The sequence below is a fragment of the Bacillus sp. FDAARGOS_235 genome (genome assembly GCF_002073415.2).
Taxonomy (GTDB): domain Bacteria; phylum Bacillota; class Bacilli; order Bacillales; family Bacillaceae_G; genus Bacillus_A; species Bacillus_A toyonensis.
Genome location: NZ_CP020437.2, coordinates 3,093,015 through 3,208,357, shown reverse-complemented (window position 1 = coordinate 3,208,357; position 115,343 = coordinate 3,093,015). Strand labels below are relative to the sequence as shown.

The 115,343-nt window shown below is 36.2% G+C and carries 116 protein-coding genes (1 of these 116 only partly in view); 16 read left to right on the top strand and 100 right to left on the bottom strand.

All coding sequences use genetic code 11. The features are described from left to right. Positions 1-167, bottom strand: the 5' end (the start) of a protein-coding gene (locus tag A6J74_RS18400) for a metal-binding protein (RefSeq protein ID WP_001139015.1). Its footprint begins 325 nt before the window's first position; the window shows 167 of its 492 coding nt (coding positions 1-167); its start codon is at positions 165-167; its stop codon lies off the left edge, out of view. A gap of 50 nt (positions 168-217) precedes the next feature. Then, positions 218-583: a YkvA family protein gene (locus tag A6J74_RS18395; RefSeq protein WP_000810376.1), complete on the bottom strand. Its 366-nt coding sequence runs from the start codon at positions 581-583 to the stop codon at positions 218-220. A gap of 548 nt (positions 584-1,131) precedes the next feature. On the opposite strand from A6J74_RS18395, the gene A6J74_RS18385 reads away from it, so the two are divergent. From A6J74_RS18385 to A6J74_RS18360, 6 genes are all read left to right on the top strand, one after another. Continuing rightward, the gene (locus A6J74_RS18385; protein ID WP_000665340.1) at positions 1,132-3,060 is read left to right on the top strand and encodes an LTA synthase family protein; all 1,929 of its coding nucleotides are present in this window, start codon (positions 1,132-1,134) and stop codon (positions 3,058-3,060) included. A 587-nt stretch (positions 3,061-3,647) separates the two neighbouring features. After that, positions 3,648-4,532, top strand: coding sequence for a D-amino-acid transaminase (locus A6J74_RS18380; protein ID WP_002040014.1), 885 nt, complete (start codon positions 3,648-3,650; stop codon positions 4,530-4,532). 210 nt (positions 4,533-4,742) lie between these two features. Beyond that, entirely contained in the window at positions 4,743-6,473 is a 1,731-nt protein-coding gene (locus A6J74_RS18375; protein WP_000760253.1) for a C40 family peptidase, read from the top strand. A 365-nt stretch (positions 6,474-6,838) separates the two neighbouring features. Further along, positions 6,839-8,050: a NupC/NupG family nucleoside CNT transporter gene (locus A6J74_RS18370; protein WP_001051016.1), complete on the top strand. Its 1,212-nt coding sequence runs from the start codon at positions 6,839-6,841 to the stop codon at positions 8,048-8,050. Between the two features lie 263 nt (positions 8,051-8,313). Further along, a complete protein-coding gene (locus A6J74_RS18365) occupies positions 8,314-9,069 on the top strand; it encodes a diguanylate cyclase domain-containing protein (RefSeq protein WP_000794326.1) in 756 nt (251 codons plus the stop codon). After that, complete coding sequence (locus A6J74_RS18360) at positions 9,066-10,367, top strand: glycosyltransferase family 2 protein (RefSeq protein ID WP_000988738.1); 1,302 nt, start codon at positions 9,066-9,068, stop codon at positions 10,365-10,367. The genes A6J74_RS18365 and A6J74_RS18360 overlap by 4 nt, the downstream gene beginning before the upstream one ends. Positions 10,368-10,513: 146 nt before the next feature. On the opposite strand, the gene A6J74_RS30470 is transcribed toward A6J74_RS18360, so the two are convergent. Together A6J74_RS30470 and opuD are read right to left on the bottom strand one after the other, a co-directional pair. Next, a complete protein-coding gene (locus tag A6J74_RS30470) occupies positions 10,514-10,648 on the bottom strand; it encodes a hypothetical protein (RefSeq protein WP_000833064.1) in 135 nt (44 codons plus the stop codon). A 383-nt stretch (positions 10,649-11,031) separates the two neighbouring features. Further along, entirely contained in the window at positions 11,032-12,549 is a 1,518-nt protein-coding gene (opuD, locus tag A6J74_RS18350; protein ID WP_001230123.1) for a glycine betaine transporter OpuD, read from the bottom strand. Between the two features lie 676 nt (positions 12,550-13,225). On the opposite strand from opuD, the gene A6J74_RS18340 reads away from it, so the two are divergent. From A6J74_RS18340 to A6J74_RS18325, 4 genes are all read left to right on the top strand, one after another. After that, positions 13,226-14,104 (top strand): cell wall-binding protein EntA, encoded by an 879-nt coding sequence (locus A6J74_RS18340; protein WP_000733305.1) that lies wholly within the window; start codon positions 13,226-13,228, stop codon positions 14,102-14,104. Positions 14,105-14,188: 84 nt separating this feature from the next. After that, positions 14,189-14,491 (top strand): DUF3910 family protein, encoded by a 303-nt coding sequence (locus A6J74_RS18335; protein WP_001102520.1) that lies wholly within the window; start codon positions 14,189-14,191, stop codon positions 14,489-14,491. Between the two features lie 220 nt (positions 14,492-14,711). Continuing rightward, positions 14,712-16,331 (top strand): SWIM zinc finger family protein, encoded by a 1,620-nt coding sequence (locus A6J74_RS18330; protein ID WP_000939157.1) that lies wholly within the window; start codon positions 14,712-14,714, stop codon positions 16,329-16,331. Then, on the top strand, positions 16,315-19,071 hold the full coding sequence (locus A6J74_RS18325; protein ID WP_000610104.1) for a DEAD/DEAH box helicase: 2,757 nt from the start codon (positions 16,315-16,317) through the stop codon (positions 19,069-19,071). The genes A6J74_RS18330 and A6J74_RS18325 overlap by 17 nt, the downstream gene beginning before the upstream one ends. A 27-nt stretch (positions 19,072-19,098) precedes the next feature. On the opposite strand, the gene A6J74_RS18320 is transcribed toward A6J74_RS18325, so the two are convergent. Next, on the bottom strand, positions 19,099-19,584 hold the full coding sequence (locus A6J74_RS18320) for a VanZ family protein (RefSeq protein WP_001080720.1): 486 nt from the start codon (positions 19,582-19,584) through the stop codon (positions 19,099-19,101). A 110-nt stretch (positions 19,585-19,694) separates the two neighbouring features. On the opposite strand from A6J74_RS18320, the gene A6J74_RS18315 reads away from it, so the two are divergent. Both A6J74_RS18315 and A6J74_RS18310 read left to right on the top strand, forming a co-directional pair. Next, entirely contained in the window at positions 19,695-19,919 is a 225-nt protein-coding gene (locus A6J74_RS18315) for a DUF1659 domain-containing protein (RefSeq protein WP_000257697.1), read from the top strand. A 21-nt stretch (positions 19,920-19,940) separates the two neighbouring features. Next, complete coding sequence (locus tag A6J74_RS18310) at positions 19,941-20,156, top strand: DUF2922 domain-containing protein (protein WP_001197605.1); 216 nt, start codon at positions 19,941-19,943, stop codon at positions 20,154-20,156. A 173-nt stretch (positions 20,157-20,329) separates the two neighbouring features. Here A6J74_RS18310 and A6J74_RS18305 read toward each other — a convergent pair whose 3' ends face one another. Then, positions 20,330-20,728, bottom strand: a complete 399-nt coding sequence (locus A6J74_RS18305) for a DUF4359 domain-containing protein (protein ID WP_000731397.1) — start codon at positions 20,726-20,728, stop codon at positions 20,330-20,332. Between the two features lie 190 nt (positions 20,729-20,918). On the opposite strand from A6J74_RS18305, the gene A6J74_RS18300 reads away from it, so the two are divergent. Then, positions 20,919-21,398, top strand: a complete 480-nt coding sequence (locus A6J74_RS18300) for a competence protein ComK (protein ID WP_001058457.1) — start codon at positions 20,919-20,921, stop codon at positions 21,396-21,398. An 81-nt stretch (positions 21,399-21,479) separates the two neighbouring features. Here the strand turns inward: A6J74_RS18300 and A6J74_RS18295 are convergent, their stop codons facing one another. From A6J74_RS18295 to nuoA, 63 genes are all read right to left on the bottom strand, one after another. Beyond that, on the bottom strand, positions 21,480-21,950 hold the full coding sequence (locus A6J74_RS18295; protein ID WP_000801306.1) for a sigma-70 family RNA polymerase sigma factor: 471 nt from the start codon (positions 21,948-21,950) through the stop codon (positions 21,480-21,482). A 214-nt stretch (positions 21,951-22,164) separates the two neighbouring features. Further along, complete coding sequence (yknW, locus tag A6J74_RS18290) at positions 22,165-22,833, bottom strand: YknW family membrane protein (protein ID WP_000387953.1); 669 nt, start codon at positions 22,831-22,833, stop codon at positions 22,165-22,167. A gap of 115 nt (positions 22,834-22,948) precedes the next feature. Continuing rightward, positions 22,949-24,148 carry an ABC transporter permease gene (locus tag A6J74_RS18285; RefSeq protein ID WP_000054399.1) on the bottom strand — a complete coding sequence of 400 codons (1,200 nt, stop codon included), beginning with the start codon at positions 24,146-24,148 and terminating at the stop codon, positions 22,949-22,951. Then, positions 24,145-24,825 (bottom strand): ABC transporter ATP-binding protein, encoded by a 681-nt coding sequence (locus A6J74_RS18280; RefSeq protein ID WP_000631624.1) that lies wholly within the window; start codon positions 24,823-24,825, stop codon positions 24,145-24,147. The genes A6J74_RS18285 and A6J74_RS18280 overlap by 4 nt, the downstream gene beginning before the upstream one ends. Beyond that, on the bottom strand, positions 24,822-26,015 hold the full coding sequence (locus A6J74_RS18275; RefSeq protein WP_000937339.1) for an efflux RND transporter periplasmic adaptor subunit: 1,194 nt from the start codon (positions 26,013-26,015) through the stop codon (positions 24,822-24,824). Before A6J74_RS18275 ends, A6J74_RS18280 begins: the two co-directional genes overlap by 4 nt. Before the next feature lie 242 nt (positions 26,016-26,257). After that, the gene (pgtP, locus tag A6J74_RS18270) at positions 26,258-27,592 is read right to left on the bottom strand and encodes an MFS transporter (protein ID WP_000477577.1); all 1,335 of its coding nucleotides are present in this window, start codon (positions 27,590-27,592) and stop codon (positions 26,258-26,260) included. A gap of 19 nt (positions 27,593-27,611) precedes the next feature. Next, the gene (locus tag A6J74_RS18265; RefSeq protein WP_001225623.1) at positions 27,612-28,646 is read right to left on the bottom strand and encodes an ABC transporter substrate-binding protein; all 1,035 of its coding nucleotides are present in this window, start codon (positions 28,644-28,646) and stop codon (positions 27,612-27,614) included. Continuing rightward, complete coding sequence (locus A6J74_RS18260) at positions 28,643-29,425, bottom strand: DUF3919 family protein (protein WP_000826601.1); 783 nt, start codon at positions 29,423-29,425, stop codon at positions 28,643-28,645. Before A6J74_RS18260 ends, A6J74_RS18265 begins: the two co-directional genes overlap by 4 nt. 66 nt (positions 29,426-29,491) lie before the next feature. Then, entirely contained in the window at positions 29,492-30,922 is a 1,431-nt protein-coding gene (locus A6J74_RS18255) for a sensor histidine kinase (RefSeq protein ID WP_000054070.1), read from the bottom strand. Positions 30,923-30,933: 11 nt separating this feature from the next. Continuing rightward, positions 30,934-31,605, bottom strand: coding sequence for a response regulator transcription factor (locus A6J74_RS18250; RefSeq protein ID WP_000699590.1), 672 nt, complete (start codon positions 31,603-31,605; stop codon positions 30,934-30,936). A 121-nt stretch (positions 31,606-31,726) separates the two neighbouring features. Next, complete coding sequence (gene galE, locus A6J74_RS18245) at positions 31,727-32,719, bottom strand: UDP-glucose 4-epimerase GalE (RefSeq protein WP_000095043.1); 993 nt, start codon at positions 32,717-32,719, stop codon at positions 31,727-31,729. Between the two features lie 120 nt (positions 32,720-32,839). Beyond that, positions 32,840-33,538, bottom strand: coding sequence for a sugar phosphate nucleotidyltransferase (locus A6J74_RS18240; protein ID WP_001201615.1), 699 nt, complete (start codon positions 33,536-33,538; stop codon positions 32,840-32,842). Further along, entirely contained in the window at positions 33,535-34,509 is a 975-nt protein-coding gene (locus tag A6J74_RS18235) for a DMT family transporter (RefSeq protein ID WP_001080586.1), read from the bottom strand. The genes A6J74_RS18240 and A6J74_RS18235 overlap by 4 nt, the downstream gene beginning before the upstream one ends. Further along, complete coding sequence (locus A6J74_RS18230) at positions 34,490-36,370, bottom strand: phosphocholine cytidylyltransferase/choline kinase family protein (RefSeq protein ID WP_001164445.1); 1,881 nt, start codon at positions 36,368-36,370, stop codon at positions 34,490-34,492. Before A6J74_RS18230 ends, A6J74_RS18235 begins: the two co-directional genes overlap by 20 nt. 178 nt (positions 36,371-36,548) lie before the next feature. After that, positions 36,549-37,271 (bottom strand): LicD family protein, encoded by a 723-nt coding sequence (locus A6J74_RS18225; protein WP_000505982.1) that lies wholly within the window; start codon positions 37,269-37,271, stop codon positions 36,549-36,551. Between the two features lie 271 nt (positions 37,272-37,542). Beyond that, positions 37,543-38,373 carry an SGNH/GDSL hydrolase family protein gene (locus tag A6J74_RS18220; protein WP_001034213.1) on the bottom strand — a complete coding sequence of 277 codons (831 nt, stop codon included), beginning with the start codon at positions 38,371-38,373 and terminating at the stop codon, positions 37,543-37,545. 98 nt (positions 38,374-38,471) lie between these two features. Beyond that, on the bottom strand, positions 38,472-39,386 hold the full coding sequence (gene tagU, locus A6J74_RS18215) for a polyisoprenyl-teichoic acid--peptidoglycan teichoic acid transferase TagU (RefSeq protein WP_000727071.1): 915 nt from the start codon (positions 39,384-39,386) through the stop codon (positions 38,472-38,474). 111 nt (positions 39,387-39,497) lie between these two features. After that, positions 39,498-40,337, bottom strand: coding sequence for a dTDP-4-dehydrorhamnose reductase (gene rfbD, locus A6J74_RS18210; RefSeq protein ID WP_000866888.1), 840 nt, complete (start codon positions 40,335-40,337; stop codon positions 39,498-39,500). A 3-nt stretch (positions 40,338-40,340) separates the two neighbouring features. Continuing rightward, positions 40,341-41,360, bottom strand: coding sequence for a dTDP-glucose 4,6-dehydratase (rfbB, locus tag A6J74_RS18205; RefSeq protein ID WP_000866930.1), 1,020 nt, complete (start codon positions 41,358-41,360; stop codon positions 40,341-40,343). A gap of 11 nt (positions 41,361-41,371) precedes the next feature. Beyond that, positions 41,372-41,929 carry a dTDP-4-dehydrorhamnose 3,5-epimerase gene (rfbC, locus tag A6J74_RS18200; protein WP_000706204.1) on the bottom strand — a complete coding sequence of 186 codons (558 nt, stop codon included), beginning with the start codon at positions 41,927-41,929 and terminating at the stop codon, positions 41,372-41,374. Between the two features lie 13 nt (positions 41,930-41,942). Then, positions 41,943-42,836 (bottom strand): glucose-1-phosphate thymidylyltransferase RfbA, encoded by an 894-nt coding sequence (rfbA, locus tag A6J74_RS18195; protein ID WP_000676106.1) that lies wholly within the window; start codon positions 42,834-42,836, stop codon positions 41,943-41,945. A 75-nt stretch (positions 42,837-42,911) separates the two neighbouring features. Beyond that, positions 42,912-44,069, bottom strand: a complete 1,158-nt coding sequence (gene cps2T / locus A6J74_RS18190) for a beta 1-4 rhamnosyltransferase Cps2T (protein WP_000683386.1) — start codon at positions 44,067-44,069, stop codon at positions 42,912-42,914. Positions 44,070-44,076: 7 nt separating this feature from the next. Next, positions 44,077-45,321, bottom strand: coding sequence for a glycosyltransferase family 4 protein (locus A6J74_RS18185; protein ID WP_000698284.1), 1,245 nt, complete (start codon positions 45,319-45,321; stop codon positions 44,077-44,079). Positions 45,322-45,330: 9 nt separating this feature from the next. Then, a complete protein-coding gene (locus A6J74_RS18180) occupies positions 45,331-46,419 on the bottom strand; it encodes a glycosyltransferase (RefSeq protein WP_001101765.1) in 1,089 nt (362 codons plus the stop codon). Positions 46,420-46,477: 58 nt separating this feature from the next. Beyond that, a complete protein-coding gene (locus A6J74_RS18175; RefSeq protein ID WP_000766558.1) occupies positions 46,478-47,800 on the bottom strand; it encodes an O-antigen ligase family protein in 1,323 nt (440 codons plus the stop codon). 55 nt (positions 47,801-47,855) lie between these two features. Then, the gene (locus tag A6J74_RS18170) at positions 47,856-49,067 is read right to left on the bottom strand and encodes a polysaccharide deacetylase family protein (protein WP_001019253.1); all 1,212 of its coding nucleotides are present in this window, start codon (positions 49,065-49,067) and stop codon (positions 47,856-47,858) included. Between the two features lie 99 nt (positions 49,068-49,166). After that, complete coding sequence (locus A6J74_RS18165; RefSeq protein WP_000056217.1) at positions 49,167-50,618, bottom strand: oligosaccharide flippase family protein; 1,452 nt, start codon at positions 50,616-50,618, stop codon at positions 49,167-49,169. A 26-nt stretch (positions 50,619-50,644) separates the two neighbouring features. Beyond that, the gene (locus A6J74_RS18160; RefSeq protein WP_255260153.1) at positions 50,645-51,268 is read right to left on the bottom strand and encodes a GNAT family N-acetyltransferase; all 624 of its coding nucleotides are present in this window, start codon (positions 51,266-51,268) and stop codon (positions 50,645-50,647) included. A 47-nt stretch (positions 51,269-51,315) separates the two neighbouring features. Continuing rightward, positions 51,316-52,383 carry a GNAT family N-acetyltransferase gene (locus A6J74_RS18155; protein WP_000284358.1) on the bottom strand — a complete coding sequence of 356 codons (1,068 nt, stop codon included), beginning with the start codon at positions 52,381-52,383 and terminating at the stop codon, positions 51,316-51,318. A gap of 32 nt (positions 52,384-52,415) precedes the next feature. Further along, a complete protein-coding gene (locus A6J74_RS18150; protein WP_000700167.1) occupies positions 52,416-53,492 on the bottom strand; it encodes a glycosyltransferase family 4 protein in 1,077 nt (358 codons plus the stop codon). A gap of 45 nt (positions 53,493-53,537) precedes the next feature. After that, positions 53,538-54,512 (bottom strand): N(5)-(carboxyethyl)ornithine synthase, encoded by a 975-nt coding sequence (locus tag A6J74_RS18145; RefSeq protein WP_000750925.1) that lies wholly within the window; start codon positions 54,510-54,512, stop codon positions 53,538-53,540. 11 nt (positions 54,513-54,523) lie between these two features. After that, a complete protein-coding gene (locus A6J74_RS18140) occupies positions 54,524-55,909 on the bottom strand; it encodes a phenylacetate--CoA ligase family protein (RefSeq protein WP_232306329.1) in 1,386 nt (461 codons plus the stop codon). Then, positions 55,902-57,884 carry an alginate lyase family protein gene (locus tag A6J74_RS18135; protein WP_000086026.1) on the bottom strand — a complete coding sequence of 661 codons (1,983 nt, stop codon included), beginning with the start codon at positions 57,882-57,884 and terminating at the stop codon, positions 55,902-55,904. Before A6J74_RS18135 ends, A6J74_RS18140 begins: the two co-directional genes overlap by 8 nt. A gap of 26 nt (positions 57,885-57,910) precedes the next feature. Beyond that, on the bottom strand, positions 57,911-59,152 hold the full coding sequence (gene wecC, locus A6J74_RS18130) for a UDP-N-acetyl-D-mannosamine dehydrogenase (RefSeq protein WP_000358343.1): 1,242 nt from the start codon (positions 59,150-59,152) through the stop codon (positions 57,911-57,913). A 30-nt stretch (positions 59,153-59,182) separates the two neighbouring features. Continuing rightward, positions 59,183-59,869, bottom strand: a complete 687-nt coding sequence (locus A6J74_RS18125) for a sugar transferase (RefSeq protein WP_002109221.1) — start codon at positions 59,867-59,869, stop codon at positions 59,183-59,185. Positions 59,870-59,895: 26 nt separating this feature from the next. Next, positions 59,896-60,768 (bottom strand): UTP--glucose-1-phosphate uridylyltransferase BpsC, encoded by an 873-nt coding sequence (bpsC, locus tag A6J74_RS18120; RefSeq protein WP_000757787.1) that lies wholly within the window; start codon positions 60,766-60,768, stop codon positions 59,896-59,898. Positions 60,769-61,007: 239 nt separating this feature from the next. Continuing rightward, positions 61,008-61,775, bottom strand: a complete 768-nt coding sequence (locus tag A6J74_RS18115; RefSeq protein WP_000566177.1) for a tyrosine-protein phosphatase — start codon at positions 61,773-61,775, stop codon at positions 61,008-61,010. Positions 61,776-61,885: 110 nt separating this feature from the next. Beyond that, the gene (locus A6J74_RS18110) at positions 61,886-62,587 is read right to left on the bottom strand and encodes a CpsD/CapB family tyrosine-protein kinase (protein ID WP_001207152.1); all 702 of its coding nucleotides are present in this window, start codon (positions 62,585-62,587) and stop codon (positions 61,886-61,888) included. Further along, a complete protein-coding gene (locus A6J74_RS18105; RefSeq protein ID WP_000393147.1) occupies positions 62,577-63,320 on the bottom strand; it encodes a YveK family protein in 744 nt (247 codons plus the stop codon). The genes A6J74_RS18110 and A6J74_RS18105 overlap by 11 nt, the downstream gene beginning before the upstream one ends. Positions 63,321-63,581: 261 nt before the next feature. Beyond that, positions 63,582-64,259 carry a CpsD/CapB family tyrosine-protein kinase gene (locus A6J74_RS18100; RefSeq protein ID WP_000467972.1) on the bottom strand — a complete coding sequence of 226 codons (678 nt, stop codon included), beginning with the start codon at positions 64,257-64,259 and terminating at the stop codon, positions 63,582-63,584. 351 nt (positions 64,260-64,610) lie between these two features. Then, a complete protein-coding gene (fabZ, locus tag A6J74_RS18095) occupies positions 64,611-65,045 on the bottom strand; it encodes a 3-hydroxyacyl-ACP dehydratase FabZ (RefSeq protein ID WP_000931959.1) in 435 nt (144 codons plus the stop codon). A 493-nt stretch (positions 65,046-65,538) separates the two neighbouring features. Beyond that, on the bottom strand, positions 65,539-66,540 hold the full coding sequence (gene mreB, locus A6J74_RS18090) for a rod shape-determining protein (RefSeq protein WP_000457991.1): 1,002 nt from the start codon (positions 66,538-66,540) through the stop codon (positions 65,539-65,541). Positions 66,541-66,850: 310 nt separating this feature from the next. Further along, positions 66,851-67,123, bottom strand: a complete 273-nt coding sequence (gene spoIIID / locus A6J74_RS18085) for a sporulation transcriptional regulator SpoIIID (RefSeq protein ID WP_000544012.1) — start codon at positions 67,121-67,123, stop codon at positions 66,851-66,853. Between the two features lie 306 nt (positions 67,124-67,429). Next, positions 67,430-67,564 carry a hypothetical protein gene (locus A6J74_RS18080; RefSeq protein ID WP_000008898.1) on the bottom strand — a complete coding sequence of 45 codons (135 nt, stop codon included), beginning with the start codon at positions 67,562-67,564 and terminating at the stop codon, positions 67,430-67,432. A gap of 247 nt (positions 67,565-67,811) precedes the next feature. After that, positions 67,812-68,717, bottom strand: coding sequence for a stage II sporulation protein SpoIIQ (locus tag A6J74_RS18075; protein WP_001214952.1), 906 nt, complete (start codon positions 68,715-68,717; stop codon positions 67,812-67,814). Positions 68,718-68,878: 161 nt separating this feature from the next. Next, positions 68,879-69,583 (bottom strand): ABC transporter permease, encoded by a 705-nt coding sequence (locus A6J74_RS18070; RefSeq protein ID WP_000144458.1) that lies wholly within the window; start codon positions 69,581-69,583, stop codon positions 68,879-68,881. After that, positions 69,583-70,425 (bottom strand): ABC transporter ATP-binding protein, encoded by an 843-nt coding sequence (locus A6J74_RS18065; protein ID WP_000170852.1) that lies wholly within the window; start codon positions 70,423-70,425, stop codon positions 69,583-69,585. The genes A6J74_RS18070 and A6J74_RS18065 overlap by 1 nt, the downstream gene beginning before the upstream one ends. A 179-nt stretch (positions 70,426-70,604) precedes the next feature. Continuing rightward, positions 70,605-71,612, bottom strand: coding sequence for a LytTR family transcriptional regulator DNA-binding domain-containing protein (locus A6J74_RS18060; protein WP_001185964.1), 1,008 nt, complete (start codon positions 71,610-71,612; stop codon positions 70,605-70,607). A gap of 226 nt (positions 71,613-71,838) precedes the next feature. After that, positions 71,839-72,858: a stage II sporulation protein D gene (gene spoIID / locus A6J74_RS18055; protein WP_000672621.1), complete on the bottom strand. Its 1,020-nt coding sequence runs from the start codon at positions 72,856-72,858 to the stop codon at positions 71,839-71,841. Between the two features lie 253 nt (positions 72,859-73,111). Next, positions 73,112-74,416 carry a UDP-N-acetylglucosamine 1-carboxyvinyltransferase gene (gene murA, locus A6J74_RS18050; RefSeq protein ID WP_000411271.1) on the bottom strand — a complete coding sequence of 435 codons (1,305 nt, stop codon included), beginning with the start codon at positions 74,414-74,416 and terminating at the stop codon, positions 73,112-73,114. A gap of 39 nt (positions 74,417-74,455) precedes the next feature. After that, entirely contained in the window at positions 74,456-75,160 is a 705-nt protein-coding gene (locus A6J74_RS18045) for a YwmB family TATA-box binding protein (RefSeq protein ID WP_000767897.1), read from the bottom strand. A 51-nt stretch (positions 75,161-75,211) separates the two neighbouring features. Continuing rightward, positions 75,212-75,448 (bottom strand): DUF1146 family protein, encoded by a 237-nt coding sequence (locus A6J74_RS18040; protein WP_000057885.1) that lies wholly within the window; start codon positions 75,446-75,448, stop codon positions 75,212-75,214. Between the two features lie 213 nt (positions 75,449-75,661). Then, positions 75,662-77,176, bottom strand: coding sequence for an NADH-quinone oxidoreductase subunit NuoN (gene nuoN, locus A6J74_RS18035; RefSeq protein WP_002104333.1), 1,515 nt, complete (start codon positions 77,174-77,176; stop codon positions 75,662-75,664). 7 nt (positions 77,177-77,183) lie between these two features. After that, a complete protein-coding gene (locus tag A6J74_RS18030) occupies positions 77,184-78,686 on the bottom strand; it encodes an NADH-quinone oxidoreductase subunit M (protein ID WP_000998954.1) in 1,503 nt (500 codons plus the stop codon). Beyond that, positions 78,683-80,545, bottom strand: a complete 1,863-nt coding sequence (gene nuoL / locus A6J74_RS18025; protein WP_000568190.1) for an NADH-quinone oxidoreductase subunit L — start codon at positions 80,543-80,545, stop codon at positions 78,683-78,685. The genes A6J74_RS18030 and nuoL overlap by 4 nt, the downstream gene beginning before the upstream one ends. Positions 80,546-80,574: 29 nt before the next feature. Continuing rightward, positions 80,575-80,889 (bottom strand): NADH-quinone oxidoreductase subunit NuoK, encoded by a 315-nt coding sequence (gene nuoK / locus A6J74_RS18020; RefSeq protein ID WP_000100083.1) that lies wholly within the window; start codon positions 80,887-80,889, stop codon positions 80,575-80,577. Further along, positions 80,882-81,406: an NADH-quinone oxidoreductase subunit J gene (locus A6J74_RS18015; protein ID WP_001012818.1), complete on the bottom strand. Its 525-nt coding sequence runs from the start codon at positions 81,404-81,406 to the stop codon at positions 80,882-80,884. Before A6J74_RS18015 ends, nuoK begins: the two co-directional genes overlap by 8 nt. Beyond that, positions 81,403-81,822 (bottom strand): NADH-quinone oxidoreductase subunit NuoI, encoded by a 420-nt coding sequence (gene nuoI, locus A6J74_RS18010; protein ID WP_000677189.1) that lies wholly within the window; start codon positions 81,820-81,822, stop codon positions 81,403-81,405. The genes A6J74_RS18015 and nuoI overlap by 4 nt, the downstream gene beginning before the upstream one ends. A 25-nt stretch (positions 81,823-81,847) precedes the next feature. Continuing rightward, positions 81,848-82,849: an NADH-quinone oxidoreductase subunit NuoH gene (gene nuoH / locus A6J74_RS18005; RefSeq protein WP_000573426.1), complete on the bottom strand. Its 1,002-nt coding sequence runs from the start codon at positions 82,847-82,849 to the stop codon at positions 81,848-81,850. Next, positions 82,849-83,949: an NADH-quinone oxidoreductase subunit NuoD gene (gene nuoD / locus A6J74_RS18000; RefSeq protein WP_000621442.1), complete on the bottom strand. Its 1,101-nt coding sequence runs from the start codon at positions 83,947-83,949 to the stop codon at positions 82,849-82,851. Before nuoD ends, nuoH begins: the two co-directional genes overlap by 1 nt. Positions 83,950-83,952: 3 nt before the next feature. Continuing rightward, complete coding sequence (locus A6J74_RS17995) at positions 83,953-85,206, bottom strand: NADH-quinone oxidoreductase subunit C (RefSeq protein WP_080609553.1); 1,254 nt, start codon at positions 85,204-85,206, stop codon at positions 83,953-83,955. Next, on the bottom strand, positions 85,203-85,721 hold the full coding sequence (gene nuoB / locus A6J74_RS17990) for an NADH-quinone oxidoreductase subunit NuoB (RefSeq protein WP_000236327.1): 519 nt from the start codon (positions 85,719-85,721) through the stop codon (positions 85,203-85,205). The genes A6J74_RS17995 and nuoB overlap by 4 nt, the downstream gene beginning before the upstream one ends. Then, the gene (gene nuoA / locus A6J74_RS17985; RefSeq protein WP_000179277.1) at positions 85,712-86,080 is read right to left on the bottom strand and encodes an NADH-quinone oxidoreductase subunit NuoA; all 369 of its coding nucleotides are present in this window, start codon (positions 86,078-86,080) and stop codon (positions 85,712-85,714) included. Before nuoA ends, nuoB begins: the two co-directional genes overlap by 10 nt. Positions 86,081-86,369: 289 nt before the next feature. Between nuoA and A6J74_RS17980 the strand changes: the two genes are divergently transcribed. Beyond that, the gene (locus tag A6J74_RS17980) at positions 86,370-89,099 is read left to right on the top strand and encodes a putative bifunctional diguanylate cyclase/phosphodiesterase (RefSeq protein WP_000744968.1); all 2,730 of its coding nucleotides are present in this window, start codon (positions 86,370-86,372) and stop codon (positions 89,097-89,099) included. Between the two features lie 93 nt (positions 89,100-89,192). Here the strand turns inward: A6J74_RS17980 and A6J74_RS17975 are convergent, their stop codons facing one another. From A6J74_RS17975 to A6J74_RS17885, 19 genes are all read right to left on the bottom strand, one after another. Next, positions 89,193-89,846, bottom strand: a complete 654-nt coding sequence (locus A6J74_RS17975) for a DUF975 family protein (protein WP_000622472.1) — start codon at positions 89,844-89,846, stop codon at positions 89,193-89,195. A 44-nt stretch (positions 89,847-89,890) separates the two neighbouring features. Next, entirely contained in the window at positions 89,891-90,676 is a 786-nt protein-coding gene (locus A6J74_RS17970; protein WP_000578813.1) for a DUF975 family protein, read from the bottom strand. Between the two features lie 139 nt (positions 90,677-90,815). Continuing rightward, positions 90,816-91,217: a F0F1 ATP synthase subunit epsilon gene (gene atpC, locus A6J74_RS17965; protein WP_000847214.1), complete on the bottom strand. Its 402-nt coding sequence runs from the start codon at positions 91,215-91,217 to the stop codon at positions 90,816-90,818. Between the two features lie 20 nt (positions 91,218-91,237). Beyond that, positions 91,238-92,647 (bottom strand): F0F1 ATP synthase subunit beta, encoded by a 1,410-nt coding sequence (gene atpD, locus A6J74_RS17960; RefSeq protein ID WP_001032588.1) that lies wholly within the window; start codon positions 92,645-92,647, stop codon positions 91,238-91,240. 241 nt (positions 92,648-92,888) lie between these two features. After that, positions 92,889-93,749, bottom strand: coding sequence for a F0F1 ATP synthase subunit gamma (gene atpG / locus A6J74_RS17955; protein WP_000157703.1), 861 nt, complete (start codon positions 93,747-93,749; stop codon positions 92,889-92,891). 246 nt (positions 93,750-93,995) lie between these two features. Further along, positions 93,996-95,504, bottom strand: coding sequence for a F0F1 ATP synthase subunit alpha (gene atpA / locus A6J74_RS17950; RefSeq protein ID WP_000027516.1), 1,509 nt, complete (start codon positions 95,502-95,504; stop codon positions 93,996-93,998). An 11-nt stretch (positions 95,505-95,515) separates the two neighbouring features. Next, positions 95,516-96,058, bottom strand: a complete 543-nt coding sequence (atpH, locus tag A6J74_RS17945) for a F0F1 ATP synthase subunit delta (RefSeq protein WP_000064687.1) — start codon at positions 96,056-96,058, stop codon at positions 95,516-95,518. Further along, entirely contained in the window at positions 96,055-96,561 is a 507-nt protein-coding gene (gene atpF, locus A6J74_RS17940) for a F0F1 ATP synthase subunit B (RefSeq protein ID WP_001142619.1), read from the bottom strand. The genes atpH and atpF overlap by 4 nt, the downstream gene beginning before the upstream one ends. 128 nt (positions 96,562-96,689) lie before the next feature. Next, a complete protein-coding gene (gene atpE / locus A6J74_RS17935; protein ID WP_000052064.1) occupies positions 96,690-96,908 on the bottom strand; it encodes a F0F1 ATP synthase subunit C in 219 nt (72 codons plus the stop codon). A gap of 56 nt (positions 96,909-96,964) precedes the next feature. Continuing rightward, positions 96,965-97,684 (bottom strand): F0F1 ATP synthase subunit A, encoded by a 720-nt coding sequence (gene atpB, locus A6J74_RS17930; protein WP_000399876.1) that lies wholly within the window; start codon positions 97,682-97,684, stop codon positions 96,965-96,967. Positions 97,685-97,691: 7 nt separating this feature from the next. Further along, positions 97,692-98,084, bottom strand: coding sequence for an ATP synthase subunit I (locus tag A6J74_RS17925; RefSeq protein ID WP_000567600.1), 393 nt, complete (start codon positions 98,082-98,084; stop codon positions 97,692-97,694). Continuing rightward, positions 98,084-98,308 carry an AtpZ/AtpI family protein gene (locus A6J74_RS17920; protein WP_001171219.1) on the bottom strand — a complete coding sequence of 75 codons (225 nt, stop codon included), beginning with the start codon at positions 98,306-98,308 and terminating at the stop codon, positions 98,084-98,086. Before A6J74_RS17920 ends, A6J74_RS17925 begins: the two co-directional genes overlap by 1 nt. Before the next feature lie 26 nt (positions 98,309-98,334). After that, positions 98,335-98,448 carry a DUF4024 domain-containing protein gene (locus tag A6J74_RS17915; protein WP_000232961.1) on the bottom strand — a complete coding sequence of 38 codons (114 nt, stop codon included), beginning with the start codon at positions 98,446-98,448 and terminating at the stop codon, positions 98,335-98,337. 375 nt (positions 98,449-98,823) lie between these two features. Further along, a complete protein-coding gene (gene upp / locus A6J74_RS17910; RefSeq protein WP_000517536.1) occupies positions 98,824-99,453 on the bottom strand; it encodes a uracil phosphoribosyltransferase in 630 nt (209 codons plus the stop codon). A gap of 272 nt (positions 99,454-99,725) precedes the next feature. Next, positions 99,726-100,967, bottom strand: a complete 1,242-nt coding sequence (gene glyA, locus A6J74_RS17905; RefSeq protein ID WP_000349812.1) for a serine hydroxymethyltransferase — start codon at positions 100,965-100,967, stop codon at positions 99,726-99,728. A 253-nt stretch (positions 100,968-101,220) separates the two neighbouring features. Further along, positions 101,221-101,793 carry a TIGR01440 family protein gene (locus tag A6J74_RS17900; protein WP_000136360.1) on the bottom strand — a complete coding sequence of 191 codons (573 nt, stop codon included), beginning with the start codon at positions 101,791-101,793 and terminating at the stop codon, positions 101,221-101,223. A gap of 66 nt (positions 101,794-101,859) precedes the next feature. Continuing rightward, the gene (rpiB, locus tag A6J74_RS17895; RefSeq protein ID WP_000869542.1) at positions 101,860-102,303 is read right to left on the bottom strand and encodes a ribose 5-phosphate isomerase B; all 444 of its coding nucleotides are present in this window, start codon (positions 102,301-102,303) and stop codon (positions 101,860-101,862) included. Between the two features lie 96 nt (positions 102,304-102,399). After that, positions 102,400-102,840 carry a low molecular weight protein arginine phosphatase gene (locus A6J74_RS17890; RefSeq protein WP_000832365.1) on the bottom strand — a complete coding sequence of 147 codons (441 nt, stop codon included), beginning with the start codon at positions 102,838-102,840 and terminating at the stop codon, positions 102,400-102,402. A gap of 231 nt (positions 102,841-103,071) precedes the next feature. Beyond that, the gene (locus tag A6J74_RS17885) at positions 103,072-103,569 is read right to left on the bottom strand and encodes a PTS sugar transporter subunit IIA (protein ID WP_000473666.1); all 498 of its coding nucleotides are present in this window, start codon (positions 103,567-103,569) and stop codon (positions 103,072-103,074) included. A gap of 388 nt (positions 103,570-103,957) precedes the next feature. Here A6J74_RS17885 and A6J74_RS17880 point away from each other — a divergent pair, with 388 nt between their 5' ends. Both A6J74_RS17880 and A6J74_RS17875 read left to right on the top strand, forming a co-directional pair. Further along, the gene (locus tag A6J74_RS17880; RefSeq protein ID WP_000968621.1) at positions 103,958-104,344 is read left to right on the top strand and encodes a DoxX family protein; all 387 of its coding nucleotides are present in this window, start codon (positions 103,958-103,960) and stop codon (positions 104,342-104,344) included. A 166-nt stretch (positions 104,345-104,510) separates the two neighbouring features. Beyond that, positions 104,511-105,122 (top strand): flavin reductase family protein, encoded by a 612-nt coding sequence (locus tag A6J74_RS17875; protein ID WP_000949060.1) that lies wholly within the window; start codon positions 104,511-104,513, stop codon positions 105,120-105,122. Positions 105,123-105,316: 194 nt separating this feature from the next. Here the strand turns inward: A6J74_RS17875 and A6J74_RS17865 are convergent, their stop codons facing one another. From A6J74_RS17865 to glpX, 12 genes are all read right to left on the bottom strand, one after another. Continuing rightward, positions 105,317-105,592 (bottom strand): DUF3935 domain-containing protein, encoded by a 276-nt coding sequence (locus tag A6J74_RS17865; protein ID WP_000197483.1) that lies wholly within the window; start codon positions 105,590-105,592, stop codon positions 105,317-105,319. Positions 105,593-105,671: 79 nt separating this feature from the next. Next, positions 105,672-105,803 (bottom strand): hypothetical protein, encoded by a 132-nt coding sequence (locus A6J74_RS30465; protein ID WP_001094286.1) that lies wholly within the window; start codon positions 105,801-105,803, stop codon positions 105,672-105,674. 19 nt (positions 105,804-105,822) lie between these two features. Then, entirely contained in the window at positions 105,823-106,371 is a 549-nt protein-coding gene (locus A6J74_RS17860; RefSeq protein WP_000142482.1) for a manganese efflux pump MntP, read from the bottom strand. A gap of 77 nt (positions 106,372-106,448) precedes the next feature. After that, a complete protein-coding gene (locus A6J74_RS17855; protein WP_000557365.1) occupies positions 106,449-107,489 on the bottom strand; it encodes an L-threonylcarbamoyladenylate synthase in 1,041 nt (346 codons plus the stop codon). A 108-nt stretch (positions 107,490-107,597) separates the two neighbouring features. Next, a complete protein-coding gene (locus A6J74_RS17850; protein ID WP_000758449.1) occupies positions 107,598-108,056 on the bottom strand; it encodes a GNAT family N-acetyltransferase in 459 nt (152 codons plus the stop codon). Between the two features lie 49 nt (positions 108,057-108,105). Then, complete coding sequence (spoIIR, locus tag A6J74_RS17845) at positions 108,106-108,969, bottom strand: stage II sporulation protein R (protein ID WP_000745080.1); 864 nt, start codon at positions 108,967-108,969, stop codon at positions 108,106-108,108. Positions 108,970-109,083: 114 nt separating this feature from the next. After that, complete coding sequence (gene prmC, locus A6J74_RS17840; RefSeq protein ID WP_001267074.1) at positions 109,084-109,935, bottom strand: peptide chain release factor N(5)-glutamine methyltransferase; 852 nt, start codon at positions 109,933-109,935, stop codon at positions 109,084-109,086. Continuing rightward, entirely contained in the window at positions 109,935-111,002 is a 1,068-nt protein-coding gene (gene prfA / locus A6J74_RS17835; RefSeq protein WP_000887062.1) for a peptide chain release factor 1, read from the bottom strand. Before prfA ends, prmC begins: the two co-directional genes overlap by 1 nt. Before the next feature lie 143 nt (positions 111,003-111,145). Then, positions 111,146-111,733 (bottom strand): thymidine kinase, encoded by a 588-nt coding sequence (locus A6J74_RS17830; protein WP_000280856.1) that lies wholly within the window; start codon positions 111,731-111,733, stop codon positions 111,146-111,148. 108 nt (positions 111,734-111,841) lie between these two features. Then, positions 111,842-112,087 carry a type B 50S ribosomal protein L31 gene (locus A6J74_RS17825; protein ID WP_000643435.1) on the bottom strand — a complete coding sequence of 82 codons (246 nt, stop codon included), beginning with the start codon at positions 112,085-112,087 and terminating at the stop codon, positions 111,842-111,844. A 640-nt stretch (positions 112,088-112,727) separates the two neighbouring features. Further along, complete coding sequence (gene rho / locus A6J74_RS17820) at positions 112,728-113,999, bottom strand: transcription termination factor Rho (RefSeq protein ID WP_001053898.1); 1,272 nt, start codon at positions 113,997-113,999, stop codon at positions 112,728-112,730. A 271-nt stretch (positions 114,000-114,270) separates the two neighbouring features. Continuing rightward, entirely contained in the window at positions 114,271-115,236 is a 966-nt protein-coding gene (glpX, locus tag A6J74_RS17815) for a class II fructose-bisphosphatase (protein ID WP_000442336.1), read from the bottom strand. Positions 115,237-115,343: the final 107 nt, after the last annotated feature.

Here is a 115,343-nt window from a genome sequence, read left to right as displayed (position 1 = left end):
TTACTGTACGTATCTAAATCAGGTGTTAAAAATGAAGTACCTACTAAAAAGCCAATTGCAAAAGTTAATAAAAAATCAAAATTTGTTAATCCATACGAAAAGAGCAGAAACAAAACAACCGGAAGGGATATTAAGTTTATTTTCGTATGCGTTTTTCCTGATGGCATAATGCACTTCCTCGCTTACGTTCGCCCTGTCACTCTATGACAGTTCTCACCTATTGATCTAATTTCTGATCGATAAATGATGTGTCTATATCCGAACCAAACCATTCTGCCAACTTCACTCGTGCCTTATCTTTCACATCTTCATTGACATATAATGACGCCTGTATTAGTGCCGCCGTTAATGCCCCTAAATCGTCCGTATAACCAACTCCAGCAATGAAATCTGGGATGGCATCAATCGGTGCAATAAAATAAGCAAGTGCTCCAATTACAATAATTTTCACCCGCTTTGGAACATCAGGTCTTTGCAAAACGTAAAACAGTAATAAACTGGCATAAATGACCGACTGTCCGGCTTGCTTTGCAACATGTTTTACTTTTTTCCAAAACGCTTCAACTGAAAATTTTTGTTTCATGTAAAAGCCCCCCTATTTTTCAAAAGAAATAAGCTACAATATATTACCAGTAAAAGTTCATCAAAATTACACATAATCTATCAATGAATTTTTATTTTAACAAACAAACCTAAAAAGAACAAGTGTTCGTTAATTTTCATACCCTTTCCTTCATATAATAGTTTTCTAGACAAACCATTACATATTTCCATTTCTTATTTCTCAACCATGAAAATTTTCACTTTCACTTAACATTCTTCTCTATCTTTGTTATATTTTCTAGTTGACGGACATATAAACGAATGATAAAGTTTTCTCTGGTAGTGACAAAACACATACAAAAAATGTAAAATGTTATAGTGTTTCTCAGAAATGAATTTTGTTGTATAATACAGAAATGACGTTATACTTATGAGCAGCAAAAGAAACCAAAAAAGGGTATGCATAGTTAAAGTCGTATATGGGTGAATATAGAAGCTCTAATTATGGCAAAAGAAACTATGTATTTTTTATTTTAGCATTTTTCGCTCCAAAATCGACCAAGCCTGATAGAGAAAGGGTGGAAATGAATGAAAGAAACCTTGAAATCACAATTTCAAAATGTGCGTTTCACTTTATTCGTAGCTTTAGCCGTATGGCTGAAAACCTACATTATTACACGCACAAGCTTTGATTTAAAACTTGAATCTTTCATGCAAGAATTCATTTTATTCATTAGTCCATTAGCAGCATCATTACTGTTTGTGGGACTTGCATTATTTGCAAAAGGAAAAAAACGTAACTATATAGCACTTGGAATTAATTTTGTTTTAACGTTCATTCTTGTTGGTAACGTAATGTTCTACGGATTCTACAATGACTTCGTTACTTTACCAGTACTAGGGCAAACTTCTAACTTTGGAAGCTTAGGTTCTAGTGTGAAAGAATTATTTAACTACAAAATTATCCTTGCATTTGCGGATATTATCGTATTCTTCATCTTACTAAAGAAGAAGAAAAACTTTGCACCGACAGAGCGTGTAGCACGTCCGATGCGTTCTCTATACTTCGTGTCAACAGTTGCTATTTTCTTCGTAAACCTAGGGTTTGCAGAAGCTGAACGTCCAGAACTATTAACACGTTCATTCGACCGCGTTATGCTTGTTAAAAACTTAGGATTATATGTACACCAAGCATACGATCTTGGCTTACAAGCGAAGTCAAGTTCACAAAAGGCATTTGCAGACGGTAGTAAATTACAAGAAACAGAAAACTATGTGAAAACAACACAAAGTAAACCAGATCCAAATATGTTCGGTACTGCAAAAGGAAAAAACGTAATTGTTGTCTCTCTTGAGTCATTACAAACATTCTTAATTGGCGCAACAGTTAACGGACAAGAAGTTACACCATTCTTAAACCAATTTACGAAAGAAAGTTATTACTTTGATAACTTCTTCCATCAAACTGGGCAAGGTAAAACATCTGATGCTGAATTCTTAGTAGATACTTCTTTATATCCACTAGACCGTGGTGCTGTATTCTTCACACACGGTAACAACGAATACACAGCAACTCCAGAAATTTTACGTCAGCAAGGGTACCACACATCGGTATTCCACGCAAACAACGCAACATTCTGGAACCGTAACATTATGTATCCGGCACTTGGTTATGATCGTTACTACAACGAGCTTGACTACAAGATTACGCCAGAAACAAAATTAAATTGGGGATTAAAAGATATCGAATACTTCGATCAATCTATCGATATGTTAAAAGAAGTGAAGCAACCGTTCTACACTCGCTTCCTTACTTTAACAAACCATTACCCATTCACTTATGATGACAACACGAAATTAATCGATGAATATAATTCTGGTGATGGCGTGTTTGACCGTTACATGGTAACTGCTCGCTATTTAGACGAAGCAATGAAACATTTTATTGAGCGTCTAAAAGCAGAAGGCATTTACGACAACTCTGTGATCGTATTCTACGGTGATCACTATGGTATTTCTGAAAACCATAACCGTGCAATGGCACAGTTCTTAGGAAAAGAAGAAATTACTGCATTTGACCATATGAACTTACAAAAAACACCGATGTTTATTCACGTTCCAGGTCAAAAAGAAGGTAAAACAATTTCAAAACCAACTGGTGAAATTGATATTAAACCAACTATTCTAAACTTACTTGGTGTAGATTCTACGAATCAAATTCAATTTGGCCATGACGTATTCTCACCTGATAATAAAGGATTCGTTGTTCTTCGTGACGGTAGCTTCATTACAGATAAGTACATGTACACGAACAGTACATTCTACGACCGTGCTACTGGCGAAGTTGTACAATTACCGAAAGAAGAATCTCAACCACTCATTGATCGTGCCCAAAATGAATTGAACATGTCAGACAAACTCATTGAAGGTGACTTACTTCGCTTCTCTGAAAGTAACAAGATTAAAACTGGTGAAGTAAAAACAGCTATTAAAGAAGAAAAGAAGAGCGCTGAGTAATCTCAGCCTCTTTTTTATTTTCCGCTATCCTTCTTCTCCTATTCATTAACTTTAAAATTACATAACCTTTACCAAATATTCACACCACATTAACGAAACATCTCTATAATAAAATATGCAAACGAGGTTCTACATATTTCTTATCTCTCATCTTCAATAAGATCCCTTAAAGAAATATGCGAACCGTTTGTTTTCTACTTTCTTTTAATTGTCTTTTAAAGTGTTTTGTTCTCATGTACAAAACCTTCAATAAGATGATATCCCTATGAAAGATAGCTACCCTCCTTTTGCAGCATTCCATATGAATGTTGCTTTTTTTATTTATAGGCAGGATTCTTATTTCTTATTTTCGAATTTGTATATACAAAATGCTATAAATCTCTATTACTTCCCTATTATTTACAAATACATATACGTCATATGTAGAGTATTGCTTACATAAAAATTACTATAGCGATTTTATGCCGCGTTAACTAGCAATAGGAATCCCACTTCAAAATTTGGCCGGATTCAAAAATCATATGGGTGGTCTAACCGTATAAGCTCGATTAATCAAAGTTTCACCTTACTTCAGTACTTACGAAAGGATGGGATGGAAATTGGCATATGAAAGATTTGTACTTTGGAATGATGCAGTTATTGATACAACAAAACAAAAAACATACATAGAACTAGAAGAAAGAGGCTTGCAATTTGGAGATGGTGTCTACGAGGTAATGCGGCTCTACAACGGAAACTTTCACTTATTAGATCCGCACATAACAAGACTATATCGCTCCCTAGAAGAAATAGAATTATCGCTCCCTTTCTCAAAAGCAGAGCTCATCACCTTACTGTACAAACTCATTGAAAGTAATAATTTCTACGAAGATGGAACCATTTATTTGCAAGTATCTCGCGGTGTACAAGCTCGTACTCATGCATTCTCATATGACATTCCCCCGACAATCTATGCCTATATCACAAAAAAGGAAAGACCGGCTTTATGGATTGAATATGGTGTACGTGCTATATCAGAACCAGATACTCGCTGGCTTCGCTGTGATATTAAATCATTAAATTTACTACCAAATGTATTAGCTGCTACGAAAGCTGAACGCAAAGGTTGTAAAGAAGCCCTTCTCGTACGAAATGGTATTGTAACTGAAGGTAGCCGTTCCAACTTCTTTTTAATTAAAAATGGAACACTCTACACACATCCAGCCAATCATCTTATTTTAAATGGAATTATTCGTCAGTATGTCCTTTCTTTAGCTAATACTCTTCACATTCCTGTACAAGAAGAACTTTTTAGCATTCGTGACGTTTACCAAGCTGATGAATGTTTCTTTACAGGAACAACAATTGAAATCTTACCGATGACTCACCTTGATGGAGCTGCGATTCGAGATGGTCAAGTTGGCCCCATTACAAAAACAATACAAAAATCCTTTTCTCAAAGCCTTTTAAAATCAAACACACCATCTTCTTAAATACGAATAATTACCATTTCCTATAATGTTAATATATGTATTTAAATCAAAATCAAGGTAGAAATTCATACCTTGATTTTTTCTTGTAATCTTTTTGTCACATTCAGTTTCCCGCATAAGTCTTGACAGTAATCGACATGCCTTTTAGAATTTTTAATAGTTGGTAAATTTTTCTTCACTACATTACAGACAGAAAGGAATCGACAAACTATGAAAAAATACCTTGCCGGTCTTGCCGCAGTGTCTGTAGCAGGAGGAGCAGCACCTACACTTGATAGTGTGCAAGCTGCCCCGGAACAAAATACACAAAAAGCTGCTACACAAACTGTACAAGCTTCTGCACCTAACACTTCATCTTACACGGTAAATGCTGATGTATTACATGTTCGTGCAGGATCAAGCACTTCTCAAGATATCATCTCTCGTGTTTATAACGGTCAATCATTAAACGTGATTGGCGAAGAAAATGGTTGGTTCAAAATTAACCATAATGGAAAAACTGGCTTTGTCAGTGGCGAATTTGTATCAAAAAAGGGAGCAACTAATTCCAATGTAAGTACAACAGGTGGAAAGAATAAAGTTACTGCCGATGTATTACGTGTACGTACAGCTCCTAACACTTCCAGTTCCGTTTCAGGACGTGTGTATGAAGGACAAACATTAAACGTAATTGGTCAAGAAAATGGTTGGGTGAAAATCAATCACAATGGACAAACTGGTTATGTTAGTGGTCAGTTCGTATCAGGCGTTTCTGCAAATACAGGAGCTACAAACGATACGAATCAACAAACTGTACAACCAGCAAGCGGAAACTATACAGTAAATGTATCTTCCCTTCGTGTTCGTACAGGCCCTAGCACTTCTCATACAACTGTAGCTTCTATTACAAAAGGACAAGTAGTACAAGTCGTTGGCGAAGTTCAAGATTGGTTCAAAATCAATTATGCAGGACAAGCTGCCTACATAAGTAAAGACTACGTAACAAAGGGCGGTTCTAACGAAAACGGTTCACAAGGCAACAATCAAAATAATAATCAAAACAATAACGTAACTGTTCAAACTGGTGGTACTTACGTTGTTAACGCAACGTCTCTACGTGTTCGTACAGGCCCTGCTGCTTACCATAGTGTAATTGGCGGCGTGTTAAATGGTACAACATTAAACGTAGTTGGATCTGAAGGTAGCTGGTTTAAAGTTAATTACCAAGGAAAAACTGGTTTTGTGAGTGGCGAGTTTGTAAAATTCGTTAAAGGTGGCACTGCTACTCCTGAACAACCGAAACAACCTGAAAAGCCTAACCAAGGTGCAATTGGTGACTACTACATTAATGCTTCTGCACTAAATGTACGTAGTGGCGAAGGTACAAATTATAGAATCATAGGGGCACTTTCGCAAGGACAGAAGGTGCAAGTAATCTCTGAAAACTCTGGATGGAGTAAAATTAACTACAATGGCCAAAATGGTTATATCGGAACACGTTTCCTATCTAAAACACCAGTTGGTGGTGCAGTAGATAAGCCTAACAACAATAATAATCAAAATAACAACAATCAAAACAACAATACAGGCAACAACAGCGGTGACACTTCTTCTCTACTTGCATACGCGAAATCTATGCAAGGTGTACCATACGTTTGGGGCGGTACTTCTGCTAACGGTGTTGACTGCAGTGGTTACATCTACCACGTATTTAAGAAATTTGGTCATAACATTAGCCGTCAAAGTGTTGCGGGATATTGGAGCAGCTTACCGAAAACTTCAAGTCCACAACCAGGCGACTTAATTTATTTCCAAAACACTTATAAAGCAGGTCCTTCTCATATGGGAATTTACCTTGGGGGCGGATCATTTATCCAATCTGGAGATAAAGGGGTAGCAATCGCTTCATTAAGTAACTCTTATTGGAAGAGCCACTTCTTAGGTTATACGAAAGCACCTTAAGTTATAGTTTCAGAGCCTTCTAGATTACTAGAAGGCTCTTTTTTAAAGAACTCAATATAGTAATCCCCTTTCGTTCTCTCTCCACACAAAAATTATGCGTTCATTTTCCTATTTCGTACACTATATTCTATAAAAATCACTCAAAACGTTATCACAATGAATATATTCCCACAAAAAACATAACCTATTTCATGTCTATTCATTTCATATGTGTTTTTTTGAAGAATTTTCTTTTTATTTAAACTTTTCGTTAGACGTTTGACCTCCGATGTCCATTATGATAAGTTACTTAAGATGTTATATTCGCAAAAGTATAGACAACTGGTTTATACACTTTTTTACTATGAGGAAGGAGCATACACTGCATGAATCTTTTATGGGGAATTGGCGGCGTGATTGGAGTATTAGCAATTGCTTTTTTACTATCTTCCAACCGCAAAGCTATTAATTGGCGCACAATTTTAATCGCGCTAGCATTACAAATGTCATTTTCATTTATCGTATTACGCTGGGATGCTGGTAAAGCAGGTTTAAAACACGCTGCTGATGGTGTTCAAGGATTAATTAATTTTTCTTACGAGGGAATTAAGTTCGTTGCTGGGGATTTAGTCAACGCAAAAGGCCCTTGGGGATTTGTCTTCTTTATTCAAGCACTACTTCCAATTGTATTTATTAGTTCATTAGTAGCAATCTTATATCATTTCGGTATTATGCAGAAATTTGTTAGTGTCGTTGGTGGTGCATTAAGTAAACTTCTTGGAACTTCTAAAGCAGAAAGTTTAAACTCAGTAACAACTGTATTTTTAGGACAAACTGAGGCACCAATCTTAATCAAACCTTACTTAGCACGCTTAACAAATAGTGAGTTCTTCACTATTATGGTAAGTGGTATGACGGCTGTTGCCGGGTCAGTTCTTGTCGGCTATGCAGCGATGGGAATTCCGTTAGAACACTTATTAGCAGCAGCAATTATGGCAGCTCCATCAAGTTTATTAATTGCAAAACTAATTATGCCAGAAACAGAAGAAGTAGATAATAACGTTGAGCTTTCTACAGAACGTGAAGACGCAAACGTTATTGATGCAGCTGCACGTGGTGCATCTGAAGGTATGCAACTTGTTATTAACGTAGCAGCAATGTTAATGGCTTTCATCGCATTAATCGCTTTATTAAATGGATTATTAGGATGGGTTGGTTCTTGGTTCGATATTAAACTTAGCCTAGATTTAATCTTCGGTTACTTATTATCACCATTTGCAATCTTAATTGGGGTTTCTCCAGGTGAAGCTATACAAGCAGCAAGCTTTATCGGTCAAAAACTTGCAATCAACGAATTCGTTGCATATGCAAACTTAGGACCACATATGGCAGATTTCTCTGCAAAAACAAATCTGATTTTAACATTCGCAATCTGTGGATTCGCAAACTTCTCTTCTATTGCAATTCAATTAGGTGTAACTGGAACGTTAGCTCCTACTCGCCGTAAACAAATTGCACAATTAGGGATTAAAGCAGTTATCGCTGGTACACTAGCGAACTTCTTAAACGCAGCAGTTGCAGGTATGATGTTCCTATAAATTTATATCAACCCTCCTCTTTCCATAGAGGAGGGTTTTTTGTATGTGTAAATGTATTTTTTATATATACGAAATACTTTATGCTTAAATATCAAAACATTATGATACAATAATTAGTAAGTCTGTTTATTTTTTCTTGTGCAAGGGAGATACTACTTCATTTTGTTCTATTAAAAAAGAATTGCAGTTACATGGTCTAATTCTTATTAATTGCGCATACTACAAGTATCCTTGCTTGAATTACCTTTAAGGAGGAAAGTTTTGTGAAAAATAATTTCTATAAAGTCTTCTCTATGTGGATTTTACAAATTTTATTTTATTTTACAACTGTACATGTGACGCATTATGAGCATGCTCTCATTTTTACAATTATATATGTAATCGTTAATGTACTATTTCTATTTTTGCCTGATAAAACCGCATTTGTTTTCTTCATATTGGGAACCATTATTTCGGTATTCTATTTATTCTATCAAGCGTGGCTTTACTTATGGAGTACATCAGATCAATGGGAGTACATTATTACTCACTTCCTGATGGTAGCAAACTTCTTCATTGTTTATATCTCAACACATCTATTAAAGAAAGTTATTCATGAGAATAAAGAATTAACTGAGCGTGTGAGAACGCTAGAACAATACATTGGAGAATCAAAATTATTAACGAGACAAGAATTCGAAAGAAGACAAGCATTATTAATAACTGCAATGAATCGTCGCAATGAATCAGGTATTATCATATACTTCGATTTCGCTTCCTTTAGTAAATACACGAAAGAAAGCGTCATGGACCGTGTAGCTTCATTATTAGTTGAAACGGTAAGAAATGACTTTGACCTTGCTGCTGAATACGATAGCAATACACTGGTTATTTTACTACAAAACACAAATGAAGCCGGTGCTAACATTGTAATGAACCGCCTACAGCCAAAAATGGGGCAATGGCTTGCTGCTGAAGCAATTCAAGATATAAAAATTTCGCGAGAGCAAATCGGAAGTAAAGGACCGACATTATTATGATGACGCTTGTTATACTCCTTTTATTTCTTTTATTCTGTGTACTCGTTTTTTGGATTAGCATCGCATTTTCAATTAAATACGTACTTATTTTTACAGCCTTTCTATTCTCTGGCTTACTCGTTTATTATTCTTTCTTAACACTCGCAGGCTTAATTCACCGAAATAGTAAACGAAAAGATCGTACGCTAGAACATTATCCGAGCGTTGATATTTTAATACCCGCCCATAATGAAGGGGTCGTTATTAAAGATACATTAGAGGCGATGGCAAAGATTGAATATCCAGGCAAACTAACTGTTTATTTATTAAACGATAATTCTCAGGATGAAACACCTGAAATTGGTGATGACTTTGACAAAGCTTATGCTCATATCCGTCACATTCGTGTCCCGCCTGGTGAACCAAAAGGAAAATCACGTGTATTAAACTATGGGCTTAGTATTTCGAATGGTGAATATTTCTGCGTTTACGATGCGGACAATCAACCTGAACCACATGCTCTGCGAATGCTTGTCGAACATGCTGAAACAACCAAAGATGCCGTTGGGGCTGTTGGACACGTTCGTACAGTCAATGAAAACAGAAACTGGCTGACACGAATGATTTCACTAGAGTTTCAAATCTTCCAGCTCCTTATGCAATCTGGACGCTGGTTACTATTCCAAACAGGTTCACTAACAGGAACGAACATGCTTCTTCGTCGCTCTGCCTTAGAAGAGCTTGGTGGCTATGATCCTTATGCAATTGCAGAAGACGCTGAATTAACATTACGAATTACACAAAAAGGCTATCTCTTACCAATCGTTCCAGAATCGATTACATGGGAACAAGAACCTGAGCATTTAAAAATTCTTATTAAACAACGTACACGTTGGCTCCAAGGAAATCTCTATATTTTAGAAAAGATGTTTTCTTCATTAAGTTTCTTTAAAGGGAAACTTCTTGTCCATTCCTTACAGCAAGTGTTAGTGTATGTCGTATTTTGGCTATTTTTAATCATTTCAAACGTTTGGTTTGTCATTGGACTACTCGGGATATTCCAGATTCAATATAGTATTCCGTTACTATTTATGTGGTATGTTGCATATATTACATATGTTTCGCAATTATTTAGTGCCCAGAGCGTCGAACGAACCTTTACACCGACGAATATTTTTATTAGCGTCATCATGTACTTTACGTACGCACAGCTCTTCACGTATTTATTTATTCGCAGTCTAATCTTATACTTACGTGCAAAGAGCAAGAAACAAGTCATCGGCTGGGATAAAACCGTTCGATTCAAAAAAGATAAATAATAAAAACAAGCACAGAGCGCCGTATGCTCTGTGCTTATTTATTGCCGTATAAATTATATATCAGACAATACCCCTTAGCTGAAAGTAATTTCACGTCCATCCCCCAACGAACGATCGACCTTCATTTATATACGAAAAAGTGATTGCTATTTTTGTAGAACCAATTGCTTCTCTTGCTGATCTTTGCGCGTTTCAGTCTTAGGTTCCGTGCTTTCTTGCACATTTCGATGTGCCACACGTTTCAAACAAATATGCTTCCACTTTCTTTCGTAACGTTTCATTATTCTAGATGTCCCCCTTGAATGCGCTTTAAAACTATTTGAAATCGCTTACAGGAAATAATATAGCACATATACATAAAAGTGACAACACATTTCCGACATATTTTTGACAAAAATATGAATAGAATTCATAAAATATCGAATGTTGTCGAAAGTTATCATTTTTTCTTCGTATAAAAGGCATACTACTTATATAGTACAGTATTTTATTTCCCTGATTTGTATTTAAAATCTCTTCTATATAAAATGAAACTTTAATCAGTGGGGCTTTATTCATCCCCCACTTAACTTCTTTGCTTTTGCTGAATTTTGAGGTGGGTGTCTTACTGCCACAAATAGAGGGATAAAAAAGGGCTGATATGAAATCAGCCCTTTTCCTTCTATTATTTATGTTGCTTCATACGTCCTTCTTTTTGCAATTCTTTAAATAATGCTGCCATCATAAAGAAAATAACAAAGACGAATGGGAATGCCGCAATAATAGCTGCCGTTTGCAATGCTTCTAATCCACCAACATATAATAAGGTAGAAGCTATCGCGGCTAGAACGATACCCCAAACCATTTTAATGCGGTTCGGTGGATTTAAACTACCATGCGTCGTTAACATTCCTAAAACAAACGTCGCAGAATCTGCTGATGTAATAAAGAATGTTGCAATAAGTAGAATACCTAAAACTGATAAAGCTGATCCAAAGCTACCCATCTGATCGAACATAGCGAATAATCCTACTTCTGTTCCCATCTCTTTCACTTTGTCGAAGATATGCGCATCACCAAACAGCTCCATATGAATACCAGTCCCGCCGAAAACAGAGAACCAAAGTGCACCAATTACGGTCGGAACAAGTAACACACCAATAACAAACTCACGAATCGTACGCCCTCGTGACACACGAGCAATAAATGTACCTACGAATGGTGACCATGCAATCCACCATGCCCAATAGAAAATTGTCCAAGACTGGATCCATTGATTTCCGCCTTCATCCAATGGACTTAAACGGAAACTCATGCCTGGCAATTCCTGAATGTAAGAACCAATCGTTGAAGTGAAGTAATTCATAATAAAGTTTGTTGGACCTGCAAATAATACAATTATCATAAGTGCAAATGCCAAAATAATGTTCGTATTACTTAAATATTTAATTCCTTTATCAAGACCGGTTTGCGCAGATAACATGAAAAGAACTGTTACGATTGCGATAATAACTAACTGTGTCGTTAATGAATTAGGGATAGATGTTAAATAGCTAACACCACCTGCAATTTGTTTTGCCCCTAGACCTAATGATGTCGCAACACCAAACACAGTCGCGAACACAGCTAACACATCAAATGAATGAGCAATACGCCCATGTTCCCCGCCCTTAAATAACGGACCTACTGTCGCACTAATTGTACTTGCTTTTCCTTTTCTAAAAGTGAAGTACGCAATACATAACGCTACAAACGCATATAGTCCCCAAGGATGTAATCCCCAATGGAAAAATGAAAAACGCAGTGCAAGACGCGCACTTTCCTCAGTTGCACCATCTCCAAACGGAGGTGCGTATAAATGGTTTAATGGTTCCGCAACACCCCAGAAAACTAAACCGATACCCATACCAGCACTAAATAACATAGCAAACCATGTCATATAACTATAATCAGGTTCGTCATCATCTTTACCTAAACGAATAGAACCGTATTTCGAGACAATTAAAAAGATGGACACACCTAAAACGATAGAAACAGAAATAATATAAAACCATCCAAACTTACTAACTAGTGCAGTTTGAATTGCAGTTGTTACATTTCCTAGGCTACCTTGTCCAATAATAGATTCGGGAATAATCCCCCAAATTGTAAATGCAATACATAATGTTAATGAAACGATGAATGTCTTTGTCAGTTTCCTCATCAAATCCCCCTTCGTAGGTTTCACTTTTGTAAATAACATAAATTCCGATATGTTAAATCGGATAGAAAACTATAATTTTTGCGGTGATTTTCTTTCAAATCTCTTACTTTCACCTTCACCAATTAGAATTCTTATAGACAGCCTTACCTTCCGTATAACCTTTTCACTCTGCAAGAGCTACAAGGTAGAAATACTGCTGCCAAATTGTGCGAGAAAAATGCGGATGGGAATGTATTTTCCCAAAAAAGGATGTGTTACATATGTAAAAAAGGGCAAATTCCTTCCTTGCAACCTTTTCTTCTTGTAACAATTATGCGGTTTTTTTACTAGTATATAGCACATGTTTATAGCTTCACAAACGAAATGTTTATGTTTATATAACTATATTACCCATAAAACGGTAAAATACTCAAGGAATGTAACTGTATAGTAAACGTTTTGTAATACTGTCGTAACATTTTTATTTACGACGAAAAAAATATGTTGTATTAAATATTTTGAATATAACTAGAAACCTACTAATCATATAGAATGAAAAACGCTTTCCTATATTTTTTGTTATATTACAGGATGTTAACGACTGATTACGAATGGTTTGTAATTGTGTGTTTTCCCCAAATCCGAAAAAATCTGTTGCTATAATGAGGACACGAAAACAAACGCAATGGAGGCTATCATGAAAAAATTAATTGGTATAGCAACAGCAGCAGTTTTTGGTCTTGGGATTTTCACATCATCTGCCAATGCAGAAACTGTTGTAACAACAGACGTACTAAACGTACGCGAAAACCCTACTACTGAATCAAAAGTTGTCGGTAAATTACTAAACGGTAATAAAATAGATGTTCTAAATACAGAGAACGGATGGTCAAAAATCACTTTAGATGGTAAAGACGCATTCGTAAGTGCAGAGTTCACAAAAAGCATCTACTACGTAACAGCTAACGTATTAAACGTACGTGCTGAAGCGAACACAAACTCAGAAATTCTTGGAACGTTGAAGAAGGACGATATGATCGAAACAACGAACCAAGTACAAAATGAGTGGTTACAATTTGAATATAACGGGAAAACAGCTTATGTTCATGTTCCTTTCTTAACAGGTACAGCACCTGTTATTGAGAAACAAGAAACACCAGCTCCTGCTAAAGCTGCAGCACCAGCTAAAGCTCAAGCACCTGTAGCACAAGCAAAACCAGCTGCTAAGCCTGCTGTGAAAGCTGCTGAAACTAGCGAACCTTCTGGTGGTCGTGAGTTAACAGTTGTAGCTACAGCATATACAGCTCACCCGAGCGAAAACGGTGGCACATATGGCGGCCGTGTATTAACTGCAATGGGTCATGATTTAACTGCGAATCCAAACATGAAAATGATCGCTGTTGATCCGAAAGTAATCCCATTAGGATCTAAAGTATGGGTTGAAGGTTATGGAGAAGCTATCGCTGGAGATACTGGCGGTGCAATTAAAGGTAACCGTATCGACATTCTACTTGGATCAGATAGCGCTGCCCAAAAATGGGGACGCAAAACTGTTAAAGTGAAAATTTTAAAATAACCAATGAATGCTAAATTACAGCCGGTTCTCTTTGTTGAGAGCTGGCTTTTATTTATTTATAATAGCTATGAGGAGGCTATTATCATGAATGTACAAGCAAAAGTAGACTGGATTGGCACACCAAAACCTTATATATATAAAGACGAAGTAACATATGATGCTACTTCCATTGATTTTTCACTCGCCGGCGATGACAATCGCTATAAATTAATTGTGCTCGGCCATGAAGGAAATATACATTACAAAATTGTACAATACGGGATAAAACCAGGCTCACAAAAGCCATTTCCTATCGATATTCCATTCGAACAAGCAATGCTACCGCTAGTCGAACAAATAGTAAATAATCCGTATGTACAAGCGACATTAAAGCAGACACGCTTCTGACCGCAAAAAGACTATCTCAATTACAAGAGATAGTCTTTCTTACGTTAACGAGTCGGACCAGATACTTCCCCTGGTTTCAACGTATTATTTGTACCAAGAGAATGATACAGCATCTTCCCATTCACAGTTACGATATGATAATCTAAATTTCATTTTTTCTGTTTTGAGCATTTTTTGTTTATAATGGTAAAGGAAAGAAATATGTGTACGGAGGAATATTATGCTGCAACACTCAATTACGAAAGATGAAATTATGATGATTGCGAATGAGTTCGTTCAAGGACTAGATCCACAGCAAACAGCTGATCAGGAACATGTCGCTACAGCTCGGCACCTATATCGTAGTGGTGTTGTCTACAACGTTGACTTTGATGGTTACACGCTATCAGGAACTGTAGATGCTGAAGGCAGCGTATATAGCGTTCATATCCCGATTCGTAACGTCGCTGAAAGCTATTGCGATTGCTTCGCACCAACGCAATGTGAGCATATGCTCGCTGTGTTACTATCTGCAGCGTCTAGTTTCGGGCAAGTAGGAGATGTATTAACTTTATTTAAAAATAATACGAAACCTTCTCTTCCTCCTATTCGAACTGCAAGACAAGTATTGCAATCATCAGCTTTTGAAGAAACAGATTATAAAAGTTGGCAATCATATTTTGACAACGAATATGAATCATTTAAAAAAGAACAAGCTCGGCTTACTTATAAACAAATGTATTTTCTTATGAGTATTTTTACAGACTTCTATACGAAACTCGAGCGGAAAGCTCCGCGTATCATTGCAATACATGAATTGTTCAGACTACACGCGGCACTTTATTGCTTTCAAAAATTATTAGAAGAAATTCAGGCATTCGAAGTAAATAAAACGTATTCTTATCACCAACCTGTTAACGTCGTTCGCCTATTTGTAGATAAAGTGGAATCCATCGTTCGGGACTTACAATCAGAAGCGATTCCTTCAGAGTCTGAAATCATTTTGCAAGAAACAGCTCGTCTCGTTCATGAAGTATTCTTCTCTACCGACTCTTATACGCAAGAGCGATTTTTCATTTATCGTCACATATGGAGTGAACTGTTAAACAATAAAGATCAACTGCAAGAAGAAGAAAAACGAATTGACACGAAAATAAATCCACTTTCTAAAGCATTAGCATCTTCTCATCTATTCTTTTTAAATGACGAAGACCTACTAGCAATGGACTTACTAAAAAAACAGCCTGCTTCTGTTGTAAGTCTTTATTTCTATTGGTTAGAAGAGCTATTAAGCGCCATGCAGTGGGATCGCGGAAAAAACTGGCTTTCGTTTACGTATAAACAAGTAAAGAAAACCATACATGAGCACGAGGATACAATCTTCATAAAAGATATCGTTCGGTTATTTGTAATCATGTACGAAACATATGCAACGCATACAAATGAACAAGCTGGATTCGAAATGATTTTACAAGAACTATTACCGTATAGTTTCACAAACTACGAACAATACGTACTCGCGAAGAAGCAGTATCGTACATGGTCCGAACTTCATCTCTTATATGGATTTGAAGCAATTGAACTATTGAAAGAGCCATTGAAAGATATTGAAAAAGAAGCGCCAGAAGCGGCACTTCCTCTTTATCATCTTGCTGCTGTAGAGGCCATTGAAGAACGAAACCGTAAATCATATAGACGTGCAGTTCGCTACTTAAAGAAATTACGTACATTATATAAACGTTTAAAACGCACCGATGAATGGGATGCTTTCATTATTCATATCGCCAATCTACATTCACGCCTTCGTGCACTACAAGAGGAATTACGGAAAGGAAAATTAATCGATGATCAATCAAACTGAAGTAACAATTAGGCTCCAGCATGTTAGTCAAGGTTGGTTCCTTTGGGGCGAAGATGACAGCGGTACTCCATTATCCGTAACTAGTTGGAAACGAAATGCATTTACATGGCACGCCACTTCCTTCTATGGCACGTTTCTAAAAGAAGCAACCTTTGAAGGGAAACAAGGTGTTATGCTAACAAACGCACAAGCATTTGAATACATCGCAAACAAACCGATGAACTCCTTTGCACATATTCAAATGAACGATCCTATTACAGCACTTACGAAAGATGCAAATGAATTATGGGATGCCTTCGTAAGCGGTAGCTTCGTACCCGATATGGAACGTTGGCCCAAACAACCATCTTGGAAAGTTCAAAATACACCAATCGAAGATGACACATTAGCAACGCTTTTCTCAACCTCGGTAAATGAAAGTATATTGCAAGATAACCGATCAAATGACGGATGGGAAGATGCAAAGAGACTATACGAACATTACGACTTTACGAAAAGACAGCTGGAAACAGCGCTACATGAAGAAGATTGGCTTCGAAAAATCGGTTATATTGAAGATGACCTTCCCTTTACAATTGGACTAAGACTGCAAGAACCACAAGAGGAATTTGAAATGTGGAAGCTTGAAACGATTGTGGCACCAAAGCGCGGGGCACATCGCATATATGTATATGAAAACATCGATTCCTTACCGAAAAGATGGCACGATTACGAAGAGCGTATTACGGAAACGCAAGAAGGCTTTAGTAAGCTCGTACCGTGGCTAAAAGAAGGGGATACGTTCAGAAAAGAACTGTTTGAAACGGAAGCTTGGAATTTCTTAACAGAAGCAAGTGACGAGTTACTTGCAGCTGGTATTACAATTTTATTACCATCATGGTGGCAAAATTTAAAAGCAGCAAAACCGAAGCTGCGTGTACAGCTGAAGCAAAGCACAGCACAAACACAATCTTTCTTCGGCATGAATACGCTCGTTAACTTTGATTGGCGCATTTCAACGAACGGAATTGATTTATCGGAAAGCGAATTTTTCGAACTCATTGAACAAAACAAACGATTATTCAATATAAATGGTCAATGGATGCGACTGGATCCAGCCTTTATTGAAGAAGTAAGAAAACTAATGAACCGTGCCGATAAATACGGACTAGAAATGAAAGATGTCCTCCAGCAACATTTATCAAACACTGCTGAAACAGAAATTGTGGAAGAAGATAGTCCGTTTACTGATATTGAAATCGAACTAGACGGATATTATGAAGAGCTATTCCAAAAGCTACTCCATATTGGAGATATTCCAAAAGTAGATGTCCCTACTTCACTAAACGCAACACTTCGTCCGTATCAGCAACACGGCATTGAATGGTTATTATATTTACGACAACTTGGATTTGGGGCATTATTAGCGGACGATATGGGACTTGGGAAAAGTATTCAAACGATCTCTTACTTACTATATGTAAAAGAAAACAAGCTCAAAACAGGTCCTGCATTAATCGTGGCGCCGACATCCGTTCTTGGAAATTGGCAAAAAGAATTTGAGCGTTTCGCACCAAATTTACGCGTTCAATTACATTATGGAAGTAACCGCGATAAGGGAGATTCATTTAAAGATTTTCTTCAATCAGCAGATGTTGTATTAACGTCTTATGCGTTAGCTCAACTTGACGAGGAAGAACTTACTTCGTTATGCTGGGACGCTGTTATTTTGGATGAAGCACAAAATATTAAGAACCCACATACGAAACAGTCGAAAGCAGTACGCAACTTGCAGGCAAATCATAAAATTGCTTTAACTGGTACACCGATGGAAAACCGACTTGCCGAGCTTTGGTCCATTTTCGACTTTATTAATCATGGATATCTTGGCAGTTTAGGACAATTCCAGCGCCGCTTCGTCACACCGATTGAAAAAGACCGTGATGAAAGAAAAATCCAACAAGTCCAACGCTTTATCTCACCATTTTTACTGCGTCGAACGAAGAAAGATCAAACAGTCGCATTAAACTTACCAGATAAACAGGAACAGAAAGCTTACTGCCCACTAACTGGTGAACAGGCTTCCTTATACGAGCAACTTGTTCAAGATACATTACAAAATGTTGAAGGGCTAAGCGGGATTGAACGTCGCGGGTTCATATTACTAATGTTGAATAAACTAAAACAAATTTGCAATCACCCTGCTCTTTATTTAAAAGAAACAGAACCGAAAGATATCGTTGAACGTTCTATGAAAACAAAAACGGTAATGGAACTAATCGAAAATATTAAAGATCAGAATGAGAGCTGTTTAATCTTTACCCAATACATCAGCATGGGAAACATGCTAAAGAGCATATTAGAGGAAACATTTGGTCAGCGCGTCCTCTTCTTAAACGGCAGTGTGCCGAAGAAAGAGCGTGATAAGATGATCGAACAGTTCCAAAACGGAACGTATGACATTTTCATCTTATCCTTAAAAGCTGGCGGAACAGGCTTAAACTTAACTGCCGCTAATCATGTCATTCACTACGATCGTTGGTGGAATCCAGCTGTAGAAAATCAAGCAACGGACCGTGCATATCGTATTGGTCAAAAACGATTCGTTCATGTTCACAAACTTATTACAACAGGAACATTAGAAGAGAAAATTGATGAAATGTTAGAACGAAAACAATCTCTAAACAATGCGGTCATTACAAGTGATAGTTGGATGACTGAACTATCAACAGACGAATTAAAAGAATTACTTGGTGTATAAACAAAAGGAGCAAATCTCGAAATGAGATTAGCTCCTTTTTCTATTCCAAAACCAATTACTTATTATAATTCCTGTCAATCCGCCGCACGTATCAAGTAATGTATCTTGCCACATCGGTGTACGGTCTCCCGTAAACCATTGATGGATTTCATCCAATGTTGCATACCCTGCAACGAAAAGAAGGGCATATATAAAGCATCTTTTTCTCGAACAACCCGATCGATGAAAAGCATAATACGTCAAAGAACCGAGCATGAAGAACACCATAAAATGAGCACCTTTACGAAGGAAAAATTCAACAAATCCGCCCACACCTTTATTTGCAATACTAACAGGTGTACCTCCACCATAATCGATAGATACCCATGAAAAATGCTCTTTCACAAACTCAACATTTACATATTGTTCAATATCCGAGCGCATATCCTGTTTTTTATATGGTTGTGCTGAGGAATAGAAGATAAGCCCCATCCATAGTAATACAGGAATCCAAAATAACCATTTACGATTCATTCTTCCGAAACCCCTCTCTTAGTCTTTTAAGAGTACCAAAAAAAAGAAAAAATTTCACGCCAAAACATGACATTTGCCCCCTATTTATAAAGTGAAAGGGGGTGATAAACATGGCAGTTGAAACAATCGTAATGGATTTAACTCTACGTCTTGTATTAAACAATGGATTAGATAAGAATGGAAAAACAACTTTGAAGAACAAACAATTTAAACGCGTTAAAACAAATGCAAACTTAGAGCAAGTACACAACGTAGCCCGTGCCCTTGCTTCCTTACAAGAATCATCACTTCACGCTGTACAACTTGTAAGTACTTCAGATCTTGCTAACGTATAAATAATAAGGAGGGAATAAAGCATGCAAGTACTCGAATTGATTTTCACGAAAGAAGATGGAAAAACAGTTGTTTTTTCTATCGATAAGCCCATCACACCCGTCGATGCACAAGTCGTAAATCAAGTAATGGATACCATTCTTGCGTCATCTATATTTTCATCAATTGATGAAAATACCCGAAAAAAAGGAGCCCGTCTCGTAGAAAAAAATATATCCGAAGTTCCAATTACTCTATAAAGTAAAACTTTAATCAGTGGGGATTTTGTTCATCCCTACTGATTATTAACCTTCACCAATCGGGCATTTACAGGCAGTAAGGCTCCCAACTAACTTCTTCTCTCCAGCCGAATTTTGAGATAGGAGTCTGACTGCCCACAAACAGCGGAATAAACGAAAAAGACGAATCTGCATTATTTTGCAGATTCGTCTTTTTTCTTCGGCATTTCAATCGGAATAAAAATCTTTGAAAAACCGATGCATACATATTTATAATTTTCTCCACCTAAATCGAAATCAGTCGTATATGTTGAGAAGAAAATATAATCATTTCGCTTTGTATAATGGTCGATTAATAATCCAACTTGTGGCTCAACATACTTTTTCGCCAACTTCTTACCTGCCGATGCTAAATCGCCAAGAAGACCCTCTTCATTTTCTTTTTGAACCTCATCTAGCTTCTTACTTACATCATTACGTTTCATAAACTGCTTCGCTGCCCAATCCGTATATTCTCCTTTACTCGGATTACTATTCGCTAAATAAACTAGGAGAACAACAGCTAGCACTATAATAATATACTTTTTCTTCATGCTATATCACCGCCTATTCTTTTCTATTTTCATATATATGTACAAGCGATGCAAATTAGAAAGACTATCATCTGTTGATTGTAAACGAATAACTAAAATTTACAATATAAAACAGAATATTAATAGTGACTTTACAAAATTTATATATAATTATATTCAGAATAAAGATTACAAGGGAGGCATTATACTAATGAACAATGAAAATGATATTTTTATTTCTAGTTCTACAATGATGTTAGAGCCATGTAAGCACCCCTCTTACCGTACAAAAATTATCGACAGTAGCGGGAAGCACCTTTACTCCCGCCAAACCGCTCTCCAGCTCATACAGAAATCTTGTCTAACAGATGTTTATTCTACTTATCAGGGCAGACGTAATGCAGTCCAAGCAAACTTTAAATTCAAACAAAACGTTCCGATTCCAATTAATCATAAGGAATATATTTGCGCTTTTCCAACAGAATCTCCTGCTTCTCCAAACTGTATTTGGTTGTTCTACAAGCATATCCATACAATAGAGTTTTTCAAAAAAACTAAAAAAGCTAAAATTTTTTTCTCAAACGGATTTACCGTAACGATACAAATTAGTTCCCATAAGTTAAGTCAGCAATTATGGAAAGCTGGATATGTTTTATCCCAAATGAACATGCAAGATTCACTACACTCATAAAACCTCATGCCACATTTACTATCTTAAAACAAATAGAATGGAAGGTGATCTTTCTCTTATCTTCCATTCTACTTATTCTCTTTATCCCTTTACACTATCTCGCATTTTCTCAAGTGCCTGCCGGTATATCCACCTCACCTGATAATATGTCATTCCCATTTCACAGGCTATTTCTCCCATCTTTTTTCCTACAAAAAATCGTTCCGAAATAATGTACCTCTCCCTCTTATTTAACACACTCATAAAATCCTGTGCTCTCATTCCCGTTTCTTCAGACTCAAATTGTTCATCGTACTCTCCGACGCACACATACCTCTCCTGCATTACACATTCTTTCTTCAATCTTTCCAATATATAACCACGTACTGTTATCACTGCATAAGCAGGAAAACTTCCTTTCTCCTCCTCATATCTTTCATACGCATACCAAAGACCAATTAAACCACATTGATAATACTCTTCATGATCTTGATAAATACTTAACTTCTTTATTTGATTTACAATCATTCCCTCATACAAAACAACCGTCTCTGTAAAAGTCGCTGGCTTCACATAGTACCTATTTCTAAAAGGTATACCCCTTTGTTATTCCGCGGTACCTTTACAATATAAAAATAAAGAAGAGACTTCACTGTGAGTAATTTCAAATACTACCGAAGGAATTTGAAATTACACTAGGCAGTATTTGAAATTTTGTTGGTGGTATTTGAAGTAAGGGCAAAAATAAAAAAGGTGACTCTAGAGAGCCACCTTTTTTATTTTATTATTATTGGAACATGCCTTTTACTGCGCCAAATCCAATAGTTAAGATAAAGAAGACAACCATAAGAATTGTTGCTTTCTTTTTACTTAAATCAGCCGTAATTTGAAGACCTAACCATGTAATAACAAATCCCCAAATTGTGAACACTTCAATGTTATTTGCAATACCTTTTGCAACACCACCACTTGAAGCGAAAATCGGTCCTAAGCCAGTATACATTTCTTGTCCTGATCCGCCTAAAACAAGTGCTAAAACTGTATTAATTAATAAACCAAGTAATGAAATAATGCTTGAATACACACTAATTGTTAATAATTTCTTATAAGAAGTATCATTGCTCATTAACATCATTAATACTTTATACACTGCTGCGCTAATAAAGAAACCTATCGCCATACCAATAGCACCGAATACTGCACCCGTACCAAACGACATTACAGGCGTAACAGTAATACCTAAATCCTTATTAACCTTAATCGCCTCCGGAGTTAAAGAGTAAACATAAGAAGCAAGTCCTCCTATGATCCCCGCTAATAAAACCAGTAACCAAAAAGCACCCCAAACCGCATTACTAGTCTTCATTCTCTCAAACTGCACACCAGGAGAAGTAATCATTCCAAATAATGATGGCTTCTCTCCGCCAACCTTTTGCGTATTCAAATTCGCTTCCATTATAACGCCTCCTTCTATTTATATAACCCGTTCTAACGGGCGGTTCACTTCCTCATTGTAAGAGGCTACGAACCGCCCACTAGAACGGTAATGTGTAGTTCTACTACACTATTAATTACTCATAACGTAATGCTTCAATTGGATCTAATTTCGCAGCTTTGTTTGCTGGAATTAATCCAAAAACAATACCAAGTGTCATAGAGAATAGCACTCCTCCAACGACAACTTCCCATGAAACGAGCGGTGGCCACTTCGCAAATGTGGAAACGATATATGCCCCGCCATATCCAAGACCAATTCCGATTAAACCACCTAGAAGCGTTAACATAACTGCTTCAATTAAAAACTGTAATAAAATTTTACTACGCGTCGCTCCAAGTGCTTTACGTACTCCAATTTCGCGCGTACGTTCTGTTACAGATACGAGCATAATGTTCATAACACCAATACCACCAACGACTAGTGAAATACCAGCGATACCGCCGATGATCATCGTCATAATGCCGGTCATCTTTGAAATACCTTCTTGAAGTTCTTTTAAATTCATAACTTCGTATTTACCAGTTGCATCACTCGGTTTACGACTGTTTAAGACATCTGCAGCTTTTTTACCTGCTTTTTCTAAGTTATCTACATTTTTTGCTTGAACAGAAATATTTTGAATTTCATCTTTTCCATACAGTGTCGGCCATAATGAAATTGGAATTAATGCTTCTGATGGTCCCATTCCCATAAACTCGTTATCTGATTTGTAGACACCAATAATTTGCATCGGTTGACCCTTCATTTCAATAATTTTACCGACTGGATTGGCATCCTTAAATACCTTTTCCTCCATTTGTTTACTAATCATGACAACGTTATTACCTTGATCCACATCTGATTCTTGTAAAGAACGTCCCTTTAACAACTTTACTTTATTTACTGAAAAATACTCACTGTCTAATCCAGTAATACTCACCATTTCTACTTTATCTTCAATATCAAGTGGTTCCATACTTGAATTTGTTGTTACAACATGTGAGATTTCTGGGATTTTTTTAATTTCAAAAATATCTTCTTCAGTTATTTTCGGTGCTTCTACCATCCCCATACCAAAAGGATCATTCATATCAGCACTATAATGAATCGGAACCGTTTGATTACCTGATCCAACAAATTGAGATTTCAATGCAGCTTCCCCACCTTGCCCAATCGCAACGACGGTAATAATAGAGCCTACACCGATAATAATCCCAAGCATCGTCAAAGCCGAGCGTAGTTTATGAGCTAAAATAGACGATAAGGCAATTTTCATACTATCTAGTAAACTCATACTGCACACCTTCTATCTTCTGTAACTTTCCCGTCTCGCAGTACAATGCGGCGAGACGAATAAGCCGCTACTTCCTCTTCATGCGTAACCATAACAATTGTCGTACCTTCTGCATTAAGCTTCGTAAAAATATCCATAACTTGCTCACCAGACTTCGTATCTAGCGCACCAGTCGGCTCATCGGCCATAATGAACGTTGGGTTATTCGCAATTGCCCTTGCAATCGCTACACGTTGCTTCTGTCCACCTGATAATTCATTCGGTAAATGATGTACGCGGTCCGCTAATCCCACTTTACCTAACGCCTCTAAGGCACGCTTACGACGTTCTGCTTTCTTCACGCCACCGTATACGAGCGGAAGTTCAACATTTTCCACCGCAGAGAGACGCGGCAGTAAATTAAAATGCTGGAATACAAAGCCGATATATTCATTACGAATTAAAGCGAGCTTTGACTCGTCTGCTGTTAAGATATTCACATCATTCAGCATATATTCGCCTTCTGTTGGACGATCTAAACAACCAATAATGTTCATAAGCGTTGACTTACCAGAACCAGAAGGCCCCATAATCGAAACAAACTCACCACTCTGAATCGTTAAACTAATACCATGCAAAATCGGTACCGCAAGCTTCCCTTGATAATACGTCTTAGCAATATTATTTAGCGTAATCATTTCTCTTTCACTTCCATTCCGTCATACACGTTGTCGGAAGGATTTTTAACCACCTTTTGCCCCACTGTTACGCCTTCAGTAATCTCTGTCCAATCTCCATCAGTAGCACCTTTTTTCACATTTTGTTTACGGAGCTTTCCTTTTTCTTCCATATAAACAAATGCATCATCGTCTTTTTCTACAATGCTCTTACTTGGAACAGCAATCATCGTCTTATTCTCTAAGTTTACTTGTAATGAAACATGGTAACCTGGAGATAAACCGTCTTGGCTATCAAGACTTGCTTTATATGTATATTGGGACATATTTTGAGTTGCTTCACCTACACCACCAGCTTGCCCCATCTCTGCACTCGTTGGGAATTCACTTACCTCTGTAATCTTACCTGTCCACTTCTTCTTATTATTTGCTTTCGCAGTTACAGTGAATGTTTGATCCTTTTGGATTTGTGACTTCTGAAGCTCTGTTAAAGTCCCTTGAACTTGGAACGGGTCTTTAGAAGCAACTTGTAAAAATGCCTTCCCTTGTCCACCTAACGCTTGAGATGAACTTTGCGCCGCATCTTTATCTAACTTTTGAACAACACCAGCAAAATTACTATAAATCGTAAGCTCTTTCTGCTTTTTATTTAACTCTTCTTTCTGTAACTTCCCTTTCTCTTTCTCAAGGTCAGTTGTTTTTTGCGCTATTTCTAACTCACTTACTTGCTCTTCCATCGGATCTGTTACTTCTTTCCCAGCTCCGCTATCTTTCACCTTCTTAATTTCTTTCTTGAGCGAATCAATCTTCTTTTTCCCTTGATCATAACGCATATCTGCCATCTTCTGATCAAGCTCAGCTTGCTTCATTTGAAGATTAATCTCTTCATTATCATAAGAGAATAACTTCGTACCTTTCTCTACCTCTTGTCCCTCTTTTACCTCAATATCTTTCACTTTTCCTTTAGCCGGATCCGCATAGAAACTTTCAATATTCCCAGGCTTCACCTGACCAGAAACTAACTTCGTATTATTCAGCTTACGCTCTGTCACTTTCTCAAAACTTACAGCATCAGCCGTTGTTGATGCGCCCTTCTTCTTACCTTGCATAATAAAAATATTAACTGCTGCCACAATAACAATTAGTGCAATAACTCCGATAATAATCCATTTTTTCTTCTTATTTGGAGTACGAACCGTATTTGGTAACATATTCTCTCTCCCTTTATAAATTAATAGTTTAATAAACACCACAATTGTATAAAACTTTCTGAAAAATATTCATATATTATTACAATCATTTTACAAAGTTTTACACATTCATTTATATTGTAACAAAAATTCCAATGATTAGAAATATGACATCGTATCTTTTAAGATAGTTTTAAGGAAATATTATATTATATAGAAAAAGCCATCCAAAATTATAATTGGATAGCTTTCCTAATAAACGATTATGCTACTTTAGAACTTTTTCTCTCATGTCCCATTTGAACAATCAGTAAGAAAATTGTTGATAAAATACCGCCTGCCAACAGTAACATGAAACAACCATCCCAGCCCGAACGATCAACAATAATACCAATTGCTGCGTTTGCTACGAAGCTTCCTCCAACATACCCGAACAGACCACACATACCAACTGTCGTACCTACTGCAAATTTCGGTACTAATTCCATTGCACTTAAACCAATTAAAAACTGTGGTACATAAATTAAACAACCGATAACAGAAACTGCAATACTCACAACAAGTATGCTAGTCGCTTGCCAATATACAACCGTACCAACAACAACCCCGGCCATACTCATAACACATAATGGCATACGTTTCCCTTTAAATAATTTATCGCTTAAAAATCCAACAATTAAAGAACTTGGAATCGCTGCTGCCTCAAATATTGAATACGCCGCATGCGCTTCTGTTTTTGTAAAACCTTTAACTGTTGTTAAGTAAATTGGTACCCAGTTAATAACACCAAAGCGAATTAAGTAAACAAATGCATTGGCAATACATAAGAACCAAACAAATTTATTTTTCACTACATATTTCATTAAAATTTCTTTTGATGACATCTTATTAGCATTATCTGCTTTTTCAAGATTTTCATAGTCATTACGATACTCATCAATTGGAGGAAGACCTTCAGATTCTGGTGTATCCTTCGCATTAATCCATACTAGAACTGAAATTACCATAGCGATAATCGCTGGGAAAATAAATACGCCACCTTGCCAATGACTTTCACCAAAAATGCCTACACCAATTCCAATGAATGGCGGAACAAGTAATCCACCAACGTTATGTGAAATATTCCAAAGACCTGTTTTCGTACCACGTTCTTTCTTTGAGAACCATTTCGTCATAACAATACTACAAGGTGGTGCTCCCATACCTTGCACAATACCGTTTAGAACAAGTAAAGTTAAAATCATCCCAAAGGAAGATGCATAGCCGAAACAAATATTAACAAGCCCAGATAAAAATAAACCTACTGCAATAAATCGTTGAGCAAATGCCTTATCCGATAAATTCCCCATGAAGAATTTACTAAGTCCATAAACAACAGCCATTACTGCCCCTAATAAACCGATTTGTGTCGTGCTAAATCCGAACTCGTCTACTAAATACGTAGTAGATAAATTAAAGTTACTACGAACTAAATAATAAGCAGCATATCCAACTGAAATCCCGATCAACACACGAATACGTAGTAATTTATATACACGGTCGATCATATCCGCTGGTAATCTCTCAATTGCAGGTGCTGGCTTAAGCCATTTAAACATATACTCTCGTCTCCTTTTCTCACTTTTGAGAGAGACGCTGTCTATTCCATATCTCGATTATTCCACTATTTGATATATTTTGGTTCGTCCTTCTAACCGGCTGTCCTTCTATTTCTTTCTCATTCTTCGCAAACATCGTTGGTACGCCAAACGAAACTTTTTCTAAAATGTGACCCGCTTCTTCTGATAAACAATAATCAATAAATAAATCCGCAATAATACCACTCGGTGCACGTTTTAGTTTCGAAACCGCATTGACAGACAAACCTGTTTGCTCAGGTTCGTTACTTAAAATAGGAAAGCCTCGTTTTTGAAGCATTCTCTGATCTCCCATAAAATTGATGCCTATCATATATTCACCACTTGCCACAAGTTCCGCTGGTATGTAACCATTCACTGTTACTTCTCCAACCTGTCCTGCAAGATGCTTCACATACGCCTTCGCTTCCTCTTCACCTAAAGTATCAATAAGTGATTGAAAAAACGTATATGCAGTACCCGAAACATTTGGATCTGGCATAACAATCTTTCCTGTGTACGCAGAGTTTAATAAATCTTGCCACCTGGATGGATACGGTAGGCCAAGCGGTGCTATTTCTTCGTTCCACCGCTCTTTATTAATTGCGATTGCCAATTTCTCTACTTCGTAACCGTACCAATAACCATCTTTATCTTTAACAGTTTTTGAAATACGATTCGCATGCTGGCTCGTCACAGGAATAGACAGATCTTTTTGCTTCATCATTTGATGTGCATCTACTGTACCGCCAATAATAATATCCGCTTTCGGGTTTCCAGATTCTTCTTCCACTCTTCGAAGAAGTTCTTCTGTCGAAAGACGAATAAATTCATACGTACATCCGCGCGGTTTACAAAATGATGAAAGCAATGCCTCACCAACTTCCTCACGGGCCGCTACATATGCAACAAGATGACGATCATCCAAAATAGGGAGACCACTTTTATTATATTTAATAGAGGTTGTATCTCGAGAGCAACTAGACATCGCTCCTCCAATTACTAGCAAAAAGAAGAAAAAGGCTATCTTTCTCATGACGCATTCTCCTTTACGAATAACTCTGCTAGAGAGCCTTTCATATACATGACATTCCCGTTATTATCACCGAGGTATTGCACAACAAAGTACGATGGATACACAGAAATCGTCAGAATATCTTCACGCTCATTCTTTACATGCTTACCTGATTTATAAGCTGTAATATAAGCAATCGGTTCATTCTGTGATTGTAATAATTTCTGAATTTCTCCGTAATCTGTAATTTGTTTTGCGTACCGAATAGAATCAAGCATGTGCGTAAGATTGATAGTACGTACTACATTCCCTTGACGTACTATGACATCCTTTGCTGAAGCGAAGAAATCACTAATACGCTCGGGCGTGTAATACAGGCTTAACAAATACGTTTGAAATGCCGAGATCATCGGATCAGTGCCCTTCTTTCCGTATACGTTCGCCTCATACTGGAACAAGTCACCTACTGCAAAAGTACGCTTATGTCCATTCAAGTACGTTACTTCTCCAGTAAATACTTGTTCTTGGCTCTCTGCCTCTCTCGGTTCTATTCGAATTCGGTCAAAGAATGAAACAATTGTATGTAAACGAACTTCATCCGTTACAACAATTTCTCCCCACTTTTCATGTCTTACTTTCACTTCAATTGGAAGAGATTCGTTCACTCTTTGTAAAACGGCTTGTTTGTCATTCACAATTGTGATTCGATTATATGTTTGTTTCTCCACAACATAAAACAAAACAAGAGAAACAATGATACAAAAGACAAACATAAGAATTTGAAATGATAGCCTTTTCATTTCTGCCTACCTCCAAGATAAAAAAACGTTGTTTCGAAAATACCGCATAATTGTTTCATAAATGTATCATTTAACCGCTTTCAAGTTTTTTATGTCTTCCATTCGTCTTGGAAGCAAAAATGTAATAAATATCGTAGTACCAATCTCTTCACTGCTCTCAATTCGCATACTTCCGCCTTGCTTATTCATAATCTCCTGACAAATATACAAACCATATCCGTTCCCATAACTAGAAGGAAGCATTTTCCCTCCTGGAGACCCATTCCACTCGGCAAGTACATCCTCATCTATACCGATACCATCATCATGAACAAAAACCTTCGCCTCATGCTCACTTACAATTACATTCATGCGAATTTGCGTAGCATCACTATATTTAATTGCATTATCAAGTACATTTAAAAAGATTTGCTTCGTCTTATCAAAATCCGCAACGACATGTACATCCGTTAACTCATTTATCACTTCAATCTCAAATTGCTGCAGACGAGGTTTCACAATTGAAACTGCTTCTTCTGCTAATTCTTTTATATTCACAACTGTAGGTGACACTTCAAACGTACTCGTCCCGTACTTTGAAGACTTAAGTAATTCCTCTACAAGTGATAATAGACGCTCACTTTCTACAGCTACATACCGGAGACTCTCTTGCACATCTTCCTTCGAGTGTAACTTCGGAATTAAATCAACATAACCGATAATTGCCGTAAGTGGTGTCTTCAACTCATGCGTAATACGGTCCAAGAAATCTTTCTGTTTCTCTTTTTCTTCCTTCAATTGCTTAATATGCAGTTCAATTCCATCAGCCATCGCATTAAAGGATGCTGAAAGCTGTGCAATTTCCACATACTCATTTAGCTCAATCTTACTTTCATAATCGCCATTCGCAAGCCGCTTTGCCATTTGTCTCAACTGATCAATTGGCCTATGAAGAGACCTAGCTAAACGAACCGCAAAGAAAATACCTGCAGCCACTAAACAAAGAGATGTCATTAGAAAAGTCCAGCTCACATTTGTTAAAACTTCCTTCTCACCCGTTAACTCATCTATAAAACGAATACTCCCAATGACATCGTTTCCATAATAAACCGGGCTTGAAAACAAAAGAATGGGTGCTGGCTCTCCTTCCGCAAAAACATAAGCTTTCTTACCCTTCAAAGAACTCTCAATATCAATATTTCGATGAAGTAACGCTCCTTTTTGTGTATCTGCAACAACATCTCCATTCTTTCCTATCATCTGTACACGAACATCCATCCGCTTCGCTAAGTACGAAGCAATTAAAAGCGAATTCGGACCTAACGTCTCGATTTCTGCTTCTTTCTCTAAATAATTCATCGTATAAATTTGTGCCTCTACACTTAACTTCTCAAGAGAATCTGCTGCATTATGATACATATTCTTCTCTAGTGAAATATAAACAACCGTATACAAAAGAAAAAGAATTGGAATCAACAATCCAACTATTCCAAATACCATATTCCGTTTTAACGACATATTATCACCACTTAACAATCCAGCTTATAGCCAACGCCATAAATTGTTTTAATATATTCTCCGCTCGTACCAAGCTTCTTACGCAATCTTTGCACCATAATATCAACCGCTCTCGTATTTCCGATATACTCAAAGCCCCATACTTTCTCAAGTAACTCATCTCTCATAAATACACGCTGTGGATTTGAAACAAACAGCTGACATAAATTAAATTCTCGGTACGTTAACTGAATCTCTTGTCCACTAACATGTAATTTTCTTTCCTTAGGACAAATTATTAACTCTCCAGCTCGAATTACTTCGTGGCTTGTAGTGACCCCCTCCTTCTTCACACGCCGACTCATATTCTTCACACGAAGAATGAGCTCCGCATAATTGAAAGGCTTCGTTACATAATCATCCGCACCGAGTTGCAAGCCGAGCAGTTTATCATTCATCTGACTCTTTGCAGTTAACATGAGTACTGGAATATCTCTATCCTTTTCACGGAACAAGCGAAGTAACTCATACCCATCTGTATCTGGAAGCATAACATCCAAAATCAATACATCCGGCCCTTCATTCCACTTCTCTAGCGCTTCTCTACCATCAGCCGCTACTAATACTTCATATCCTTCCATCTCTAACTGCATTCGAATCAAATTACGAATACTCGATTCATCATCAACTACAAGTATTTTCATCCTTATCCTCCTTCCATCCTGTATTATAGTACAGTTTAGTATAGCAAAAATCATACAAAAAAAGAGAGGATATTGTCGAACATATGTTGAACGACAATACCCTCTCTTTCACTTATTATATTTACTTAGCATATCCATTCGGTTGTTTTTGATGCCAATTCCAAGCATGCTCAATGATTGTTTTCACATTTACATACTTAGGATCCCATCCTAACTTCTCTTTTGCCTTCTGAGAAGAAGCAACTAAACGTGCTGGATCTCCCGCACGACGCGGTGCTACCTCAGCAGGAATTTCATGATTTGTAACTTCACGAACTGCATCAACGATTTCTTTTACACTGAAACCATTACCGTTTCCTAAGTTATAGAAATCACTTTCTCCGCCGTTTTGTAGGTTTTTAAGTCCTAAGAAATGAGCTGCTACTAAATCTTCAACATGAATATAATCACGAATACAAGTACCATCTGGTGTATTATAATCTTCACCAAACATCATAATCTTCTCACGTTGACCTAACGCCACTTGCAATACAAGAGGAATTAAATGTGTCTCTGGACGATGATCTTCCCCAATAATACCATTTGGAGTTGCACCAGCTACGTTAAAGTATCTGAAGACCTTATATTTTAAGTTTGACGCTTGGCTATACCAATGAAGCATTTTTTCAATTGCTAATTTTGTCTCGCCATACGTATTCGTTGGATTTGTTACAGTTTCCTCAGTAATAAGATCCACATCTACTTCGCCGTAAGTTGCCGCAGTAGAAGAGAAAATGAACTTATCTACTTTAAACTCGTCCATTACTTCTAATAAGCAAAGTGCGCCATACACGTTGTTGTTATAATATTGAAGAGGTTTCTCCATACTAACACCAACTAAAGAATCAGCCGCGAAATGCATAACCGCTTCAATATTTTCTTGTGTAAAGACGTCTCTTAAGAAACTTTTATCACGAAGGTCTCCTTTATAAAACTTTGCGCCTTCTGTAATTGCATCTTCATGACCTGTTTGTAAATTATCAACTACTACTACAGATAAACCTTCATCTACTAATTTTTTCACAGCGTGTGAACCGATGTAACCAGCTCCGCCACAAACCAAAATTGAACTCATGTTATTCCTCCTACTATACTCAATACAACAAATATATAGTTTCTCTCATACACTTTATGCTTACCTATATTTTACCATAAACACTCATTTAAAATAATATAATGTGAACCGTAACGACAACTAACTTCTTAAAGTGGCAAGCTTCTCTTCAACCTTCTCTAAATCCTCGACAGAATCTATTTCAAAGCTGGCATTGCTATCAATTTCATATAAATGAACATTCAGATGACCAATATTATCTTTCACAATATTATCCCAATACAGCTCACTAAAGTCTTCTTGCTCCACTGCTTTTTCTAACTCTTTTACGATATAATCCGCATCGTCCTTACACCAATAGGAAAGGCCACATAAAATGTAATCATCATGACCGTCACCAATTTCAATATCGTACACTTTCTTGCTCTCATCATGCTTAATAATCCATTCATTGCGGAAATCTTCTTTCCTTGCACTAAAGTATAAAGATGACTCTGGTTTTTCAATAAATATATTACGATGTAAATACACATCAGCATCTACCACATACGCATCTGCCAAATATTCACGCACTACATACATCGTATAAATATTGTTATACACATTATATTTATCGTTATATACAAGACGTATATTTTCATATTTATCAACAAGATAATTAAATTTTTCCGATAAATATCCAGTAACAACAATAATTTCATCTATACCAATCTCTTGTAAATATTCAATTTGTCGTTCTAGCATCGGTTTCCCGTTTACCTCTACTAATGACTTTGGTTTCGTTAATGTTAATGGGCGCAAGCGTGTCCCCATACCAGCTGCTAATAAAATCGCTCTCATGCTACCTCTCCTCTATATTTCTTTCTCTTAATAAATTCATTTGCATCCGCGACTGTTAAAACAGCCCCTACAATAATGAATAAACAACAAATAATTAATTTCCAAGAAAATGGTGTTCCCATTACTAATATAGAAATCCAAATCGCCCAAGCTGAATATGTAATATTCAGCCCCATGGCTTTCGTTGGGCCCAGTTCATGGATTGCTTTATAGTAAAAAATGTACGAAGCCGTCCCAATTAACGCCACAAAGATAATTAAGATAAATTCACTACTTACCATAACTTCTTTCGTTAAAAAATGCCCGCCTAATGTCGGTAAAATGATCAGTCCATATGTTACAGACGAAACAAGTTGGCGAATTTGCAACGCCTCTTCTGGCGAGACTTCCCCATCCTTCATACCGTAGGCACAAATAACACATTCTAATCCCCAACCTATAATACAAATCAAAACAAAAATAAAACCTAACATGTAGTTTTGTGTTGCAAATCCATCACCGGTAAAGCCAAGAATAATAATACTACTAATGCTTATTACAAGCCCTAACCAATTCCAAGAGCGTAAACGTTCTTTTAAAAACATAAATGCAAAAAATGCTCCAACGGCTGGATATATGGCTGAAATTGCTGCCGTATACGAAGCCCCTATATACTTTACAGCTAATACATAAAACGTCATCCCTAAAGGTCCGCCCATTAAAGCACCTAACATTACGAAACGACCACTTCTTGTTTTTAATTTAGAAAGCGCTGTTCGTAATTGACCTTTAAGTCCCATATAGACCATCATCCACAATGTCGACATAAAATCATGTAAAAATGTGCTAACAAGCGGCGCAAGGAATATAACTTGCTCCGTTTCCAACATAACTGTCGAGGATAATATAATCCCAATTAAAACCGTATCTATAGCCCAAGCAAATCCGGAGAACACACCATAAAAAATCCCTCTACTTTGCTTTCGATTCATACTGGTATCCTCCATAGTACTCTAAAAATAACTGTAAATTTTCTTTTGCCCGCGTATAACGATCCATTCCATATGTTCCGAAATCACTACCCGCTGCTTCTTTAATCTTTGTCCAAATACTCCATAAAAAGTCTTGGAAAATTTTATTTAATAAGATTCTTTGTCGATGCAATTCTTCTACTTTTCCATTAAAATAGTAATCTAAAAATAACTCTTCATCTTCAGCTGAGAATTCACACTCTAAACTATGCGCTGCAATATCCCACATCGGATCATTCAAGCCGCCATACTCCCAGTCGATTAAATACATCTTGTTTTCTCCATTTTTCACAAAGTTTTCAGCAACAGTATCATTATGGCAAGGTGTTAACTGAACATCCATTTTCTCATACATCGCTTTTAATCGCATAACTTGCTTCTTTACCTTTTTATAATCAGCAAAATTTGAACCATTTGATTTACTTAATAAACCTTCATAATGCTCAATTTTCTCAAATACATTAAACGTATTACTCATCGCTGCACTTGATTCATGTAATTCCTTCAAAATAGCTGCCGTTAACTGCATATTATCGCTACGTCGCGCCGTTTTCGGATTCAATGTTTCTGCATTTGAAATAAGCTCTGCTAACTTCACACCTGTTTCTTCATTAAAATATAGAAGCTCAGCGTCAATTCCTAGCTCACTTGCCAAATTAGAATTCACCATTTCATCATGACGACTAATCATTTCTTCCGTACCGCTTCCTGGAATACGAAGTACATATTCTGAATCCCCGACACTTACCTTGAAATTCGTATTTGTCATACCACCAAATGGTTGAATATTTGTAATAGCATCTTCTGGAATATTTAAAGCCTCCATAACGTGACCTTTAATTTGTTTTTCTTTAAACTCTGCTTCTTTTCTCAATAAACGAGGGTAAATTTTATTCCTCACAACTTCATATTGCTGTTTTGTATCAATTTCTGCCCACACAATATTTTGTAATTTGATATGCCCAATATCATATGTTCTTGCAACATCAAGAAGTAAATATTCATAATTCACATACGGATTTTGATTATGATTAAACAGCTCCAACATATTAAGGAAAACATCATAAGAAAGTTTTGAAATTCCAATCATCTCGCCATCAATACGATTTAATTGATGAACATCTTTCGAAATTTTATACAAATTCCCGTTTTGAATCTCTACAAATGCCTCATCACCAGAACCACTTTCATTCGTAATCAATACACAGTCCCGTTCCGGATATTGTAGCAATTGAGAAATCGCATCTTCTTCTATTAAAATATCATCTTCAATTAATAGAAAATCATCTGTAATTAAACTTTGAACACTTGAAAGTGAAGCCATAGAGCCTGTCCATTTATATTTCGGATTTTCTACAAAGTATACTCCTTGCTCTTTATTCCAAGAAGCAAATTTTTCTTTTTTATATCCAGAAACAATAACAACTTTTTCAATTCCGTTATTGTGTAATATCTCTAAATTTCGATTTAAAAGTATTTTATCACCAATGGATAATAACCCAGATGGTTTACCTAATTCCTTACGATTTCCTGCCGCAAGAATAACTGCTTGCTTAACTTTTTTATACTCTCGCTGATGAATACGAATCTTTTTTTGCTGCAGTGTAGCTAACTCGCTCTGCAAAAATTTAAGACCCTGTTCTTTCACATAATAGCTTATATGTTTTCCATTTTTTTCACTAACAACATAATTTTTTTTCGTCAAATCATTTATAATATAATTCACTTTTCCGGTAGATATCCCACTACGTTCTGCAATTTTCTTCTGACTTAAATGTGGTTCTTTATTAATAATTTCTAATATATCAAGCATATGTTGCATGTGTGGTCCCCCATAACATCGATAATACATTCAAAATTTGAACGCAACATTAATATTATCACTAATAAGGTGTAATGTAAATTTGTTGTAAAATTTCAGTAAATACAGTTTTACATTTCTCCTATCACCTAAAATAAAAAGAAGTGCCCCTGCTTATTTTGCACAGGGGCACTTCTTTTTATTTATAAATAGCCTCAACGTTATTGGCTGACACAACTTTAATATTACTAGCAGAATTTGCAAAATCCCAATTCTCATCCTTAATCATATAATTAGGACCATAGTTCTCAATAAGATACTCTTCAACATTTGAAGGAACAGGGAATTCTTCGCCCTTGAATGGCATTAATTTCGTTCCTAACAATGTAGAACTTGCTGTTTTCGTTTTCCACCCTGTAAGGATCTTTTCAGTTCCTCTTTCCTGCGTCGACATCTCATCCGTTCCTTCAAAGAAGTAACACCATACTTTATTAGGATCTTCCGAAAAATAATAGAAAAGATCGATATGAGTTCCTTTATAAGTGAAAGTTTGCTCTACAACATGACCATCAACTGTGAACTCCCTAAACGTCTTAACACCTTTATCATTTAACGTTTTCTCTAGTGCTCTTTTCTTCTCTTCACTTATATTAAAAGTACCAATATCCATATCTAAATCATGGCTTATGAAATCTTTTTCTCGCACAGCGCCAAGTAACGTGCCATAATCTAACCAAAATTCTTGATCATGCTCTTTAAAAGCTTCTTGCACTAATAGTAAACACTCTACTCCATATTGTTTAATATTGTTTCGTACTAATTGCAATTGCTTATTCGCACGATATTCTAAAGGCTTTTTTAACAATGTACGAACTAGCTTATTTCCTTCAATAAATTTTCTAATTTCTTGTTTAAATCCCATATAAAAATCCTCGCAATAACATCTATTTAAAGTAATATAACGGAATAAAATCACTCACATATCTCCGTTATTTTCTCCGTTTCCTACACCATCATACTATTTGACAACAAATTTTTCAAAGGGAAAGTCAGATTTTTGGATTGATCGTGTTGTATAAATGAAAGCAAATTACTTATGCTATAACAAATAACCACCAAACTTGAACCGTAACTTACCACATATTATAAATAAAAGGCATACGATTTCTCGTATACCTTTTGTGTATCTTTCATTACTTAGCCACGAAATAATCCGTTACATATTGTGCCCAAACTTCATGTCCTTTAGCACTTGGGAAACCAAACTCTTCTTGTAAGTAAGGTAAAATAGCCTTTGTTGCTGCATCAGGCCATGCTCCCCAGTGATCAACATATGCATAACCATTTTGCGTCGCAAATTGCTTTAATGCCTCAATTGCTTTCGGATAATTCTTCGCACCATACACTGGGTTTGATGGTTGAATCATAATTGTAGCGCCTTTTGCACTAGTAGAAAGTGCTTGAACAAACTTCTGTGTACTCGCAACAGAGTTCCCATTACCAGTTTTACCGTTATCAGTAATAAATGGTGGCTCAAATAAAATCACATCTGGCTTGTCTTTCGCGATCTCTTTATCACGCTTATTCGCGATTAACTCTTCTGTACTTTCACCCTTATATTCCTTTACTGTCACATTCCATAAACCTTTACCGTAAGCAGTTGCTAAATTAGCTGTTAACTTAGCTGCCCAAGCATCTTTTTCAGATGAAGAAGCTTCATCACCAACAATAACAAGGTTTACTGCCTTTTTCTCTTTAGCAGCTTTCTGCAACTTTTCTTTCACTTCATCTGGTAAATTCTTCGCATATGCTTCATTAAAAGATGATTTCGCATCTTGCTTTTTCTCTGCTTTTTTCTCTTCTTTCTTCGCTCCGCTATCTTTCACTTCAGCCTTTTTCTTCGTCACTTCACTCGTCTGTCCCGTTGCATTTGCAACTTTTTTATTCCAGTACAATTTACCGCTCACAATCGAAGCAACAAACAATACAAAAACAACAAGAACAAGTACTGCTTTCTTATTCATCGATTCACCTCATCTATTAATCTCACAACATATAATATTAATATAAATCCATGCAAAAATAAACCCAACTCCTTCCAAAGGAGTTGGGTTATTACATATTATTTAGTCACTTCAAGGTGCGCTCTTAACTTATTCGTTATATCTTGTTTCGCTGCATCTGGAACATAGTAATACCAAATGCCATCAGCGGCTTTGTGGCCGTCGCCTGGGATTTGAATCTCTTCACTGTTCTCCATGCAATCTTTATAATTCTTTTGAATCTCAAACATTTGCTCTTGCGTTAAACTTGTTTTTACGTTTTTCTCAATTGCTTTTAATACGTCACCGTAACTTGCTAGAGAAGATACACTTGCGCCCTTTTTAATTACAGCTTGGATAACTTGACGCTGACGCATTTGACGACCGAAATCACCGCGTGGATCCTCGTAACGCATACGAGTATACTTTAATGCAGTTTCACCATTTAAATGAATATTACCTTTAGCAAAATGTTGATCTCTTGATGTAAACTCTAAATCGTTATTTACATCAACACCGCCAACAGCATCTACAATATCTCTAAATCCAGCCATATTTACTTCAATATAATGATCAACTGGTACATTTAGGAAATTCTCTACTGTTTTTACAGACATATCAATGCCACCAAAAGCATAGGCATGGTTGATTTTATCTTTTTTACCTTTCCCTACAATCTCCGTATAAGAGTCGCGTGGAATACTCGTAATTTTCATAGATTTTGTTTTTGGATTTAAGGTAAATAACATTAGTGAGTCCGATCTACCTGTCCCATTATCTTCCTGATCTACACCCATCATTAAAATAGATATAGGTTTATTATCTGAAACATCTACTTTCTTATCTCGTTTATCAGACTTATCACGATCCAAAGGCTTATGAACTGTATTTAACGTATTAGATACATTAGAGTAAACAGTATATGCATATACACCACCAGCAACAACAAGAACACCAATGATACCTAGAATCCAAAATAGAATCTTTTTCTTCATCGCTTTTCCTTCTTTCAAATAACAAATTCAGTAATCTTATACTTACTATTATTTCACATAAAACTATACAGATTTACAAATCATTTGTAAACCACTGATTCTTCCACTATCTTATAGCTTCTTGAGAAAATCTTTTAAAGCTTCCTTCCAATCTTGGAACGATTCAAATCCATTTTCTTCAATCATCCCTTTATCTAGCACTGAGTATTTAGGGCGTACAGCAGGTCTTGGAAAATCTTCTGTCGTTAGTGGATTGACCACTATTTCAATATTAGATTGCTTGAATATCTCTTTTGCAAATTCATACCAAGAACAAACTCCTGAGTTAGAACCATGATATATGTCATACTTATCAGTTTTCACAAGATTAATAATAAATCTCGCTAAATCAGGTGTATAGGTTGGTGAACCTACCTGATCATGAACAACTCCTAATTCTGTCTTCTCTTCCGCTAAACGCAACATCGTTTTCACAAAATTATTACCGTATAAGCCAAATACCCAAGACGTTCTGACAATATAACTTTTTGAACAGTACTTTTGTGTATAATGTTCTCCAGCTAATTTTGAGCTACCATATACAGTTTGAGGATTCGTTTGATCATCCACTTTATATGGTTCATTTTTCGTTCCATCAAAAATGTAATCAGTACTTACATAACAAAACTTTGCTTTCACTGCTTCGGCAGCTTGCGCTAAATATTTTGTACCTTCAGCATTAACCTTGAAAGCAGTTTCTTCATCGCTCTCAGCTTGATCTACTTGTGTATATGCTGCTGTATGAATAATAATATCAGGATTTATAGATAGTACTTTTTCACGTACTTTTTCTTCATTTGTAATATCTAGCTCTTCTCTACCAAATCCCAAAACTTCCCATTGTTGATTTTCTAATAAACATAATACATCTTGTCCTAATTGACCTTTAGCCCCTGTTACTAATACTTTCATGTTTTATACCTCTAATCTATTCGCATATTGATTCTTGAAGTATTCTTGGTATTCTCCAGAAATAATATTTTTCCACCAATCTTGATTTTCTAAATACCATTTAATAGTTTGCTCAATACCAGTATCAAAGTTGTACTTCGGTGACCACCCTAATTCTTCACGGAGTTTTGTTGCATCAATTGCGTAACGGCGATCATGACCTGGACGATCTGTAACATACTTAATCAGAGATTCTGGTTTATCCAATGCTTTTAAGATTGTTTTTACGATTTCAATGTTTGTGCGTTCATTGTTTCCACCAACATTGTACACTTCACCATTTTTTCCTTTATGAAGTACTAAATCGATTGCCTGACAATGGTCTTCCACATGTAACCAATCACGTACATTTAAACCATCACCATATACAGGTAATTGTTTATCATTCAGTGCATTAATAATCATTAAAGGAATTAATTTTTCTGGGAAATGAAATGGTCCGTAATTATTTGAACAACGTGTAATGTTTACTGGTAAACCAAACGTTTCATGATAAGCACGAACTAATAGGTCTGCACCAGCTTTACTTGAACTATACGGGCTATTTGATGCCAAAGGTGTTTCTTCCGTAAAGTAACCAGTTTCGCCTAAAGTTCCATATACCTCATCTGTTGAAACTTGCAAGTATTTTTTTACTTCTGCATTTTTAGCAGCATCTAGTAATACTTGTGTACCTTGAATGTTTGTTTGAATAAAGATATCAGGATTTGTAATACTTCTATCAACATGCGACTCTGCTGCGAAATTTAACACATAATCAAAATTTTCTTCTTTAAATAATTGATTAATAAACTGACGATCTGCTATATCGCCTTTGATAAATTTGTAATTAGATAATTCTTCAATATCTTTTAGATTCTCTAAATTCCCTGCATATGTTAGCGCATCTAAATTTACAATATTATATTCAGGATACTTCTTCACCATATATCGAACAAAATTACTTCCAATAAACCCTGCGCCACCCGTTACTAATACTTTCATGTTATTCCTCCTTATTTCTCGTACACAAAATTAATATTTGCTTCTTCTAATAGTGGATGTTTAGTATCCTTTTCTGAAAGAATCGGTTCACTTACCGGCCAATCGATTCCTAATGCTGGATCATTCCATAGAATACCTGCATCATGATTAGGGGAATAGTATTCATCTACTTTATAAGCCACTGTCGAATTTGGCACTAATGTACAAAATCCGTGTGCAAATCCTTTCGGTACGACTAATTGACGTTTATTATGTTCACTTAAAATAACACCAACCCATTGGCCATATGTAGGTGAACCTTTACGAATATCAACAGCTACATCATAAATAGCACCTGTAATACAGCGTACTATCTTTGTCTGCGCTTTAGGATTTAACTGAAAATGTAATCCACGTAATGTGCCAGCTGGTACAGATAAAGATTGATTATCCTGAATAAATTCATAATCTAAACCAAGCTTATTAAAAATCTCTTTATTATAACTTTCCATAAAATATCCGCGATGATCCCCAAATACTTTAGGCTCTAAAATAACTACATCAGGAATTTTAGTTTCAACAATCTTCATTATACGTACTCCTTTATTGATAAATTGGTTGTTTTTGTTTACTTTGTTCTGCCAATCGAATTAAATATTGACCGTATTGATTTTTTTTCATTGGCTCTGCTAATTCAAGTAGTTGCTCACGGGTAATATATCCTTTTCTAAACGCTATTTCCTCTAAACAAGCTACCTTTAAACTTTGACGTTTTTCAATTGTTTCAATGAATTGAGATGCTTCTAATAATGACTCGTGCGTTCCAGAGTCCAACCAAGAAAAACCACGTCCAAGAATTTCAACGTGTAACTCTTGTAATTGTAAATAAACCTTATTTATATCAGTAATTTCCAATTCACCACGAGGTGAAGGCTTAATATTCTTTGCAATTTCCACAACCCGATTGTCATAAAAATATAAACCCGTTACAGCATAATGCGATTTTGGCTCTTGAGGTTTCTCTTCAATAGAAATAGCCTTTTCATCTTCATCAAATTCCACTACCCCAAAACGTTCTGGATCATTTACATAATACCCAAAAACAGTAGCCCCTTCTTGACGTTCTACAGCGTTTTGTAATAATTTTGTTAAACCATGTCCATAGAATAAATTATCCCCCAGAACAAGAGCTACAGAGTCATCACCAATAAACTCTTCTCCAATAATAAATGCCTGAGCTAAGCCATCTGGAGAAGGTTGTACAGCATATTCAAGCTTTATTCCAAACTGTGAACCATCTCCCAATAGCTCTTTAAAACGAGGCGTATCCTGTGGTGTAGATATAATTAAAATTTCTTGAATACCAGCAAGCATTAATACTGATAATGGATAATAAATCATTGGCTTATCGTAAACGGGTAACAATTGCTTTGATACAGCTTGTGTCAGTGGATATAATCTCGTTCCACTACCTCCAGCTAGAATAATACCTTTCATAAATTACTCGCACTCCTTTTTATATCATAGAAATAGGGAATAAATCTGCCTAGATTCATCCCCTTCTAATTTCTGTTATGACTTTAAAAATAAAGATTCATAATCACTTACAATTTTCTCCCATGAGTATTCATGGATAATTCTATCTTTCGCCTTACTACCCAATTCATCAATTTGCTCTTGTGAATATCTCTCAACATCATGAATTAAGTTGGCTAAAGAGCCACTTTCTTTAGAAAAGTAAACAGCTCCTCCTTCCCCAACCTCTCTATTAAACACTACATCTAAAAGCATATTTAATTTTGTAGAAGCCAACGCTTCTAATAATGATGGATTCGTTCCACCTACTTCGTGCCCATGGAAATATGCAAATGCATTTTCACGAACTTTCTTCAATAGTTCTTGATCATATACAGTTCCAACAAACTTAACACGAGGATCCTTATCAAAATTCGTCTTTGCTAATAAATCTTGATAAAATTGATTTTGTTCAACGTTAGAAATGATCACAAAGTCTTTTTTAGAATCTGATTTCATAAATTCACGAACCATTAACTCGTAATTGTTCTCGGGAACGAAACGACCAACTACTAAATAATATTCATTGAAACTTATATCATGTTTCTTATACCATTCGTTTAGTTTTACATCATCGTCTTCTAAAGATGATGATGTAACATCCGCACCGTAGGCAATAAATGTCGTCTTAGGGCTATACTTTTTATAGTCTGTTTTAATATATGACTCAATTCCTTTAGAATCACACACTAATAAATCTGCATTTTTAACCATTAACTTCTCAGATATTTTCCAATATGTTCTGATAGCAGGGCTCCATTTACTTCTTTTCCACTCATGCCCATCTGGATTTACGAATACTTTTACACCCATTTTTTCTAGCTTATTTTTATAGAAGGAAAAGAATGGGCCAATACGACAAGCAAGCACGTAGACAATGCAGTTTGTCAGGTTATTTCTTTTAATATAACGGATGCACTCTTTTAAACTTAAAATATCATATGCTACTGCTTTAGCACTACCGATTTCAGGTGTTTTTACATTAAAGCATCTTGCACTATTATGCTTGAACTCATCATTATTATTAGCTAGGCAAGATACGTGATACTGAATATCTTCGCTTTGCTTTCGAGCTGTTAAGTATTCTACAAATGTTTCGAATCCACCATATTTTGCGGGAATCCCTTTGGATCCGATTATAAATACATGTTTCATTGTCAAATTACTTCCTTATCTTCTTATTATTAATGGCCTGTTCATATATGCTAACTAATTCTTCATAATACCATTCAGGTTTAAATTCATTTTTAGCCCGATAGCTATTCCGTGCCATTTGAGCATACTCATCTTCGGATAAATTGATCAATCTTTCTATTTTATTTGCAAGCTCTTTTTCATTCGCTCTTTCAAATAAAAATCCATTTTCTCCTTCTTGTATTAATTCTGTTATTCCTCCTACTTTAGATCCGATGACAGGAGTCCCCGCACTTAAAGATTCAATAATCGTTAAACCGAAAACCTCATGCCATACCGAAGGAATTATGGTAGCTTTCGCTTTCTTAATTTCTACCACTAAATCATTCCCTGATTTAAATCCCAAAAATTCAACATTTTGAATACTTTCCTGTTCAACTCTAGCTTTTAGTCTCGCTTCTTCTGGACCTGTCCCTATTAATTTCAAAGTTATTCTTTCGCCTAATAACCTTTGAGCATCTAGTAAAGTATCTATGCCCTTTTCTTTAGACAGTCTACCATAATAGAGTATAAATTTTTCTTTTTTTTCATTCATTTCAACTTCAAGAAAATTATTTGTTAAAAAATTGGGAAGGTGTACTAGCTTTTTAACCGGTATCCTATTTTCAGCTAATTGATTGTACATAAATTTACTTGGACATATCACAAAATCAGCTACATCATACGATTTTAACCATTTATGCCAATATGCCTCCATAGTTAATAACAGACTATATACTGTTGAATCTTTATGACAACGATTTTTAAAGCAATTCACAAAATTACCTTGGATACATTTCGTACATATTTCATCATTATTAAAAAGCTTATAATTTGGACAAACTAATTTATAATCATGTGAAGTAAAAACCGTCGGTATGTTATATTTTTTTAATGCTTGAAAAATAGAAGGCGTCAGTTGATGGTATATTAAGTTAACATGGGCAATATCTGGTTTGGTACAAGCAATTAATTTGCATAACTTTCTATATGCTTCATTAGAATGTATTAATTTCATAGCTCCCTTCATTTTTGCTAAAATACCACTATCCTCTTGATAATTAACATTTTTCACGAAGTGATCTTCAAACTGACTTTGTTGATTTTTTTCATCTTGCATACTAAAAACAATAACTTCATGTCCATTATCTTCTAGCATCTTTTTTAAACCAAAAAAATACGTCTCACTGCCACCCTTTACATAGTAATATTTATTAATTAATAGTATTTTCATATACTCACCCTAATAATTTATATAATGCTTTAAATGTTCATATCTCTTTTCCCATGTATTATGCTCGGCATATTCCATAAATATTTCTTTATTTACTGTCTCTTTAATTGTTTCATCTATTAAAGTTATAAATTCTTCATTTGTCTTATATAATTTAGCCGGCGAATCCATTTCAACTACTTCTTGAAGCCTTCTCGACACAACAGGTAATCCCGCTGCAAAATATTCATATAATTTTAATGGATGAATACTATTTGTTAATTTATTATCAACAAACGGCATAATACCCACATTAGCATACTTTAAATACCTAGGTATCTCATCATGCGATTTTTTTCCTAACAAATGGATGTTTTTGTTTGAAGCAAAAGTTTCTCTTATCGTATCACTGACATTTCCTATAATAACAAAAGCATATTCTTTTAATTTTTCAGCTGCTTTAATAACTAATTCATAATCAAACCATTCTTCTACTGCTCCTACATATACAATGACAGGGCGATTTAAATTTTGATACTCTATGGGAACATCACCAACATTCCCTTTAAACCTATTTGTGTTAACACCGTTTGGAAGATATAAAACATTTTTATTGTGTTTATAAGCCACATCAATTAAATTTTTAGCAGTAACAACCACTAAATCTGATTTTTGTACAACTTGATTTTGTAAATATATAAGGTTCTTATACGCCCCTTTAAAACCAGAAAAGTCATCAGCCATTCTATGAATCATAAATTTATAATTTAATTGATTTGCTAATTCGTACATTTTTACATTTGTAAGCCACATCACATCTATTTCTTTTTTCTTTAAATCACTACTAACTTTTGAAAAAGGATATTTTATGTGATATTCTGCCCAAAATTTTGTATTAAGCGCAGGATATTTACAAAAAGGTAGTAAGACATTAGGATTATAAATTTCTAAGTTTGCAGTGGGGACACTATTATTATTTTCTTTACCGAAAAAAAAGGGTTTAGGTTGATTAACCCAAACCACATTATTATTTTCTTTAAGAAATTCTTTAGCATAGTAATGGCTTCCCACTTGAAATACAGTATCATATTGAAGATATTCACACATCAGTACATTCATTTTATTTCCTCTTCTCCATTAGCTGAACATTCAACTATTTCAGCAACTATTTAAATCTTCACTTTTTCTTTAACAATAAATCTGTAGAACATGTAAGTGATAACATAATAAAAAAGTATATATATATATTTATAGAATAGTATTGATTCGGATTGAAATTTGTGGTAATTAAATTCCCTATAAATAGAGAAATCGGAAGCCATTTATAACCGTCATCAATATTTCTCAGTATAAATAATAGTAAGCTTATGTTTAGGATTACAAAAGCTATAAATGAAACTATTCCTTGTTCTAAAAGAATATTTAAAACTTGTGAGTGCACAACTAAATCTGTTGAAAAAAGATAATAAGATGCATAATACGTATATTGTCCAGCTCCTATTCCCATCGCAAGATTTTCTTTGATTACTTGAAAAACATTTATAAATTGTATAAACCTGTGTTCCTGTGTGCCACCACGACTTACAAATAATAAATCGAATATTTCACTATAAAATAAGGATATAATGAGTATACATCCTATGAGAATCATACTAGCAAATAAAACTTTATAACCAAATTCCTTCTTATTCTTAGATTTCTTAATTAAGAAAATAATTAGTATTTGGCACAAAATAGCCACATATGATATACGCGTTAAAGTTAATATAACAAATACAATGTTTAACAATAAAGTTAACAGATTTAACACATTTTTTCTTTTCATGAAATTAAATACTAAAATAGGAAATAAGATAACCCCTAAATTTCCAGCACCATTACTAGCCCCTATTACTCCAACAACTCTTTTAACAACTTCTAATCCCTCTGTGTAATTAATACTAGCCTGATTTGAAAATAACAAAAAAGATCGATTAAATATGTATTGAATTACTGATAAAATAGAATTAAATAGAGAGAAAAAACCCACTACCTGAAAAAATTGCATTGATTGTAAGTTAAAACCTCTAACTTGATTGAAAAAGAATCCCATTAACAAAAGGTTACAGTACACAGTCAGATGGAATACAAATAAGTTAATATCAAATATTTCTAATGTGAAAAATTGCAAAGAAAAATGGAAAATAATCACCAAAAAGCTTAAAGCATACGTTGTAATACTGTATGTTTTCCTATCAAAACTAGAAAATGTTTGTCTTTGAATCAACTTATATATTGCAAATGTACAATTCAAAATAACTAAAACGAATAGTAATAACTGTATTCGAATATTTTGAAATTCAACAACAAACATAGTCGGTGAAATATTTAAAGTTATGACCACTAAAATTATAGACATAAAAATAATAATAGTATTTTTTTTATTCTTCCTCATAAGAATTAAACATAAAGAAGAAAAATAAAGAAATAAAAATAGACTTAAAATAAATATTAATTTCATATGTAGTAACCTCATGGATTTAAATTACTTATTACTTAAAATCAGCAATATGTCCCTAAATAATTTGATAAGTTCCTGGCATTATTGGAACATTAACAATGCCATTCCTCACTTCTTTAATTGTTTGATTCGGTAATAACAATTTTCCCTTTTCAACCCCAGAAATAGATAGTGTTACTTCCCCTAATTCTACGTCTCGAGTATTATCCTCGGTTTGCACGAAATAAAAAGTACTTTCAGATGTAGACTTAATTACAAAATTATCCCTTAAATATACATAACTCGCCAATTCAGTACCTGTACAATACCATACATTCTTATTACGAAGATATCTAAATATGGTTTGTAAACTTTTAGTATCATCAAAAATATTAGGCATTTGTCTTCTTCCATCATCCCTAGAGGGTGCAATATGCTCCTGGATACTAATGACTAATTTTCTCGTTAATAAATATTCAATTTGTTGTAACCTTTTTCGTACTAAATAGTTTTTTAATATTTTTTTTAATATCCCCTTAATAGATATAAAATTGCTATTTAATACACTTGTCAATAAACCACCGTTTACTGTTGATGGTATGTCAATAACATTATTATCCCCAAACTTTTTGATATCATAATTAGATAATGAATTTTTATCCCCTCCAGAAATTTTATCTACTTCACCCTCCTCTACTCCTCTATTCCAATATCTACACCACCATAAAAAGTCTGTTTTGTCTATACTAAGATCTGAAAACTCATTACTAGTATAACCACAATATTTTCCACCCAAAGGATTAACACCTATTGCATCTTTGTAGATTCTTTTTCCGTCCTCGACAACATCCACAGCTTTTTCTACACTCGAAAAAAGTTCCCATTCTTGTTTGAAATCCAAATTTGTTTCTCCCACTTTACCATGAGTAGTTCCGTGATATGCAATTTCAAATCTGGGATTTTGATGAATGTCTCTAAAAAATTTTTTCGTCGCTTCATCATGGTTAATCTTTTTTGATATTGAGGGCGCTACTGGTTCTTTTATCATTCCCACTCTAACACCTACTGGCACAAAGAATGTAGCTTTAACCTCTGGAAACTCCTTCAAAATAACTTCGTTTAAATATCGAAAAGATGATTTCTCTTCATTTTTCCAATAACCCCAATCTTCACCTAATTCTAATTCCCCGCTTTTAGTTGTATCTACCCAAACGTTTGCTAAATCGTCTATCATAAACATAACTGGAGAATCTGAATTATTAAACCACTTACATATTTCAATATTCATCATATCTTCTCCTTATTAAAATACTTACTACTTTAAATTACTTTTCATTTAATCTTTATTATGCATTAGCTCAAAAAATTAAATACTTTTGAGTGTTGTCTATTTCTTTTTTAAAATTGACAACAGAAATCCCCTAATTTCTTGAATATTAGTAAACTTGAAAACAATCAATAATAAAACATATATTATACATAGAAATACATTACAAATAAATTCAATGTACAAATTTTGAATTGGAGAAATTAACATCCAATATACCCCGTATAATAAAACAAAAACGGTAAAATATTTATATGGATATAGTAAACCTAATCCTAAACTATAGTATTTTTCACTAAAATAATAATAAAGAATATTCGCTACTATATAAGATACAATTGTAGCTAAAGCTGCACCATTTATCCCAAGATGAGGAATCAGTAATATATTTAGAACTATATTTATAAGAGCACTAATTACAACAATTAGGGAATTTAACATCATTTTATTTGCTACATGTAAACCTAAAGAATAAAATTGTCCAATTCCCCATATAAAATGGGAAACAGCAATTAATGGAATAATCTTATACGCCTCTAAATATTCATTTGTAGCTAAAATACTGATCATTATCTTACCAAATATAGCCAAGCCGAAAATACAAAAACAACCTACAATATTGTAGATTCGAAACATATTTTGGATTTTTTGTTGACCGCCTTCCTCTTTATAAACTTTAAATTTATAAGCTGTAAATACTTGCGCAAATGGCGTGATAAAAACTGGATTTATTAACATTCCAATTTTTGAAGATATTGAATACACCGCAACTGCTGAATAATTGATTAATTCTTTAATAAAAAAGCGATCTATCAAATTTAATATCCATGCAGAAATTTGTCCTAACAATAAGCCTCCACCATAATACAGTATGTTTTTGAGATATGGTACATGAATAGCAATTTTATAATTTTTAAAGTCTAATATAAACAATACAATAAAAACTAATAGATTCGAAATTAAAGTAGCCTTTAATATACCTATAATTCCATTGCCTAAAATCAAAATATAATATGTGGCTAATAAAAATGTTAAAACTAAGATACTTAATTGTACTATGGCTACCCTAAAAGCTTTAAATTCCATTTCATAATAACTAGTATATATAGCAATCAAACATGTCAATAAAGAAGTTATTACTATAACTCTAATATAAAGAGTGACCTCATTATCACCACTAAAAACATAGTCACTTATTAACGGACTAATAAAATATACAAATGAAAAAACAACAATCCCCCATAATGCTGAAAAGTTTAACGCTGTATTTTTCAATGCTATTTTATTTTCTACATCATAAAAAAATCTTTTTAATCCCGAATATACTCCAATCGTAATAGCAAGGCCTAATAATTGTTGTATGGTATTTAACAATTCATATTTCCCATAATCATTTTGTGATAAATTACTAGTATATAAAGGGATGAGTAACATATTTATTAGTTGTGTTAGAATTGAAAATATAAAATATACAGCTCCACTAGATATCAACTTATTACTATTTAAACTCATACTTACCACTATTCCTTAACTTAAAATTATTTCTTAACCACACGCGTAAAAGTTTTTTTAAAGTTTAAAATGTGAACATAATAATAAACTAAATTTTTTATAAAGCCTAATCCCTGATAGCTTTTTTCAGAATACAAATTTCCTTTTAATATATTTACAATAGCTTTTGAATATCCTAGTTTCTTAGCCAATTCCAAACGCGAGTAAACCGAAAATTTATGTACACCTTTACCACGTTTCTCCAAAAATGTGTAATCATCAAATAAATACACTGTATTTTTACTAACTTGGACATCAATATTTATAGTACCATCTCGCATATCTCCAATGGATAGGTGGAAATAACCATATAAATCCCCTTCTTTGTCTACTACTACATACGGTATATGTTTATTCTGTTCCGCAATTCTCTTTTTTAGAATATCGTACTTGTAACTACCTATTTGGTTACCATATAACTCAATCATTGTTTTCAAATGATACATTTGCATTGGAATTAATGCATAACAATTGTATTTTTCCTCATAAGAAACCATATTATAATTATTCAAGTTTAATATATATCCATTGGAAACCGTGAGAAATTTTGTTTTAATTTTTTTAATTATAATTTTGATACTCCGATTTCTAATTTTATTTACTAAGCTCATCATCTATTACCTTTCATTATTTTCTCAGAATCACATCATTATTCTATCTAGTCATTATTTTTTCTTACTTTAATTAAATGCCTCTTATAATGTATAAAGCTTAGTAAAGTATTTCCCCTTTTGGTGTATGTATAGATCTGCTCTACTTCTTTCATAAATTTCAACTTATAAAAATCTGTTCCCGCACCCTCCGAATGTAATTTAATATTCTTCTTAAAACTATCCTTAATACTTTCTTCTACTGATAGAGTGCCTAATTCTAGATTTCTAAATTCCCTATCATAGGCTGCGTCAAAGCAAAATTTTATATCATTAAAAAATAAATTCAGTCTGTAAGCAACACAATCATTATTAACCCTTCCAAATATAACCTCGCTTGGTAAACTATCAATAATTGTTTTTACAAATTTCTTCTTATCTTCATCTAAATAAATACTACCTTTACCATCCTCAAGTTTTGAGCGGGAAATCCTTACAATTTCTTCAAAGTTTTGATTATTTATTCTTTCAATTACTGAATCATAAATTAATCCTTTTTTCTGCATTTTATTAAATGCTGTTCTAATATTTTGCTTTAATTTTTTTGAATATATCTGATTTTTGTATTCATCGAACTCATTGAAATTCTCAATTACTAGATATGGGCATCCTGATAAAACTTCTGCATCTTTACTATTCAAATCAAAATTCTCAGTAGATTTTCTGATATATTTAAGTTGTAATAAATCAAATTTATAATTATCATAAACATATCTTATGATATGATCTACGTCCTCTTGGTTTAAACCTCTACCAATAATATCAATAAAGGTCCCACCCCATTGTTGGCCTATAAATTCTATCATTTTTAATTTAATTCCATATTTTTTATGCACTACTTGTATTAATGGAGCTATTGCAATTAACTCTCCTTCTTTATACAGAAAGATTACAATGATCTTTTTTTTATAACCAAATTGATTATCTTCTCTTGGAAAAAATACTTTTAGAAAGCTTTCTATCCAATAATACGAAGTGGTTATATTTTGATTGTTTATTTTTTTTTCAAAGTTCAACCACTCGTTTTTTTTATTTTGTACATCTTCTAATGAGCTACATACATTAATCTGATACATTTTATCCTCCAAACCTTACTAATTTAATTTTTTTACTTAGAGCTTACCTCTCTATAAATACTGAGCAAGTTTTCTGCATAATCTTGATTATTTATCACACTTATCTCATCAACATACTCATTATAATTTTGAATAACTTTAATTACTTTCTCAAATAAATCATCTACGTTCCGAGATTCAAACAATATCGTACCTGTTGGTCTTTCACAGACTTTGCTTGCTATAGAAGGTACTCTATAATGAATTGCTTCTGTAATTGATACTCCCAAACCATCAGTATTAGTAGGCCTTATAAACAGATTTGTTTTTTGGAGAATAGGATAAAACTCTGTATTTTCTACCTCATAAAACATAATGTGATTTTCCAATTTATATCTTATTATTCTTTCTTTTAACTCTTGATAATACGTTTTTTCAAGTTCTGTCTGACTATCTTTATCTAAAACAGCAAATAGTAAGCTCGTTTCTATTCTGTTATCTTTTAATTTCTTCATTAATTCAATAAGCATATCAATTCCGTACAAATCCTCATTTTTATAAAAACGTACACATCCGTTTGCACTAATAAGGAAAGGCGTTCTTTTTATGAAACCCCAAACTGTTTCTGGTATACTAAGGATATCTTCCTTATCCTCTTGCGGATGGATATACCCTGGAACTGTAATCACTTTTTGATGTTCTACTCCAAATTGAATTAGGTTATTTGTAATTGAATTGTTTACACAAATAATTCTTTCAAGTTTATTTAGACTTTTTAATAATAAATACCTAGTAATAAAACTAGAATTTTTCAATTGATCAGTTAGACTTTCTCCATGTACTGTTAATATAATTTTTTTCCCAAAAAAATTATACACTCCTAAAAGAATACGAATTTTTATATCTATGGAATGAAAGTGGAACACATCAGCTTTTAAAAAGGGAAGTCTACACATAAAAAATTTATAATTTTTTATAGGATAAATATCATCTTCTTCTCTTCCCCAACTTGCTTCATTGTATACTACACTTTCTATTTTTCGTTCATCTAAAAACTTTTTTGTCCTTTTTATATGAACAGAAATCCCACCTATAGGGGGTGGGACTGTACCAATTATATTAATTTTCATTATATAAGCTCTCCTTTTAGTTCTTTTTAAGAGCTAGTTATTTCTCTACACTGTTTCTAAACAGCGATTTTGAAAATCTACTATGCGTTTATCTCTAATTATTCCTTTGTCTATAATTAAAGCTCCTAATAATACCTCATTTTCTATATCTTCAACAATAAAATCTATATATTTACAAATCTCTAAACTTAAAGATTTAGAAACAGTTTTATAAAACATTGCTGGAGTATGATCTACTACATAATGTAAAATTCCATCAATTTCATAGACAGGATTACTTATACTAGTTGGAACACTTGTCTCTACAGCTTTATGTGCATCGCAACTAATATCAATAATCATTGCTCCCTTTTTCATATGTTTTAAATCTTCTTTATAAATAATATGATCTGTGCGATCAACATCCCAAAGGATCGCATTCACTAGCACATCATATTTTTCAAGTTCTTTTTGAAATAACTTTTCTGTTCTTCTATCATACATTACAACATCGGCCCCAAGAGCAACTAATGTTTTATATGCACCTCTTCCTATATTTCCACGCCCTAAAATAGCAACCTTTGTCTCGTATGGTAATTTCCCATATAAATTATAAGCATGTAAAATTGCAGCTTCTCCAGCAATCTCATTATTTCGCCAAAAAACGTGTCTCCCACTTTCAAACATATCTTCCCAAGCAATTGCAGTTAGTTTATTATCTATAAACTGATCTGTTATGTCCTTATTTTGAACTGCATGTATCCAACCAAAAATCATTTGTCCTTCCTTTAAATCGTCCAGATATCCAGCATCACCAGCTTTAGGATCACATATAACATCTCTAGACATAACAATATCTCTTTCAACTACATTAACTCCCATATCACTATACTCTTGATCTGTAATTCCTAAAATCTCACCGTATCCCTTTTCAACATATATCATATCTTTATTACTAATGTTTACTATATCTTCAGGTACTAAAGCTCTTCTTTTTTCATTTTTCTTGTCACTTATAGGAAATCCAATTGTTTTTTTCACTGTTTAGCCCCTCACTTTATATTAGAGATAATAAATCTATGTTTTTGATTTAACGGTCTATCTATATGGTTCACTGTTTTTATTTCAATATTAATATGAGTATCTATTCTTTTTTGAAGTTCATTACTAAAACGACTTCCCTCATCTTCTTTATAATATTGATTTGGTACAATAAGTACTTCCAAATGATCATAACTTTTTTGTACTAACTGCAAATCTTTAAAATTTTCAATATGACGAATAGCAAACTCCAACATAGTTGGTGAATAATGTTTCCCATCCTCGGTCACTAAAAAGTCCCCAGATCGTCCATCAATTTCTTTTACGCTGATATATGATTTACCACATTTACATTGAAAATCTTCTCCAGATATTGTTGCCATATCTGATGTCTTATAACGAATAAGTGGAAAAGCATAGTTATTAAAACCTGTCCCCACAATTTCGGCCATTTGATTTTCTTGATTGACTAAGGAACCATTGTTATCCAAAAACTCAGCAATACCATATTCAGGTAAAACATGATACCTGTTACATTCCGGGCAATATTCCATTAAAGCTAGACGCTCATTATGTCCATAATAGTCAATCACTTGAGTATTAAAGGCCTTTTTTATTTCTTCCCTTTGAAAATCGTACATTTTTTCTGAGGAACAAAAGATAGCTTTAAATCCCCCTATTTTTCCAGATAATCCATTTACATTAATATATTTAGATAAAAGATAAATCAACGAAGGATATGCTTGTATAAAAGAAGGTTCATATTTTGAAATAACATTTAATATCCCCTTCATTTTTTCTTCATCCAAATTTCTAGTATTTATAGATATTACTTTATTATAAGGACTATATTTATATAATTGTTCGCTATCATTTGCATCTCCTCTTAACACTAAGCATAATTGCCCTTCATAACCATACCTCTTCCATATACGATTAAAAAAGGCAGCTTCCCTATTATTTGTAGTATCTGTATTGAAGAAATGCATTGGACTAGAGGTCGTACCTCCTGTATTAATAGCCCTAAGTTTACTCATATCAATATTTTTAGCTATAAATTTTTCTCTATTTTCTTTAACCACGGACTTATCTATAATAGGGATTTTCCCCAAATCTCTGACATCCCTAATATCCTTTACACCTATCCCATGTTGATTAAACATTTGAGTATAAAAAGGAACATTTTCATAAGCATGCTTAATTAATAGCTGTAATTGTGTATTTTGAAATTCGGCTATTTTTGTAGCATCCCATGAAGAAGAAAGTTCTAAGAACCTTACGTACTCTTTATACTCTTTACTTTCTCTCAATTTTTGAGGAATTAATGCAGCCATATATAATAGCGGTAATTTAAATGGATACGGTAATTTTTTTATAGTATTCTTCAAACTAATCATCCTTATAATTTTTAAATACTATAGATGTCTCTAGGTAGGAGGCCGAAGTTTTCACTATTAACTTTATACTTTCCTTTTTCCTCCCATAACCATCAGAGACAAAAATAGTTTCCTGATCTATTTTCATATTTTTACTTACTTGTAAGACACCATTAACATGATTTTTCGAAATATGTACCTCATTTTCTTCAAACCTGACCTTAACTTCAGGATCTAGAATAAAATTAAAGTTACACAGGTCAATTTTTTTTTCACCTATTATATTATCTTTGATATTCACTCTATTTCCTTCTATATATATAGATCTCTCATGAATTACTCCACATTTTTTTAAATATCCTCTATGCTGACCTATAAATTTACTATCGTTAACATTAGTGCCCTTTGAAAAACTTTGTTCTGCCATCTCGAACAAATGATATTTCTCGAAGTCATTCTGTTCATACGGTGGGATTTCCAGCGTATTATGCACACCCGTGCTTCTAAATAAATTTCGCATTTTATAATCAGCTGTATACGTAAATGTGCCTGAATCAATAAAAATATCTTCGCCCGCAACGCTTAAAGTAAAACTCAGCTGATCATTATGGCTATGTGCTCCTTGTCCTCTAAATGACAATTCCCCGCATCGGATACAACAATATATAGCCTCGTTCCGTAAAATGTAATATCCACCATTATTAAATGCTTTGGACTCTAATAAAAACTGCTGTTCGATATCGCTCCAGCTTCCCATACACCATAAAGCATCTTCCCTATAGCTTATACCAAAATATCGAAAATCATTTCTATTGAAGAATTCACCCGCAATTGCTAGTAAATGTCGAAAATCATTCTTATTCCAAGTACCATAATTAGAAAAAATAATAAGCCTTCCATCATCTGCATCCCCAATTAACGGACTTTTTCCATTAGGTTGATTCAAATACATTAAAAAATCACACATTTTTTCTAAACGCTTAATATACTTTTTAGAAAAAACAATACTATTCTCATTACATAATATAGTTGTAATTAAAAATAATTCAGTAACCAATCTATGGTATGAGGTAGAGGCTTCATAATTTGTCCCATCTTCATTTACTTGTACAAACATCTCTTTTTCCAGTTCCGCCACTCCGTAGGTCAGCCATTTCTCAGGAGTATTGCTATTAAAGACTGAGGAAAGACTAAACTGCTTGAAATATAGCCCTAACCAGACTAACCCTACTATATTAGATAAATAATGATTACCAGTATGTTCACCTTTATTCTCTAAATTTTTATAAATGAACTTTCCATGCATATATAAGCTCTTATTAAAAAGTTCCCAAAAATCCTTATCTATTTCCCGAGAATCTTTAAAAAGATAATAACCAACTATCCAGTTTACAGCCCTAATTGCTACATCCATTGTACATGTCCAATTCACAGACATTTCGGCAGGATTCTTCTCTATCCAATCTATTATCTGTTCTTTAAACTCAAGTGCATATTTTTCGTCTTCCGTTACCCAATATGCTTTCCCTAATGTAAAAACATGCTGGAATCTTGATAATTCCCATGGTACCTTAACATCAGCTTTATTCTGCAAGTCAATTATTTTAATTTCTTTATAAAACTGATTCCCCCAAATAAATCCTGTTTTAAAGTCCTTATTCCATAATATATTTCCCTCTAATTGGACATCACCAGAGCCTAATAAATTAAAGATATGATTATATATTTTTTCAGCATCCCTAATAACTTCTGCTTCTCGGTCCAATTTTTTCAATTTACTAATGTAATTTAATTTATCCTTTGTTTCAAATAAAAAATTACATCTTGGTTTGAAATTTTTAAAAGCTTCCTGTTCCACATCTATTAAATTTTTCGCGACTACTATTTTACGTCCCCTATAATATATAGCTTCATATGATTTTCGAGCTATCTTGCGAGCAATTATATGAGCTGGTTTTCCCCTTAACTTGCGCAATTTCTGTAAGAACCTTGACATTCTTGCCCTCCAAAATAGTTTATAAATTATTTAATAAATCCTTTTGTATCAATTACAACCTTTTCTTTTAGTTGATCAAAATCAATTGAACCAAAAATTTCATGATCCACTAATACTAAAATAATATCTGACTGCATTACAGCATCCTCAATTGCAAGAAGTGCAATATTCTCATCTTTTAAGGATTTCGGCAATTCATTTACGTGTGGTTCAACCGCAATCACTTCACCAATATTTAGACTCGCTAATTTTTTCACAATTTCTAGCGCTGGACTCTCACGTAAGTCATCTATATTTGCCTTAAAAGCCAATCCTAAACAAGCAATCACTGGATTTTTAAAGCGATTCGCCTTTTCTTTTACTTTTTCAACAATATACATCGGTTTATAATCATTTACATTTCTTGCTGTATGAATCAACTTTGCTTCTTCTGGAGCTGCATCTACAATAAACCAAGGATCTACAGCGATACAATGTCCCCCTACACCTGGCCCTGGCTGTAAAATATTCACACGTGGGTGACGATTTGCTAAGCGAATTAATTCCCAAACATTAATATTTAACTTATCACATATTAACGATAACTCGTTAGCAAACGCGATATTTACATCACGGAATGAATTCTCAGTCAATTTTGCCATCTCAGCTGTTCTTGCATTTGTATCAAGAATTTTTCCTTTTACAAATTGTTTATAGAACTCCACTGTGCGCTTAGTAGATTCTTTATCCAATCCACCGATAATACGATCATTTTCTACTAGTTCTTTTAAGATATGCCCTGGCAATACACGTTCTGGACAATGCGACACATAAATTCTACCTTTTTCACTATGCATTTCCTCAGAAGTTGTTAAATCTGATCGCTCTTTTAAAATCCATTCTGCTACTTTTTCCGTTGTACCGATTGGGCTTGTAGATTCAAGAATAACAATATCCCCATTTTTTATAACAGGAGCGATTGTTTTTGCTGCAGCTTCTACATATGCTAAATCTGGTTTATGTCCATCTTTAAATGGCGTTGGTACTGCCAAAATGAAAATATCAGCTTCTTCAGGCTGTAATGAGGCCTTTAATTTCCCGCTCTGTACAGCTGCTTTAACTAAAATATCTAAGTCTGGTTCATAAATATGTACTTTACCGCTATTAATCATTTCAACTGCGTTTTCATTTACATCGACACCATGTACTTGAAATCCTTTAGTTGCTAGTAAACTAGCAGTTGGTAACCCGATATATCCTAGACCCATTACACAAATCTTTTTATCCATTTTTCCAACCTCTTTTCTATGAATTAGCTACTAAGATGCTCCATTAGACTTAATCATAATTTGAATCGTTTTAAAGATGATTTTCAAATCATAGAGTATGCTTCTTTTATTTATATATTCTAAATCTAGTTCAACCATTTCTTTGAATCCAACACTATTTCTCTCCGTTACTTGCCAAAGTCCCGCACATCCTGGGGTAACAAGTAAACGCTGCTTATCATATGCTGTATATTCCTTTACTTCCCTTGGAAGCGGTGGACGTGGTCCAACTAAACTCATTTCACCTTTTAATACATTTAATAGCTGTGGCAGTTCATCAATACTTGTTGTTCGAATAAATTTCCCGATTTTTGTGACCCGAGGGTCCTCTTTCATTTTAAACATTGCACCAGATACTTCGTTATGTTTTAATAAGTCCTTTAATTTCTCTTCCGCATCTATAACCATTGAGCGAAATTTGTACATATAAAATTCTTTTCCATCTTTTCCAATACGAATTTGTTTAAACAGCACAGGCCCTTTCGGATCTTCATATTTAATCAACATTGCTACAATCAAAAAAACAGGAGATAATAGAAGTAGTCCACATAACGCTCCAACAAAATCAATACAACGTTTAGCTACTAAATATCCTTTACGTGCATTTACTTTTTCCCAGTTCAGTTCTATATTATTTTCTTTTTCCAGATCTCCGCTTGATACTTTTACCAAGGTCAATGCTCTCCCACCTCACCTTTATACATTTACTTTTCCTTCTTTACAATTTCATTCATATACTTTATCAATTCTTCTTTCAATTCTTCATGCTGGAGTGCCATCTCAATCGTCGTCTTAATAAATCCAAATTTCTCTCCAACATCATAACGAGTTCCCTCAAAATCATAAGCAAACACACGTTGAATTTCATTTAATCGTTGAATCGCGTCCGTTAACTGAATTTCTCCACCAGCACCTGTTTGCTGGTTTTCAAGGAACATAAAGATTTCTGGTGTTAATACGTAACGACCCATAATCGCTAAATTTGATGGAGCTGTACCTTCTGCCGGCTTTTCAACAAATTGGCGCACTTGATAGCGACGATCACTTTGTTCTACCGGATCGATAATGCCATAACGATGCGTTTCATTTTCTGGTACTGTTTGTACACCAATAACTGACGATTTTATACCTTCATATTGATCCATCAATTGACGTAAACATGGTGTTTCTGCTTGAACAATATCATCACCAAGTAATACCGCAAATGGCTCATTTCCAATAAACTTACGTGCACACCATACCGCATGTCCTAAACCTTTCGGTTCCTTTTGTCTTATGTAATGAATATTAATTTTTGAAGAAGCTTGGACTTTCTCAAGCATTTCATATTTCCCTTTTTCTAAAAGGCTTTGTTCTAGTTCGAAGGAATGATCAAAATGATCTTCAATCGCACGCTTTCCTTTTCCTGTTACAATAATAATATCTTCAATTCCTGATTCAATCGCTTCTTCTATTATGTATTGAATTGTCGGCTTATCAACGATTGGTAACATTTCTTTCGGCATCGCTTTCGTTGCTGGTAAAAATCTTGTCCCAAGGCCTGCAGCTGGAATAATTGCTTTTCTTACCTTTTTCAATTTCAGTCCCCCGTATTCATTTATTCATATGTAGCAATAACAAAAACCCTACCTATGGAGTCATATCTATAACTCCATAGGTAGAGTTTCTATTACAAATAAAATATGGGCATCTAACCCCACCTCACGTCATACCCCCGACGACAAGCGTCTAAGGTAGGTTCGAAAATAAATTTTCTACCCACAGCACGACCGAGTGCCTCCGTTGATAACGGTTAGGAGACATCACCTGTTCTTTATTAAAAAATACCGAACAACTTTTTACGACGGATTTGTTCTGGGTCTTCTTTATAAATCGCCTTCCCGCTAATTAATAAATACGGATTTTCTTTCAAATCGCTCATAACGCTCATTCCGAATTCTTTCTCAATTAACTCGTAGCTTTCCGCTAAATGAAATCCTCTTGACGTTGTATTATGTGCATCTGAAGCAACCATATGCGTTAAATTATGCTCCACAAGTTGTAGTGAAAACTTTTTAATTTTTTTACCGAATTTCCCTAATAAACTACCCGCCGTTACTTGCGTGAGCGCACCTTTATTAACAAGGTTATACAACTTATCAGATCGCTCGATTAACTCGGCATTACGCTCCGGATGAACGATAATTGGAATCATTCCCTTTACACGTAATTCATATAATAATTGTTCGGCATAACGGGGTACGTGATTAGATGGAAATTCAATGAATATGTATTTATTTGTTTCGTTTAACGTAACAATTTTACCAGCTTCATAGTCTTCTAATAAATCACCATATAACCTGACCTCTTGCCCCGGTAAAATAGTAAGTGGAATATTATGTTGTTGTAATTCATCATTTAGTTGTTTTACTTTATGAATAATGGAGGTACGTTCATTTATATATTTCCCATTTTGATGGTGTGGAGTTGCAACAATTGTATGTATTCCTTCTGCTATGGCTTGCTGCGCCATCGCTAAGCTATCTGTTACTGTTTGTGCACCATCATCGATGCCATGTAAAATGTGACAATGTAAATCAATCATTTATTTTATCCTCCCTCTCTCCTAGTAATCTTTTTTCCCTTGAATATGAGATATATCTCATATTCAAGGGAAAAAAGGAGATATGTTTCAACCATATCTCACTCTTTTAATTAGTTTGCACCGTAATAATAATATAGGCCTTGTTCACGTTCACGATCGTTCAGAACGACGCCTAACAATTTACCTTTAGCCGATTCTAACAATCCTTTTGCTTTTACTGCTGTTTCCTTCTCAGTCGATTCACTACGAACGACAAGGATAGAAGCATCACATACATTTGCCATAATTTGTGCGTCGGTAACAGCTAAAATAGGTGGCATATCAAAAATAACTAAGTCGTACATGCTGTATGCTTGTCCAAGAAGTTCTTTCATTGATTTTGAACCTAACAATTCTGCTGGATTTGGTGGGATTGGACCACAAGCTAAAAATTGTAGATTATCTACAGATGTCGTTTGCACACATTTTTCTAAACGTTCACTATGTGTTAGTACATTCGTTAGTCCAAAAATATTATCAACTTGGAACATTTGATGCATCGCTGGTTTACGCATATCCGCATCAATTAATAATACTTTTTTTCCTTGTTGAGCAAACACAACTGCCATATTCGCTGTCGTTGTCGTTTTCCCTTCACTTGGATTTGCAGATGTTACCATTAATGAATGTAAATTCGTATCAATAGCTGCAAATTCGATATTCGTTCGAATATTACGATATTGCTCTGAAATTGGTGATTTCGGTTGTTGATGAGCAATTAATTGACGACGTTGACGATGATTTTTTTTCTTTTTAAATAAATTAAGAGCCAATTGTTTGTCCCCTCACTTTTCTTGATGATGGAGCGTGTGATTTCACGTTCAATGTTTCTTCATCCATACGAGCTACAATACCTAACACTGGTAAACCAAGTAAGTTTTCTACATCTTCTTCTTTTTTCACTGTGTTATCCAAGTATTCTAGTAAGAATGCAAGACCAACTGAAGCCATTAAACCAACAACAAAGGCAATTACTACATTTAACATTGGACGTGGTTTAATTGGAGATAGATTTTCTGCAACTTCCGCCTTCGATAGTACCGTTACGTTATCGACATTCATAATTTTCGCAACTTCCCCTTTAAATACATCTGCTGTTGCATTGGCAATATCGCGGGCTAGTTTTGGATCTTTATCCTCAACTGTTACAGAAATGACTTGTGAATCTTTTTCATTTGCAACATTAATCTTTCCAGTTAAAGCTTGCGCTGTCATATTTAAATTTAATTTTTCATTCACTTGATCTAAGATTACTGGACTTTTAATAATAACCTTATATGTATTCGTTAATTGAATATTCGTTTGAACTTCACCGGCTTGAATCATTGCACCCTCTTGTTTCTTCTGGTTAACAAGAATTTGCGTCGAAGATTGATAGATTGGTGTCATAAAGAAGAAGCTAATGATAGCACTTACAATGGCTGCACCAAATGCGATTACGAGGATCATTGCTAAACGTTTTTTTAAGATATGAAATAACTCTTTTAGACTAATTGTTTCTTCCATAGGTTCCTCCAACTTTCTAAAATTTACACATAGGAAAAATTATAACATATAAATCTTACATTTTTTATTTTTAATAATTCAGTTCTATATTTGTTCACAAGAAACAAGTTTAATCTTACAAAATAATCTTAAATATGACAACACATTCCAATCATTTCCCAAAGATTTTATCATATCATGTTTTTTATAGTGTATAACTTGATAAATAATTTTCAGAAAACAATAAAAAGCCAACAAAATTTTTTGTTGGCTTTTTATGTTTTAGTAATAACCATATTGCTCTTTTTCTTCTCTTTTATCGTTTAAAACAACACCTAGTAGTTTTCCTGATGCTTTATCTAATATTTGTTTCGCTTTTACGATTTTATCTTTTTCTGTCTTTTCGCTGCGCACAACGAGCACAATTCCATCGCATTTATTCGCAAGTATTTGTGCATCCGTAACCGCAAGGACAGGTGGTGTGTCGATTAAAATGATATCAAACATGTTATATGCTTCTAGCAACGCTTCGTCCATTGCCCGGCTCCCTAATAGTTCTGCTGGGTTTGGCGGGATTGGGCCTGCTGCCATTAAATATACGTTCTCTATATCTGTTTTTTGAATGCATTGCATAAGCTTTGCTTGTCCTGATAATAAGTTCGTTAACCCATTTGAACTATGAATGGCAAATAAGTTTTGTATCGTCGGCTTACGCAAATCAGCTCCAATTAATAAAACTTTCTTTCCTTGTTGGCCGAAAACAACTGCTAAGTTTGCGATTGTCGTTGTTTTCCCATCACCTGGATCTGCCGAGGTAACGATAATAGAACGAACATGACTATCTACAGATGTAAATTCAATGTTTGTACGAATGTTACGATATTGTTCTGTAATACGCGATTTAGGTTCTTTATGTGTAATTAATTGTCGTAATGATTTTCTTTTCTTTCTCCCGAACATATTCATAATCTCCTTTTGTGAAATGCGACATTTCCCTTTTCTCTCTCTTATGCTCGATTTCATACGTCTAATTAATATTTTGTATTGCTAATTTCCCCACATCTCATCATAATCAATAACATTCTACTTTGTCTTATATAAGTGCCTTAACAATATGACAATGCCCTTACTTCTTCATTACCTTTATCACTTATCCTATTTTCTAAATAAATGATAAAGTAAATGATATGGTAATTACCATCTATTCACAAGTAATTTTCTGATTAGTTTGTATTTTACCACTTCATCGCTATATAACAGAAATAAAAAAATCTCCTTGTACGTTCACAAGGAGATTTTTTTATTTGTTCTCTATTCTTTTTTATCACCAATTGCAAATGTGATTTCAGCTTCACATGCAACTTCACCATCTACTGTCGCAATGGCTTTTCCTTTTCCGATCGGACCACGTACACGTGTCATTTCAACTTCTAGGCGAAGTTGATCACCAGGGCGTACTTGTTTTTTGAAACGACAATTGTCGATACCTGCGAAGAAAGCAAGTCTTCCGCGGTTCTCTTCTTTCTTTAATACAGCAACCGCTCCGACTTGTGCTAACGCTTCTACAATAAGTACGCCAGGCATAACTGCATAGTCAGGGAAGTGTCCATTAAAGAATTCTTCGTTTGCAGATACATTTTTAATTCCAACCGCTCTTTTTCCTTCATCTACTTCTAATATTTTATCAACAAGTAAAAATGGATAGCGGTGAGGAATGATTTCTTTAATTTGTTCTATATTTAGCATGTAATGATCGCCCCTTTTGTAATATTGGTCTTACCACTTGGACATATTGTTATTATCCCATTTTGTTTATCGTTTGTCATTACAAAGTGAATTTTTATATTTAGTATACTTACTTCTCCATATAAAAAAATGCACACACTCTATTCCCTTAAAATAGTTGCACATTCCTGCAACTGACACGGAGGTAGAAAAGAGTGTATGCCCAGATTAGGGAAAGGCAATATGTATTGAAACATTATTTGCCTTAATGTCGTATTCGACTCATTATATTATAAACGTTTTCAAATAAGGAAATATTAAATTTAACCATATATATGAATATTCCACCTGTTTCCTTCGTTTTTCTTTATTTTCCTCTCATTTTCGCAAAAAATCGAAATAGAAAAATAGAAAAATAAAAAAGAACTAAAGTTTACACCTTAGTTCTTTCTACTTTATCCAGCCTTTTGTGTGCTAATAATCAGTTGGGTGCCCCACTGATGAAAGTTTCACTTTATTTCAAAGCACGACGTGGTAATTTGTCGATATTCTCTAACATAATACCTGTACCAACCGCAACACATTGCATTGGGTTTTCAGCAATTAATACTGGTACCTTTAATTCTTCTGCTAGAAGCATGTCGATACCGTGTAGTAAAGCTCCACCGCCTGTTAAAATAACACCACGGTCGATAATGTCCGCAGATAGTTCTGGTGGTGTGCGCTCTAGTACGCCTTTTGCAGCTTGTACAATGATAGCCGCGTCTTCTTTTAGTGCTTCTGTAATTTCTTCAGAGCATACTGTAATTGTACGTGGTAAACCTGTTACCATGTCACGTCCACGAATTTCAAGCTCTTCACTACGTGCACCTGGGAATACTGTACCGACTTTAATTTTAATATTTTCTGAAGTACGTTCTCCAATTAATAGCTTATACTTACGTTTAACATAGTTTAAGATCTCCATATCAAACTTATCGCCAGCCATTTTGATAGAAGAAGAGGTAACAATATCACCCATAGATAGTACAGCGATATCTGTTGTACCTCCACCAATATCAACAACCATGTTACCGCTTGGTTGGAAGATTTCCATACCCGCACCAACTGCGGCTACTTTTGGTTCTTCTTCTAAAAATACTGTTTTACCACCTGAACGTTCAGCAGCTTCACGAATTGCTTTTTGTTCTACTGATGTGATATTTGTTGGACAACAAATTAAAATGCGAGGTTTTGAAAAGAAGCTCTTTACGTCCAACTTGTTAATGAAATACTTTAACATCGCTTCTGTAATTTCGAAATCTGCGATTACACCATCTTTAAGTGGACGAATTGCTACAATATTACCAGGCGTACGCCCCACCATACTTCTTGCTTCTTCACCTACTGCTAATACTTTACCTGTATTACGATCAATTGCCACAACAGATGGCTCATTTAATACAATACCCTTACCTTTAACATGAATTAATACATTAGCCGTACCTAGGTCAATTCCGATATCTCGCGCAAACATTCCCGTCTTTTCCTCCTCGATATTCAAAATCAGGTTACACCCGAATTCTTTTACACCTAATTTCTGATTTTATCATAAATTTAACAGAAACGTAATATTCGCAAAAAGAATTCTTCTGAAAAATATTACCGAATGCACGCGGAATGTTTGCTAACGTATATTTATCTTATATTAACGGAAGGTAAGACTCTCATCTCAAAATCAATCCGACGAGTTTAGAAGAGTTGAGCGAAAGACAAAAAGCCTGCAAACGCCCGATTACTGAAGACTAATAATCAGTGAGGCATGCCCCACTGATTAAAGTTTCACTTTATTGACGTACAGGCTTTTCTACATCTTCTTTTCTATATTTTTGCTTTGTTGCTTCTCCGCCTCTTAAATGACGAATAGACTTATGATAATCAAGAATTTCTTTCACTTCATTTGCGAGCTCTGGGTTAATTTCTGGTAGACGTTCTGTTAAATCTTTATGGACTGTACTCTTTGATACCCCAAATTCCTTTGCAATTACACGCACTGTCTTTCTTGTCTCCACGATATACTTACCAATCTTGATAGTTCTCTCTTTGATGTAATCGTGCACACCACTCGCCTCCCTAAATTGGATGTGAGAAGTGTGAAATGAGCTTCGCTGCATACGACTAAGAAGTAAGTGTGAGTGCTGTTTGTAAGCGTTAAACATTCTTGGATTTATAATGAAATGATTCACGATTTCTCACCTCAAACACTCTCTTTGCTTTGGTTTATACCATTGTATTGCCCGCACTACTGATATATGCTACATGTTCACTATTTTTGCGGACTAAGTTAAGAAAAATTACGTTTTTTTGTGAGAAATGCGTTAACAATGACTATTTTGGCAAAAAAATGACACCTCGTTTAAAAGGTGTCATTCTTCTCGATCATATTCTTCTTCTAACAATTGATGGTGGGGAACTTCCTTCTTACCGGCAATATAATAATACAAAGTAAATAAAACAAACAATAATATAATAGCAATCGACAGAACAAACAAAAACGACACAGTATCCCCTCCCTTTTGTAATATATATTCGAGAATCTCGTCATTTTTCCTTGTTATTGCAACTTTTTTCTCGAAATTGATTATTTTTATATAAAGTTCAACTAATAATCGGGCTTTTACGGGCAGTTAATCCTCCCTCACTTCTTTGCTTTCGCTAAATTTTGAGATCGGGGTCTTACCGCCCGCAAATAGCAGGATAAAAATAAAAAAATCAGTTCTCTTAATGAGAACTGATTTTTTCACTTTCTTATTCTTGTGAAGAAGAACTGTTAGATGATTCTGTAGAACCATTTGTTGATTTTTCTTCTTTCTTCGGTTCTTCTTTTTTGTCACTAGTCGAACCACTTGTTGATTTCTCTTCTTTTTGAGACTTATCTTCTGTTTTACTTTCTGGTTTCGTGCTCGTTGACTTCTCTTCTTTTTGAGATTTGTCATCAGCTTTTTTACCAGAAGCATTCGTTGCTTTTGTAGCACCTGCATCAGCTTTAATTTCTGCTACTGATTTATTTAAGTAGCGCTCAGGGTTCACAGCCACATTGTCTTTACGTACTTCAAAGTGAACGTGAGAACCTGCTTCTTTATTCATTGCACTTAGACCGGATTTTCCTAATACTTCACCTTGTGCAACTCTTGCACCTTTTTCTACTTTCACACTGCCTAAGCTTTGATAAGAAACTGCTACACCATTTCCACTATCAACTGTTACAACATAACCAAGAAGTGAATCTTTTTCAGCTTTTGTTACTGTGCCACTTAAAGCAGCAGCAACATTGAACTCTTTTCCATTTTTCGCAGCAATGTCAATTCCTTTATTCGGGGAATATGTGTTGTTATAAAAGACAAGTGCTTTTTCTTGTTCCGCCTCAGTTGCTGCATCTTCATAGAATCTCTTCTGCACGACTACTTCCGCATTAGCGGCTGCTGGCATTTTCACTACTTCTGAAGATTTCGTTACTGGTATTGCTGGATCTTCCGATTGTGTATACGGTGTTGCTTGATCGTGGTTCGGAGTCTTCTTTGGATTAGCTCCTTGGAACCATAGCGCAACCACTAGGATTACCGCTGCACAAGCAATGTATAGTGCCGGAAACACCCATCTTTTTTGAAATAAATGTACTACCTTTTGCGACTTTTTATTATTTCTTCCTCGCATTCCATCATCACCTCAGCAATCATTTTGAACAATATTCATGTATCCTATACAACGTATAACTAATTACTTTTCGACAAATTATGTAAAAATATGTATAGAAATTGTAAAATTTCCGAGGAAATGATGAAAAAAGAAAAAACTGAGCATTTTCAGCTCAGTTTTTAGTCCATTTGTTTCTTTTTATATACGATTAAACATGCAACAACCGAAAGAATAAGCCACACTCCAACATTCAAGACATGTCCGCTAATACTACTAAATCCCGCTCCCTCTACTAAGCTGTTAATCGCTTTGGCAATATGAGATGTTGGAAGATACTCGATCATCGTTTTAATTACTTTATTTTCAACCATTGGCTCAAATTGTACAGCTAAATACATCGTCATTAATATCGGCATTCCAATAAGTGATGTTTGCGGTACAGACTCAGCTAACAATCCAATCATTGTTCCAATCACAATAAATAGAATTGTTCCACATAAGAAAATAAATCCTAGTAATAAAAGATTTCCACCGAATTGATCCAAAATGAATAAGTTCACAATACAAATGCCCAACGTCAAACATGCTGTTAATATACTTTTCCCAAGAAGAACTTCAACAGAAGAAGCTGGTGATAGCATTAGCACACGTAACGTATGTTTTTCTTTTTCTTCTGCAATTACCATTGATTGAACAAACCCTGCAACAAATAGAAAGGCCATTAAAGTAATAATGCCAACCCCCATGCGCCCTTCTCCAAATCTGCTAAATATAAATGCAAATATAATTGGTAAAGATGCCATTAATAACACTTGTGAATTTGTCTTAAAATCTTGTACTTCTTTTCTAAAAATAGCTGATACACGTCTCATTGAAAATGTCATTATAATCCCCTCCCAGTAACTTCAATAAAGATATCGCCTAATGTTGGCTCGTGTGAATGAATAGATAGTAATTCACCTTTTTTCATCCATTCTGAAATACGTTTTGCACCTAATTCATCTTTTTGCACGACTTCTTTTTGCTTATCTTTTAATACGACTTGTATTTGATCTTTCGCGTATTGTAAGCGAAGGTTTTCTGGTGTATCAAGCGCTACAATTTCTCCGCCGCATAGAAAGGCGATACGGTTACAAAGCGTTTCTGCTTCTTCCATATTGTGCGTCGTTAAGAAAATCGTCGTTCCTTCTTTATTTAAGTCTTTTAAGATTTTATGAATGTTTTGTACGTTAACTGGATCGAGTGCGGATGTTGGTTCGTCTAAGAAGAGGATATCTGGTTTATGAAGGATCGCTCTCGCTAGTGTGACGCGCTGCTTCATTCCCTTTGATAGTTTCTTTACTAATGTTTTTTTATCATCTAATAGATTCACTTGTGCTAGCACTTCATCGATTCGTTCTTTTTTGCAATCGTATAAGTCGCAAAATAATAGTAAGTTATCATAAATGCTAAGTCTTTCATATAAGCCACTGTTGTCTGTTAAAATACCAATTCGTTTATAATCGATGCTACTTGGTCCTGTAATGTCTTTCCCTAGTACTCTTACTGTTCCAACACTATGAAGTAATTGAGAAGTTAATATTTTTACTGTTGTTGTTTTACCAGATCCACTCGGTCCGAGGAATCCGAAAATTTCTCCTTGCTTCACCTCAATATTTACATTTCGAAGTGCCGTTTTTTCGTTGAAACTTTTCATTACATCTTTCATTTCAATTGCCAATGTCATTTCGTCATCCCCTTTGTTTTTCTTTATAGATGAAATTTGCTTTCGCAAGTTTCGATTTGTATGTTTCGCTTTTCTTGACTCAATCATATGAAAAACAAAGGGTAGGCGCAGTAAAATACCGGTAAAAGGAGTATTTTTACCGGTGAATGAATCATATTTCGATCCTATTGGAGCACTTTTTATAGCCCAATTACACCTTTTAATTCATCCATTCGTCCTTTTGAAAGCGGAATTGAACTTTTTCTTTCGTCATCCAAAATTAAACTAAAACTGTTCCGTGTCCAAGTAATAACTTCTCGTACTCGTTGTAAATTAACGAGGTACGAGCGATGACATCTAAAGAACCCGAATCCTGTTAATCTCGATTCTAGTTCACTTAACGTTAATGCACATACGAAATCACCTTCACGCACATGAATATGTGTCACTCCATTTTGTGTTTCAATGAAATGAATTTCCATCGGATCAAGTAAAATGATTTTATCGTTCACTTTCGCTGGTATTCTTTCTAATTTCATCTGCGGAATCATTTGAACGACTTTTTCTTCATCGACTTCTTCCGCCTCTTCTTGCTCGATTTCGACCTTTTTCACACCATCGTTGTTTAATATGTATACATCTTCTGTTAACGAAAGAGCGTCTGACAGGAAAGAGGACGTAATAAAAATCGCCTTTCCTTTCTCTTTCATTTTCATAATTGCTTTTCGAATAATAATCGTACTTTCTGTATCTACATTTTGCTCTGGTTCTTCCAAAATAACTAAATCCGGATTATGAATCATTACTCGTCCAATATGAAGGCGACGTTTCTCTGAAAATGACAATTTTTCTACTTTCACGTTTAACTTATCTAGGAGACCAACACATTGTACAACTTCTTCTATACTTATCTTTGATTCATAAAGCCCTAACAAAAATTTAAAGTATTCCTTCACCTTCAAACGATCATATGCCTCATCTTTCAAAAAACAAAAACCGATGCGGGAATAATTTTTCTTTCCAATCGCTTCGCCTCCAAATAGCACATTGCCAGTTGAAGCTTCTTCTTCACCAATAATGATGCGATGCAACACTTTAGCTGTATGGTTATTACATTGCAAAACAACACATTGTCCTTTCTCAACCTCTAGCTCAATTACTGGTAACTGGTTCGTCTTCCCTAATTGTTTCAACTCCAGTAGCGCCATTTCGTCTCCCCCAAATGCTTTTTATCCTATTATACCAAACAATTAATGGAAAATTTTGATATTTTTATGAAACACATAAAAATAAGGCTATCCAAATGAACGGATAGCCTTATTCTCTATTTTTGTTCTACCATATAAGTTTTGAGTGAATCACGAAGTACTCTTTTTAAAAACTTATCTACAAATAATGAAAAAGGAGCTAATCTTAATTAGCTCCTTTCACGTTCTACTTCTTCACCATCAGTTTTCCCTCATAATCATTCATCGTTTTTATTTCAACACCTTTATAATAATGAGCGACGATATCTGTATATTTCTTACCTTCCGCTGCCATACCATTCGCACCGTATTGACTCATACCAACACCATGACCGAAGCCTTTCGTCGTGACAATGATTTTATTGCCCTCTTGTTTCCATGTAAAATCAGAAGAGCGCAAATCTAACTTTTCACGAACTTGTTTTCCTGTTAATGTTTTCCCTTGGAACGCTACATCCTTTACTCTTTTACCCTCCGTAAGATCTTTAATGTTTCCAACCTTTCCATCCGCCAACACTTTCACACCGAGACGTTTTTGAAAATCAGCTACTGTGAATGTTTGCTCGCTTGTAAACTTTGGAGAGGCTTGATCCCACGGGCTATCTACACTTTTCAAATACGGATAATCATTTCCCCAATAATCAGCTGCATTCTCTGTTCGGCCGTTACTCGTTGAGAAGAAAGACGCTGAAATCGGTTTTCCCTCATACGTTAAAACTTGTCCTGCGGTTTTAGAAACGGCTTCCTCGATTTTCTTTAAATTGTTTTCGTAGTTATTGCCCCATTGTTTTTTCAATTCCTCTTTGCTTTTGTACACTTGATCTTTCACCGTATCTACCACATCTGCATTGTTTTTCTTTTCTCCACTTAGCATACGCTGCACCACGAATGTTCTTGCTGCTAATGCCTGTGCCTTTAGCGCCTCTATTTCAAAACTGGCATTCATCTCAGAAGCTACTACACCGGTCACATATTCCTCCACAGGTAATGTTTCTACCTTCTTCTGTTGGTCGCGATATACAGCAACTTGAACTGCTGTATCCACTTTCCCTGGAGCTGGTATACTTTCTATCGCTGGAGGAGTTTTAGAAGCTGCTTCTTCTCCTATTTTTGCTTTCGCAAACGGAATTACAAGAGCAGCGGGTACAATGATAACGAGCGCTATTAAAAGCACTACTATAATGAAAAATGGCTTTGAAAATTTCATCCTATTCCCCCAATATAAAGTTGGCTTCCTTTCATTCTTATGGAACTACGGAATTTTTTAGAACATACTTGGGGGTATCGCTATAGACTGAAGTTTTAATGCGTTGGAGTCTTACTGCCCGCTAATGCGAGATAAAACGAAAATTTTCTAAATATTTTTACTGGTACGTGCATAAGTATAGAGTTTATTGACTATAACAGTAATAACCCAAAAAAAATAGTCTCTATATCAAAAGACATAGAGACTACTTCAATTAAGCGTGAAGATCAGAAACTTCTTGTTCTTTCACTTCTTCTACTTTTTCGTTTACACGTTCAATAGTTGCACCTAATGCAGCTAATTTCTTATGGAAGTCTACATAACCACGGTCAAGATGCTTTAATTCAGTTACACGAGTGTAACCTTCTGATACTAAACCAGCTAAGATTAATGCTGCAGCTGCACGTAAATCAGTTGCACCTACTTCAGCACCTTGTAAGCTGTTTGGACCGTTCATAATAACAGAACGACCTTCGATTTTAATATCAGCATTCATACGACGGAATTCTTCAACGTGCATAAAGCGGTTTTCGAATACCGTTTCTGTAATCATACTTGTTCCATCAGCTTGTAGTAATAATGCCATCATTTGTGATTGCATGTCTGTTGGGAAACCTGGGTGAGGCATAGTTTTAATATCAACCGCTTTTAACTTATCTGGGCCGATAACACGTACACCTTCATTTTCCTCAATAATTTTAACACCCATTTCTTCCATCTTCGCTGTAATTGAGCGTAAATGTTCAGGAACAGCATTTTCAATTAAGATGTCTCCACCAGTAATTGCTGCTGCAACCATGAATGTTCCCGCTTCAATACGGTCAGGAATAATAGAGTGGTTTCCACCATATAATTTCTCAACGCCTTCGATACGAATCGTTCCAGTTCCAGCTCCGCGTACTTTCGCTCCCATCGCATTTAAGAAGTTAGCTAAGTCAACGATTTCTGGTTCTTTCGCTGCATTTTCAAGGATTGTTGTCCCTTTTGCTAATGTAGCTGCAGACATAATGTTTTCTGTCGCGCCCACGCTTGGGAAGTCTAAATAAATTTTAGCTCCTTTTAGTTCTCCCTCAACGTATGCCTCAACAAAACCGTTACCAACCTGTACTTTTGCTCCCATTGCTTCGAAGCCTTTTAAATGTTGGTCAATTGGACGTGAACCAATTGCACATCCACCTGGAAGTGCAATACGAGCACGACCGTTACGTGCTAATAATGGTCCCATTACTTGAACAGATGCACGCATTTTGCGTACATATTCAAATGGTGCTTCAATGTTTAGTTCTTTAGAAGCATCGATTGTTACTTGGTTATTTTCAAATACGACTTCAGCATTTAAATGACGTAATACCTCATTAATTGTGTATACATCAGACAAAACTGGTACTTCAGATAGTACATTCTTTCCATCACTCGCTAATAGGGCTGCAGCGATTATAGGTAATACAGCATTTTTTGCGCCCTCAACACGCACTGTGCCGTTTAACCGCTTTCCGCCACGGACGATGATCTTTTCCAAATTATTCCCCTCCGTGTCCTTTTTTCAGTATCTATTCACTCAATACTCAGAAGTTATGATCGGTGTGCCAACCACAATTGTATCTTTGTTGTTTGTAGAACGTATTGCTATTTGCACATTTATTTTCTCTCTATTTGTTGAAAGAGCGTCATCCCACTTTTTATTGTATGCGGAGACTGACACAAATGCTCTTTCTTCTACTTGTTCGATCGCTCTTGCTGAAAGATCTTTCAAAACCTGATTGGTTTTATTTTGCAAAACACCTTCAATCTTATCATTCAGTACACCTTGAACACAAGTGTAAATTATAGGTTTTTCATTAAAAATTTTATTCATTTTCTGAACATGCTTCGGGTCCCATTTCGCCCCACTTACTTCAAAAATAATGAAAGTGTTTTCTTTAGTATTTTCCTTACTCCAAGTTACTACTACTCGTTCTTCATATGAAGCAAACTTTTTATAGGATGTAGCTTTATATCCATCTGGAGATTGCTCTAAGTCCCATTTTTGAATATTTGCCTTCCCCTTCACATCGTTTAACAATTTTTGAAACGTATGTATGTTAGAAATTGTTTTTGTTTCTCGCGCTAACCATGACCATTTCTCCACTTTAGCATCATTTTTCTCTAAAGCCTTAATCATGTTCTCCATTTTCTGTTCATCGCTTATCGGTTTCATCTCTCTATATCCAACCAAAAAGAAAACAACACTCAAGGCAACAATAAGAATGGCTTTAAGCTTCAATTTCATCCCCTCCTATCCCCATTGTTAACGGAGATATGAGGTTCTATACACTTACTTTACTAAATACGTTAAACTCTTCGAATAGCCTAAATAATCAAGGAAAAAGTTACTTACAGATGTCCCAATTGCAATTGTAATTAGGATGAGTAATACCCTCGTCTGCAACACTTTTCCAGCTTTCATTAAACGCTCGATGTGAATACCTTGTAAGGCCCACCACGTAATGGTAATAAACAATAAATGCGAAACGATGGCAATCAGTGCTTGTTGCCCTAAAAGTTGTGCCAAAAAATCGACCCCTTTTTACTCGGCTACTACTTACGAAAGAATATAAAAACGATACCATAATAAGTAGGAGCCACACTTTTTCAAATGCAAATAAGCATCTTACATTTTACATCGTAAACTTCTCTCGAAAAAACGTATACCTATATGCATTTTCATTTGCGGCTAACACAAAATAAAAAGCGCAGAGTACCGACTCCACACCTTTTATTTTCACTATTGTACCACGTTCCCCAAGAAGAAGAAATCTTTCATTAATGGAAAATATTCATAAAAGAAATTGTATCCAATCATCGGCATAATCCCTAGTATTACAATCGAAATTGCACAAAGACTCATAACAACCTTTATATTTAATGGCAAACGAATTTTCTCTTCTACTTCTCCCGTCCGGAAAAACATTTGCTGTAAAATACGGAAATAATATACGAATGAAATGACTGTCGTACCCATCATAATAGAAGCTAGTACGTAATGAGCTGGCTCTACATGAAGTGCACCTAAAAAAATGTTAATCTTTCCGATGAAACCAGCTGTTCCTGGTATCCCGGCCAACGATAAAATAAAAATCGTCATTACTATCGCTGTAAATGGCGACCTGTTATATAATCCGGTGAAAATAGTGATATTTTCTTTGTCGCTTTGTAAGATTAAACCGTGGATAATTGCAAACGCGCCTATATTCATAAGCATATAGGCGAGCATGTAAAACCACATGCTATCCATCGTAAATGGTGATAATGCCACAAGTGGAACGAGTAAATACCCCGCATGCGCGATTCCTGAATAAGCAAATAGGCGTTTTACGTTATATTGCTTTAGTGCGACTACATTTCCGATAATCATCGTAATACTTGCTAGAACCGCAATATATATACTCATACGCCCGTATAAAGATTGCATGTCTCCTTGCACCGATACACTTGCAAAAATCATAAGGAACAGACGAATAATGAGTAGGAACCCAGCAATTTTAGAAATCGTTCCAAGGAAAGCAGTAACAGGTGTAGCCGCCCCTTCATACACATCGGGTGCCCACATATGAAACGGTACTGTTGCAATTTTAAACGAGAGCCCAACGAGCAATAGTAGAAATGCGAGAGCTAACAATAACTGAATACCACTAGTTAGCTCCCCGGTGAATACTTTTTGCATATCCACAATATTGGTTGAGCCTGTAATACCGTATAAATAACTCATTCCAAAGAGCGTAATCGCCGTTCCAATTCCTCCATTAATGACATATTTCATTGCCGCTTCATTTGATGCACGGTTCCTTTTTCGTATTCCTACTAAAACATAGGAAGAAAGTGATAGTAGCTCTAAACCGACGAAAAGTGTAATAAAATCAACACTAGAAGCCATGAACATCGCCCCAAGAAGGGCCATTAAAAATAAGTAATAATATTCTCCCTTATCTTCAATTGGATTTTTCTTGTCATCGCTCATTGCGGTGCATAAGATGAGGGCCGCTCCGCCTAATAACAACGTTTTAAACCCTTTTGAAAATCCATCTAACACAAACGATCCATTTAAAATATCTCCTGCTGGTTCGCCGTATAGCGTAATTAATGACACAATTGCTAATATGACAGCAGCGATTGCACTAAGCGCCACATACCTATGGTTCAGCTTAAAAAACAAATCACCTATGGAAAGAAGGATGGCAAACCCGAGAATAATGAATTCTGGCAACATGAGATGCCATGATAAGCTCAGTAACGTATCCATATCCATCCTACTTCACCCCCAATGTTTTCAATGTATTTTGAAGCGGATCCCCTAGTATTTCTGGCATTACTCCAATGGCAATAATACAGAAGATAAGCAATAGGACCGGGACGTACTCCCATCCGTGTATATCAGTTTTCGCTTCCCACTCTTTCTTACCAAATGTTACTTGGAGTGTCGCTCTTAATACGTACACAGCGGTTAAAATAATCCCAAGTACACCGACTGCAGCAATGACTGGCTCTCCTTGGAATAAGCCGAGAAAGGCAAGAAACTCACTCACAAATCCAGACATCCCTGGTAGTCCAAGCGATGCCATTCCTCCTGCTAGGAAGAAGCCGCTAAGTATTGGGACACTTTTTGCGAGTCCACCAAGCGCTGTAATATCCGACGTGCCAAAGCGCTGTTCTATAACACCAAGCAAGAAGAAGAGCAAGGCTGCAATTAAACCGTGCGAAACAACTTGGAATAGCGCCCCTTGTGTACCTGGTGCATTAAGTGCCGCAAGCCCCATTAAAACAATTCCCATATGCGAAATACTAGAGTAGGCAAGCACCTTCCTAAAATCCGTTTGGATGAGCGCTAAAAAGGCACCGTACAATAAGTTGATTACTCCTAAAATCGCAATTAGCGTGGCAAACTCGCGAAAGTATTCTGGGAATAGCCCCTTCCCAAAGCGAATCATCCCGTACGCTCCAATCTTTAGCAAAACGCCTGCATGAAGCATAACTACAGCAGGGTGCGCTTCAATATGCACATTGACCATCCAGCGATGCAACGGGAAAATAGGTAGTTTAATTGCAAAGGCAATCATTATAGCAATAAATACACCAAGCTGTATGCTACTCGGGACGATCTGTCCTCCCCCAGCACTTACACCTGTTAATATCTCTTTCAATTCCGCAATATTTGTCGTACCTGTTTTCGCGAACAAAATCGAGAAAACGATGAGCAAAATAGCTGATCCAATGCCGTTATATATTAAATAACTATATGCAGCCTTTTCACTCGATAATTTCCCCCACTTGCCAATTAATAAAAACATTGGTGGCAGTGTAATTTCAAAGAAAATAAAGAACAACATTAAATTTTTAGCAGCGAAGACACCGAGCATCCCTATTTCTAGCATGAGCAATAGCATATAAAATGCTTTTAAATTTCTTTTAATGGAAAACGCTGCAATTGCTGCAAGCATCGCTAGAAGGGCTGTCAGCACCATCATTACAAGTGACAAACCATCAATTCCAAGCTCGTAATAAATAGAAAACCATCTTTTATCCACCGCTGCAAAATCACCAAATTTAATCCATTTCACTTTTTCATCAAATAGCGATAGACTCTTTCCAGAAGCATATGTACAAGCGAGGACGGTAGCTATCCCAAATGGAAGCGCCGTCCCAAATAAACCGAGCGCTCGTACTGTACGCGATTCTTTTTTCGGTGTTAATACAAGTAATAGAATCCCTAAAAGTGGGGAGAAAATGAAGAACGTCAACAACAAATCATTCATCGTAAATCCCCTCCCGTATATAGCAAAATAATGACGAGGACCGCGAGCGAAACTGCTGTTACAGTGCCGTACACTTGTACATTCCCGTTTTGAAGCCTCGACAATGTGCCACTTACCCCTTTAACCAAACTTGCGATTAAAACAGCAATCCCTTCCACGACATATACTTCAAATAAGCGAAGCACATGAGCGATTCCCTTCGTAATAGGAATCACTGTCATATTGTATAGTTCATCCACATAATATTTTTCTTTCAAGAGCTTATGAAGAAATGACCTTTCTCCTCCTGCCCAATTTTTTGAGATAGTTTTCTTTCCATATATGAAATACGCAAGGGCAATCCCCCCAAATGAAACGAGCGTCGCAACAATCATAATCCAAACTGGTCCATGTGCTTCTTCCACTTTAAATTGTATATCCTTCGTCAGCCAATCTCCGAGAAACGTTCCAAACCACGGTGTATTTATATATCCTGCTACTACCGCGAGAACGCCGAGAACAATCATCGGATACGTCATAATACGCGGCGAGTCATGCACGTCTTCCTTCGTCTTCGCTTCCCCAGTAAAGACAAGAAAGTATAGGCGGAACATGTAGAATGCTGTTAGGAATGCCGCAAAGACTGCTAGAACAAATAGAAAGTAATTGCCACTCATCCAAGTTGCTGCCAAAATTTCATCTTTACTAAAAAACCCCGAAAGAAGCGGAACTCCACTAATTGCAAGTGTACCTATTAAAAATAACGTACCCGTTACTTTCATCTTCTTCTGTAAACCGCCCATTTTATTAATGTTTTGCGTATGCACAGCATGAATTACACTTCCTGCTGCCAAGAATAGTAACGCTTTAAAAAAGGCATGTGTCGTTAGATGGAATATACCCGCTACATAACCAGCAGAACCTAAGGCGAGCATCATATACCCGAGCTGGCTAACTGTAGAATAAGCAAGTACCCTCTTTATATCCGTCTGTACAAGACCGATAGAGGCTGCAAATATTGCGGTGAAAGCCCCAACTATTGCCACCGTCTGCATTGCCACCACACTTGCCGAAAATAGCGGGAACATCGTTGCTACTAAATATACACCGGCGGCGACCATCGTCGCCGCATGAATAAGTGCCGAAACAGGCGTTGGCCCCTCCATCGCATCAGGCAACCACGTATGAAGCGGAAATTGACCTGATTTCCCCATCGCCCCGATAAAAATTAATATCGCCGTTATCGTTATCATAGTCGGGGACAGATCGCCTGTATGAATCGCTCTAAAAATTGCGTCATACTCAAAACTACCTGCATGCCAAAAGATTAAAATCATCCCAATAAATAAACCAACATCTCCAATACGAGTCATAATAAAAGCCTTTTTCGCAGCAGCCTTTGCTTCCTCCTTAAAGAAATAAAAACCGATGAGTAAAAATGAACCGAGGCCTACTAACTCCCAAAATATATAAAGCTGTAACAAATTCGTCGATATAACAAGCCCAAGCATCGCAAATGTAAAGAGTCCTAAATATGCATAAAAAGTTGGTAATCTTGCGTCACCTTTCATATAACCTTTTGAATACACATGTACAAGTAAGCTCACAAGTGTAACGATAAATAACATCAAAGCCCCTAATGCAGTCACTTCAAAGCCAAATGATATATCAATATCTCCAGTTCTAAGCCATACCCATTTATGCTTCACTGTGACCTTCGAAAATCTTTCTATTAATACAAGTACCGCGAGTATAAAGGAGAGAGAGACGAAGAAAATACTAAGTACGCTGCTTCCTTCTCTAATTTTCTTCCCGAACATAATAAGTAAAAAAAACGAAACAAGCGGGAAAAGCGGTATGAGCCATGCATAATCGATCATTGTTTCCTTCCCCCTTTTCGGTCACAATGCTATCCTTTAAGCGTATCCATTTCATCTACATGAACTGTCGTGCGATTACGATACAAAGCAATTAAAATGGCGAGCCCTACCGCCGCCTCCGCTGCCGCTACAGCCATCGTAAACAGCGAGAAGATTTGCCCTGTTAAATTCGGGAACAAACCTAATTTACTAAACGCCACTAAATTTAAATTGGAAGCATTTAGCATTAATTCGATACAAACTAATACGATTACTGTGTTTCGCTTCGTTAAAGCTCCAAATAAACCGATGCAAAACAAAATAATCGCAAGTGTTAAATACGCAGAAGCTGGAACGCTACTCATTGGAATCCTCCTCTTTCTCATCCTTCTTCGCAAGTATAATCGCGCCAACAAGTGCTACAAGTAAAATAACCGAGGTTAACTCAAATGGAATAATGTATTTCGAATAGAGAAGTGTACCGATTTGAAGTGTGTTTTTTTCATGGAGAGGTAAACTTCCTTGTGTGCTTTCATTTGAAAAATCGATACTATTAACAGCGAAATACATAACTGCCCCAAATGCTACAACTGCAAAGAAGATAATCCATTTTCGAAGAGTAAGACGTGATTCATTTTCCGCATTATGTTTCGTTAACATAATGCCAAAAATCATAATAATTGTGATTGCACCAGAGTAAAGTAAAATTTGTGCAACTCCGATAAACTCGGCCGATAAAAGAAAGTACAAACCTGCAATGCTGAGAAATGTCAGAACGAGAGCTAGCATCATATGCATTACTTTCGTTAAGTTCAACATGAGAACACCACCGATAATTGCAGACAAGGATAGTATAAAGAATGCTACAAACTCGCCATTCATGCTTTATTCTCCTTCCTGACGTTTTCATCGTTTTCGTCGAGCCACTGCAAATTTTTAAATAAATCATCACGTGAATATGCTGCGAGTTCAAAGTTATTTGTCATAACAATTGCCTCTGTCGGGCAAACTTCTGTACATAAATCGCAAAGTATACAAATTTCAAAATTAATATCATACGTATCAATAATTTTCCCTTTTTTCGTAGGGTCAGGATGTTTCTTTCCCGTCAATTGAATGCAATCTGTCGGACAAATGTTAGAACACTGATTACAAACAATACATTTCTCAGGATAAAACTTTTGAATCCCTCTAAAGCGATCTGGCAATGGCAACGGCTGATTTGGATAATCATACGTCACCTTTTTCTTACTCAAATTACTCAGCGTATATTTTAAACCTTTAAATAACCCTTTCATCTCTTACTGGCACCCCCTTCATAGATTAGAAGAATAGCTCCTTAATCAATGCCGTTAAGAAAATATTTGCAAGTGCGATTGGTAATAATACTTTCCAGCCAAACTCCATTAACTGGTCACCCCTTATACGCGGGAACGTAACGCGGAACCAAATTAATAGAAAGACTACACTGCTAAATTTCAAAGCAAACCATACAGCACCTGGAATAAATCCAAGAAACATGACTGGATTCCAGCCGCCTAAAAAAAGTACTGTAATTAAAGAGGCCATTCCGAAGAAATATACATACTCTGAAAGCATGAAAAACGCCCAGCGAAAACCTGAGTATTCCGTATGATATCCAGAAACAAGTTCTGACTCCGCTTCTGGTAAATCAAACGGCGTCCTATTTAACTCTGCTACTGCTGCGATTAAGAAAACGACGAATCCAATTGGCTGTACGAAAATGTACCAAACTTTCTCCTGCGCCGCTACAATTTCATTTAGATTCAAGCTACCAGCTAACAAAACGATACCAATTACGCTCATTACGAGCGGAATTTCATAAGAAATCATTTGCGCCGCCGCGCGCATCCCTCCTAAAAGGGAATATTTATTATTTGATGCCCATCCCCCAGTTACGACACCAATTGTCGTAATCCCAGAAACAGCAATGTAATACAGCAATCCGACACCAATATCCGCGAACTGAAATTTATCGGTAAACGGGATAACCGCAAGTACCATAAATGCTGGCGCAAATGCAATGACAGGTGCTAATATGAACAACGGTTTATCTGCAGCTTTCGGAATACTATCTTCTTTCAATAATAGTTTCAAAACATCAGCTACCGTTTGCAGTAAACCGAACCGCCCTCCAACTTGGTTTGGCCCAATCCGGCCTTGCATAAATCCCATCACTTTCCGTTCTGCCAAAATACCATATGTAACGAAGCCAAGGACTGCAAATAGTAGAAGCACTGCTAATCCGAAAAAAATGAAGAAATTCGTCCAGCTTGAAGGTGATTGTAAGAGCGTCTCAATCATTAGCCATCGACCTCCCCAAGTACAATATCGACTCCACCTAAAATCGTAATTAAATTGGCGATGTTTTCACCCTTCAATAACTTCGGTAAAATTTGCAAGTTATAAAAAGAAGGCCTGCGGAATTTCAGACGATATGGCTCTTTCTTTCCGTCACTAGCGATATAGCAACCAATCTCTCCGCGTGGTGATTCTATACGGACAAACGCTTCCCCCTTAGGCGCCTTAATAATTTTCGGCACTTTCGCCAGTACGGCTCCGTCCTTTGGAAACTGCTGGACTGCTTGCTCTACAATTTTTAACGACTCTTCAATTTCCTCCATTCGGCAAACGTAGCGATCCCAAGCATCTCCCACGCTTCCAACAGGAATATCAAAATTAAAACGATCATAAATCGAATACGGCTCATCTTTGCGAAGATCCCAGTTTACTCCGGTGCACCGCAAATTCGCTCCGCTTAAAGAATACGAAATTGCTTCTTCCGCGCTATATATGCCAACGCCCTTCACGCGATTCAAGAAAATCTCATTACCACTAACAAGGTCGTGATAACCTGCCAATTGCTCTCTCATGTATGGAACAAACTCTTCCACTTTTTCAATCCAACCATCCGGCGCATCCCACTTCACACCGCCAACTCTCATATAGTTAAAAGTAAGCCGTGCCCCACATAATTCATTTAATAAATTTATAATCATCTCTCGTTCACGAAACGCGTACAAAAACGGGCTGACCGCTCCTATATCAAGAAGATTTGTCCCCCACCAAACGAGATGGCTCGCAATTCTTCCCAGCTCCATCGCAAGTACTCGCAAGTATTCGGCACGTTCCGGAATTTCAAGTCCCATCATCGTCTCTACAGCATGGCAAATGACGTAATTATTCGTCATTGCTGATAAATAGTCCATTCGATCTGTATAAGGGATAATTTGCGTATACTGTAAGCTCTCAGCGATCTTTTCAGTCCCGCGATGCAAATACCCAATAACCGGTGTAGCTTCTTTAATAATTTCACCGTCAATCTTAATAACAAGCCTGAAAACACCGTGTGTACTCGGATGCTGAGGTCCTACATTCAAAAGCATTTCTTCCGTACGAATCATAAGTTACACCTCCACATCATACGGTTCATAATCTTTCCTAAGCGGATACCCTACCCAATCATCAGGCATTAAAATACGCGATAAATTCGGATGTCCCTTAAATGCAATGCCTAGCAGATCATACGCTTCTCGCTCCGGCCAATCAGCCCCTTTCCACAGCGCTGTTACCGATTCAACTTGCGGCTCTTCTCTATCCAGCTTTACCTTCACCGCTACAGACTGTTTCTTTCCATATGAAAATAAATGAACATACACTTCCATATGAGTCACAAAATCTGTCGCGTGTAGCTCTGACATATAATCAAAAGCAAGTCCCTCATGGAATCGTAGTAACTCCATCACCTCATAATATTTTGAAGGATCCACCACAAGAGTTGGTACATCTTTTGAAAGTTTATTAATATAGGAATCTACTAATGTGCTACCTCCTAATTTACCCCTAATAACCTCAACATACTGATTGAGATACGGCTGATTAACGGACGGCTCTTCTTGCTTCGGTACATCTTCCTTTTCACTTTCAGCACCCTTCGTCTTCGCCCTTGCCGCCGCAGCCGCTTTCGCCTTCGCTGCTGCAATTGCCTTCGCCTTTTCATCTCCCAAATTTCCATCACCTTGCGAAGCTTTCTGTTTCGCTAGCGCCGCTGCTTTTGCTTTCGCAGCTGCCACGGCCTTCGCCTTCGCTTTAGCCTTTTCTTCTTCCGTTACCTCTTCTGTTCCTTCTCTTTTTTGCTTCGCTAGCGCCGCCGCTTTTGCTTTCGCAGCTGCGGCTGCCTTCGCTTTGGCCTTTTCTTCTTCCGTTACCTCTTCTGTTCCTTCTCTTTTTTGCTTCGCTAGCGCCGCCGCTTTTGCTTTCGCAGCTGCGGCTGCCTTCGCTTTGGCCTTTTCTTCTTCCGTTACCTCTTCTGTTCCTTCTTTTTTTTGCTTTGCTAATGCTGCCGCTTTTGCTTTCGCAGCTGCGGTTGCCTTTGCCTTCACTTTGGCCTTTTCTTCTTCTGTTCCTTCTTCTGTTCCTTCTCTTTTTTGCTTCGCTAATGCTGCCGCTTTTGCTTTCGCAGCTGCGGCTGCACGTTGTTTTGCTTCTTCTACAGTCATTCCATCAATTTTTGGTAGCGCTTTCTCTTTTTCTTGATTTTCTCCCTCAAGCTTACTTATTTCCGCATCATGTTTCGCAACAAGACGTTTTCTCGCTTCCTCTTTCGCGCGCCTAGCAGCTTCTCTTTTCAGATCCTCTAAATCTTTATTTGGATTACTCATTTATTCGTCACCTGCTTCCCCGTCTTTGCCTCGTAACGAATTTTCTCTTTCAACTTATTAATTCCATAAATTAAAGCTGCAGGGTTTGGTGGGCATCCAGGAATATACACATCAACTGGTACAATTTGATCTACACCTTTCACAACAGCGTATGAATTCACATACGGACCACCAGCAGTCGCACAAGATCCCATCGCAATAACCCATTTCGGTTCAGGCATTTGATCATATAAACGCCTAACAATAGGAGCCATCTTCTTCGTTACCGTTCCCGACACAATCATGACATCTGATTGCCTTGGTGAAGTCCGAAAAAATGACCCAAATCGATCTAAATCGTAATGTGATGAACCTACTCCCATCATTTCAATCGCACAGCATGCCAGTCCGAATGTCATCGGCCATAAAGAATTACTCCTCGCCCACCCTTTTAACTGCTCCAATGTAGAAAAAAAGATATTTCTCTCTAATTCCGCTCGCTCATTTGGATGTAGTGCCTCAAAATTTATAACCATTGTAACACCTTCTTTTTCCAAGCATAAGCTAATCCAACTAGCAACATTACAACAAAGATGAGCATTTCAATTAATGCAAATAAACCTAGCTTGTCATATGCAACAGCCCATGGATATAGAAATAAAGTTTCTACATCAAAGATGACAAACAATAAAGCGAAAATATAGTAACGAGCATGAAACCGAATATTTGCATCATGAAAAGGCTCAATTCCACTCTCATACGTCGTCGCTTTTGCTGCACTTGGTTTGTTTGGGCGCAGCATCCTTCCTAATGTAAGAGCCACTACCGGCAGTAATATGCCTACTAGCAAGAAAATCAAAACGATCATATAACTATTTTCATATACACTTGCCATTGTGAAACCCTCCCCCCTAAATTAAGAACAAGTTCACTTAGTAAACAATATGTCCCAGTTGCGACAAATATTATTTTTAAATTTTTCTAAATAATTAAACTATTTTATTTATTATAGCAAACTTCAAATTCCTATGTCGATATGTTGAGGACAGAAACAAGAATTATTAAAATCTATTTTTATAACTCGCTATACCTGTGCAAAATAAGTATAGAATTTATATATATTTTTTAGGCAATCACAAAAAATAAAAAGGGAAGTTTATATGTATATACCGTAGGTGATATAAATGAAAAAACAAACACATGTAAGTATTCTTATAATCATTTTATTGTTTTCTATCGCAATTCATTACGTAGCCATGCTCTTTCTATATGAATACTCATTTCCCTTTCAAATATTAATTGGAATGAGTACCCTATTAATTGATATTATCGCTTGTAGTTATATATTTTATTTTACAAATACGAAACAAGGGTTATCCCGTTTATTTTGGATCATATTATCTGTTGGGGCTCTCTCTTATTTCATTGGTGATATAGTTGTTTCCTATCAACGTTTAATTTTAAAGGACTACTATACGTTTGTTGATCCGTCTGACTTTTTTTACCTACTTTTTTTAATTAGCTTTGCACTTGCCTTTCTATACGAGATCATTTATAACCGGGACTTATTAGAAAAGCTTTTTATGATATGTGATATTTGTATTATCGTTACAGCCCAATTTACTTTAAGTTACTACTTACTTATTGAGCAAACCATTCACGTTTTCACAACATCCTATATCGATATATTTGTTCAACTTACCTATCCAATGGCTGATTTACTCTTTCTTTTAATTGGAATCAACCTTTTATTCAGACCATTATCCTTATTACCAAAACAAGTTGGTGCACTTCTTGGTAGTGCTTTAATTTTGTATGCTACTACAGATGCTATTTATGCTTATATAAAATATTTCACACCAGCGTATTCTATGTTTACAGTTACTCCGTTCTATCAAGTTGTTTTAGTGCTAGCAGCAATCGCCTGTATTCTTCATACGAAAGAGCCTGAAAAACAAGAGCAGGTACTATTAACGCCTAAATTTTGGGAATCAATCCGATTATTATTACCTTATATTTCTGTAGTAATGCTTATTATTTTTATATTGGCCGAATATGTTTTTGCCCCCATTGTAGTAATCGGGCTTATAATAACTTTCACTTTCGTTCTCATACGCCATAGTTTAGTTCGAAAACAAAATAAAATATTATTACTAGCCCAAATGCAATTCAACTTGGAACTCGAGAAACAAATTGAACTACGTACAGAAGATTTAGTAGAACAAAAAAATGAGCTCTATCATAACCAACAAATGTTTAAATCTTTATACGAGCACCATCCAGATCCAATCTTCACATTAGATTTGTACGGCAATTTTCTTAAAGTTAATAACGCTGGTACTACTTTACTAGGGTATCAAACGAATGAATTATTAAATCAACCTTACTACTCACTCATATACGAAGAAGATTTAGAAGAAATTATTAACGCCTTTCATCGCGTAAAAAAGGGGAATTCTATCTCTTTAGAAATACGAGCGTATCACAAAAACAGAGATATTTACTACTTGCATGTTACAGCTGTTCCCATCTTTTTAAAGGATCATATTTCAGGGGTCTACTTAATGATTAAAGATATTACGGAAAGCAAACAACAACAAGAACAAATTAATTTCCTAGCATATCATGATACTTTAACTGAACTTGCAAATCGCCGTGCATTTCATCAATATTTAGAAAAGGCGATTGCACGAGCAAAAATATCGAAAAGCTCCTTTGCTGTTATGTTTCTCGATTTAGACCGCTTTAAGGTTATTAATGATACTCTCGGGCATCGGGTGGGAGACCTCCTATTAATTGCAGTAGCCAAAAGGCTCGAACGATTATCAACACAGCATATGAAACTTGCTCGACTAGCTGGGGATGAGTTCACAATCCTCATCGAAAATTATAAAAAAAGGACAGATGTAAAAAAAATAGCTGATATGATTGTAGTGGCCATGAACAAACCATTCGAAATCGAAAATCAGCATTTACGAATCTCACCGAGTATCGGGATTGCAATATACCCTGAAGCAGGCGAAGACCCACTTTCTATTTTACAACATGCCGATATGGCCATGTACGAAGCAAAAAATAAAGGAAAAAATCGTAGTTCTCTTTATACGAAAGAACTATATAAGAAAATAGAACGAAAAGCTCGAATCGAAAAGGATTTGCCACTCGCTTTAGTAAACAAGGAATTTTATCTCGTCTATCAGCCACAAATTGATACGACAACAAATAAAATTATCGGCGCTGAAGCATTAATACGTTGGAAACATCCACTATTAGGTGACATTTCACCATGTGAGTTCATTCCAATTGTAGAAGAAACGCCACAAGTCGTTCCACTTGGACATTGGGTATTAAAAGAAGCCTGTCTCCAATTAAAAATATGGCATACCTTTGGCTATCAAAATTTAAAAATAAGCGTTAATTTATCAGCAAAAGAGTTCCAACAAAATCAATTAATCGAAAACATTTCACAAATATTAAACGACGTGCAGGTCGATCCAAAACATGTCACACTTGAGTTAACAGAACGAATTGCGATGATTAATGAAAAAGAAACACTATCGAGACTGAAGCAATTAAAAGAATACGGCATTCAAACGGCCATTGATGACTTCGGTACTGGCTATTCTTCTCTCGCTTATTTATCAATTTTCCCTATCGATACATTAAAGGTACCAAGAGAATTTACACAACTAGCCGATCATCGCCCTGAAGAAAGAGCCATCTTTTCCACTATCCTTTCTCTTGCAAATACTTTAAATCTCTCTGTCATTGCTGAAGGAATTGAAACGGAAAAACAACTTAAGTTTCTACAAAAAAACAACTGTAAATATATGCAAGGTTACTATTTCAGTAAACCTTTAACAAGTAAACAGTTTATAAAATTTCTACAAAAAACACCCAGTATGAACAATTAGTTCACACTGGGTGTTTTTATCCCGCTATTTGCGAGAGTGAAAGTTCATTATCATTTTGGGATGAACAAAGCCCCCAATGATAACAGTTTCACTTTATATTGTTGTAGTTTTTTTCTCGTAATATTCTTCTGCAATCTCTTCGTAAAATGCTGAAGCTGTCGTATAGAAATATGGAATTAACCAGAGGAATCCAATCCCTAATGTAATACAACTTAATATAAACCAACCAATAAAACTTAAACATAAAATGAAATACTCCATTTTATGCCCATCCATCATACGACGACTTTCTGTAATAGCTTGATTCAATGAATACTCGGGATGATCGTTTATAATAAAATACGTCATCGCATAAGAAAATGATTTAATAATGCCTGGAATAATGAAAAGTAAAGTCCATAAAAGAAGATAAAGATTCACTAGTAAATATACTAAAAATGATTTTAAAAATCTTTTCCCCTCTGTAAACCAAACAAATATATTGCCGATACTAGCTTGTTTTTCACGAATGATATTTAAAGCCAGATAATACCCCCCTAAAGTTAATGGTCCGGTAACAAAAAGTGTAAGAATATCTATCGAAAATGAACCAGTTGTATCTTGCCAACCGAAAGTTGAAGAAAATCCCCACTTAACACTAAAACTAAACATCGTGATAAGAATTGAAATTAATAATGTTGCCCCAACAGCTAAGCCCCATTTTCCTTCTAGAGAGTCTAACGCTTCTCCTTTTAAATCACTAATCATAATTAGCCTCCTATACGTAACAATTCTATTAGTATAGCATGTTCTTACCGCAATTCATCTTTTGAAATATAACGATAAAAATGAGATGTCGTTGTACCCATATACGGACTAAGCCAAAGAAAACCTATTCCAAATGTCAAAATCGCTAAAATAACCCACCCTATAAAACTAAGCCATAAAAGAAACAAATCTAACTTATGTCCCTTCATAAGACTCTTACTTTCTTTCATTGCTTGTGACACACTATATTCTGGATTTCCAATCATTACATAGTACGTCATTGCATAAGAAAAATACATCACAATCATGCCAACGATTGAAATAGCTAATAGTACGAAGAAAGCAATTGCAAATGACGTATTCCCTTCTTCACCTAACAATGCAAATAAGCCTATTAACAACATCGGAATCCATGTACCTGTATATAACAAAATCGCAAGCATTGCCCACATTGTTTTCATCATTCTTTTAAAACCACGAAATCCTTCGAATAAGTAATCTACTTTAGCACCTTCTCGTTTACTAATCTGTAGACATACATTCGTATAACCGTATGATGTAATACCATACGATGCGTTACTCAAAATTATCATGATACAATAAAATACCCCAAATGTAATAGCTGCTCCAATTGATATTGTTTCCCCTTCAATTGAACCAGCGAAGCTAACAATTAAAAAAAATAGAATAAGTCCTGGAATTAAAAGTATAAGCATTGCAGCCATTGAAACAACATAACTTAAAATAAAATATAAAATCGTTGATCCAACACCTAGTCCCCAATTCCCCTTTAAAGAGTGCAACGCTTCTCGTTTCATTTCACCGATCATTGATTCATCCCCTTTATGAAATATAAATTGTTGTACATTCTCTACTTATACAACCATCAATGCAATTATACCATTTTTGTAAAATTATCCATAAAATACAATAAAAAAATCCGTAAAGGTTTTACCTTTACGGATTTTTTTATTTCATATCGGAAACGTTTAAACGGTTCACAGCACGTTGTAATGCCATTTCTGCACGTTTAAAGTCAACATGTGCTTGTTTGTCTTGCATACGTTGCTCAGCGCGACGCTTCGCTTCATTTGCACGATGGATATCGATATGGTTTGCTTCTTCAGCAGATGATGATAATACAGTTACTTTATCTGGACGAACTTCGATAAAGCCACCGCTAACTGCTACATAATCAGTGTGTCCACCATTTTTCAGACGAACTGCACTAATTTTTAATGGTGCAACAGTTGGAATGTGACCTGGTAAGATCCCCATTTCCCCACTCTCTGCTTTTACACTTACCATCTCTACTTCTTTTTCGTAAACCGGTCCATCAGGAGTTACAATACTGACTGGAAATGTCTTCATACTTCGTCCCTCCTAAGGCCTTACGCCATCATTTTCTTCGCGTTTTCAATAACTTCTTCAATGCCACCAACAAGGCGGAATGCATCTTCTGGAAGGTCATCATATTTTCCTTCTAGAATTTCTTTGAAACCACTAACTGTATTTTTTACAGGTACATAAGAACCTTTTTGACCTGTAAACTGCTCAGCTACGTGGAAGTTTTGAGATAAGAAGAATTGAATACGACGAGCACGATGTACAACTAACTTATCTTCTTCAGATAACTCATCCATACCTAAGATAGCGATGATGTCTTGAAGCTCTTTATAACGTTGTAAAGTTTGCTGTACTTGACGAGCTACTTCATAATGCTCTTCTCCTACGATTTCTGGAGAAAGTGCACGAGATGTAGATGCTAATGGATCTACGGCTGGGTAAATACCCATTTGCGTTAAACGACGCTCTAAGTTTGTTGTTGCATCTAAGTGAGCGAACGTTGTAGCTGGTGCTGGGTCAGTATAGTCATCGGCTGGTACATATACCGCTTGGATAGACGTGATAGACCCTTTATTTGTAGATGTAATACGCTCTTGTAATTGACCCATTTCTGTTGCAAGTGTTGGTTGGTAACCTACCGCAGATGGCATACGACCAAGAAGGGCAGATACTTCAGAACCCGCTTGCGTGAAACGGAAGATGTTATCGATGAACAATAGTACGTCTTGTCCTTGCTCATCACGGAAATGCTCAGCCATTGTTAAACCTGTTAATGCAACACGTTGACGTGCTCCAGGTGGCTCGTTCATTTGTCCGAATACCATCGCAGTTTTCTTGATTACGCCAGAATCACTCATTTCGTGGTATAAGTCATTACCCTCACGAGTACGCTCACCTACACCAGCGAATACAGAGATACCACCGTGCTCTTGTGCGATGTTGTTAATTAATTCCTGAATTAATACTGTTTTACCTACGCCGGCACCACCGAATAGACCGATTTTACCACCCTTAATGTAAGGAGCAAGTAAGTCTACTACTTTAATACCAGTTTCAAGAATTTCTACTTTAGTAGATAACTCTTCGAATGCAGGTGCTTGACGGTGAATTGGATCACGGTGTACATCCGCAGGAAGTTCACCATCTAAGTCAATTGCATCACCTAATACGTTAAATACACGACCAAGTGTTGCATCACCAACTGGTACAGAGATTGCTTTACCAGTATCTTCTACTTCTGTGCCACGAACAAGTCCATCTGTGGAAGACATTGCAACTGTACGAACTGTGTCATCACCTAAATGAAGTGCAACTTCAAATGTTAAGTTAATGTTTGCTCCGTTTTCGTTGCTTTGTTTTACCGTAAGGGCGTTGTAGATTTCTGGTAGCTTTCCGCCATCAAACTTAACGTCTACAACCGGACCCATGATTTGCGTAACGCGCCCTTTATTCATCGGGTTCCCTCCTAGCTTTCTTTTAATTAGCCAGCTTTCTAAGAGAAGTCGGCTTTTAATTTTTTATTAGTTTATAGCTTATGCGACTCTTTTGACAGAGCCGCTTCCACTTTTTATTGAATCTAGTTCCAGCGGCTAGAACAGTCGGTCATTTCGCGCCTTCCTGCGAGGCAAATTACGCCTCTTCGTCAGGAGCTCCAATGCCCTCCTGTTCTGGACGAGCCGCTTCCACTTTTTATTACTATTCTAACGCTGCTGCTCCACCAACGATTTCCGTAATTTCTTGCGTAATCGCTGCTTGACGTGCACGGTTGAATGAAAGTGTAAGTGAATCGATAACTTCCATTGCGTTGTCTGTAGCACTCTTCATTGCTGTCATACGCGCCGCGTGCTCACTTGCTTTACCGTCTAGTAATGCACCGTACACTAAGCTTTCTGCGTATTGTGGCAATAATACTTTTAATATTTCTTCTTCAGAAGGTTCGAATTCATAAGCTGTCGTCGGTTTGTCAGACGCCACATCAGTAAGCGGTAAAATTTTATTTTCCGTTACTTCTTGTGAAATTTTACTTACGTAATGGTTGTAGTAAATATACAGCTCATCATAAGCACCATCTGCGAACATCGCAATTGCTCGAGAAGCAAGATCTTTAATATCAGTAAATGATGGGTGGTCAGATAATCCAACTACTTCATCAATGATGTTAAATCCGCGACGTTTTAAATAATCACGTCCTAGTCGGCCAAGCACAATAATTGAATATTGGTTTGAATCCATATTATGACGTTCACGAATCACGTTACTAACTGTACGTAATACGTTACTGTTATAACCACCTGCTAGTCCGCGATCAGATGTAATAACGATGTATCCTGTACGCTTTACAGGACGCGCATTTAGCATTGGATGATTAATTCCTTTACTTCCTTGCGCAATGCTCGCTACTACTTCTTGAATCTTTTCCATATACGGAACGAAAGATTTAGCATTTTGCTCTGCACGGTTTAACTTAGATGCAGATACCATCTCCATCGCTTTCGTAATTTGACTCGTTTTCTTTGTCGAGGTAATCTTCGCTTTTATATCGCGTAAAGATGCCACAGGTTTTCACCACCTTTTTTCCGGAAGTTGGCACGATTAGTAAGAATCCTCTTCCTAATCTACGTTGCAAGATATTCTTGCTCATGATTGAAGGAAAAGAATAGGTGCACCTACTCTTTTCCTCTACATAACCGTCAGCAATCTCAGAACCTGAGATGCCTTTTATATATACTATCTAGCTCCAGCGGCTTGAATGCTCGGTGGCTTCACTTCACATTCAAATCGAGCCGCTTCCGCTTTTATTAATTACTCAGAAGCTACGAATACTTTTTTAAATCCGTTAATTGCTACTGCAAATTTGTCGTCATCCGCAAGTTTCTTAGTTGTGCGGATTTCGCTTAATAAGTCAGCTGCATTTGAATCTAACCAAGCATGGAATTCTTCTTCGAAACGAGTGATATCGACTACTGGGATATCATCTAGGAATCCACGTGTTAAAGCGTAAAGAATGATAACTTGTTTCTCTACACGTAACGGTTTGTGTAATCCTTGTTTTAATACCTCAACTGTACGAGCACCACGGTTTAGTTTCGCTTGCGTTGCTTTATCAAGGTCAGAACCGAACTGAGCGAACGCTTCTAACTCACGGTAAGATGCAAGGTCAAGACGAAGTGTACCTGATACTTTACTCATTGCTTTAATCTGAGCAGATCCACCTACACGTGATACAGAAGTACCCGCATCGATCGCTGGACGTACGCCAGAGAAGAATAGGTCAGATTGTAAGAAGATTTGTCCATCCGTAATCGAGATTACGTTTGTTGGGATGTAAGCTGATACGTCCCCTGCTTGTGTTTCGATGAAAGGTAGTGCAGTTAAAGAACCGCCGCCTCTTGCATCACTTAATTTTGCTGCACGCTCTAATAAGCGAGAATGTAAGTAGAATACATCCCCTGGATATGCTTCACGACCTGGAGGACGACGTAATAGTAATGAAAGCTCACGGTAAGCCGCTGCTTGTTTTGATAAGTCATCATATACTACTAATACGTGTTTACCATTGTACATGAACTCTTCACCCATTGTTACACCAGCGTAAGGAGCTAAGTATAATAATGGAGCTGGTTGAGAAGCTGATGCAGTTACAACGATTGTGTAATCTAATGCGCCGTGCTTACGTAGTGTTTCTACTACGTTACGTACAGTTGATTCTTTTTGTCCGATAGCTACATAGATACAAATCATATCTTCATCTTTTTGATTAATGATTGTATCAAGTGCAACTGCTGTTTTACCTGTTTGACGGTCACCGATGATTAACTCACGTTGACCACGGCCAATTGGTACAAGAGCATCGATCGCTTTAATACCTGTTTGAAGTGGCTCATGAACAGATTTACGATCCATTACACCTGGTGCTGGACTTTCGATTGGACGAGTGTTTGTTGTATTGATTGGGCCTAAACCATCAACTGGTTGACCTAATGGGTTTACAACACGACCGATTAGTTCTTTCCCTACTGGTACTTGCATGATGCGACCAGTACGACGAACTTCGTCACCTTCACGGATTTCTGTGTAAGGTCCTAAAATAATGATACCTACATTGTTTTCTTCTAAGTTTTGTGCTAGCCCCATAACGCCGTTAGAGAACTCTACAAGTTCACCAGCCATAACGTTATCAAGACCATGAGCACGCGCGATACCGTCACCAACTTGGATAACTGTACCAACATCACTAACTTCGATTTCAGACTGATAGTTCTCGATTTGTTGCTTTATCAGTGCGCTAATTTCTTCAGCTCTGATGCTCATGTGCTTCACCCCTATCTATTCTTCATTAATTCACGTTGAATACGTGCTAATTTTCCTTGTAAACTTCCATCATAAATGCGATTTCCAATACGTACTTTAATGCCGCCTAGTAAATCTTCATCTACAACATTTTTTACGCGAATTGCATCTTTTCCCGTTCTCTTTGCAAATGCTTCTGCAACGTTAAGCTTCTCTTCTTCAGATAGAAGACGAGTAGAATACACAGTTGCATCCGCTACGTTACGTTCTTCATTAGCAAGAACAACATATTCATCTGCAATTTCAGGTAAGATTTCAATGCGCTTGTTATCAATTAAAATATATAACGTATTTAAAATAGATTCAGAAACAGATCCGAATACGTTTGCAAGAAACGTTTTCTTCTGCTCTTTTGAAATGTTCGGTTGCGTTAAAAAGCTATGTAGTTCTCCGTTCTTTACATAAACGTTTTGTACAAGGCGTAATTCCTCTTCAAACATTTCTAATACGTGTTTTTCTTTTGCAATTTTAAAAAGAGCGACAGCATAACGTTTTGCTACAATCCCATTGCTCATCGCGCTTCTCCTACTTCTTTAATATAATCGCGAATTAACTTCACTTGATCTTCTTCTTTTAACTCTTTTTCAATTACTTTAGAAGCAATTTGAACAGATAAAGAAGCGACTTGTTCTTGTAAAGCAGCAATCGCTTGCTCTTTTTCGCGTTGAATTTCTTGTACAGCAGATGCTTTAATTGATTCTGCTTCTTCTTTCGCAGCAGCAACAATCACATCTTTTTGATCTACAGCTTGTTTTTTCGCTCTTTCGATTAACTCTTGTGCTTCAACACGCGATTGTTTTAACATTTCACGTTGTTCTTCTACTAATTTCTTCGCTTCAGCGTTACTTCTTTCTGCAGCGTCGATTTCACTAGTAACATGCTCTTCACGTTCTTTCATAATTCCCATTAAAGGACCCCACGCAAATTTGCGTAGCATTACTAATAGAAGTAAGAAAATGAACAATGTATAAGCAATCGTTCCAAATGGAATGGCAGCCCCTAATAATAAAGTTGGCACAAGGATTCACTCCCTTCAAAATATCTAAATTGATCATATGAAAAAAAAAGACATACGTTTCGTTCATAAAGCAATGGCGAAGAAAGTTCAAAAAACACTCTTCGCCATCTATGTAAGGGGAGTCTCCCTTATTTGTTCATTACGATGAAAGCAATAACTACACCGATGATTGGAAGTGCCTCAACTAAAGCAACCCCGATGAACATAATTGTTTGAAGTGCGCCTTTTAATTCTGGTTGACGAGCAACACCTTCGATTGTACGTGATACGATAAGACCGTTACCAATACCTGCACCTAATGCTGATAAACCAATTGCAATTGCAGCTGCGATTACACCTAAACTCATTTAATTTGTCCTCCTTTGTATTATAAAAAAATAAATTTTTTCTTACTTAAATTATATTAATGGTCATGGCTTACTTTATGAGCCATATAAACCATCGTTAACATAACGAAAATAAATGACTGGATTGATCCAACGAATACACTGAATCCCATCCATGCTAACATCGGTACAAGCGCACCTAATGCTCCAAGAACTGATGCTCCGCCTAACTTAGCAAGTAATCCTAACAGGATTTCACCTGCATAAATGTTACCGAACAAACGAAGACCTAACGTTAATGTGTTAGCAAACTCCTCAATAACCTTTAATGGGAATAAGAATTTCATAGGTTGGAAATAACCTTTAACGTATTCTTTCGTACCCTTCATCTTAATTCCATAATAATGGGTGAGGGTAACTACCATCACGGCTAATGTTAATGTAACTGCTGGATCAGACGTTGGTGATCTCCACCATGCAATATGTTCGCCAGCCTCAACTGTTGAATACATGAATGGTAAACCAAGGAAGTTCGATACGATGATAAACATGATAAGCGTAACGCCAAGCGTTAAGAAACGTCCACCTGTTTTCCAGTCCATCGTACTATTGATAATCCCTTTCACGAAGTCAAACACCCATTCCATGAAATTTTGCATTCCTGTTGGGCGAAGAGCTAAGCTGCGAGTTCCTATAACTGCGATTAAGAAAACAATAACTGCTGCTACAGTAACCATCATAACTGATGACAAATCGAACGTTAAACCTAGAAATTCAACTAATTTACCGTGTTCCACTAGTAATTCACCTCTCTTCCCTGCTCTTATACTCTAAATAAAGAAAATCTATGATCATGACAAGATATCCTGTCAGCAATCCTACACCTAAGCCCCACATCGCAATTAACTCTTGATATTTGGCTGCAAATAAAATTAATAACCCAATTGTCGCGAATCTCGAATATGTACTTACCGCTGTTGCCTTAAACTTCACGTTTTCTCCATTCGTTACGCGATCTAACAGCTTGTCTGTTCTACGTGCAATGATGCGCAAACTAAGAAAACTGAAAATCGTTCCGATAATCAGCCCAAGAAATACATCCTTGTAAGAGGTGAATCCCCATCCTAGCACTAGAAGCGCAAGCAAGTAGTACATATATTTCTTTTGTCTTTGGACAAGTCCATGTACGTCTATCATCATTGCTCTCCCGAATAGTAATGTCGAATGAGTCGAATCATTGCGTATACCCCTGTTCCTAATCCTAGTAATAAACCTATAATAAGAAACAATGGAAACGTTCCAACCTTATTATCAATCCACTGCCCACCAAAGATTCCAATAAGAATAGAACCGACTAATTGAGCAAGAATTCCTGACATTAAAGCATAAGCTTTTATATGGCTGCGGTCGTTTTTTTGCAAGGATTCATCCCTCCAATATGTAACCCTCATTCACGATGTGTTAATAATAACTCATTTTTTTGCATAAATCCTATACAAAATAAAAAGTTTACATTTTCGTCACGGAATAGATGTATTTTTGTCACTGAAAGCCCTACCATCTATCCCCGTTGTTAGCATACAATAGGGTATTAACAGTGTCAACGAGAAATCGTAAAAAATCAAAAAATTTGAGTATTAGGCATTTCCTCCCAAAAATGAAAACGTTCCCCTTCTAAATACTGGTTAGAGATATGCAATTTCTAACAGTTTTCTCTTTATAATAGAAGGAAATGTTCACAAGTTTGTCACTATTATATTTTTAAGATATAACGCTTTCCTTCCATAATATAGTGCTCCTTAGACGTAAGACTTCTATATTATATGTGTTGTGTATGCAACTTATGTTGTATACACGTTGCATATTTATCCCCCTCCCCTGCCTGCATACCCGGGACAAAAAAAGACGAGTAGGGAATTCCCTCTCGTCAGTTGTCTTACTTCGTTCCGAATAAACGGTCACCAGCATCACCAAGACCTGGCACTACATAACCGTGGTCATTTAACTTTTCATCTAATGCTGCTACATAAATATCAACATCAGGATGCTCTTCTTGTACTACTTTTACTCCTTCTGGAGCAGCTACGATACACATTAATTTAATTTGTTTCGCACCGCGTTTTTTCAGAGAGTTAATTGCTTCAGCTGCAGAACCACCTGTTGCTAGCATCGGATCTAGTACGATAAAGTCACGCTCTTCTACATCCGTTGGAAGTTTCACATAGTATTCTACCGGTTGCAATGTTTCAGGGTCACGGTATAAACCAACGTGTCCTACTTTTGCTGCTGGAATTAATTTCAGAATTCCATCAACCATTCCTAAACCTGCACGTAAAATCGGAATTAAACCAAGTTTTTTACCAGCGATCACTTTTGTTGTCGCTTTACTTACAGGCGTTTCAATTTCAATGTCTTTAAGTGGAAGGTCGCGAGTAATTTCGAAAGCCATTAAGCTTGCTACTTCGTCCACTAATTCACGAAAATCTTTCGTACCTGTATTCTTATCGCGAATATATGTAATCTTATGTTGAATTAACGGGTGATCAAATACATACAGTTTTCCCATGTGAATCTCTCCTTTAGATGATATTCATGCGTTTGCACGCTTTTTTACACTATTTACGATTGTAAAGAAAACGCTACTAATATTCAAGGGCAAATTTGGCAAAATCATGATTTTACGATGAATCTATCTAGTATCTTTACCAATAATGGGAGCTGTATCCTTCATTATATCGCCAAAATTTATTCATCATTTGTATACATACTTTAAAAACAATATATGTCCTCAAAAAAAACTGCTAAAACAAGTACGTTTCAGCAGTCTTTTTCAATCTATTATAGATCTGTATACATTGGGAATTTGCTCGTTAACGCTTCTACACGCTTACGTGCTTCTTCTAATGCAGCTTCATTTTCATGATTTTTTAATGTATAAGCAATAAGTGCAGCAATTTCATCCATGTCTTCTAAACCGAAACCACGAGATGTTACAGCTGCCGTACCGATACGTACGCCACTTGTTACAAATGGGCTTGCTGTTTCAAATGGGATTGTATTTTTGTTCACTGTAATACCAACTTCATCTAATACGTGCTCCGCTACTTTACCTGTGATTTCTAAATTACGAACATCAATCAAGATTAAGTGATTGTCTGTTCCACCAGAAACAAGTGTAAGTCCTTCTTTTTGAAGGCCTTCAGCTAAGCGGTTCGCATTATTAATGATATTTTGTGCATATGTTTTAAAGTCATCTTGAAGCACCTCACCAAATGCAACAGCTTTTGCAGCGATTACATGCATAAGTGGGCCACCTTGAATACCAGGGAAGATTGATTTATCAATTTGTTTTGCAAATTGCTCTTCACATAAAATCATACCACCACGCGGGCCACGTAATGTTTTATGTGTTGTTGTTGTAACGAAATGTGCATGTGGTACTGGGTTTGGATGTAAACCAGCAGCTACTAAACCAGCGATATGTGCCATATCAACCATTAAGTATGCGCCCACTTCATCTGCAATCTCACGGAATCGTTTGAAATCGATAACACGAGGGTATGCACTTGCACCTGCTACGATTAATTTTGGTTTATGTTCTTTCGCTTTTGCTAATACATCATCGTAATTAATACGGTGAGAGTCAGCATCCACGCCATATTCTACGAAATTATATTGTACTCCACTGAAGTTAACAGGGCTTCCGTGTGTTAAGTGACCACCATGAGATAAATTCATACCAAGTACTGTATCGCCTTGCTCTAGAATTGTGAAATATACTGCCATGTTCGCTTGTGCACCAGAATGTGGTTGAACATTTACGTGCTCTGCACCGAAAATTTCTTTTACGCGATCACGTGCGATATCTTCTACTACGTCTACGTGTTCACAACCACCGTAGTAACGTTTTCCAGGATATCCTTCAGCATACTTATTCGTTAAAACAGAACCTTGCGCCTCCATTACTGCTTCACTTACGAAGTTCTCCGAAGCGATTAACTCAATCTTTGAACGCTGTCTTCCTAGTTCTGCCTCAATTGCAGCAAATACCTTTTCATCTTGACGTTTTAAATGATCCACCAAAATCCCCCTTTTCTGAACGAATTACATCAATTCCCAACAGTTTTTTCTTATTTATTCAGAAAAAACGAAAATTCAGGTTGTAATTCTTTCGAACCTTCATGTTTTCAACTACATTCTAACATGACTTTCTATATCATAAAAGAAAAAAAAGACCGAAAATCGGTCTTTTCTTTCTTCTATTATAAAGTCAGACAACATACCTTTTATCCTATGATGAAAAGCTGCTATATGACTTCCTCATTTTTCGCATTTAACGGCAAGTAATCGTTTCTTCCTCCGCTGCATAAACAGCACGTGCTCCACCTATTAGTTTTCCACGTGTTTTCGCCATCGTTACATGTGCATTTCCAATTTCCTTCACACTTGTACGAACTGGAACAGCTACATGCTTTAAATGCATACCAATAAATGTATCACCAATATCCATTCCAGCATCCGCTTTAATAAATTCAACTACTACCGGATCTTTCAAATTGTGATACGCATATGTCCCCAATGCACCACCTGCTGATCTAACAGGCGTAACTGTTACAATTTCAAATTGATATTTTATCGCTACTTCTCTCTCAACTACTAAAGCACGGTTTAAATGCTCGCAACATTGGAACGCTAACGCAATACCTGTTTGCTCTTGAAATTGTTTTAACTCAGAAAAAATCGCCTCTGCTACTTCCATCGTTCCTGATGTTCCAATTCTTTCTCCTAGCACTTCGCTCGTGCTACACCCCACTACAAAAATTTGACCACTTTGCAATGAAGCTTGTTCTTGGAAATCAGAAAGCGATATTTGTAGCTGTTCTCTTACCTTTACGATTTCTGTCATTACGCCTCTTCCTTTCACAGGTTGGTTCACCAAATTATATTTCACACTACTGATAGTTAGAATCTATTACTTTGTTTCGTATGTTTTAATTTTTCCTACGCGGTTTTCGTGACGGCCACCTTCATAGTCAGTTGTTAACCAAATTTTTGCGATATCACGCGCTAGACCAGCACCAATTACACGCTCGCCCATTGCTAGCATGTTAGTGTCATTATGCTCTCTCGTTGCTTTCGCACTGAAAGTATCATGAACTAACGCACAACGAATACCGTTTACTTTGTTTGCCGCGATTGACATACCGATGCCTGTCCCACAAACTAAAATACCACGATCCACTTCACCATTTGCTACCATTTCCGCTGCTGGAAATGCAAAATCAGGGTAATCAACTGAACCAGCTTCACATTCACAACCTAAATCAATATATTCAATATTTAATTCTTCTAATAAACTTACAAGTTCTTTACGGATATTCATACCGCCGTGATCAGATGCTATTACTACTTTCATTTTTACCCCTCCAAAGTTTCAATCAATTATCTTCATTTCACATTCGCTACCTCAATAGGACGAAGTGATCTCCAATATCGTATTATACACGAAACATCAACCTTCTGAATGTTTTTTCAGTAAAGTTTGTACAAGTTTTTCCATCTCATCTAACGTTTCTTTATAAATAGAAAGCGATCCTCCAAAAGGATCTGAAATGTCTTTACCTATACCTTCAGTTAGTCCATATAATGTATTCAACTTCTTTTCAACACTCGGATAGTGACCAAGTACAATTTGCTTATGATTTTCCGTCATCGTTACGACAATATCAGCCCAATCAAGCAAAGCTTCATTTACCTGCTGCGCGGCATGATCGATTGAAATTCCTTTTTCAGCTAAAGCTTCCTTCGCATATATCGATGCATCGCTTCCAGGATAGGCGAAAACACCAGCAGATTGCACTTCAAACTTATCTCCTCCATGATGACGAAGTAACGCCTCAGCCATCGGACTACGACATGTATTGCCAGTGCAAACAAATAACACTCGTTTCATCCAAACCCACCCCTTATATTGTATCTTTTCCCTTTAATAATAGCTTACATTAGGATGGAACAAAAGAAATGTGAATATACAAAAGGCGCATTTTTCTAAGAAAAATGCGCCTATCCACATATATGTGAAACCCTATTTCCAAGTGCCTAGAGTATTTTAACATACCTACTAAACATACAACAAAAAATAAGGAATCCATTTCATATGAAACGGATTCCTTTTATACAACAATTATTTCATTGTAACTTTCATTACTTCTGTTGAACCTTTTGTAGCTGTTACACCTACAGTTGTCTTAATAGACTCAGCTGCATCTGTGTTTGTAATAACGATTGGAGTAATCGTGCTTTTCGCTTTTTCACGGATTAATTCTAAGTCGAATGAGATTAATTTATCTCCAGCTTTTACAGCTTGTCCTTCAGAAACGTGAGCTTCGAAACCTTCACCTTCCATTTTTACAGTTTCTAATCCAACGTGGATTAAAATTTCTGTACCGTTTTTCGCTTTAATTCCGATAGCATGTTTCGTGTGGAATAATTGTACGATTTCACCATCAACTGGAGATACAACTACACCTTCAGTAGGATCGATTGCAACACCGTCACCCATCATACGACCAGCGAATACTGGATCTGGTACTTCTTCAATATTTTTCACTGCTCCAGTTAATGGAGCTACAATTGTTTCTTCATTTGTTTTTGAACCAAGACCGAATAATTTTTTAAACATAGGATAGTCCTCCTTATAATTTACCTAAAAGTTTATAGGGCAATCCCTAGTAAAGCTCGGGATACATGTAAGACTTCATACTTCGAATATTATACTGTAAAAACGCTTTCGAAATAAATTACGTCATTACTAATAGACTCTTATTGTAGCGCTTCACAAAATTCCAGTCAATTCTGATTGTCTGAATAACAATAAGAAGTTAACTTCTACTTATATTTTCTCTTTTTTCGCCCAACTTGTCTAGAGGTCTTTACTACATTTTATTTTTTGTCGTTAATTTGTAAAATTTAATTCAAACTTTTTTCGAAATTCACTTGACTAAAGTAAGTAACTATTTTATTATTACTTACATAAGGTAAGTTAATAAACTTTCAGGAGGTTTTCAAAAATGATGGATTTCGGTCTTCTTATTATTCGTCTTATTATAGGAATTACATTCATGGGTCATGGTGCTCAAAAATTATTCGGTTGGTTCGGTGGTTATGGCTTAAAAGGAACAGGCGGTTGGATGGAATCAATCGGTTTACGCCCTGGTGTATTTATGGCATTTATGGCTGGTGCAACTGAATTACTAGGTGGTTTCTTATTCGCATCAGGTATTTTCACTGTAATTGGTTCATTATTTATCGTTGGAACAATGTTAATGGCAATCTTCACTGTTCACGGAAAAAATGGTTACTGGGTAACACAAGACGGATTTGAATATAATTTAATGTTAATCGCTGTCGCTGTTGGTGTCGCTTTAATCGGGCCTGGCGCATACGTTTTACTTTAATATTTATCTCAATTTCAAGATGTTTACTTAAAAAGAGATTACTTCAGTATAATTGAGGTAATCTCTTTTTTACATCATTAAAAAAATATTATTTCCAGCAGGAGTTTCCCACTAACATCTTGTAAACAAACAATAAGTCGTCATATTCAGAAGGGAGATTTTAAACATGTTATCAATTAATCCAAATGAACAAACGGAAAAAGAGAATTACAAATTATTAACGGGCAGCATTATTCCACGTCCCGTCGCATTCGTTACTTCTATAACAAAAGACGGTGTATTAAATGGAGCGCCTTATAGTTATTTCAATATTGTTGCTGCTAATCCACCACTTATTTCAGTTTCTGTACAACGAAAAGCAGGAACACCGAAAGATACTTCCCGAAACGCAATGGAACAAGGAGAGTTTGTTGTACATATTTCTGACGAATCTTACATAGAAGCGATTAATGAAACAGCAGCTAACCTTCCGCCAAACGAGAGTGAAATCGAACTAGCAAAACTAACACCAATTAAAAGTGACGTCATCTCTGTTCCAGGTGTGAAAGAAGCGAACATTCGAATGGAATGCGTACTAGAACGCGCAATCCCTCTTGGCGGAACGGAAGACTCACCAGCTTGCGATCTACTAATCGGACGCATCGTTCGTTTCCACGTCGCAGAACACCTATACGAAAAAGGCCGCATTCACGCAGAAGGACTAAAACCAGTAAGCCGTCTAGCAGGACACAACTACGCAAAACTAGGAGAACAATTTGAATTAGTGCGGCCAGTTTAAAAGCAGAAGCGGCTCGCTCAGAATGGGAGGGGGATGGAGCTTCTGACGTAGAGGCGCTTTTTGCCTCGTAGGAAGACGCGAAGCCACCGACCATTCTAGCCGCTGGAGCTGGATATATTTTAAAGCGAAGGTAACTTAATTACTTCCATCAATCAATGATAAAATCCCCCGCTAAGAAGCGGGGGATTTTATTTTTATAATTCTTCCTTCTTTTCCTCTAAAGTAGGCAATTTCTCTTTTTTCGGTTTCCCAAGCTTAATTACTAAGAAATATAGGGAAAGCAATGTAATAAGAAAAACAATTAAAAAAGGGTATGGAGAATAAAAAGTACGCGCTGCCTCAGTCTTTCCGGCAACAAACTTCAATGACTCAATATCTAAAAACTCAGCAAACATTTGTACACCGAGCATACTAAACCAAAAAACAAAAAAACTAATAATAATACCAAAAACTTGCTTCAATCTCGTCATTCATCTCATCCTTTCTATATCTGTAATTTTTAGTGCAATAAATATAGTACAAACAAAATATGCACAGAAAGGAACCATCTCACCATTCACGAATTAACTTAATCCAACCTAACATCGAAATTTGCAAAATAATACCCCAAATTATAAGTCTTCTTAGCCACCGAGGAAAGAAGGTTAAAAACTTAACATACCATTCCAATAGCGTGTTCATAATTCCCTCCTACATAAAATTATATAGGAAAAAGGATATATAATCCAAATCCAACCAGAATGATACCACCTACTATCTCACCATATGTACCGAGTATACCTTTCGCATGTCTACCAATTAATAAACCAAACCACGCTAATAACATGCTAATAAATCCAAAAAGTAATATTGTAATAATCGTCTGTGCTCCGTAAATACCAAGACTAAGGCCTACCGAAAAGCTATCTATACTGACGCCAAATGCAAATACAAATAAACTAATTCCAATAGGAGCTGTTCTAGTCTCTTCGTTTTCTAAAATAGACGAATATACGATATAAAACCCTAGACCAATTAATAAAATAGCACCTGCAAAATGTGCAATTTCCCCATACTTCTCTGATAAAAAACGACCTAATACCATTCCTATAAATGGCATGATTATATGAAAAATCCCTATCGTCATACCGATATACAGGATTTGTCTTAACTTTAAGGTCATCATCCCCATACCAAGACTCACCGAGAACGCATCCATCCCTAAGGCGAATGCCATAATTATTAAAGGTATTAGCTGTTCAAACGTCATTCATGTCCCTCCTCGGACGTGCTACTTCAAAATATGCTTATCCGAGGAGAAATATTCTGTTTGCTAATCGTACATTATCATTCAGTAATAATATGATGTCCTGCTGCTTTTGTTAAGCGATTCATTATTGCATTCCCTATTCCGTCATTCGGGAACGACTCACTAAAAATAACATCCACTTCACTTGCATCGAACGTTCTAAGTACATCATATAATTTGGTCGCAACACTAGCTAAATCACTTCGCATACCACAAGATAATACGACATCTGCACTATATACATGCTGATATTCTTCTGTCGTTAATACACCTACTTTAAATCCTTCATCCTTCTTCTTATCCACAAGACGCTGAATAAACTCACGTGATCCTTCAACAATACTAAGTGGCGCTTTCGGTGCATAATGTGTATATTTCATTCCAGGTGATTTCGGTTTTTCCTTCTCGTCCTTTAAAGCTGGATCTAAAGAAACAGTACCTATTACTGCTTCCAATTGTTCTTTCGTAATCCCGCCTGGACGTAAAATTGTTGGAATCTCACTTGTACAATCGATTACAGTTGATTCAACGCCTACTCCCGTTGCCCCACCATCAACAATACCTGCAATCTTTCCATTTAAATCTTCATATACGTGAGAAGCTAACGTTGGGCTTGGACGCCCTGAACGATTCGCACTCGGTGCTGCAACCGGTACATTCGCCTCCTCAATAAGAGCGAGCGCTACTGGATGATCCGGCATTCTTACTCCAACCGTATTAAGACCTGCCGTCACCTTCTCAGAAATACCTTCTTTTCTTGGCAAAATAATCGTTAATGGTCCTGGCCAAAAGTGTTCCATTAACTTCTCCGCAACCGGCGGAATTTCATTTACAATCCCATCTAACTGAGATTTTGTACCTATGTGAACAATAAGTGGATTATCACTTGGTCTCCCTTTTGCTTCAAAAATTTTCGCAATTGCTTCATCATTCATCGCGTTTGCACCTAGCCCATATACCGTTTCCGTAGGGAAGGCAACCGCTTCGTTTTCTCTTAATAGTCTTGCTGCTTCTTGTAACTGTGGATAATATTTTTTTCTTTCCACAACATTATCCACAACCCACATATTTGTGTGCATTTTTTTCCACGTCCTTTTCTACCCTGAAATACTTGTCTATTTTTAGTTTACTATGAGATTTATCCAAAAGACAAACAAGGTTTATCCACAAAATGTGGATAAACCTAATTAATCCGTGGATAACTTTGTGAATAGCTGACAATTTAGTATTATTGCATTTGGCTCTTTTATATTTTTACAAAAGTGTTCTAGCTGTCGAATTCCCTCTGGCACTTTCTCTCTCTCTATAGTGACAAAGTCAAAAAACTGAAAGATTGTTATAGATTGTGGATGATTTGTTAGTAAGTACAATTGTCGAATATTTTTTTCTTTCATATACTGCAAAAACATTTCGAAAAAATATAAGAAAGTCTGTTTATCCACATGAGGTGTGAATAAACAAGAACGAATAAGTGCATTTTCTTCACTTTGTTCATATCCAATTACAGCTCGTATTTCTTCCGCCTCTTCCAAAATCATAAATTGTGCGTATAACTCATTTATTTTATCATCTTTTTTATTAGCTTGTCCGAAAAAAGAATGTAATCTTTCTACATCCTCTTTCGTAGCAAAATACACTTTCTTCATAATAAATCCCTCCTCATCTTTATATATGAGAAGAGACTTGTTAATAGTACTATTTAGAAAATAAAGATGTAAAAGCTTCTACAATAAATAATTTAACTTCTGGCTTTTTTTCTTCCTCTTCTACTTGTACATACTCATTTTGTTTTTCTTGCTTTTTCTCCACAGGATTCTCTACTTTTTCCACTGTTTTTGTTTCTTCTTTACTTACAGGCTGTTCTTCTACTTTTATTTCATTTTTTACTACTTTCTTTTCAGAAGCTGTTACCTTTTTTGCTACTTCCTGTTTTACAACTTTCTTTTCCTTCACCTTATCCTCTTCTATCTTTGGTGAATCGACTATATCCCCTTCAGCTTGTTCCACTTGATCTTCTTCAGGAGATTCAGCCTTCACAACATGCTCTTCTTTTCTTACAGCTGTACCACTTGAAAAATCTAAGAAACACATTGGAGGAAATAACACACACCACCAATTCGCCCCTTCACCTTTTCCAATTGTAATGAGTACCGCTTCATATTCTCCTGCTGGATAAATAAAATTCCCATATACCTTTGTAGGAAACTTTACATTCTTACCAAATTTCACTTGGAATGACTCTGTACTGCCTTCCTTTTTTAGCGTGTTTTTCACTGTTTTTTCGATTTCTGGAATATGACTTTGAATTACCTTTCGCGCCTCTTCAAATGACGTTAAATCTGCTACCCATCCATCAATTTGCGCTTTTACTTCATCGCGTACTTTACGCTTTAACGCCTGATCTTTATCTGAATCACTATTTGCTAAAATTCTTAATCGAACGGCCTCTTTCGGAATAACAGAAGGCCCTTTCGCATCAGCTTTCATATATCCAAACTGCACAAGTAACTGTGCACCAATTAATAATAGAAGAAGATAAGCAATAACTTGTTTTTTCATTTCCTCCACCGTCCCCTCTACAAACAGTGTGGACAGACTTTCATCTTTCTAAACTATTAAATTCAAAATCTATATGAATTTTCCCCACAAAAAAAATAGAGTAAGGTGTGAACCTTACTCCATCTCTGCAAATACCATACGATCTTTTCCGTTAATATCAAAAACAACTTCAACATGAGCATGCGGAAAGGCTTGTTGTAACAATTCCTTTACATCCTCACCTTGCCCTACTCCAATTTCAAATGCCACAATTGCTTTCTTCTGCAACACGTTCGGCAATTCTTCCATAAAACGGCGATAGAAATCTAATCCATCTTCACCGCCAACAAGTGCTCTCTTTGGTTCATGCTCTTTCACAACAGGAGAAAGACCACGCCAATCCTCTTCTGGTATATATGGAGGGTTTGAAACGACAACATCTAACTTTTGATCTATTTTATAAAATGGTGACAATAAATCACCGTGATAGAACGTTACTTCTGCACCCAAAGATTTTGCATTTTCTTTTGCAACTTCAATCGATTCTCTTGCAATATCTACCGTATACACATGAAGATTTTTATTTTCTAAAGCGAGTGTAATAGAAATTGCTCCACTACCTGTACCAATATCCGCTACATGAAGTTTCTCATTACCAAAGTGACGCTCAATTCGCTCTAGCACTCCTACTATAAGCTCTTCCGTTTCAGGCCTTGGTATTAATACCTCTTCATTCACAAAAAACGAGCGTCCATAAAACATTTCATAACCGAGCATATATTGGATTGGAATACCTTTCACGTGCTTGTGGATAAATTCTACAAAACTTTTCTCTTGTTCCGCGGTTATCTCTTCACGCATATTCATGAGCATTCCTGTTCTGTTCGTCTTTAATACATGACAAAGGACAAGTTCTCCCGCATTTTCATCTCGTCCATTTTCCTGTAAAAAAGAAGAAGCCCATTTCAGGGCTTCATAGACACGCATTACTCAGCTGCCTCCATCTTTTGCGCCTGATCTTCCATCACTAAGGCATTGATGAAATCATCTAACTTACCTTGTAGGATTTGATCTAGCTTTTGAATCGTTAAGCCGATTCGATGGTCAGTTACACGGTTTTGCGGGAAGTTATACGTACGAATACGCTCTGAACGGTCTCCCGTACCAACAGCTTGTTTACGATTTTGATCGTACTCAGCTTGCGCTTCTTGTCTGAATTTATCATAAACACGTGCACGTAATACTTTCATTGCTTTTTCTTTATTCTTAATCTGTGATTTCTCATCCTGACAAGATACAACTACACCAGTCGGTAAATGCGTTAAACGTACCGCTGACATCGTTGTATTAACGCTCTGTCCACCAGGACCACTAGAAGCAAATGTATCAACACGAACATCTTTTTCATGAATAGTAATTTCTACTTCTTCTGCCTCTGGTAATACAGCTACAGTTGCTGTAGATGTATGAATACGTCCACCAGATTCCGTTTCAGGAACACGTTGTACACGGTGAGCACCATTCTCGAATTTCAGCTTCGCGAAAGCACCTTTACCGTTAATCATAAAGATAATCTCTTTATATCCACCTAACTCTGTATAGCTCGCTTCGATAATTTCAGTTTTCCAACCTTGCACCTCAGCATAACGGCTATACATACGATATAAATCACCCGCAAATAAAGCTGCCTCATCACCACCAGCAGCACCACGAACCTCCACGATAACGTTTTTATCATCATTAGGGTCTTTTGGAACAAGTAAAATTTTCAGACGTTCTGATAATGTTTTCTCTTGTCCTTCTAATTCAGAGACTTCTTCCTTAACCATTTCACGCATATCAGCGTCTAACTTATCTTCTAACATTGCTTTTGCATCTCGTAATTGCTCACGAACATCTTTATACTCACGGTACACCTCTACCGTTTCTTGCATATCAGATTGTTCTTTTGAATACTCACGAAGCTTATTTGTATCGCTAATAACCTCTGGGTCACTTAACAATTCATTTAACTTCTCATAACGATCTTCTACAGCTTGCAAACGATCTAACACATCATTCACCTCTACATCCTAGTATCTAATACAAATAGTATATGGTACTTACTCAAAAAAACGCAAATTATATTTAAAAGCGCAAGCGGCTTGCACCACTCATTCTCTCTATTTTGAAAAAAACCCGCCCTACAAAGCGAGTTTTACTTATTTTTGTTTGCAGGAACTGCATGACAATGACGACAACGTGGTTCGTACGATTCTGAAGCTCCAACTAAAATAATCGGATCATTAAATGCCGCCGGCTCTCCATCAATTAATCGTTGTGTACGACTTGCCGGAGATCCACATGTAGAACATACTGCTTGCAGTTTTGTTACGTGTTCAGCAATCGCCATCAGCTGAGGAACTTGTCCAAATGGTAGACCACGGAAATCTTGGTCTAAACCAGCTACAATGACACGATAGCCACGATTTGCCAATACTTGCACCACTTCCACAATGTCCCCATCAAAAAATTGCACCTCATCGATTGCAATAACATCCAACTCTTCTGTAATATGTTCAAATATATCCTTTGAAGCTGAAACAGGAACTGCTTTTACCTTTAATCCGTTATGTGATACAACATCTTCTTCACTATAACGATTATCAATACATGGTTTAAATACAATTGCATGTTGTTTCGCAAATTGCGTGCGGCGCACACGGCGGATTAGCTCTTCTGATTTACCAGAAAACATACTACCGCAAATCACTTCAATCCAGCCATTTTGATTTATTAAGTACATGAAGCTCTCCTTTCATCTACTTTTTAGTTAAAAGTAGGGTAAAGGTATAATATTTTCGCAAAAAAAACAGACAAGCGAATACATACACTTGCCTGTTTTATGTTTTTATTACTTGATACCGTATTTCTTATTGAAGCGATCAACGCGTCCGTCTGCAGTAGCAAACTTCTGACGTCCAGTGTAGAATGGGTGAGAATCAGAACTGATCTCAACTTTTAGTAATGGATAAGTGTTACCATCTTCCCACTCAACAGTTTCGCTAGAGCCTTTAGTAGACCCGCTTAAGAATTTGAAGCCTGTGTTTGTGTCCATGAATACAACTTTCTTGTAATCTGGGTGAATTCCTGCTTTCATTCTTTTCATCTCCTTCCGCCCTGAATCATTTTCGAAACAGAGTTTTTCATCTTCAGCTGCATACACAACTATATTGATGAAACACATATGATGAAATTATAACAAGGCTAACTTCATTTTGCAACTACCTGTTTTTGTCTTTTTAAATTAAAAGTGGAGACGGCTCGTTCAGCTCTGACTAGCTAAGGTTCTCTCGCACAAAAGGTGCTCTTTACCTTTAGTGCGGGAGGTTCTTAGACACGAAGAGCTAGCCGTCGGAACTAGATACAATTTAAAAGCATAAGCGGCTCGTTCAGAATCCAGGACACTTCAAACTCTCGACCTTGAAGCGCCTTTTGCTTCGAGAGAGTGAAATGACCGGAGATTCTAGCCGCTGGAGCTGGATATTATCTTAAAGTGGAGGTGGCTTGCTTAGCTCTGGCTAAGGTTCTTTCGCCCTAAAGGTGCTTTTTACCTTTCGGGCGGAAGGTTCTTAGATGCGAAGAGCTAGCCGCCCGAACTGGATACAATTTAAAAGCGCAAGCGGCTCGTTCAGCTCTGACTGGCTAAGGTTCTCCCACTTACTTCTCCCTTTAACATCACCTAAAAAACATAAAAAAACTCGCTTACTACGAAATAAGCGAGTCCCAATCTTTTCCCTTTACTTAGTTGTTACATACCTTTTCGAGTCTGCAACAATGTTTTGTAAAAATTCTTCATTTGTCTTTGTTTGACGAAGTTTACGTAAGAAACCTTCAACGAAGTCTGGTGTATCACGCATTGTTTTACGAATACCCCACAACTTGTCTAAATGCTCTTTCGGAATTAATAGATCTTCTTTACGCGTACCAGAGCGACGAATATCAATCGCTGGGAAGATACGACGCTCAGCTAATGAGCGATCTAAGTGAAGTTCCATATTTCCAGTTCCTTTAAATTCCTCGTAAATTACATCGTCCATACGAGACCCTGTATCAACGAGCGCTGTTGCTAAAATCGTTAAGCTACCGCCCTCTTCAATATTACGCGCAGCCCCAAAGAAACGCTTCGGTCTATGGAAAGCCGCTGGGTCGATACCACCCGATAATGTTCTACCACTTGGCGGAATAACGAGGTTGTAAGCTCGCGCTAAACGGGTAATACTATCCATTAAAATGATAACGTCTTTTTTGTGCTCTACAAGACGCATTGCACGTTCTAACACAAGTTCAGCTACTTTAATATGATTTTCTGGTACTTCATCAAAAGTAGAACTTACAACATCGCCCTTAACAGAACGTTCAATGTCTGTTACTTCCTCTGGACGCTCATCAATTAGAAGCACAATTAATTCTGCTTCTGGATGATTTGTTGTAACACTGTGTGCAATTTCTTTTAATAGACTTGTTTTACCCGCCTTTGGAGGCGCAACAATTAAACCACGTTGTCCAAATCCAACTGGTGCGATTAAATCCATGATGCGTGTCGGTAACTTTTTCGGTTCCGTTTCCAATTTCATTTGGCGATCTGGGTATAATGGTGTTAATGCAGGGAAATGCACACGCTCTTTGGCTGACTCTGGATCATCTCCGTTTACAGCTTCAACTTGTAATAATCCAAAATAGCGTTCATTTTCTTTCGGAGGTCGTACTTTACCAGAAACCTTATCTCCATTACGTAAATCGAAACGACGAATTTGCGAAGCTGAGATATAAATATCTTCTGAGCTTGGAGAATAGTTGATAGGACGTAGGAATCCAAATCCTTCTGATTGAATAATTTCTAATACGCCTTCCATGAAAAAGAAACCTTCTTTTTCTGCTCGAGCTTTTAAAATGGCGAAGATTAATTCTTTTTTCGTTAATTTGCTATAATACGAAATCTTAAATTCTTTCGCAAGCTCGTATAACTCTTTTAATTTCATGTTTTCTAATGCTGCAATTGACAAATTCATTCAGACACCACACTTTAACGTTATTCTCTTTTCACATGGGTAAAGGGAAAAAATACGGAAGGCAAATAATTAATAATGAAAGGCAATAAGTTCAAGTAGGGTAATATTCACTATTGTAACCCTTTTATCTAGTTTTAATCAATACGTTGGGACACAAATACAATAAGCGAAGACAAGAAAATTTGTCTTCGCTTATTATTTAATCTAGTTTTAACAACTAGAATGGTCGGTAGCTTTGCTTCTTCCATTCTGAACGAGCCGCTTGCACTTTTTATTTAATAACCAAGTTCGGTTTTTTATTTAAACTATGGCGTCCGTCTACGAAACGTACTGTACCTGATTTTGCACGCATAACAAGAGATTGTGTTGTTCCAACGCTACCTTTAAATTGAACGCCTCGTAGCAATTCTCCGTCTGTTACACCTGTTGCTGCAAAGATTGCATCGTCACCCTTTACTAAGTCTTCCATACGAAGGATACGATTTATATCTTCAATACCCATTTTTTTACAACGAGCTAATTCAGCTTCATTTTGAGGAAGAAGCTTTCCGTGGATTTCTCCACCTAAACATTTTAATGCGACAGCTGCTAATACTCCTTCAGGAGCCCCACCAGAACCGAATAAAATATCTACACCTGTACGGTCAAATGCTGTATTGATTGCTCCAGCTACATCTCCATCGTTAATCAATTTAATACGAGCACCAGCTTTACGAATTTCTTCGATAATTGCTTGATGACGTGGACGGTTTAAAACTGTTGCTACAACATCTTCAATATCCTTGTTTTTTGCTTTCGCAACTGCACGTAAGTTATCAATAATAGGTGCATCAATATCAACGGCTCCAACTGCTTCTGGACCAACCGCGATTTTATCCATGTACATGTCAGGAGCATGTAACAAATTACCATGATCTGCAATTGCAATAACGGCAAGTGCATTCCATCCGCCAGCTGCTACAATGTTTGTCCCTTCTAAAGGATCAACTGCAACGTCTACGCGCGGGCCATACCCTGTACCTAATTTCTCTCCGATATACAGCATTGGCGCTTCATCCATCTCACCTTCACCAATTACAACTGTACCTTTCATCGGAATTGTATCAAATACATCACGCATAGCAGACGTTGCTGCACCGTCTGCTTCATCCTTTTTCCCGCGTCCCATCCAACGCGCTGATGATAATGCTGCAGCCTCTGTTACACGTACTAACTCCATAGATAAACTTCTTTCCACGATAATCCCTCTCCTTTAAGCCTTTATACTTCTGCCGTATTTTGTGAACTTTATTTTTCTATAAAGTGTACTTCCGCAAATAGTGATACTTCGCTCCCCACTTGCGG

Bases quoted from the DNA above. Each gene is read 5' to 3' on its own strand.
- mreB (WP_000457991.1), bottom strand. From the start codon at position 66,540: ATGTTTGCGCGAGATATCGGAATTGACCTAGGTACGGCTAATGTATTA.
- A6J74_RS17855 (WP_000557365.1), bottom strand. From the start codon at position 107,489: ATGCACACAAATATGTGGGTTGTGGATAATGTTGTGGAAAGAAAAAAA.
- A6J74_RS30465 (WP_001094286.1), bottom strand. From the start codon at position 105,803: ATGAACACGCTATTGGAATGGTATGTTAAGTTTTTAACCTTCTTTCCT.
- A6J74_RS17885 (WP_000473666.1), bottom strand. From the start codon at position 103,569: ATGTTTAAAAAATTATTCGGTCTTGGTTCAAAAACAAATGAAGAAACA.
- spoIIR (WP_000745080.1), bottom strand. From the start codon at position 108,969: ATGAAAAAACAAGTTATTGCTTATCTTCTTCTATTATTAATTGGTGCA.
- A6J74_RS18305 (WP_000731397.1), bottom strand. From the start codon at position 20,728: ATGAAGAAAAAGTATATTATTATAGTGCTAGCTGTTGTTCTCCTAGTT.
- A6J74_RS18170 (WP_001019253.1), bottom strand. From the start codon at position 49,067: ATGAATATTGAAATATGTAAGTGGTTTAATAATTCAGATTCTCCAGTT.
- A6J74_RS18320 (WP_001080720.1), bottom strand. From the start codon at position 19,584: ATGAATCGTAAATGGTTATTTTGGATTCCTGTATTACTATGGATGGGG.
- A6J74_RS17880 (WP_000968621.1), top strand. From the start codon at position 103,958: ATGATGGATTTCGGTCTTCTTATTATTCGTCTTATTATAGGAATTACA.
- A6J74_RS18335 (WP_001102520.1), top strand. From the start codon at position 14,189: ATGAATGTACAAGCAAAAGTAGACTGGATTGGCACACCAAAACCTTAT.
- nuoA (WP_000179277.1), bottom strand. From the start codon at position 86,080: ATGGCAAGTGTATATGAAAATAGTTATATGATCGTTTTGATTTTCTTG.
- A6J74_RS18285 (WP_000054399.1), bottom strand. From the start codon at position 24,148: ATGAGTTTACTAGATAGTATGAAAATTGCCTTATCGTCTATTTTAGCT.
- A6J74_RS17900 (WP_000136360.1), bottom strand. From the start codon at position 101,793: ATGACAGAAATCGTAAAGGTAAGAGAACAGCTACAAATATCGCTTTCT.
- upp (WP_000517536.1), bottom strand. From the start codon at position 99,453: ATGGGAAAACTGTATGTATTTGATCACCCGTTAATTCAACATAAGATT.
- A6J74_RS18385 (WP_000665340.1), top strand. From the start codon at position 1,132: ATGAAAGAAACCTTGAAATCACAATTTCAAAATGTGCGTTTCACTTTA.
- A6J74_RS18115 (WP_000566177.1), bottom strand. From the start codon at position 61,775: ATGATTGATTTACATTGTCACATTTTACATGGCATCGATGATGGTGCA.
- A6J74_RS18250 (WP_000699590.1), bottom strand. From the start codon at position 31,605: ATGAAAATACTTGTAGTTGATGATGAATCGAGTATTCGTAATTTGATT.
- fabZ (WP_000931959.1), bottom strand. From the start codon at position 65,045: ATGCTAAATATAGAACAAATTAAAGAAATCATTCCTCACCGCTATCCA.
- A6J74_RS18330 (WP_000939157.1), top strand. From the start codon at position 14,712: ATGCTGCAACACTCAATTACGAAAGATGAAATTATGATGATTGCGAAT.
- A6J74_RS18300 (WP_001058457.1), top strand. From the start codon at position 20,919: ATGAACAATGAAAATGATATTTTTATTTCTAGTTCTACAATGATGTTA.
- A6J74_RS17865 (WP_000197483.1), bottom strand. From the start codon at position 105,592: ATGACGAGATTGAAGCAAGTTTTTGGTATTATTATTAGTTTTTTTGTT.
- atpD (WP_001032588.1), bottom strand. From the start codon at position 92,647: ATGAATAAAGGGCGCGTTACGCAAATCATGGGTCCGGTTGTAGACGTT.
- A6J74_RS18175 (WP_000766558.1), bottom strand. From the start codon at position 47,800: ATGAAATTAATATTTATTTTAAGTCTATTTTTATTTCTTTATTTTTCT.
- A6J74_RS18265 (WP_001225623.1), bottom strand. From the start codon at position 28,646: ATGAGAAAGATAGCCTTTTTCTTCTTTTTGCTAGTAATTGGAGGAGCG.
- nuoL (WP_000568190.1), bottom strand. From the start codon at position 80,545: ATGATCGATTATGCATGGCTCATACCGCTTTTCCCGCTTGTTTCGTTT.
- opuD (WP_001230123.1), bottom strand. From the start codon at position 12,549: ATGAGGAAACTGACAAAGACATTCATCGTTTCATTAACATTATGTATT.
- nuoD (WP_000621442.1), bottom strand. From the start codon at position 83,949: ATGATTCGTACGGAAGAAATGCTTTTGAATGTAGGACCTCAGCATCCG.
- galE (WP_000095043.1), bottom strand. From the start codon at position 32,719: ATGAGTTCAATTTTGGTTTGTGGCGGAGCTGGTTACATCGGTTCACAC.
- atpC (WP_000847214.1), bottom strand. From the start codon at position 91,217: ATGAAGACATTTCCAGTCAGTATTGTAACTCCTGATGGACCGGTTTAC.
- atpH (WP_000064687.1), bottom strand. From the start codon at position 96,058: ATGAGCAATGGGATTGTAGCAAAACGTTATGCTGTCGCTCTTTTTAAA.
- A6J74_RS18235 (WP_001080586.1), bottom strand. From the start codon at position 34,509: ATGAATCGAAAGCAAAGTAGAGGGATTTTTTATGGTGTGTTCTCCGGA.
- A6J74_RS18160 (WP_255260153.1), bottom strand. From the start codon at position 51,268: ATGAGCTTAGTAAATAAAATTAGAAATCGGAGTATCAAAATTATAATT.
- A6J74_RS30470 (WP_000833064.1), bottom strand. From the start codon at position 10,648: ATGAAACGTTACGAAAGAAAGTGGAAGCATATTTGTTTGAAACGTGTG.
- rho (WP_001053898.1), bottom strand. From the start codon at position 113,999: ATGAATTTGTCAATTGCAGCATTAGAAAACATGAAATTAAAAGAGTTA.
- A6J74_RS18100 (WP_000467972.1), bottom strand. From the start codon at position 64,259: ATGTTCGGGAGAAAGAAAAGAAAATCATTACGACAATTAATTACACAT.
- atpA (WP_000027516.1), bottom strand. From the start codon at position 95,504: ATGAGCATCAGAGCTGAAGAAATTAGCGCACTGATAAAGCAACAAATC.
- nuoI (WP_000677189.1), bottom strand. From the start codon at position 81,822: ATGAAAGGGTTATTTAAAGGTTTAAAATATACGCTGAGTAATTTGAGT.
- A6J74_RS18380 (WP_002040014.1), top strand. From the start codon at position 3,648: ATGGGATGGAAATTGGCATATGAAAGATTTGTACTTTGGAATGATGCA.
- A6J74_RS17995 (WP_080609553.1), bottom strand. From the start codon at position 85,206: ATGAGTAATCCAAATAAAGATTTAGAGGATCTGAAAAGAGAAGCTGCT.
- cps2T (WP_000683386.1), bottom strand. From the start codon at position 44,069: ATGAAACATGTATTTATAATCGGATCCAAAGGGATTCCCGCAAAATAT.
- A6J74_RS18310 (WP_001197605.1), top strand. From the start codon at position 19,941: ATGCAAGTACTCGAATTGATTTTCACGAAAGAAGATGGAAAAACAGTT.
- A6J74_RS18255 (WP_000054070.1), bottom strand. From the start codon at position 30,922: ATGTCGTTAAAACGGAATATGGTATTTGGAATAGTTGGATTGTTGATT.
- A6J74_RS18230 (WP_001164445.1), bottom strand. From the start codon at position 36,370: ATGCAACATATGCTTGATATATTAGAAATTATTAATAAAGAACCACAT.
- A6J74_RS18105 (WP_000393147.1), bottom strand. From the start codon at position 63,320: ATGGAAGAAACAATTAGTCTAAAAGAGTTATTTCATATCTTAAAAAAA.
- A6J74_RS18225 (WP_000505982.1), bottom strand. From the start codon at position 37,271: ATGGGATTTAAACAAGAAATTAGAAAATTTATTGAAGGAAATAAGCTA.
- A6J74_RS18375 (WP_000760253.1), top strand. From the start codon at position 4,743: ATGAAAAAATACCTTGCCGGTCTTGCCGCAGTGTCTGTAGCAGGAGGA.
- A6J74_RS17860 (WP_000142482.1), bottom strand. From the start codon at position 106,371: ATGACGTTTGAACAGCTAATACCTTTAATAATTATGGCATTCGCCTTA.
- A6J74_RS18315 (WP_000257697.1), top strand. From the start codon at position 19,695: ATGGCAGTTGAAACAATCGTAATGGATTTAACTCTACGTCTTGTATTA.
- A6J74_RS18260 (WP_000826601.1), bottom strand. From the start codon at position 29,425: ATGAAAAGGCTATCATTTCAAATTCTTATGTTTGTCTTTTGTATCATT.
- pgtP (WP_000477577.1), bottom strand. From the start codon at position 27,592: ATGTTTAAATGGCTTAAGCCAGCACCTGCAATTGAGAGATTACCAGCG.
- A6J74_RS17970 (WP_000578813.1), bottom strand. From the start codon at position 90,676: ATGATCGGTGAAATGAAACGAGAAGCGTTGCACTCTTTAAAGGGGAAT.
- A6J74_RS18360 (WP_000988738.1), top strand. From the start codon at position 9,066: ATGATGACGCTTGTTATACTCCTTTTATTTCTTTTATTCTGTGTACTC.
- A6J74_RS18185 (WP_000698284.1), bottom strand. From the start codon at position 45,321: ATGAAAATACTATTAATTAATAAATATTACTATGTAAAGGGTGGCAGT.
- spoIID (WP_000672621.1), bottom strand. From the start codon at position 72,858: ATGAAATTTTCAAAGCCATTTTTCATTATAGTAGTGCTTTTAATAGCG.
- A6J74_RS17890 (WP_000832365.1), bottom strand. From the start codon at position 102,840: ATGAAACGAGTGTTATTTGTTTGCACTGGCAATACATGTCGTAGTCCG.
- A6J74_RS17825 (WP_000643435.1), bottom strand. From the start codon at position 112,087: ATGAAAGCAGGAATTCACCCAGATTACAAGAAAGTTGTATTCATGGAC.
- rfbD (WP_000866888.1), bottom strand. From the start codon at position 40,337: ATGAAAGTATTAGTAACAGGGGCTAAAGGTCAATTAGGACAAGATGTA.
- A6J74_RS18070 (WP_000144458.1), bottom strand. From the start codon at position 69,583: ATGACATTTTCAATGAGACGTGTATCAGCTATTTTTAGAAAAGAAGTA.
- A6J74_RS17850 (WP_000758449.1), bottom strand. From the start codon at position 108,056: ATGAAGAAAGTGTATTTTGCTACGAAAGAGGATGTAGAAAGATTACAT.
- atpE (WP_000052064.1), bottom strand. From the start codon at position 96,908: ATGAGTTTAGGTGTAATCGCAGCTGCAATTGCAATTGGTTTATCAGCA.
- A6J74_RS18015 (WP_001012818.1), bottom strand. From the start codon at position 81,406: ATGAATGGCGAGTTTGTAGCATTCTTTATACTATCCTTGTCTGCAATT.
- prmC (WP_001267074.1), bottom strand. From the start codon at position 109,935: ATGCGTGTCTATGAAGCCCTGAAATGGGCTTCTTCTTTTTTACAGGAA.
- A6J74_RS18395 (WP_000810376.1), bottom strand. From the start codon at position 583: ATGAAACAAAAATTTTCAGTTGAAGCGTTTTGGAAAAAAGTAAAACAT.
- nuoH (WP_000573426.1), bottom strand. From the start codon at position 82,849: ATGATTGAGACGCTCTTACAATCACCTTCAAGCTGGACGAATTTCTTC.
- tagU (WP_000727071.1), bottom strand. From the start codon at position 39,386: ATGAAGAAAAAGATTCTATTTTGGATTCTAGGTATCATTGGTGTTCTT.
- A6J74_RS17975 (WP_000622472.1), bottom strand. From the start codon at position 89,846: ATGATTAGTGATTTAAAAGGAGAAGCGTTAGACTCTCTAGAAGGAAAA.
- A6J74_RS18065 (WP_000170852.1), bottom strand. From the start codon at position 70,425: ATGACATTGGCAATTGAAATGAAAGATGTAATGAAAAGTTTCAACGAA.
- A6J74_RS18165 (WP_000056217.1), bottom strand. From the start codon at position 50,618: ATGAGTTTAAATAGTAATAAGTTGATATCTAGTGGAGCTGTATATTTT.
- A6J74_RS18075 (WP_001214952.1), bottom strand. From the start codon at position 68,717: ATGCGAGGAAGAAATAATAAAAAGTCGCAAAAGGTAGTACATTTATTT.
- A6J74_RS18030 (WP_000998954.1), bottom strand. From the start codon at position 78,686: ATGAATGATTTGTTGTTGACGTTCTTCATTTTCTCCCCACTTTTAGGG.
- A6J74_RS18220 (WP_001034213.1), bottom strand. From the start codon at position 38,373: ATGAATAAGAAAGCAGTACTTGTTCTTGTTGTTTTTGTATTGTTTGTT.
- A6J74_RS17915 (WP_000232961.1), bottom strand. From the start codon at position 98,448: ATGGTAGGGCTTTCAGTGACAAAAATACATCTATTCCGTGACGAAAAT.
- A6J74_RS17925 (WP_000567600.1), bottom strand. From the start codon at position 98,084: ATGATAGACGTACATGGACTTGTCCAAAGACAAAAGAAATATATGTAC.
- A6J74_RS18275 (WP_000937339.1), bottom strand. From the start codon at position 26,015: ATGTTACCAAATACGGTTCGTACTCCAAATAAGAAGAAAAAATGGATT.
- A6J74_RS17830 (WP_000280856.1), bottom strand. From the start codon at position 111,733: ATGTACTTAATAAATCAAAATGGCTGGATTGAAGTGATTTGCGGTAGT.
- yknW (WP_000387953.1), bottom strand. From the start codon at position 22,833: ATGGAAGCGAATTTGAATACGCAAAAGGTTGGCGGAGAGAAGCCATCA.
- A6J74_RS18140 (WP_232306329.1), bottom strand. From the start codon at position 55,909: ATGATTAGTTTGAAGAATACTATAAAAAAATTACCGTATCCATTTAAA.
- A6J74_RS18135 (WP_000086026.1), bottom strand. From the start codon at position 57,884: ATGTCAAGGTTCTTACAGAAATTGCGCAAGTTAAGGGGAAAACCAGCT.
- rfbB (WP_000866930.1), bottom strand. From the start codon at position 41,360: ATGAAAGTATTAGTAACGGGTGGCGCAGGGTTTATTGGAAGTAATTTT.
- A6J74_RS18280 (WP_000631624.1), bottom strand. From the start codon at position 24,825: ATGATTACGCTAAATAATATTGCTAAGACGTATTATCAAGGGAAGCTT.
- A6J74_RS18325 (WP_000610104.1), top strand. From the start codon at position 16,315: ATGATCAATCAAACTGAAGTAACAATTAGGCTCCAGCATGTTAGTCAA.
- nuoB (WP_000236327.1), bottom strand. From the start codon at position 85,721: ATGGTTATAAATTTTGAGGCACTACATCCAAATGAGCGAGCGGAATTA.
- nuoN (WP_002104333.1), bottom strand. From the start codon at position 77,176: ATGGATACGTTACTGAGCTTATCATGGCATCTCATGTTGCCAGAATTC.
- A6J74_RS18340 (WP_000733305.1), top strand. From the start codon at position 13,226: ATGAAAAAATTAATTGGTATAGCAACAGCAGCAGTTTTTGGTCTTGGG.
- rfbA (WP_000676106.1), bottom strand. From the start codon at position 42,836: ATGAAAGGTATTATTCTAGCTGGAGGTAGTGGAACGAGATTATATCCA.
- A6J74_RS18240 (WP_001201615.1), bottom strand. From the start codon at position 33,538: ATGAGAGCGATTTTATTAGCAGCTGGTATGGGGACACGCTTGCGCCCA.
- rpiB (WP_000869542.1), bottom strand. From the start codon at position 102,303: ATGAAAGTAGTAATAGCATCTGATCACGGCGGTATGAATATCCGTAAA.
- A6J74_RS18155 (WP_000284358.1), bottom strand. From the start codon at position 52,383: ATGTATCAGATTAATGTATGTAGCTCATTAGAAGATGTACAAAATAAA.
- rfbC (WP_000706204.1), bottom strand. From the start codon at position 41,929: ATGAAGATTGTTGAAACTAAAATTCCTGATGTAGTTATTTTAGAGCCT.
- A6J74_RS18060 (WP_001185964.1), bottom strand. From the start codon at position 71,612: ATGGCGCTACTGGAGTTGAAACAATTAGGGAAGACGAACCAGTTACCA.
- wecC (WP_000358343.1), bottom strand. From the start codon at position 59,152: ATGGATAAAAAGATTTGTGTAATGGGTCTAGGATATATCGGGTTACCA.
- A6J74_RS18180 (WP_001101765.1), bottom strand. From the start codon at position 46,419: ATGAATGTACTGATGTGTGAATATCTTCAATATGATACTGTATTTCAA.
- nuoK (WP_000100083.1), bottom strand. From the start codon at position 80,889: ATGAGTAGCGTTCCAGCTTCTGCGTATTTAACACTTGCGATTATTTTG.
- A6J74_RS18370 (WP_001051016.1), top strand. From the start codon at position 6,839: ATGAATCTTTTATGGGGAATTGGCGGCGTGATTGGAGTATTAGCAATT.
- A6J74_RS17980 (WP_000744968.1), top strand. From the start codon at position 86,370: ATGAAAAAACAAACACATGTAAGTATTCTTATAATCATTTTATTGTTT.
- A6J74_RS17875 (WP_000949060.1), top strand. From the start codon at position 104,511: ATGTTATCAATTAATCCAAATGAACAAACGGAAAAAGAGAATTACAAA.
- A6J74_RS18150 (WP_000700167.1), bottom strand. From the start codon at position 53,492: ATGAAAATTAATATAATTGGTACAGTCCCACCCCCTATAGGTGGGATT.